Origin of the sequence: Polynucleobacter sp. MG-5-Ahmo-C2, assembly GCF_018687735.1 — a bacterium.
In the GTDB taxonomy this organism is placed as follows: Bacteria; Pseudomonadota; Gammaproteobacteria; order Burkholderiales; family Burkholderiaceae; genus Polynucleobacter.
Window position 1 is genome coordinate 907,942 of record NZ_CP061304.1, and the last position, 115,343, is coordinate 1,023,284.

Below are 115,343 nucleotides of genomic sequence, written 5' to 3' on the forward strand. Positions count from 1 at the left end.
TGTGTTTTGAAGTCATATGATATTTACCAATTAGGGCATTATTTTTAGAACATAGTTATGACATCTATATTACAACGAGCCTAATGACAGTGATTTGCAAGATATTGAGCAATTTGTTCTTGGCTATAAAGAGCAAGTGATTTCCGGTCTGCCTCTGCCTTGGTGGGTGGAAAAAAGCTTAATTCCACACGCAGCCTACGATTTTTTAATATGCTGGCCATAGAACCAATTAAGCCCATATCACCGACAAATGCTGGAACCTCAGAATGCTGACCAGTCTCTCGATCAAAATACGCTATAGCCAATGTGCAGACTGGAACTTCAGCCAACACAGCAGCTTCGAATAAGTTTGGCTTAAAAGATTGAACACTTTTGCCAATTGTTGAGGTGCCCTCAGGAAAAATACAAATAGACTGAGTTCTGAGTAATGAGGCCATATCACTAACAACTTGTCTGGCATGTCTTGAGCTATCTCTTTTAATAAAAACAGTGCCAAGTTGTTTTGCCATCCAGCCGAAGATGGGCCACTTTTCAACTTCAGATTTGGCGACAAATCGAATAGGCCTAAAAGCGTTGATGACATGAATATCTACCCAGGACACATGATTGGACGCAAGTAAATATGCGTTACCAGGGATCGCTTCAGGTGAATTTACTAGCAATTGAATGCCAAAAATCTGTAATAAGCGTTTAGACCACCTCTGAATATGTCTATTTTTAGCATCCAAGCTGATGAACGGAAATAAGCTCAGCAAGGTAATTACCCCCCTGATGACGTGGAGCCAAACGAAAACCCAGAGAACGATATAAAGAAAAATGGGGGTATTTCTATCCGAAAGGTGATTTCTGGTGGTCATAAAAGGCATTTATATTGAATATGCTAAATCATAAAGGCATAGTCACAAAAGTGTCTTAGAAATGTCATGAAGCTTTCATAGTGGCTTGGCTTAATACGGTTTCATGATGCATTACAGAGCTATCTGGATTTCAGACGTACACCTAGGAACATCAGGGTGTCAGGCAAACTACCTCCTCGATTTTCTAAAACACAATGAAGCCGATCAGTTTTATTTAGTTGGCGACATCATTGATGGCTGGAGACTAAAAAAGTCTTTTTACTGGCCTCAAGCCCATAACGACGTAGTTCAAAAACTATTACGAAAAGCACGTAAAGGCGCTGAAGTGATCTACGTCCCTGGCAACCATGATGAGAGTGCCAGACAATTCTTCGGCCTCTCTTTTGGTGATGTTAAGGTTGTTGAGGAGTGTATCCACATCACCGTAGATGGTAAAAAACTATGGGTAACCCATGGCGACCTATTTGATGGCGTCATGCAATATGCCAAGTGGCTAGCCTATGTGGGCGACACCATGTATTCCTTCATTCTGTACATCAATCGCTACTTCAATATGTTGCGGGTCAAGATGGGCTTGCAATACTGGTCTCTTTCTCAATACCTTAAACACCAGGTCAAGAATGCTGTCAGCTATATCGCCGACTTCGAGCACATTATGGCAAGAGAAGCACGTCTGCGTGGTTGTGATGGGGTTGTTTGTGGACATATTCACAAAGCAGAGATTCGGGAGATTGATGGCCTACTCTATTGCAACGATGGTGATTGGGTAGAAAGTCTGACCGCATTAGTTGAAACCCATGAGGGAGAGCTCAAAATTATTCATTGGCCGCACATTAAAGGTGAGCCTGTTGAAACTCCAGAAATTGCTTTCCAACCTGTTATTCAACCACTCGTAAAAGAGGCTGTGCTATGAAAATTATGATCATCACCGATGCATGGGATCCACAGGTTAATGGTGTAGTACGCACCCTTAAACAAACCCGCGCCGAATTAACGGCTATGGGTCACGAAGTAGAAATGATCACACCGAATGGCTTTAAATCCATTCCATGCCCCACCTATCCTGATATCGCGCTCTCACTATTTCCGGGTAAAGAAGTAGCTCGTCGCATTAAAGAATTTGCACCAGATGCCATGCATATCGCTACTGAAGGGCCTCTAGGCCTATCGGCACGCTCTTATGCAGTCAAAAACAATCTTCCCTTCTCTACTGCGTATCACACCCGCTTTCCTGAGTATGTCAAAGCGCGCACTGGCATTCCACTTGCCATTACCTACGCATTCATTCGTTGGTTCCATGGCCCATCCATGGCTGTGATGGCGCCAACCATTGTTGTAAAAGACGATTTAGAGAAGTATGGTCTGAATAATGTGGTCTTGTGGTCAAGAGGTGTAGACCTTGATATTTTCAAAATGCAAGAATCAAAAGCCCTTAATACAGCCCACCCAATCTTTTTGTATGTTGGTCGCGTTGCTGTTGAAAAGAATATCAATGCATTCTTGGAAATTGACTTGCCTGGTTCCAAGTGGGTAGTTGGCGATGGCCCAGCAATGGCAGGAATCAAAGAAAAATACCCTGAGATCAATTATCTAGGCGTATTGCAGCAACATGAGTTGGCTAAGGTCTACGCTGCTGCCGATGTATTTGTATTCCCAAGCAAAACGGATACCTTTGGTTTGGTGCTATTGGAAGCCATGGCTTGCGGCACACCGGTAGCAGCTTACCCCGTGACAGGTCCGATCGATGTCCTGGGCAACTCTCCTGCTGGCGCAATGAATGAAGACTTGCGTGAAGCCTGTATTGCAGCATTGAAGATTCCTCGCGAAGTGGCTCGTGCGCATGCAGAGAAGTTCTCTTGGAGAGCTGCTTCAGAGCAATTCGTTAATCACCTAAAGCCCGTTCCATCAACTGATGTGCATGTCACTGCTCTGGCATAAAGAAGGCCTTCTTTGAGTACCAAATACCACATCAATCAAAATCCTCATAAAGGCAACCGAGGATTAACCAGGGCTTGGCACGCTGCCAAGAACTCTTGGTGTGGTCTTGTCTATGCCTTTTTAGAAGAAAGTGCATTTAGGCAAGAGCTCACTTTATTTGCCTTATTAACACCTTTTGCGTTTATCTTACCAACAACTTACTTAGAAAAAGCCTTATTAATTTCTTCATTAATGATGGTTTTAGTTGTGGAGTTGTTGAATTCAAGCGTTGAGGCTGCGATCGATCGCATCTCCTTCGAGCATCATGACTTATCCAAAAGAGCCAAGGATTTTGGCTCAGCGGCAGTGATGTTGGCGCTCCTAATAGCCCTTTTAATGTGGTCTGCGGTCTGTATACCGCTTGTCTTAAAACTGTAATAAACGACCACTAAAGTCTCATTAATATTCACCTAGGCTAACTATGTCAGACATTCCGAACCCAATTGGCGCCTTTGAAATTTTCTCAGTAAGAAAAGTAAAGAAGCTTTCTACCTCAAAATTAAATCCAATCAAGAAGTTATCAAAGAAGTTGGCTAAGAAGCTCTTTGGTAAAAAGTTTGCGACTAAAGCACGTGCAGAATTAGCTGCCGTTGAAATTGCTCCAACAGTTAGCCCTGCTTCCAAAACCAAGCGTCCTGCATTTCAGATTGAATGGGCAAGCTCCTCTAGTGAAGTGAAAGAAGCGCAAAGATTGCGCTACAAAGTTTTCGCTGAAGAAATGGGTGCAACTCTTGCTCAAAATGCTGAAGGTTTAGATGTCGATGAATTTGATGCCTATTGCAATCATTTGTTGATTCGCGATCAAGACACTTTAAAAGTAGTTGGTACCTATCGCGTTCTGCCTCCTCATAAGGCCCAAGAAATTGGTCGCTTGTATTCTGACGCGGAGTTTGATTTATCCCGCCTGGACCACTTGCGTCCGAAGTTAGTTGAATTGGGTCGTTCATGTGTACACCAAGACTATCGCTCTGGTGCTGTAATCATGGCTTTGTGGAGCGGTCTAGCACAATACATGCAGAAAAATGGCTATGAAATTATGCTCGGCTGCGCAAGCATACCGATGGCTGATGGTGGTCACTTTGCTGCCAGCCTCTTCAACTCCCTCACTGAAGAGCAAATGGCTCCAACTGAGTTCCATGCCTTTCCTCGCCTACCATTGCCATTAGATAAGCTTAATGGCGGACTGGAAGTGGATGCGCCCCCTTTAATTAAGGGTTACCTTAAGCTTGGCGCTAAGATTTGCAGTTCACCGGCTTGGGATCCTGACTTCAATACAGCAGATCTGCTGACGATGTTGCGCTTGTCAGAAATTAATCCGCGCTACGCTAAGCACTTCTTGGGTTTGTAATTACTGCAGTTCTTATTTCAGATTGAGTTCATAAGAACGGCCGATACGACCCCATTCGGCTGCTTCTTTTAATAAACTAAACTCTGTTAATGGGTGTGTCTGAGCCCAATCCTTAGAGATGCTTACCAGATAGGCGCCTTCTTTCTCGGATACTTTTACCTTCGGCAAGTCTTCATCACTTCTTCCGCGGCAAAGTACTTGAGCTAAGCGTAGGCAGAACAGCATGCGCCAATCATGAAAACCGGCGTTGTTGGCAAGCTTACCCAGTTTGCCGGTATGGCCTATGAGAAGTGCAGCTAAACGGGCCTGATCATTCTTAGAGAAGCCTGGCATATCGGCATTGCCTGCGATGTAGGCAGAATGCTTGTGATAGCCGTTATGTGAAATGGATAGTCCAATTTCGTGAAGGTTAGCAGCCCACTGCAACAGCGCGATGTTATCAGCCCTGCTCTCTGACTCAGGCTTCGGTAATTGCTGCAAAAACTCACCGGCCAGTTTGCCAACTCGCGTTGCTTGATCACGGTCGGCTGAGTAGCGTTGCATAAATTGTTCAACAGTGACGTAACGCATGTCATGGTGCTGAGAGCGGCCTAATAGGTCGTAAAGCACCCCAGTGCGTAAGGCGGCATCGGTGACTTCCATATCTTCAATGCCAAGCTCATCAAATACTGCGAGCATGATGGCTAAACCACCAGGCCAGACAGCCCTTCTATCATCTTTTAATCCCAATAGCTCTACTTGATTGACATGTTCATATTTGAGAAGGTGTTTTTTCATGGCGGCCAAGCCATCACGAGTAATTAAACCGCTGGAAGTATTCACCCGACCCATGGTTAAGCCGTCTCCATGGCCATTAAAGTCATTGGCTGCAATAAGCTCTGCTAGCGCCCTGGCAGTGCCGGACGATCCAATAGCTTGCTTCCAGCCGCTCCTCAGATAAGCCCCCGAAATGACCTGAATCTCACGTCGCGCTGCTAATTCAGCCTCTTTAAATGCATGCATATCAACATTGCCTTTTGGAAAAAAGCGCATGCTGTGAGAAACACAGCCGATATATAAGCTTTCCATTAGCTTAGGTTCATAGCCCTTACCAATAATAAATTCGGTTGAGCCACCGCCAATATCCACAACTAAGCGGTTACCTTGCACTGCTGGAACTTCATGGGCGGCGCCAATATAAATGAGGCGGGCTTCTTCAACCCCGGCAATCACCTCGATCGGAAAGCCTAAGGCTTGCTGAGCATCGTCCACAAATTGTTGTGCATTTTTAGCGACCCTTAAGGTATTGGTTGCAACGGCGCGCACATTCGATGGATCGAATCCCCGAATACGCTCTCCAAACCGTCTTATCGAAGTTAAACCACGCTGGTAAGCATCATTACCTAAGAGCTTATTTTCTGTAAGACCAGCCGCTAAGCGCACTGAGTCACGTAAGGTGTCGATCGGTCGAAGCTGAGTGCCGGATGGCGTATTGACTGCTTGAGCAACCAACATGCGAAAACTATTGGAGCCTAGATCTACCGCCGCAACTAAGTCGTCTGAGAAAGATGCGGAGTCGTCAGAATGAATTGCCAAAATATTCCCTAAAAATAGCTGCGCAAAGCAAATATGTCTATTTTATGAAAAAACCGTGACATATTCATGAAATTACAGCCTAGTCTAATAGGAAACGGGCTATGCGGCTAAATTTTGCTCCGCACTGGAGCAATCAAAGTCGCCAAAGCTGCAGAAAATACAGCAATCACCAGACTTTGGTTTTAAGATATTGCTGCAGGAACGGCAGCGGTATAAATGCTGAGAGGACCCTCTTGGGACTTCAAGAGCCTCGGTTGCTAGACAATGGGGGCAAGTAATAGTCGAATGTTGTTTTTCTAGGGCGGGATTCACAGTCGTATATTGAGCCATAGATGTTTCAAGAATATGTCAAATCATTGGCCGGATCTAATCGGTTGTACTAGGACTCCAGAAAGCCTGATTCACATAATCTTTTGCCGCAATTGTTGCTATCAGGGCATCCATTTCAGCGCCGTTGACAGCACTAGCCGTTAATACAGCCTGTATCTCTACTTCATCGCTGCCAAATTGATGTACTTCAACATCCTGAGTCTGAAATCCTGCGCCTTCTAATGTGTCGATAAATTGTTTTAGGGCAATTTTTTGAGCATGTTTAGGGGTGATGATGTAAACAGAGTTGGTGACTTCTACAGAATCTGTATCGAGCGGTTGACGATTAATAAAACTCACTACTGGACGCAATAAGGTATTGGCAGCCAACACAAACAATGTAGCCAAGCCCGCTTCCAGAATAAGATCAGCGCCAGCACAAGCTCCAATGGCGCCAGAAGCCCAAAGCGTAGCCGCTGTATTGATACCCCGCACATTACCTTCTTCGCGCATGATCACGCCAGCACCCAAAAAGCCAATGCCTGAGACAACATAAGCCATAACGTGCACCGCGCCATCGTGACCGGTTAAACGATTGGCCGCATCAACAAAAATTGCAGCACCAATTGCAACTAGAATATTGGTTCTTAAGCCAGCTGTTCGTTGCCGGTATTGACGCTCAAGACCAATCAATCCCCCGAAGAAAAATGCGCTTGATAAGCTGATCGCTGTATCGGCCAAGGAGGAAAGATTAATATTACTGATTGACTCCATTGATCTCTTTTGAAAGATTATTTAGCGCCAAGACCTAGGGTCTGGACCATGATTTTGAACACCTCAGTATTGTCCATAAAGCCTTTGAATTTCTCTGAGCCCGGACCCGTAGCATTAAGAACAGCATCATCAGCGGTATGAACGCCTACGTCTTGGTGAGATGGCAAATTGCCGCCAACATGAATGGCATCCTCTTGTAGTTGCAAATATTTTGAATTAGCAACATATTTTCCATCCTCGCCTTTTACAGCAGGCACAAAAGTACCATCAAGCTTAGGGTGCAGAGTTTCATAATGATCGGGATAGCTTCCGTAGAAAAAAGCCAGTCGCTTAGTAACATCAATTTGATTGGGGTAACCTTGGATATCTGCCTTAGGATAATTGGGGTAGCCAGCATCAGCGTATATGCCCACTTTTTCCCGCAAAGGACCTGGCTTATCGTCATGCACCACGCCACTAATGGAGCCGCTATGCGTATGGTCAGGCGTCACAATGATCAGGGTATCAGGATGGGTCTTGGCAAAGTCTTTTGCCACCTGTACTGCATTACTTAGCATAATAGTATCAAAAGCCGCCCTCTCCCAATCCAAGGGGTGATTGAACTTATCAATTAAGGCCGCCTCAACCATCAAGAAGAAGCCATTCGGGTTCCGAGATAAAACATCAATTGCTGATTGAGTCATCTCGGTTAAATCTGGCTGGTTTGGATATTGGGAGACGGTATTCTTTTTCAAGAATAAGCGATCAAGCGATCCATCCATATTGTCTGGATGAAATACGCCAAACAATTTTTTGGTATTTTTATTTTGAGCAGCGGCAATCAATTCTTGCTTAGTCAGGGCTATTTGATAACCATCGGTCTTAAATGTATCAACGAGATTATTCTCATCCTTACGCTTTGATCCTTTGCTAGATTTTGGATAGAAGTAAGCGGATCCACCACCCAAAATGACTTCAGCCTTACTTGCCAGCAATTGATCAGCAATATATTGCTTGTCAGCCCTACGTCTTGTATGGGCCACCATTGCACCTGGTGTGGCATCTTCTAATTCAGCATCAGACACAATACCTACTGACATCTTTGTTTTGCGCTTGAGCAATTCGGTAATGGTTTCTACTTTAGGATGCGATAAGTTATCGTTGGCACGAGAAACATAAACACCCATAGCATTCACAGCAGTTTTGTGACCCGTTGTATAAGCACTCATAGAATTGGCAGAGTCTGTGATGAGTGAATCTGAACCTGACGTGCCAATCATGGCAGTGCTCGGCATGTCATCAAAAGCCAATCTACCTTGATACTTACCTTCTGCAATACCCTTGGAGAGCACCCTTGCTGCTGTTCTGTTAGCGATCGTCATTCCGTCACCAATAAATAAAATGACATTCTTTACTCTGCGCGGGCCACTTGCATAAACATCCCAAGTAACTTGTAGCTTTTCTTGAGGGGTACGTGCTAAGACTTGATATTTTCCAGCTTTTGATAATTGGACATCTCGATAGATGATTGAACTACCTTTACCATTTTCATTGGAGATGAATTCAGATTTTGACAGGATTGCTTTATTAGCAGGCACACCGTTTAATTCAATAAACACTTCTTCTGGCTTGAGCACTTGGCTAAACTCAATTTTGATATCAAATTTAGATCCCGCCAAGATTTCAGCCTGATCAATTGGATAAATTGCTTGCGCATACACGGTACCAATCGATAGGATGCTAAAAATAAATGTAGAGAATTTAACTAGGCGGAGATTATTCATGGGAAAGAAAATAGATTAAATATAGGTCAAATTACAATATCTACAAATAAGATGACAGATCTGTGACACCTGCTTCAGCCTCCTGTCTAACGGGCTGTTTTTTTCTTAGCAGTCTTTAATTTACCGCTCTTGACGGCTTTGCAAAAGACTTCGTAATCTTGCTGATTTTGCTTTGCATAAGACTTGGCAAATGAATAGAGAGACTCATTCAGCTCCTCAGATTGACCACAGTAACCTGCAATAACAGCAGCGTCACCAGAGCGCGCATGGCCTAGCGCCAATGCCCAGCCAAATAACTTTGCATAGTCTGGAAAGGTTTGTAAGGTTACGCCGCCAGTACCTACGCCAATACCGCCCTTCATATCGCGTAATTGACGCAAATAGAAACCCTGACTCTTGTTAATGTCAAATTGAACTGCACCGTAATTCAAAAAGATGTCAGGCGCACCTTGTAGCAAGTGTTGACCCGCAACAACCCGTCTACCCATATCGCGATAAATAGATTCTCCTAAATATGGCGTTAAAACAGATTTTTGGGCTTCTTTATATTGCAGAAAAAGTGGATCAACTTCACTATCGCCCTCAAAATACAAGACCATACAATTGGTGCCGACGCTACCAACACCAACGACTTTTCTAGCGTAATCTTTTAATGCGTAGCGTTGGAATAATATTTGCCGGTCAGCTAGTAAGGTGCTGGAATAATTTAATAAGGCTTTGTGAATCAATGATTCTAAAGAGACGCCATAAGCATCTTTCTTGAAATGCTCAATCAACGGCGGTTTATTAATAATCTTACGATTTTTGCCAACCAGAGTTGTTAAGCTTTGTAGTACCTGAATATTGCCCTGCCCTTTAGTCTCCTTCAGATAAACATCAAGCTTCTTTTCATGTTCTTTGCTAAAGTGCTTGCGAATATCTTTCTCACCAATAAACTCTTGCGCTAAATCTAAATAGGGCATTTTTGCGTACTGTTCAATGCGCTTTTGGTATTCAGAGGCTATGTTGTGCACCAGCTTTTTACCTAAAGCTTTATCACCACCCATACTATCGGATGCTATAAGAGCACTAGCAACCAAACGCTTGATATCCCACTCCCAGCTGCCAGGTAGAGTTTCATCAAAATCATTAATACCAAAAACCAATCGATGCTCAGCAGTTCCAAATAAGCCAAAGTTGGAGACATGCATATCACCACAAAGTTGCACAGTAATATTGGTTGTAGGTTGATTGGCTAGGTCTTGTGCCATGATGGCAGCGCCGCCACGATAAAAAGAAAATGGAGACTGCAACATCCGCTCATAACGAATTGGAATTAAGGATTCAATACGCTGTTTAGCTTGAGCTTCCAATATCGTAATAGGATCAATTCGATGCTTAGGCGGCGTATAGATGCCCTGATCAGAAAAACTCACCACCTTGCGTAATGCCTTGCCATCGGCCATGCGCTTTTTAATACTAGGACGCGGATTTTTAAAAGACTCTACAGATTTTAAAACGGCAAATTGTGGTTTCTTCGCTAAAGACATGATTTACTCAGGAGGTGAATATACCCGCCCATATTAATGCCTTAGGAAGAAAAAAGGCGTTGGGCTATGAATTCAAGTAATTCAGCTTCTTTTGAATGCTGGCAGGCAAGGTGGAAAACCAAACAGAATCGTCGCCAACAGAAGGCAGAATTTGGCCATACTCAATCATCTGACTTGGAGGTATTTCATCGATGTAAGCCCAAATCTGATGCCCCGCTAATTTTGTAGTACTTTGAATCGCAATTTCCAGCTCCACTAGCAATTGTTTTTTTACTTGCTCGCTTCTACCAACTCGAATTTGCCCGCTCAGAAAGATATGGGGTTCATCTAGCAAAACACCACCAATGAAGCAGTCATGAATATCCAACTGTTTAAAGACAACTTGGGCAAAATAGGCCTCAGCACCAGTAACATCCGCATGAATTTTTGTAATTGCCTTGGCCAGTGTAAATTTTTGGTGCGTTGTCAAAGACAAGCCAGCGAAATAGATGCTGTAAGTTGCCATTTCACTATTCCAATCAGTTGTATTGCTAGTTAAATTTCTTGTGGATTAAGTTGAGCTCATCTTTAATCTGCAAGTGATCAAGTTTGTCGATCGGAAGATCAAGTAGCAACTCAATACGGTTGCGCAAGCCCATTTCGACTTTTCTAAAGGCATCCCACATATCTTGTTCACTGCTGGTTACAGCCGCAGGATCCATAAAACCCCAATGAGCTGTTGTAGGATGACCTGGCCAATACGGACATTCTTCACCAGCAGCTGAATCACACACAGTGATGATGAAATCCATATGAGGCGCATTTTCTGTACCAAACTCATCCCAGGTCTTACTTCTCAGTAATTCGAGGGGATAACCCATCTCTCGAGCCAGCTTTAAGGCAATGGGGTGAACAAATTGTTTCGGGCTTGAGCCCGCAGAATATCCAATAAAGCGGCCGTGACTTAGCGTTGTCGCAAGAGCCTCGCCGATAATGGATCTGGCTGAATTACCAGTGCATAAAAAAAGAATATTGTATGGTCGTGTCATTAGAAATGAGATCGCAATCTGTTGGTGAATTAAACAATCTCATCGAGACGCAGTGAAAATCTTTTATCAACTATAAATTGGTTAATTTTTGGATCTATCAAGCGATCGCTTGCCGGTGTATTGAATTCTGGTGACGCTTGTGTAGGGTAGCTTTGAACTTCATTGCGCAATACATCAGAGAGGTACTTGCTAAGATTGACGTTCATAGAGTATTAACTTTGCAGAAGATATTGGATATTGATATGCTAGAAGTTTTATATTTCAGTTTTATTAAGGCCTGGGAAAGAAAAAACCCAGCACAGGCTGGGTTAAAGGGAGGGTAATGCTGCATTATCTTGGTCAGAGGAGATCTGACAGTTCAATTTATACCGGACTCATGACACTCTGATGACTAACTACCCAGTCGATGTTGCGTAAAACGATTTGCATAAGCTAAACGCGCTTCGTACCATGCCTGCCATAAACGTAAGATAAATTTTTTCATAATGCATCCTTGTGGTGAAAGATTGATCTAGGTATTTCTGTTGTGCAGAAACTTCCAAACTTCAATTAACTACATTCATATTGTTAATCGCAGGAATGACAGCGTGATGGCGTTTTTATGACCAATTGATGTAGCTGCGATACACTAAATCAATCAATAATTGATAAGCAAGGGATTAACATGCTTGATTGGGACCTTTACAGCATCATTGCCCTCAGGCTGGCTCTGGCACTTTTTGTTGGGGCTGTGCTGGGTCTTAACCGCTGGTTACACCATAAATCTGCCGGGATTCGTACCCATTCTTTGGTTGCCATTGGCTCTGCCACCGCTGTCATGCTCATCAGTGATTTTGTTCTAGATGATGCACAGGCCGTCAGTCGGGTTCTGCAGGGTCTTATTACAGGGCTTGGCTTTTTGGGTGCCGGCGTCATCATTCATGAGCAGCGCTCACAAAGGGTTCATGGCCTCACCACGGCTGCCAGCCTCTGGGCCTGCGCCCTCATCGGCGCCACCTTTGGGGCCGGCCAATTTGCCCTTGGGGGATTATCTATGGGTGCAATTTTGATAATTCTGGCTGTCGGGGGCCCCTTAGAGCGACTTTTTGCAAGACTCAATGGGGTAAAAAGAAGCTCTGAAATCTCTACTGATCCTGACTAAATGCCCTCTAAAACGCTAAAAAGTGAGTTTTGTCATATTTATTTGTTAAAATTTCGAATTATTTAATAACAAGCCAAAGCCATGAGTGACTATAAATACGAAGATGCGGTAAAGCAGTTACAAGAAAGTGGAGCAATTGGTCTTGTAGACTTAAAAAGCCTTCCCCATGATGATCTCGTAGAGTTACTTGAAGAAATCAAGGTTTGGTGCCTTTATGCTGGCGGCAAACCTGAAAAGCTACCTAAAGAATCAAAAAAGAAGAAAAAGAAGAAAAAGGACTGAGCCTAGGGGGCTAATCGCTCTTGAGGAAAGCTCAAAGTAAAGGTGCTGCCTCTGCCTGGAGTACTTTCAATATTCAATTGGGCTTGATGTCGACTGGCGATATGCTTGACAATCGCTAAACCCAAGCCTGTTCCACCGGTATCCCGCGAACGACTCCGGTCTACGCGATAAAAACGCTCTGTGAGTCTCGATAAATGCTCTGAGGCAATGCCGGGGCCAGTATCCCTGACGGAGAATTCGCCACGCCCTTGCGCATTGATATCCCACTTCACATGAATAGATCCACCATCTGGTGTGTAGCGTATTGCATTGGCAACTAAATTACTAAATGCAGAAAGTATTTCTCGTTCATCGCCAAATAAATTATGCGTATTCGCAACGTCAAAATTAAATGCATGCTTTCCTTTAGACAAGGCTTCGGCATCATTCCTGAGTAATGCCATCAAAGTAACGATGTTGACTTCATTTGTAGTAGCAGGCAATGCATTGGCCTCTAAATTGGCCAAAGTAAGAAGATCCTCTACTAAACTTTTCATACGTTGCGCTTGTGACATCATCATGTCGAAATACTGATCACGTTGACTCTTCTCAAGATCTAAAGATTGAACTGTCTCTAAAAATCCCATTAAGACAGTGATTGGTGTTCTCATTTCGTGAGAAACATTGGCGACGAAGTCACGTCGCATTGCATCTGCCTTCTGCAAATCCGTAATGTTTTGCACCAGCAATAAATGGCGCTGATTGCCGAATGGAAAAGCTTGCAACATCAAACTCAAATTGCTGGAAGGCCCCATGCGCTCCATGAGCAATGATTCATCAAAATGACGTTTGTTTAAATATTGAATAAATTCCGGGCGACGGATTAAAAAATTAATGCGCTGCATAACATCCCGTTTATAAACTAAACCAAAAAAACGTTCAGCAATACTATTGCACCATTCAATTTGATCATCTTCGTCAAGCATCAATATTCCATTAGGCGATGCTTGAAACGCTTCAATAAAGTGATCGTGCTGTTGTTCGATATTCCGAATTCTTTGCTTAAGAGTTTTAATTAAACGCTGCAGCTTAAAAAATATATCCTCCCAAAAACCGCTGGGTAGCGGCATCAGCTCAACACTATCTAATTGAACGTAGTTTCCTAGTCTCGCTAGGTTGATGTAAGAATAAATTAAGGGGATAGAGAGAAGCGCTACAGCTATCAAAATTGCGTATTCAGGACCCCAACTGTAAAGGGTAATAAATGCAGCGATGAGCGCAAGGCAAACAAGAAAAGTGAAGCGTATTAAAGCAGAAATCATGGTGCAATCTTAGACTATCTCTAGAAACTGTCAGAAATAGCCCCAAAAGGCTGCAGGACCAACCTAGGTCTCAGTTGGAGTTTTCGTTATACGGTAACCGCTACCCCTAACCGTCTCAATAAAATGATCGCAGTCCACCGGGGTCAATGCAGCCCTCAGGCGCTTAATATGTACGTCAACAGTTCTCTCTTCAATGTAAACCTCATTACCCCAGACCTTGTCGAGCAAATTTGTGCGTGAATGGACGCGCTCTGGATTGGCCATGAAGAATTGAAGCAGCCTGTACTCAGTTGGACCCAGTGAAATCGGTTTAGGTTCAGAATCTGGCCAAATGGCTAACACTCTATGGGAGCTGGGATCAAGCTTAAGGGGGCCAATGGTAAGGGGGCCAGTATCCTCAATAGGCGTCTGCCTTCGCAATAAAGCCCTCACCCTTGCAATTAATTCCTTAGGAGAGAAAGGCTTAGTCACATAGTCATCAGCACCAGAATCTAAGCCTAAAACCTTATCAGCCTCTTCACTCTTGGCCGTTAGCATCAAAATAGGCAGACCCCGAGTTCGGTCGTTGGCGCGCAATTCTTTGGCAAATTGCACGCCTGACTTACCAGGAAGCATCCAATCCAGGATAACCATGCTAGGCAAACGATCTTTCATCATTGCAAGAGCAAGATCGGTTTGCAATGCTTTTTCTACTTCATAACCAGCATGAGATAAATTAATTGCGATTAACTCTGCAATTGATGGCTCATCTTCAACGATTAGTATGCGGTGAGTCATGTAGGTAACTCGATTTAATCTTTATTGGCTTCGCGTACCAAATCTTCATGCGGAATATGACGAACATCGGCACCTTTTGCAACGTAAATTACAAACTCAGCAATGTTCTTCGCATGATCACCAATACGCTCAATTGCCTTGGCAATAGTTAGCATATCTAAGCCAGTGCTAATAGTATGTGGATCTTCAGACATATAAGTAATGAGCTTGCGAACAAAGCCTCTGAACTCCTCGTCAATCTGACGATCTTCAGCGACAACTTCAGCAGCAGCAGTAGTATCCAATCTTGCAAAGGCATCAAGACTGCGACGCAATAAATTAATGGCCATTTGACCAGAAAGACGAATCTCAGCAACGTTGATGTTGTGTGGAGCACCGCCTTCAATAAGACGCTTGGTACGTTTTGCAACGCGCTCTGCCTCATCACCTGCCCGCTCAAGATTTGTAATCGCTTTTGATACAGCCATTACCAAACGTAAGTCGCGAGCAGTAGGCTGACGTCTTGCAATTACTTCAGTACAAGCTAAGTCGATTTGAATTTCGAGATCATTAACAAGCTTTTCATTCTCGATCACAACATTGCAGGTATCAATATCCATTTGCGTGAATGCACGCATTGCAGTCGAGATTTGTGATTCAACTAAGCCACCCATCTCAAGCAAACGACTTGAGAGTGAATTTAAGTCAGCATCGAATTGTGATGATAAGTGTTTATCTGGCATTTAATGTCTCCAATTAACCGAAGCGACCGGTAATATAGTCTTCTGTTTCTTTGCGCTTAGGCTTGATAAAGATTTCATCTGTTTTACCATACTCCACCAAACTGCCAAGATACATATAAGCAGTGTAATCCGATACACGAGCAGCTTGCTGCATATTGTGGGTAACAATCGCAATAGTGTACTCATGCTTGAGTTCATTGATCAGTTCTTCAATTTTTCCGGTAGAAATCGGATCCAAAGCAGACGTTGGCTCATCTAGCAAAATCACAGATGGCTTCACCGCAACACCGCGAGCGATACAGAGGCGTTGTTGCTGACCACCCGAGAGAGATAAACCACTCTGATTTAACTTGTCCTTAGCTTCTGTCCATAGGGCAGCTTTATTGAGTGCCCACTCTACACGCTCGTCCATTTCAGAGCGTGATAGTTTTTCGTATAGACGCACACCAAATGCAATGTTTTCATAAATAGACATTGGAAATGGTGTTGGTTTTTGGAAAACCATACCAATACGTGAGCGTAGTAAGTTTAAATCCTGGCCAGGCTCAAGAATGTTTTGACCGTAGAAATTGATTTCACCCTCAGCACGCTGCCCTGGATAAAGGTCGTACATGCGATTTAAGGTGCGCAACAAGGTAGATTTACCGCAACCTGAAGGGCCGATAAATGCAGTGACCTTGCCTTGCTCAATATCTAGGTTGATGTCTTTTAGACCCTGAAATGAACCATAGTAGAAATTGAGGTTTCTAACTTCAAGCGCATTGACAGCCGCCTGCTCTGAATGTTGATTTGTTGTTTCCACTTTACCCCCTTGACTATCTATCTTATTTAAGTCAAACATTGATTTCATATTGCTCATCATCCCTGGACCTTCTCACGGAATACGACTCGCGCCAAAATATTTAAACCGAGTACGGCAAATGTAATTAGTAACGCACCACCCCACGCTAACTCAACCCAGTTGTCATAAGGGCTCATAGCAAATTGAAAAATGACCACGGGCAAATTAGCCATCGGTGCATTCATATTGGTTGAGAAAAACTGATTATTTAACGCTGTAAATAATAATGGTGCAGTTTCACCGCTCACGCGTGCCAGAGCCAATAAGATACCTGTCATTACACCACTTTGTGCTGCACGCAAAGTGATCTTGAATGCCACTTTCCATTTTGGAGTGCCTAATGCATAGGCAGCCTCACGTAAGCTGCCAGGTACTAAGCGCAACATATTCTCTGTAGTGCGAACTACAACAGGTATCGCAATCAAGGCTAGCGCCACAGTACCAGCCCAGCCAGAAAAGTGTCTTGCCTGCGCCACGATAAAAGCGTAAACGAATAAGCCAATCACAATTGAGGGTGCTGACAACATAATGTCAGTAACAAATCGTGTAATTGCGGCAACTCGACTACGGTCGCCATATTCCGAAAGATAGAGACCTGCCAGAACACCAATGGGCGTGCTGATGAAGGTACAAGTTCCAACCAATAGGAGGCTACCAACAATTGCATTAGCCAGACCACCACCATCAGAGCCTGGCGCTGGAGTGCTGTGTGTAAAAAGATCTAAGCTAATTGCTGAGAACCCTTTAAACATAAGCACACTCAAAATCCAGAACAAAAAGATCATGCCTAAGAGCATGGCTCCCATCGATAAGGATAGGCCAATCTTGTTGGCACGCTTTCTTTTGGCGAAAATATTTTTATCAATATTAGAGGTATTGTTCATGTTTTCAATCCCTGCTTCTTCTCCATATTGTTTAGCATCCACTTAGCGCATGCCAAAACAACGAAGGTAATAATGAACAGTGCCAAACCTAAGGCAAACAAAGAAGATAAATGATTGCCTGCTTCAGCCTCGCCAAATTCATTCGCAAGCGTTGAAGCAATTGAAGTACCTGGAGAAAATAAAGAAGCTGATAAACGGTGCGCATTACCGATTACAAAGGTTACAGCCATGGTTTCACCAAGCGCCCTACCCAATCCCAACATTACGCCACCAATAACACCGGCCTTGGTATATGGAAGAACTACATTCTTCACAACTTCCCAAGTAGTACAACCAATACCGTAAGCAGATTCTTTAAGCACTGGTGGAACAATTTCAAATACATCGCGCATAACAGAAGCAATGAACGGCAGAATCATCATCGCCAGAATCAAGCCTGCGCAAAGAATACCAATGCCATTGAAGGCGCCAGAGAAGAGAATGCCAAATCCAGGAACCTGACCTAATGTGCCAGCTAAAACAGGTTGCACGTACTCAGCAAATAGCGGCGCAAAAATAAACAAACCAAACATCCCGTAGATGATGGAGGGAACTGCTGCCAATAGCTCAACTGCAGTACCTAGCGGTCTACGCAATGGACCTGGGCAGAGCTCAGTCAAGAAAACGGCGATCCCAAAACTTAAAGGCACGGCGATCAGCAGTGCAATGACGGAGGTAACGACTGTTCCATAAATAGCAATGAGTCCACCAAATTCACCATTCACGACATCCCATTCTTGGGAGAAAAAGAAACCCGGTCCGAAAGTGTGTAAAGCTGGCCATGCATTCATGATCAAGGAGATCAAAATACCCATCAAAGCAATTAACACTGACAGCGCAAAGAATTGGGTAATGCCATGAAACAAAAAGTCTTGGATTCGCTGTAATTTAGCGATCCGCAAGGCTTGGGGCGTAGGTGCCGAGTGAGACTGAAGAGTATCCATTGTATTGGCTTATTTAAATATTGAAACAGCCCCACAGTGGTGTGGAGCTGTTCATTAATCAATGATTAAGAAGATAACCATCAAACCTTACTTAGTCACAACCTTTGTGAACACGTTCTTACGAATGAAATCAGTTGTTGCATCAGGCATTGGAACGTAATCCAACTCTTCTGCCATCTTCTTGCCATCTTTGAAAGCAAAGTCGAAGAACTTGATCACTTCAGCAGCATTTGCTTTGTTCTCTGGATTCTTGTAAAGCAAGATGAAAGAAGCACCAGTGATTGGCCATGATTTAGCACCAGAAGCATTGGTAATGAAAGTGCCCATTCCTGGGATCTTAGACCAATCTGTGCCAGCTGCAGCAGCAGAAAAAGTTAAGTCGTCAGGAGCAACAAAATTACCATCTTTGTTTTTCAAAGAAATGAAAGTCATTTTATTTTTCTTGGCGTATGCATACTCTACATAACCAATAGAATTCTTCACACGGGTCACGTTTGCAGCAACACCTTCGTTACCTTTGCCGCCAACAGTCGAAGCAGCAGGCCACTTGACGTTAGCACCAGAACCTACAGCATCTTTAAAGAGAGTACTGGTCTTTGCTAAATAATCAGTAAAGATAGCAGTTGTGCCTGAACCGTCAGCACGGGTTACTACAGTGATTGGACCGCTAGGAATCTTCACGCCAGGGTTCATGATTGCAATGCGCTTATCACCCCAGTCAGAAATGATGCCTTGGAAAATATCAGCCAATGTTGGGCCGTCTAACTTGATCTCGCCTGGCTTAACACCGTCAACGTTAATCACAGGAACCACACCACCGATGATGGCTGGAAACTGAACCATGCCGTCTTTTTCTAATTCATCAAATTTAACTGGATTATCAGTAGCACCGAAATCAACAGTTTTTGCTTTAATTTGCTTAATACCGCCAGATGAACCGATAGATTGATAGTTCAAATTGGAGCCAGTTTTAGCTTTGAAGGCTTCAGCCCATTTTGCGTAGATTGGGTATGGGAATGTTGCACCTGCACCCGTCATGTCAACAGCAAAAGCAGCTGGAGCTAGTGAAATAGCACTAATAACTAGCGCTTTTTTCAAAAAAGATTTCATGTGATTAGTCCTAATGTAGAAAGAACGCAACATTGCGAGCTACCAACAATACGATTGGACTATGACGCTTTGATGACAGGCTGGTCCTATAGGAATTTTATTCAAACAAATCAATAACTTAAGATGGGAATTGGTCCATTCAATCAGAAATGACACCATTTTGTAACAAGACTCCGATAAACAGAGATGTTAAATCTTAAGAAAATCTCAAAAGATCTTCATGAAATGGCTTTTATTCGGTGCACTGCTATTGCCAAGCTTGGCATTTGGATTTGAGCCATTAAATACAGATGATGCTGGTACAGTGGGGGCCGGACGGAATCAAATTGAGCAATACTTCATTTCCATTAATCGCAATGGTGGCGGCTCACAATCAACTGACTTGATCACGCCAGGGGAAGAATACTCTGGACGAACTGATGCCAAGGCCTACCCTTTTACATACACCCGAGGACTTAGTGATAGCGTAGAGGCATCCTTTTCAAGCACTTATTACAACCAGCCTAGCGGAAATTACTCTAAATTTGCTAACTATGTATTGGGGGCAAAATGGCGCTTTTATGAAGATGAGCGCAATGGTTACGCTCTAGCAATAAAGCCAACAGTGGTGCTGCCGGCCGGAAAGCAACAACAAGTGAACGGCCTGGGATTGGCTGCAACCAATTACGGCCTTAATCTCATCGCTTCGAAGTATTGGCAAGGCCTTGAAGTTCATATAAACGCATCCTATATGCGATCCCCTTACAACACGAACTATAGTATCGGGCAAACAGATGAGATCAATCGCACAAACATTTTTTTAGTATCTATCGCGCCTGTTTTGAATGTATCAGAACAGATTAAGCTCGCCTTAGATCTTGGTGCCTCTACAAATCCACCCGCAACTGAGCAAACCATTAGTCACTATGCTCTAGTAGCTGGTATTTACTCGGTAAACGCCAATATTGATATAGGCCTGTCTTATATGAGAACAGGGCTATCTTATAGCGCCACTCTAGGTAGCAAGGAAGCAAACGCAACACGAAGTGAAGTAGGTGTTACGTGGCGTTTTTAATTTACCAGTCATAATTTTCATGCACACTATTCTTAACAATTCTATTTAATCCTATTGGAGTTTGCCATGGACTATCAAATCATTCCTCTAGAAATTGGCTCCATTACAGAGCGTCATGTTTTTCAATGCGGCAATAAAGAAATTAAGTGCGGAATGGTATGGAAGCTCGGATCTGTTTTAACTGATATCAAACCTACGTTTACAAAGGCCTATGATCCCGATATTGGAATTTGCATTCAGGACATACCCGGTGGAACCATGGGCGAAACGTATGGTGGAGAGAAAGTGATTTACTTTTCCGATACCGTAGAAGAAGATGAGCAAGATGAATTGACAGACATCTTTTACGAGAGCTCCAAAAAATACTCCAAAAATTATGCTGACGTCTTCCATGATTTAGGGTGGATAGAAATTAGCTCCGAATCCTATATATTTGGAGAGATTGAAGTTATTGCATTGAATAAAAATCCAAAATCATACAAATGAGCATGCGATTCTTAAAGTCTTTCCTATTTGCTGCCCTAATTGCTTGCACAAGTGCAGCATTTTCACAGCCATTTAAGTTCGTCGCCCTTGGCGATATGCCGTACAACATTCCAGATGATTATGTCCGCTACGAAAGATTGATCGCTGAAATCAACAAAATAAACCCTAGCTTTTCGATCTTCATCGGCGATACAAAATCAGGCTCAAGCCCCTGTAGTGATGAATACAACCTGATTATTAAAAAGTATTTTGATCAATATTCTTCACCAGTGATATACAGCATTGGTGATAACGAATGGACTGACTGCCACAGACCTCTCGCAGGCGCTTACGACCCCATAGAGCGTCTTCACAATGTTCGCAAAACGTTCTTTGATTCGGAAATGAGTTTAGGAAAAAAGCGGCTACAACTGATGAGACAGGCAGATCTTGATCCCCAATTCAGTAAGTATGTAGAAAACTCAATGTGGGTGAAAAATCATTTCCTTTTTGTGAACTTACATATTCCCGGATCGAATAATAATTTTGAGCGTGATGAAAGCGCTAAACAAGAATACTATGCCCGAAATCAGGCTAATTTAAGCTGGATTGAAAAAGCATTTGATCGAGCTAATCGCAAACATTACGCAGGCATTGTTTTTTCTTACCAAGCTGATATGTTTTACAGTCCAAATCAAACGACCGATTTAACAAGCGGGTATCGGGATACATTGCAGGCCTTTAGTATGCATGCGCAAGCATTTAAGAAGCCCGTATTGTTGGTACATGGTGATAGCCATCGCCTGATCATTGATCAACCATTAAAAACAAACAATCAAAAGTACACCCTCGAAAATGTCTTGCGATTACAAGTCATGGGCGCAGAACATGTCCAGGCAGTTGAAATCCAGGTGAACCCATCTGCTCTGCAGCCCTTTAGTTTCAAGCCCATCTTAATTAGAGAGAATATGGTTGCCCCAAGAGATTAGTCTTCCTTGCTAGTTTAAGAAAGAACACTTACTAGACTTTTCGGTCAACACTTTTCCCCAATCCTTAAAGTCAAAAGAAGCCTTCATGAGGGCACAAGTAGACATTGCGATGGGCTCACCAGCAACATGGGATGCTAAGTCTGTAAGGCTAGGATTGTGACCCACGATCATCACAACATCATATCTTTTTGCAACGCCAGAAATTAATTCAAGTAACGCACTTATTTCTGCCCCATAAACCATTGGGTCAATTAAAAAATTGGTATGCTTCATATCTAATTTATTTGCAATGATTTGCGCTGTAGTAATTGCTCTTACTGCAGGACTGGTAACAATTAAGTCGAGGTGAATTTCTTTTTTATGAAGCTTCGTACCTAACTTATTCGCATCTTTAAGCCCGCGTTCAGATAAAGGCCTATCCTGGTCGGGCACCAATAGCCCGCCAGTAATAGCCTTAGCGTGGCGCAATAAGAATAACGTTTTAGCACTCATCTGCGTACACACCAGTCTTAGGTATCGTTATCTGGAATTCTAGGTAGCTTTTATGAATTTGCCTAGCAATAGATTGCACTATCGAATCTATTGACCTTTGAGCGCCACATGACAGAAATATTGCAGTTTTATTACATTCCTACTCTGTCATATAAACCCTCATTTAAGCTTATGAAAGCTATAACCATGATGAAAGAATGTCATATTCGGAATGTAGACTAAAGCCTACTTATGGGATATGAGGTGCAATTCTGCCGTTACTGGTTACGGACAGTTTGCTCTAACAGCCCATAGGTAACCAGTTAACAAGGTTCTCGAGGTCTGCATGAGCACAGAACACGATGATAAGCAAAGCAAAAGTCTACCTATCGACTTTGCTAGCACAAAGCAAACTCAAGCCAAAAAGAGATTGATTTGGCAGCACTTAACGCAAAAAAAGATGAAGAAGAAACATAAGTCCTTCTTAGAAAAGAACAAGCAGGTAGTTGAGTAAAACTAAGCAACAGGCACTAAATCAGCAATACTCTTTGCAGCCTTCATCGCTACTTCGCCGTCTTTAGTTTCTACCATTACTCTGAGTACTGGTTCGGTACCAGATGCACGAATCAGTACCCTGCCAGAATCCTGAAGATTTGCCTCTACTTTAGAGATCTGCTGCTGAAGCATCTCGTCTGACTGCCATTGATACCCGGGTTTGAATTTCACATTCAGGAGAACCTGCGGAAAAATGTTGACTGCCTCTAGCAGTTCAGCAAGACTCTTCTGATTCTGACTCATTGCCGCGAGCACTTGTAGGGCTGCAATCGTGCCATCGCCTGTGGAGTGCTGATCCAAGCATAGTAAGTGGCCAGAACCTTCTCCACCAATAATCCAACCTTTTTGTTTTAAAAGCTCTAATACATAACGATCGCCAACATTCGCGCGTTCAAACCCAATGCCAAGACCTTTGATTGCATTCTCAATTGCTAGATTGGTCATCAGGGTGCCTACTGCCCCGCCAATCTTTTGCCCACGATCAAGCCTATCCTTGGCTAATACATATAGCAACTCATCACCATTAAACAATCTTCCAGACGAGTCCACCATCTGCAGGCGGTCAGCATCTCCATCCAAGGCTATACCGAGATCAGCTTTTTCTGCTTTAACTTTGGCAATCAAAGCTGCGGGTGATGTAGCTCCGCAGCCATCATTAATATTTTTACCGTCTGGATGAACGCCAATCGAAATGACTTCTGCACCGAGTTCATGAAATACGTGAGGCGCAGTATGGTAAGCAGCACCATTAGCGCAATCTACCACGAGCTTTATTCCCTTCAGATTTAACTCCCCTGGGAATGTTGATTTGCAAAACTCAATATAGCGGCCTGCAGCATCTTCTAATCGAAATGCTTTTCCTAATTCTTGAGCGCTAACGCAACCCATCGGATGCGCAAGCTCTGCTTCAATCGCAAACTCAAAGTCATCATCCAGTTTGTCGCCATTTGCTGAGAAAAACTTAATGCCATTATCTTGATATGGATTGTGCGATGCAGAAATCACCACGCCTGCTGATAAACGCAAGGCTTTAGTCAGGTAAGCTACTCCCGGGGTTGGCATTGGACCACAAAGCATGACATCAACGCCTGCAGCAGCAAAACCTGCCTCGAGCGCAGCCTCCAGCAAATAGCCTGAGATACGCGTATCTTTTCCTATTAATACTTTGCAACGTTGGCCAGGTTTTGCGTGTTTGGATAGCACTTTACCTGCGGCATATCCAAGGCGAGTCATAAATTCTGGAACAATCGGAAATTGCCCCACTTCACCACGTATGCCATCAGTACCAAAGTATTGTTTTTTCATATAGTTCATTATAAAACTGAGAGACTTAAATCTAATACCCTAGCTATTTACGGCTTCCCAAAGCTTTAAAGCATCAACCGTTTCGGGTACATCATGAACTCTGACGATCTTGGCACCACGATCAGCCGCCATGATGGCAGCAGCAATACTTGGGCTTACTCGGTCGTTAGTGTCTTTACCAGTGATTTTGCCGATCATCGATTTACGGGAAATACCGGCTAAGACTGGATAAGTCAGCTTGGAGAATTGCTGAAAATTCTTGAGCATATCGAGGTTGTGCTCAAGGCTTTTACCAAAGCCAAAGCCTGGGTCGATAGCTATTCTGTTTGCATCAATCCCTTTGGTTGTCAGCAGCTCTGCGCGCTCTTCCAAAAACAATATCACCTCAGCAATAACATCTTGGTATTCAGGATTAAATTGCATCGTTAATGGATCACGTTGCATATGCATTAAAACAATTCCGCAGTGATTATTTTCGGATACCGCATCAAGCGCACCCTCTTGTCTAAGCGCCCAGATATCATTGACGCAATCCACGCCCGACCTTAATGCTTGGCGCATCGTTTCCTCTTTATAGGTGTCAATCGATAGCGGCGTACCGCAATCCTTCAAAGCCTCAATCACTGGCAGCACGCGATCAAGCTCTTCTTGGAGCTCTACAGGTTCAGCACCAGGGCGGGTAGATTCACCACCAATATCAATTAAATCAACACCATTCTCGATCATCAACTCTGCATGAGCAATAGCGTGCTGTGGCGTTCTAAATTTGCCGCCATCCGAAAATGAGTCTGGAGTGGCATTAAGAATGCCCATCACAATAGGCCGCTGACGTTTGTTGAAGTCAAAAAGAAAACGCCCACAACGCCAAGTTGTGGGCCGCTCTTGTATGCCTTGACTATCCATCAAGATAGCTGGAGATTAAGCTGTCGCTGGAGCGCTACCAGCCGCTGGTCCTGGCGTACCAGCAGAGTTTCCAAACTGCGTTGCAGGGGGTGGCTTAGGAACTCTTGGCGGGCGACCTTCCATGATGTCGTTAATTTGCTCTGCATCAATAGTTTCCCATTCGAGGAGTGCGGCAACCATCGCTTCTACCTTATCGCGATTTTGCTCTAGGATAGATCTCGCTAGATTGTATTGACTATCAATCAGGGTGCGAATCTCAAAGTCCACCTTTTGCTGGGTCAATTCAGAAACAGTCTTGGTGCTATTGCGACCAAAGATACTTTCAGATTCTGTATCAACATAAACCATGGTGCCCAAGCTATCGCTCATGCCGTAACGCGTCACCATATCGCGCGCCATTTTAGTCGCACGTTCAAAGTCATTTGAAGCGCCAGTACTCATGGAGTTCAAAAATAACTCTTCAGCAGCGCGGCCGCCAAACAAAATCGCCAACTCTTCCATCATGCGATCTTTATAAAGATTCACTCGATCAAATTCTGGTAGCTGCCATGTCACACCCAAGGCCATGCCACGCGGCATGATGGTGACTTTATGCACTGGATCGGCTTTGGGCAGGCTTTTAGCAACTACTGCATGACCAGACTCGTGATAAGCAGTATTGCGACGCTCTTCTTCGCGCATCACCGCAGACTTACGCTCAGGGCCCATATAGATCTTGTCTTTAGCGTCCTCAAAATCTTTCATATCTACCGAGCGCTTATTGCGACGCGCGGCAAATAGTGCAGCTTCGTTTACTAGGTTAGCTAAGTCCGCACCAGAGAAACCCGGAGTGCCACGCGCTAATACTGCAGCATTGACATCGGGATCGATTGGAACTTTACGCATATGAACTTGCAAGATTTGCTCACGACCACGAATGTCAGGCAAGCCTACATGGACTTGACGGTCGAAGCGACCTGGGCGTAATAAAGCTTTATCCAATACATCGGAACGGTTGGTAGCGGCTACAACGATGACACCGCTATTGCTTTCAAAACCGTCCATCTCAACCAGCATTTGGTTCAGGGTTTGTTCGCGCTCATCATTACCGCCACCCATACCTGCACCACGATGACGACCGACAGCATCGATCTCATCAATAAAAATAATGCATGGTGAATTTTTCTTGGCGTTCTCAAACATATCGCGTACACGGGATGCACCAACACCAACAAACATCTCTACAAAATCAGAGCCAGAGATAGAAAAGAAAGGAACCTTGGCTTCGCCAGCAATGGCGCGTGCCAACAAGGTTTTACCAGTGCCAGGAGGACCCACAAGCAAAACACCATGCGGAATACGGCCGCCAAGCTTTTGAAACTTTTGTGGATCTTTTAAGAAATCAACCAGCTCATAGACTTCTTCTTTAGCTTCATCACAACCAGCAACATCAGCAAAAGTAACTGTATTGCTATTTTCGTCAATGAGGCGAGCCTTCGATTTACCAAAGGAAAATGCTCCGCCTTTTCCGCCACCTTGCATTTGACGCATCATGAAGAACCAAAAACCAATAATCAATAAAGTAGGTCCGAGATAGTACAAGGCAGATACCAACATATTCGGCTCATCGTCCGCCTTGCCAGTGACCTGCACGCCATATTTCATTAAGTCGCCAACCATCCAGATATCTCCTGGAGAGATGATGGAATACTTATTGCCATCAGCAGGAGTGACTTGTAAGGTACGACCTTGCACGTCAACGCGCTTCACTTTTCCCGCTTTAGCGTCATCCATGAATTGGGAGTACGTGACTTGTGTCTGCTCCTTGGGCTTGTCAAACTGTTTGAAAACAGTAAAAAGTACCAAGCCCACGATGAGCCACACGCCGATTTTTTGGAACATATTGCTGTTCAAATTGTTTCCTTTACTGGATCTATCCAGGAGTTAAAGCCACTTGCTTTCTAAGTATTTGATTCTACTACCACCCTTTTTCAAGGGCTAATGGCATATTTATTTAATAAACCCATGTATTACAGGGGGTTATTGGGGTGATTCATCCATCCTTGAGACTCTATTTGGGTGGTTTTAAGTTTCTACCCAAAAGGAAAATCTCAGAAGATCTGGCCCTAGAGGCTTTGGGCTTTCGAGAAGCAACCGTTTTGAAGACCTTTTTAAAGGATTCGACAATCTGGCTATAACCACTACCGTTAAAGCATTTAATCAATAAAGCGCCCTCAGGCCTAAGGTGATCTACCGCAAAGTCGAGTGCAATTTCTGCCAAAAAGGCCATGCGGGCAGCATCTGCAACACCCACACCAGAAAGGTTTGGCGCCATATCGGATAAAACGAGATCGACCTTTCCTTCGGCATTTTTGGGCAGTAAAGCTTCAAGCGCCTGAAGACCTTCTTCTTCACGAAAGTCACCTTGGATAAAGGAGACATCAGCGATATCTTCCATCGGCAAAATATCAATAGCGATGATTAGGCCATCTGGTTTACCAGACTCGATCATGGGGTTACTTTTACCAAGTTCGGTTAAGCGATTGCGCGCGTATTGAGACCAGCTCCCGGGGGCGCTTCCAAGGTCGACAATAGTCATGCCTGCTTGTATGAGGTGATCTTGCTCGTCAATTTCACTAAGCTTGTAAACCGCTCTAGCACGATAGCCCTCTTTCTGAGCCATCTTCACATAGGGATCGGTTAAATGATCCTGCAACCAACTTTTATTAAATTTATTCTTTGCCACAACTTACCCACTTTCACCTGACATTTTCCTAGTTTTACACCCCTAAAGCAAAAGGAATCGCTCTAAAAAGTGTCAAATCCTGTCTAAAGAGGCTTTTTAAGTGCTCAATGCTCTATCATCGAGGCCATGACTGCTCTAACTCTTACCCCCGCTCAACGCAAATCCCTTAAAGCCGATGCCCACGATCTCAGCCCTGTTGTCATGGTTGGCGGAGATGGATTAACACCGGCGGTTATTAAAGAAGCTAAGCTCGCGATTAATCACCACGGGCTTATTAAGATTCGGGTCTTTGGAGATGATCGTGAAGCCCGGGTTGCAATTTATGAGGAGCTCTGCGACAAACTCGACGCAGCACCAGTTCAACACATTGGCAAGCTACTTGTTCTGTGGAAGCCAAAAGATGTAGTTGATGAGGCATTCTCGAATCTCAGTAGATCATCCAAGCAAACGAAAAAGTCACTGCAAGCACCGCGCACTAAACGCCAGCCGAACCGCGCACCCGCAAAATCTGGTGTACGTACCAGCACTTCAGAAAGATCAGATCGTCGCTCTGCTTCGAATGCAGCACCATTCGCACGCGCTGCAGCCGTAAAATCCGCCACACCTAAGAAACGTGTTCTTCGCTCTGAAGCTGCTGAGTCCAAAATTGGTTGGTCATCACCAGGTTACCGTAAGGCTGCTGCTGCCCCTGCTCCCATCAAGAAGCGTAAGGTTCGCATGAGCAGTAATAAGAAAAAATCGCTCGGATCTTAATAGATTACATTAACTCGAAGAACGCCGCTAGTCGGCGTTTTTTTATTGTCCAGGGCTTGTTACTAAACTGGTTTTGTCAGGCGCCAAACCAAAAAAATACCCAGCGCGCTTTGAATCGTAAACACGATGCTAGATGCACCATGAAGCTTGCCAAATAGATCGGCAGATGGAGATAACATCACTGGCATGCCATGTAACAATGCCTGGTCTCGGAGTGTATTCATCCAAGGGATGAATACAAATACAGCAGCCACTGAGCAAAGTAACATTCCCAATAAGATCAAGCGAATCGTTTTGTAGTGTCCAAGACCGCGTGTAACGAGAAGGTTTGCAAGAACCATGAGCACAATGCATACAGTCGTACTAAGGTATGCCTCAGCTTTAAAAATACTACCAGCTACCATACCAGCCACTTGACGATCAGTGAGGGTGCTGAAAATGGTTGGAGCAACTAGATAACCAACAGCAAGGATGCTGCCAACCCAAACACCGGCTATCAATATAAAAAGGCGTTGTGCGCCAGCGTGCATCGAAGTTATCTTAGATATAGCGAACTGCCAAAATCTCAACTTCCCGATTACCGCCTGGAGCTTGGACAGCAACGACATCGCCCTCTTCTTTGCCAATTAATGCGCGGGCAATTGGAGAGCTAATGGAGATTTTATTTAATGCAATATCTGCTTCATCATCGCCCACGATCTGATAGGTAAATTTGGTCCCATCTTCGAGATCCTCAAGATCAACAGTGGCGCCAAAAACAATACGGCCAGAAACATCTAGTGAAGCAGGGTCAATAATTTGGGCAGCAGATAACTTGCCTTCTAGCTCCTGAATACGCCCTTCAATAAAACCTTGTTTTTCCTTAGCAGCATCGTACTCAGCGTTCTCAGAGAGATCTCCTTGCGCACGCGCTTCAGAAATAGCGTTAATAACTGATGGACGCTCAACATGCTTGAGGCGATGCAGCTCTTCTTTGAGGAGTTCTGCACCGCGCTTGGTAATTGGAATTGTGCTCATACTGCCAACCTAACTTAAATTCTTGCGCTCGATTGCGCGTACAAAACTTAATTTTAGATTAAATGAGCTTCCGATGTAAGTCTTGCAAGGAATAAACCTCTAGAGACTCTTTACTGCCGTTTTGGGAGGCTAATAAGCCATCCATTACCGCACGGGCAGCACTGATGGTCGTATAGTAAGTCACCCCATTTGCTTGAGCTGTAGTTCGGATAGATCTAGAGTCAGCAATGGCAGTACGGGTCTCATCGACAGTTGTGAAGACCAAGGAAATCTCACCATTCTTGATGAAATCCACGATATGCGGACGACCATCTTTGACCTTATTTACTAAACGCACTGGCAAGCCTGCTGCCTCAATTGCAGCAGCGGTCCCTTTAGTAGCAACCATTGGGAAGCCCAATTGATGGAGAAGCTTAGCGACCTCAATGGCTTTAGGCTTGTCGCTATCTTTAACCGTCAACAGCACAGTGCCACTCTTAGGCAATTTAATGCCTGCGCCCAGTTGAGATTTAAATAAGGCTTCGCCAAAGGTTTTGCCTACACCCATCACTTCACCGGTCGAGCGCATCTCAGGCCCAAGGATTGGATCAATGCCCGGGAACTTATTAAACGGGAATACAGCTTCTTTAACAGAGAAGTAAGGTGGCTTTACCTCTGCCTTGATTCCCTGCTGCTCCAATGTTTGGCCAACCATACAGCGTGCAGCAATCTTGGCCAACTGTAGACCAGTGGCTTTTGATACAAATGGAACAGTACGTGAAGCACGCGGATTCACTTCCAATACAAAGATGACATCTTTGCCATCAACATTCTGAATCGCAAACTGTACGTTCATCAAGCCAATCACATTGAGGCCTTTAGCCATCGCTGCAGTTTGACGTTTAATTTCTTCAACGGTTGAATCAGATAAAGAATATGGTGGCAATGAGCACGCTGAGTCACCCGAGTGGACGCCGGCCTGTTCAATATGCTCCATCACTCCACCAATAAAGACTTTAGTGCCATCGCTGATACAGTCAACATCACACTCAATCGCATCATTGAGGAAGCGATCTAGCAACACTGGTGAATCATGAGATACCTTCACGGCCTCACGCATATAGCGCTCTAAATCACGGCCATCATGAACGATTTCCATTGCGCGGCCACCAAGCACGTAGGAAGGACGTACTACCAATGGATAGCCAATTTCTTCAGCAAGCTTTAAAGCCTCATCCTCAGCACGCGCAGTCCGATTAGGCGGCTGACGCAAACCTAGATCTTGCAGAAGTTTTTGGAAGCGCTCTCGATCTTCAGCAGCATCAATCATGTCTGGTGATGTGCCAATAATCGGCACGCCATTACGCTCAAGATCCAAGGCCAGTTTCAAAGGGGTTTGACCGCCGTATTGAACGATTACACCTTTTGGCTTCTCTTTGGCAACAATTTCTAAGACATCTTCAAGAGTGAGTGGCTCAAAGTACAAACGGTCAGATGTATCGTAGTCAGTCGAGACCGTTTCTGGATTGCAGTTAACCATGATGGTTTCATAGCCATCCTCACGCATTGCTAAAGCAGCATGAACGCAGCAGTAGTCAAACTCAATACCTTGGCCAATACGGTTAGGGCCACCACCTAAGACCATGATCTTGTCTCTATTGGTTGGATTGGATTCGCATTCGCCATGCTCTGCTTCATAGGTGGAATACAAATAGGCAGTATTAGTAGAGAACTCAGCTGCGCAAGTATCAACACGCTTGTAGACAGGAAGCACTTTGAGCCGGTGACGTGCTGCACGTACTGATGAGGCATCAACACCCAGTAATTTGGCCAAGCGACGATCAGAAAAACCTTTTTGCTTAACGGCACGCAGCTCAGCTGCTGAAAGGCTATCAATCTTGCGTTGCTTCAGTTCAGCTTCAATGGTGATGAGCTCTTCAATTTGCTCCAAGAACCATGGGTCAACTTTAGTTTCAGCATAAATCTCATCTAAGCCCATACCCATTCGGAAAGCATCTGCTAGATACCAAATACGATCAGGGCCCGGCTCATTGATTTCATTAATGATGTCGTCAAGATCAGTAGATACTTCATCCAAGCCATCAACTCCAACCTCTAGACCTCGCAGGGCTTTTTGGAAAGACTCCTGGAAAGTGCGACCAATCGCCATTACTTCACCAACCGATTTCATTTGAGTTGTCAAACGTGAATCTGCTTGCGGGAATTTCTCAAAAGCAAAGCGTGGAATCTTTGTGACAACATAGTCAATCGAAGGCTCGAATGATGCCGGTGTAGCACCGCCAGTAATATCGTTCTTCAGTTCATCTAAGGTGTAGCCAACCGCTAACTTGGCTGCAATTTTGGCAATCGGGAAACCCGTTGCTTTAGAAGCCAATGCCGATGAGCGAGATACCCGCGGATTCATCTCAATGACAATCATGCGGCCATCAACGGGATTGATCGAGAACTGCACGTTTGATCCACCGGTGTCTACACCGATCTCACGCAGAACGGCAATCGATGCATTCCGCATGATTTGATACTCTTTATCGGTCAGCGTTTGTGCCGGGGCAACAGTAATGGAATCGCCGGTATGGACACCCATTGGATCCAAGTTTTCGATTGAGCAAACAATGATGCAGTTATCGTTCCGATCACGCACCACTTCCATCTCAAATTCTTTCCACCCCAAAAGAGACTCTTCAATCAAGAGTTCTCGCGTTGGCGATAAATCAAGACCGCGTTTACAAATCTCTTCAAACTCTTCACGGTTATAAGCAATGCCACCACCTGATCCACCCATGGTGAAAGAAGGACGGATAACCACAGGAAAGCCTGAGCTGCCGGATTCTCGCTGAATATGCTGCTGCACTTCGAGTGCCTCATCCATTGAATGAGCAATACCAGACTTGGCGGAGCCTAGGCCAATCTTGGTCATCGCCTCTTTAAATTTCTGACGATCTTCCGCTTTATCAATTGCTTCTGGTGAGGCGCCAATCAATTCGCACCCGTACTTTTCTAATACACCGTGACGATGAAGATCTAATGCGCAATTCAAAGCGGTTTGTCCGCCCATAGTTGGCAAAATAGCGTCAGGTTTTTCAGTGGCAATAATGCGCTCAACTACTTCCCAGGTAATCGGCTCGATGTAAGTCACATCCGCCATCTCAGGGTCGGTCATGATGGTAGCTGGATTGCTGTTTACTAAAATGACTTTATAGCCTTCATCACGCAAAGCTTTACAGGCTTGTGCGCCAGAGTAATCAAACTCACAGGCTTGACCAATCACAATGGGGCCTGCACCAATAATCAGGATGCTCTTAATGTCGCTACGCTTAGGCATTATTTGCCCTCCTTCTGGCTGGCAGCATTCATGAGCTCCACAAAACGATCAAATAAATAGGCAATGTCATGGGGCCCAGGTGAGGCCTCTGGATGACCCTGGAAACAGAAAGCTGGCTTGTCTTTCCAGGCAAGACCTTGCAAGGAACCGTCAAATAAAGAAACATGCGTTACGCGAATGTTATCCGGCAAAGAGTTTGCATCGACTGCAAAGCCATGGTTCTGCGAGGTAATCGCTACACGACCAGTATCCAAATCTTTCACTGGATGGTTAGCACCGTGGTGACCAAACTTCATCTTTAAAGTTTTGGCTCCAGCTGCTAAACCCATAATTTGATGACCTAGGCAGATGCCAAACGTTGGTATACCCTTTTCAATGATTTCTTTTGCTGCCGCAATAGCGTAATCGCAAGGACCAGGGTCTCCAGGGCCGTTTGAAAAAAATACACCATCTGGATTCATGGCAAGTACTTCTGCGGCACTGGTTTGCGCTGGTACCACAGTCAACTCGCAACCGCGCTCAGTCAGCATTCGCAAAATATTATGTTTTACGCCGAAGTCATAAGCGACCACTTTCTTAGTCGGCTTGCTGATATCCAAGGTTTTATAAGCAGACCTGTCTTCAGGACCGTGCAATAACCACTCTGCTTCACGCCATGGATAAGATTTTTTGGTAGTAACTACTTTAGCTAAATCTAGGCCAGACATACCTGGAAAAGCTTTTGCAAGTTCTAGGGCTTTCTTGCCCAAAGCTTCAGAGCTATCACCCAATTTGCCAGCCACGATTGCTCCGGATTGAGCCCCTTTGTCGCGCAGGATGCGAGTTAACTTACGGGTATCAATTCCAGCAACGCCAAGGACACCCGCTTTAGTCAGATAAGCATCAAGACTTCCTTCTGAGCGAAAGCTGGAGACACGCTTGGGTAAATCTTTAATTACTAAACCAGCGGCATGAATCTGATCAGACTCTGCATCTTGAGCGTTAACGCCAACGTTGCCGATATGGGGATAAGTAAGCGTAACAATTTGACGGCAGTAACTAGGATCGGTAATGATCTCTTGATAGCCAGTTAAAGCGGTATTGAAAACAACTTCGCCGGTAGTTTCGCCTGGGGCGCCAATACTAAAACCGGGAAATATAGTGCCGTCGGCTAGGGCCAACACGGCAGGAGGAAAAGAAGGAAGCAAGGGTGACAAACCATCTCCAGTCCCTGCTCCATCCGACGCTCAAAACCCCCAAAAAGACCAACCCGGGGCTTGTTTATGCGGGAGGTGAGTGTCTTTAAGCGCTAGGGTATTTATTAAGTTTCGAACCTTGCAATGATACCAGTTTTGCTCGTAAACCCTTAAATAACAGCCAATTGGCGCTCCAGGCGGGATTTCCTCCTCAGGCTCTTAGCCGGAGGAGGATTTCTATCCAGACTTAGGTTTGCTTACCTTGTTCAATAATGGTCTTAATGTGAGCCAAAACAGTCTGGTCTTCCATAGTGCTGATATCACCTGGGTCTCGGCCTTCTGCAACAGCCTGCAATGCGCGCCGCACAATTTTTCCAGAGCGAGTCTTAGGCAAAGCCGTCACAACATAAACATGACCGGGACGTGCAATTGCGCCCAACTGGGAGTCCACTGTCTTCATGCACTCTTTTTCTAAATTTTCTGCTTTAGAGGCATCCTTAGGTATTACAAATGCAATGGCGGCCTGACCTTTGAGTTTGTCTTCAATTCCCACAACAGCCACTTCAGAAATATTGGGATGACTAGAAATGCTTTCTTCAATTTCGCGAGTTCCAAGGCGATGACCAGCTACATTGATGACGTCGTCAGTACGACCCAAGATGAAGAAGTATCCATCTTTGTCTTTAATACCCCAATCAAATGTGGAGTAAATCAATCTACCAGGAATGGTTTCCCAATAAGTGCTGATAAACCGTTTGTCATCACCCCAAATGGTTTGCATGCAACCTGGAGGCAGTGGACCTTCAATGGCGATAACACCCTTTTGATCAGGACCTAATTCTGCAGAAGTAGCATCATCGAGCAACTTCATGTTGTATCCAAAGGATGGCACACCAGGTGAGCCAAACTTATGCGGCATAACCTCTACGCCGCGCTGAATTGCCAGCATTGGCCAGCCAGTTTCGGTCTGCCAGTAGTTGTCGACAATCGGCTTCTGAATTGCATCATGAATCCAGCTTGCAGTTGGCTCATCTAATGGCTCGCCTGCTAAGAATAATGCACGCAATGAAGATAGATCGTATTTAGTTAAGAAAGCAGGATCTTGTTTTTTGAGAACGCGGACGGCAGTTGGCGCTGAGAACATAACTGAAACTTTGTACTTCTCAACCAATTCCCACCAGATGCCTGCATCAGGGCGTAATGGTGTGCCTTCATACATAATCGTAGCCATACCGCTGAGCAATGGTGCGTAGATGATGTAACTATGACCAACTACCCAACCAATATCCGAAGTACAGAACATAGTTTCACCAGCTTTACCAGTAAAAATATGTTTCATGGACGAAGCTAGAGCAACCGCATAACCACCGGTATCTCGTTGGACACCCTTCGGCTTACCAGTAGTACCAGAGGTATACAGAATGTATGAAGGATGGGTTGCATCTACCCATTCAATTGGAACAATATCGTTCAGGTGTTTTTGACGCTCAGCCGCATAGTCCAAGTCTCGACCTGCAACAGTAGTGAACTCCGTTAAACCGCGATTCACAATCAATACTTTTTCAGGCTTATAGCCGGCCAAACTAATTGCTTCATCCAATAAGGGCTTGTAAGGAACGGCCTTACCGCCACGCGCGCCCGCCTCTGCAGTCACAATCATTTTAGGTTTTGCATCATCAATGCGCGATGCCAGGCTATGGGAAGCAAAGCCGCCAAACACGACCGAATGAATTGCACCGATACGAGCGCAAGCAAGCATTGCAAAGCAAGCCTCAGCAATCATTGGCATGTAAATCAGGACACGATCACCCTTTTGAATGCCGTTCGCCTGGTAAATAGCAGCCATACGATTCACTTCTTCGTAGAGCTCTTGATATGTATATGCTTTTTCTAAATTGGTTTCAGTGGAAACCGCAACCAGGGCAATTTGATTTGGTTGATCTTTTGCATAACGGTCGACTGCGTTGTAGCAAAGATTAGTAAGACCCCCTTGGAACCATTTTGCAAATGGCGGGTTATCGTAATTTAGAACCTGATTAAATGGTTTTTCCCAATGAATTAACTTTGCCTGCTCACCCCAGAAACCATCTGGATCTTTTACTGAGCGTTCATGATGGGCTTTATAGGACATAGTCAACCTAATAAAAAAGTTACTGAAATTACGGTGTTTTAGCGCCCCCCTTATTTGCAGAAGTCGCTGAGCTACCATTTTTCGCAGATTTTGCAAGGCCTGTCGATGCGGATTTATGCTGAGATGCAGCATTTTTTGCAGAAGAATTACCCTTAGATCCGCTTTTTGAGATAGGGCACTTAGTATTTTTTCCACCCTTAGCTGGCTTTGCACACTTTAAGGCTGGAGGTGGAGGCTTCTCAAGGCTCAAGCTGGCGTTTTCAGCCATTGCTGTGGAAACATCCCCGGGCCTTCGACTGGTTTTCGGTATAAGTACTGTTGAGCCAGCCCTAATACGCATGCCCCTAGGAATGCCATTCACAGTTCTTAAGGTATCAACATCTACGCCCAAAGTTTTAGCAACTTGATCAACATTTTCGGTCTTTGCCACCTTCACTGCAGTCCAAGAAGATAGTGGTTTGTTGTAACCCTTGAGATTTGCTTGAAAGATCTCAGCATGGGCAAATGGCAAGAGGATCTGTTGATTAGCATTGCTTAATATGACTGGCTTGTTAAAAGAAGGATTGAGATTGTGAAACTCTTCTGTCGGAATTTCAGCAAGCTTAATCACGAGTGCCACATCAATATCACTATCAATATCCAAGGCTATAAAGTATGGATGGTTTTCAAGCTCTGGTAAAACAATTTCGTAAGCTTCTGGGTCAAGAACGATTTGACGATAAGCCATAAGTTTGGGTACGTAGTTACGAGTTTCCCTTGGCATGGTGAGGCTCTCGTAATCCGTAGACAAGCCTGCGGCTTGGTTGCGTTTCTGCGCCCTAGAAATATTTCCAGCGCCCCAGTTATATGCCGCCAATGCTAGCTCCCAACTACCAAACTGATTATGTAAACGCTGCAGATAATCTAGGGCAGCATCCGTAGATTGCACTACGTCGCGCCGCTCATCCCTAAAAACGTTTTGTGTTAAACGAAAGTCTTTGCCCGTCGCTGGCATGAACTGCCATAACCCCACTGCCTTTGCACTGGACTTCGCATTAGTAACAAAAGCGCTTTCCACAAATGGTAGCAATGCAATCTCCGTTGGCATGTTGCGGGTATTGACTTCTTGAACGATGTAAAACATATATCGTGAAGAGCGCGCCATAGAGCGATTTACATAATCTGGCCTTGCACTGAGCCAACGTACCTGCTCAATTTCTAAGGGAGTATTCATGGGCTCCATCTGGAATCCATCTCGAATCCTTAACCATAGGTTATCGGATGGCGCATAAACCTTGCTAACCGATTGGCTCTTGAGATTGACGCGCGCAGCCTTGGATGATTTCGGATTTGCCTTGGTGGGGGTATCAGATGACCAATCACCGGTTCCAGCACAACCAGATAGAAAAACGGCAAGCAGAATTGCCGCTGCATACAAACGCATCAGAATCGGTCTTTCCAAGCCCTCACTACCGCTAAAACATGGGCTGGCGTTGGCAATTCTTGCTGACCTGAAACTTCCTTGGCCATTGCAATGACTTCAGCCTGATCACAGCGCATAAAGGGATTAACCTGAAGCTCTTGCCCAATCGTGCTTGGCAATGTCGGAAGATTTTGCGCTCTGAGTGCCTGAGCTTTTTCTGACCAAGAAATCAAGTTCAAATTATTCGGCTCCACGGCTAAAGCAAAACGAATATTGGATAAAGTGTATTCATGGGTGCAAAACACCAAGGTGTTTTTAGGTAAGGCTGCAAACTTGGCTAATGACTGCGTCATCTGTGTTGGGGTGCCTTCAAACAAGCGACCACATCCAGATGCAAATAAGGTATCACCACAAAACAGCATCGGCTCCACGACATTGGCCTGCATATTGGCGAAGTAGGCAATATGACTCAGCGTATGCCCTGGAACCTCGATAACCTTAAGGCTAATTCTGGGCAACGTGATTTCTAGCTTGTCATCCTCCTTAGCGATTACTGTGCGCCCCGGAATATCAGTGCCAGCTGGCCCATAAACCGGAATATGCTTACCAAAGCTATTCAATAGCTTGAGTATTCCGCCAGTGTGGTCGGCATGATGATGGGTTATCAGGATGCCCATAAGCACCAGGTCGTTTTGCAAAAGATAGTCTTCTACCGGGGCAAAATCACCCGGATCAACGACTAAGGCCGACCTACCATCATGGATGCACCAGATGTAGTTGTCATCAAAGGCCGGAATAGGCCAAACTTGCAATAAAGTATTCTTATCCATAAACCGATGATACCAACCCCACCCATCCCCTCGCAGATGCCTGCACCCCCATGGAGCTCATGGGAGAAATGGCTGCAATCCCCACCAGGACGCTATGTGCTGGGCTGGGAGCAAAAATGCTGCGACCAGATCGTTGCCGATGTCTTTGGCTTCCATGCGGTTCAAATTGGCATGCCTCAAATGAATACCTTGACCGAGAATCGCATGCCTTTGCAAGCGCTCCTAATGCACCCCAACGACAGTCATGAATATGCAGCCCGTTTTAATTGGCATCTGATTGAAGGTAATTATTCTGAATTGCCATTTGCAAGTGAAAGTCTGGATTTAGTGGTGCTTCCCCATGTTCTCGAATTTGCGACTGATCCTCACCAGATTTTGCGAGAGGTTGATCGCGTCTTACGTCCCGAGGGCCGCCTCATTATTTTCGGCTTTAATCCAGCAAGCTTATGGGGGGCACGCCAATATCTCAGCAGGCTGATTGGCAACCCTTATTTGCCTCGCGACGGTCAATTTATCAGCCTGATACGCGTTAAAGATTGGTTGCAATTACTAAACTTTTCCTTAGACCGCGGTCACTTTGGCTGCTATAAATTTCCCCTGCAAGGGCATTCCTCTATGGGCCGCATGGATTTCTTAGAATCCATGGGTAACCGCTGGTGGCCAATATTTGGTGCAGTTTTCTTAGTGTCAGCCATCAAGCGTCAGCAAGGCATCCGTTTGATTGGGCAAATTTCACCGGTACGTATTCCTGCTATACAACAACTTGCCCCTGCTGCAGAGCGTAGTCAACTTAAAGAAGTTCAGGACACGGTAAATTAAAGCAATGTCGCACACTAATTCAACCTCACCTACGCCACATATCGTGATCTATACCGATGGCGCTTGCAAAGGCAATCCCGGTCCCGGTGGCTGGGGTGCAGTATTGCGCTCAGGCGGCCATGAAAAACATATTCATGGCGGGGAACAACTCACCACGAATAACCGCATGGAAATTTGCGCCGTGATTTTTGCCCTCCGCGCCCTAAAACAAAGAAGTACAGTCGAACTTTGGACCGACTCTCAATACGTCCAAAAAGGGGTCACAGAATGGCTTGAGGGATGGAAAAAACGGGGCTGGAAGACTGCCAGCAAGGACCCTGTAAAAAATGCCGATCTTTGGCAAGAATTAGACGCCCTGCTGCCTGATCACAATATTTCTTGGCATTGGGTAAGAGGTCATAACGGTCACCCTGGTAATGAGCTGGCAGACCAGCTTGCAAATAAGGGTGTTGAAGAGTTTCTACCCTAGAGCCAATATCGTTGCAAAAGCACTATTTTGGCAGTCTTATGAGAGAATGGCTTTGATCAAAAAAGCGCTAAAACAGCACTAGAACCCTATAAAACCAAGAAAACGAGACTGTGTCAAAAATAGAATCTACGCTCGACAAATTATTTGCCAAATTAGTGCAAATCAAAGATACGGTTAAGGCGCGTCTTTGCGCTCTCTGGCAAAAGTATTCTCCCCAAGCAATGCAGAGAATGAGTCAACTCAAGAAAATTGATTACGCAACAGCCAAATCTTTCGTAATTCGGTTTAAGTGGCGCATTCTGCTAGTGCTCCTCGTTCTCTACGCTGGATCTAAAGCCTATGATTACTTTTTCCCAGCATCCGAAAAAGCTGGTGGCCCCGTAACAGTGACCACCCTCGTAGTTGAGAAAAAAGATATCCCCCTCATTATTGAAGCTACTGGCACTATTGTTTCTGCGAGCATAGTGGATATACGCCCGATGGTGACTAATACCGTTGCCAAAATTGAAGTGAAAGATGGTCAAGAAGTAAAAGTGGGCGATCTCCTGTTTGTCTTGGACGATCGCAATGACAAAGCCAATTATGAAAAACTCAAGGCTTTAGCTGACGATGCCCAGAAGCAATATTTGCGAGCCAAAGAACTGGTAGATAAGAACTTCATCTCCAAAGCGGGACTCGAAACTTCTTTAGCGAATGCCAAATCAGCTCAAGCCGCAGCCAGGGCTGCTGAAGTTCAATTATCTTTTGACTACATTCGCTCACCTATTGATGGGCGTGCGGGTATCGTAAATGTTTTCCCCGGTTCACTGGTTCAAGCAAGTAATGTAGTTTCTACTTCCACTAATTCCACGGCAACCTCCAGCGTAGGTTCCATGGTCACGATTACACAACTCAACCCGATCAACGTTCAGTTCGTCATTCCTGAAAAAGATATCCCAGTGATGCTTGAGAATCAATTGGATGGCGATGCCATGGCTGTCAAGGTCACAGTCGGTGAGAGTGGCAAGCAAACCTATGAAGGTAAGGTAATCGTCATTGATAACCAAGTGGATCCTTCTATTGCAGCTGTCCGTGTAAAAGCACAAATCCCGAACGAAAACAAAACACTATTACCAGGTCAGTTTGCCCGCGTATCGCTCATTGCCAACACACTAAAAGATGCCCTAGCGATTCCATCGCAGGCTGTTGTGATCAATCCTCGTGGAAAATTAGTATATGTTGTCGATAAAGATGGCAAAACAGCATCCAAACCAGTGAAGGTGATCTACGAGTATCAAGGTTCTTCTGTAGTGACTGGTATAGAAGCTGGAGACAGAGTAGTTATTGAAGGTAAGCAAAACTTACGTCCTGGTAGCAAAGTGCGCGAAGCAAAATCTACTCCAGCGAGCACTGCGAATGCACAACCAGCACCCGCTCCTGCAACGCCTTCAGCCGTAGAGAAAAAATGACGCTCTCCGAATTATGTATTCGGCGTCCGGTAATGACGGTGCTACTGTCAGTAGCCACCGTGATTGCTGGTGCAGTTGCTTATGTCAAGATTCCAGTAGCTGCTCTACCGAGCTTTAACACTCCAATCATCTCCGTTAACGCCTCATTGCCAGGTGCATCGCCCGAAAATATGGCGTCAGCGGTTGCTCTGCCGCTAGAAAAGGAATTTTCAACGATTGATGGCATCACCATCATTAGCTCTACAAATTCATTAGGTAGCACCAGCATTACGCTCGAATTTAATAACGATCGAGACATTGATAAAGCTGCAGTTGATGTTCAAGCCGCTCTACTACGCGCGCAAAAGCGTCTACCAATCGAAATGACCGTGCCACCTTCGTATCGCAAGATTAATCCTTCCGATACCCCGGTACTAGTGGTGCGCATGAGTTCACCCTCTATTAGCCTATCTGACATCAACCAATACGCCGAGAATTTACTTTCTCCAAATTTATCCACCATTAGCGGTGTTGCACAGGTGTTGGTTTATGGAGCAAAGCGTTATGCCGTCCGAGTACAAGTTCACCCTGATGCTTTAGCAAATCGCAACCTGACGGTGGACGATGTCGCAACTGCAATTAATAAAGCGAACTCTAATAGTCCAGTGGGCGTTTTAGATGGGCCCCGACAAGCAATCACAATTTATGCCAATCCCCAATTAGTCCGTGCCGAAGAATTCGGCAACCTAATTGTGAGTCAAAAAAATGGTTTACCAATTTATCTCAAGGATGTTGCTGACGTAATCGAGTCATACGAGGATGTCAAAACTCTCGCTAGCTCAAATGGCGAACGTTCAATTGCAATTGCCATCTTGCGCCAACCAGGTGCTAATACTGTAGAAGTTGTTAAAGCAGTAAAACAACTATTGCCGCAACTGCAAAAACAAATGCCTGAATCTATACGGCTTACTTTGTTAAATGATCGCTCCCTCTCCATCATTGAAGCGATTCATGATGTCAATCTCACCTTAGGGCTAACCGTCCTGCTAGTAGTGCTTGTGATCTTCCTGTTCTTGAAGCATATTTCAGCAACCATTATTCCGTCTATAAGCCTGCCGATTTCATTGATTGGCGCATTCTTTCTGCTGTACTTTATGGGGTATAGCCTAGACAACATCTCCTTGCTGGGCATTACCTTGGCGGTTGGTTTAGTGGTGGATGATGCAATCGTTGTTCTCGAGAACATCATGCGCTACGTTGAGCAAGGCATGGATCCGCTCAAAGCATCATTAAAAGGAAGTAAAGAAGTTGGCTTCACCATTATTTCGATCTCCATTTCGCTGGTTGCGGTATTTATCCCCTTATTTTTTATGCCGGGCCCTATTGGCTTGCTCTTTAGAGAATTTGCTGTCGTTGTTTCGCTCTCCATTTTAGTTTCTGCGGTGGTGTCCCTTACGGTAGTACCAATGCTATGCAGTCGCTTCCTACCTAAACCTGGTCAGCATGCTAAAGAATATGCCATCAATAAAAAGTTTGATCGCTTCTTTGATTGGATGCTCAAGACTTATATTCATTACCTTGATCTTGCCCTAAAAAATCGCAAGATTGTGTTGTGGGGTGCTGTATCAACATTCGTAATCACTATCGCATTGTTTGTAAGCAGTCCCAAGGGATTCTTCCCGGAGGAAGACATTGGGCAAATTCTAGCAACCACTGAAGCTTCTGAAGATATTTCTTTTAAGGCCATGCTAACCCTACAAGATCAAGCAGCTGAACTTGTCAATGCCGATCCGAACGTTGCCAGCTCAATATCAGTCATTGGTGGTGGCAATAGCTCCGGCTACAACACTGGCCGTATTTTCATCATCTTGAAGCCCAAAAGTGATCGGGCCAAGATGGCCAAAATCATGGAAGGGCTGCGTACTAAATTTAAAGAGATCCCTGGCCTGCAGGTGTACATGCGCCCTGTGCAAAACCTACAACTGGGCGGCAAAAGCAGTAAGAGTCGCTATCAATTTACTTTACAAAGCGTTGGCTTTGAAGGTGTGAATGAATGGGCCGATAAGCTCATGCAAAAAATGCGTGCTGACCCCATGTTTAGAGATGTCACCAGTGACTCTCAGCTTAAAGGTTTGAACGTCAAAATCAATATTGATCGAGAGAAAGCAGCCAGTGCTGGGGTGACTATTGCTGATATACGAACCGCGCTCTATTCTGCCTTTGGTGAAAAGCAAGTTTCGACCATCTACACACCAGTCAATACTTATTACGTCATCTTGGAAGCTGCCGTTGAAGACCGTCAATACGAAACGGATCTTAATAAGATCTTTGTGCGCGGACGCGCTACAGATAAGCTTATTCCTTTATCTAGTGTTGCTAGCTTTACTCGTACTGTTGGACCTACTGCGGTAAACCATCAAGGTCAAATTCCTGCGGTTACCCTTTCGTTCAACTTGGCCCCAGATATTTTCTTGGGTGATGCCACCAAGAAAATTGAGGAGTACACCAAGATGATCGATTTGCCGCCATCCATCATCACCAGCTATGGTGGTGATGCTGCGGTATTTAAGAGCAATCAATCGGGTCAGTTAATCCTGATTTTCTCGGCGCTAGGCGTTATTTATATCTTGCTCGGTGTTCTGTACGAAAGCTATATCCACCCACTGACAATCTTGGCTGGACTTCCGTCTGCAGCCATTGGCGCTATTTTGGCTCTGCGGATCTTTGGCTTTGAACTCACCATCATTGCCTCTATCGGTATCTTGCTGCTGATTGGTATCGTCAAGAAAAATGCGATTTTGATGATTGACTTTGCTCTAGACGCTCAGCGGAATCAAGGCATGTCTCCAGAAGCGGCTATTCGTGAAGCTTGTATCTTGCGCTTTCGCCCAATCATGATGACGACCTTTGCTGCTCTGATGGGCGCCATTCCAATCGCCTTTGGTTTAGGTGCCGGCGCTGAATTACGCCAACCACTTGGTATTAGCGTCGCTGGCGGCCTGATCTTTTCTCAATTCGTGACCTTGATTATTACTCCAGTGATTTATCTCTACCTCGATAAATATGCAGGCAATGGTCCAATGGATATACCGCCGTCAGTGCTCGAAGGAACCTAATGCGTCAAGTTATTCTCGATACTGAAACCACTGGCTTAAATCCAGCTACAGGTGATCGCATTATTGAAATTGGTTGCGTAGAAATGGTTGGTCGTCGCCTGACTGACAGAACTTTTCATTACTACATCAATCCAGAGCGTGATATCGATGCTGGCGCTTTTGCTGTTCATGGCCTGTCACGCGAATTTCTATCTGACAAACCCGTCTTCGCAAATATTGTTGAACAACTGATTGAGTTTGTAGACGGCGCTGAAATTGTGATTCATAACGCAGCCTTCGATTTAGGCTTCTTAGATAATGAATTTGCACTTCTCAAACGTCCACCGTTCCGCAATCTAGCAGCAAAGATTACCGATACATTACTCGATGCTCGCCAAATGTTTCCTGGGAAGCGTAACTCTTTAGATGCACTATGTGAACGCTTTTCTGTTAGCAACCAACACCGCACCTTGCACGGCGCGCTTTTAGATGCCCAGCTCCTAGCCGAGGTTTATGTTGCGATGACAAGGGGTCAAGAAGATCTCTCGATTGATCTCATTGACTATACCGTTGGTGCAGATGCGTCAGGACATACCAGGGCACTCCCAACAGATCTACAGATATTGACTGCCAGCGATGATGACATCGCCCAACACAAAAAGATTCTTGCGGAAATTGCTAAGGCAAGTAAAAAGGACCCCGTATGGAGTCCTTTAAATGCTACCCCTTAATTCAATTTAGATTGCAGCTGCAATCGCCTTACCCAAATCATCAGTTTTCGCAGTACCACCAACATCTGGTGTCAGAGGCGCATGGCCAGGACCCGCCAGTAAGACCTTTTCAATGGCATTGAAGATGGCTTTACCCGCTTCTGGATAACCGAGGTGATCTAACATCATCGCCCCGCTCCAAATTTGGCCAATCGGATTCGCAATCATCTTGCCAAAGATGTCTGGAGCTGAGCCATGAACCGGTTCGAATAATGATGGGAACTTACCTTCTGGATTAATACTTCCTGATGGTGCCACCGCAATAGTGCCAGTACATGCTGGGCCCAGATCAGAAAGAATATCTCCAAACAAGTTGCTTGCAACAACAACATCAAAACGATCGGGATTCATCACAAAGTGTGCTGCCAAAATATCAATGTGATATTTATCGGTACGCACGTCAGCAAATTTCTTTGACATCGCTTCAACACGCTCATCCCAGTATGGCATTGTGATGGCAATACCATTGGATTTTGTTGCTGAAGTTAAATGCTTCTTAGGACGGCTTTGCGCTAAATCAAATGCATATTGCAAGATACGATCAACGCCCTGTCTTGTAAAGACAGATTCTTGAATGACGATCTCGCGGTCAGTATCTGGGAACATCTTGCCGCCAACACTAGAATACTCACCTTCAGTGTTCTCACGGACCACAAAAAAATCGATATCGCCAGGCTTACGATTTGCCAGGGGGCATGGAATGCCCGGCAATAAACGCACTGGACGCAAGTTTACATATTGATCAAAGCCACGACGGAACTGAATTAAGCTGCCCCACAAAGAGACGTGGTCCGGAAGAATGTCTGGCATACCAACAGCGCCAAAAAAGATGGCGTCGTATTGCATAAGCGTTTCGAACCAGTTATCCGGCATCATCTTGCCATGCTTAAGGTAGTAGTCACAGCTCGCAAAATCAAAATGGTCGAACTGCATTCCGATATTAAATTTGCGGTTAGCAGCTTCTAATGCGCGTACACCCTCTGGCATGACCTCCTTGCCAATACCATCACCAGGGATCACTGCGATTTTTGGATTCTTAAATATTTTTTTTGCGTTCATGGTTTTTGTCTCAAATAATGAATGGTTCTGTTTACTGCAATTAGGTTGATTTATACACTAGCTGATAGCGCGCCGGATTTCATCTGGGGCTGACTTGCCACCCTTAGCAACTGACTCACTGTCGTAATCACTGGTATTTTCGATTGTCTCTGGAACGGCTTCCTCCATTCGAACATTATCCTTTGGGCAGATGGGTGCACCATAACTAGCCCATTTTTTTTAGTAGAGTAACCTCATAACCGCATTGGCCACACTTTGCCTTGTTACGACTCGCATTGCTGGGTCTGGGCGGTGGAAAGACAATCGCCTGATGAGGATATGGACCGAGTTCTTGGCTAATCATCATCAGTCTCACTGTTAGCTCTTCAGTGGCATGAGCCATCCTCGCAGGCCCCTCTAGACCTACTGTTTGAGCAATGCCCTTGAAATCCTCGCCGTGGCCGCTAAAACAATCGTCGACTGCATGACAGAGCTCATGAACCAAGGTATCCAATAACTGCACTGGATCGTCTAATTTGGGTGAGATAAAAATCTCATTGACCCCGCCTCCTGAGCGCTCACGAGGCCAACATTGCCCCAAGGTGGTTCTAGGGCTACTAGAGGCCGGAAATCCACAGGAAACTCTTACTGGGGGGATGGCATAGCCTGCCTTTGAAAATACGGGCTCAAGGTGCCTAACGGCGTCCTCCAGCCATGCTTCACGGACTGAATGTTGCTTCATTGATCTATCTTGACTAATTAGGAATGGTAAAACGGTAAATTGCGATCATACGCCACCAAACGTAGAATAGAACTTATGAAAGATCTAGAAAGCCTGAGCGCCTCCCAAGCTGCAAAAGCCTTGTCCAAAAGAGACATTAAGGCAACCGATTTACTCCTTTCCTGTCTAGACCGAATTGGCCAGCGAGAGAGCTCTATAAAAGCCTGGGTCAGCCTTGGCAAAGAAAATGCCTTAGCCAGAGCTAAAGCGCTTGATAAAGGGCCAATACAGGGGCTATTACATGGCCTACCAATTGGGGTAAAGGATCTATTCGATACCTATGACCTGCCGACCGCTTATGGATCACCCATCTATCAAAATAACTATCCCAGCGCTGATGCCGTTTCAATCGCCCTCATGCGCCAAGCTGGCGGCATCATTCTAGGAAAAACAGTCACCACAGAATTTGCTACCTTTAAGGGTGGTGTGACTACCAATCCCCATAACAGTAAACATAGTCCAGGGGGATCATCGAGTGGCTCAGCTGCTGCAGTTGCTGACTTCATGGTGCCCTTGGCAACAGGCAGTCAAACTGCTGGGTCAATTATTCGCCCTGCATCATATTGTGGCGTTGTTGGCTTCAAACCCAGTCTTGGAAAAGTCAGCATTGCTGGCGCCAAAAGCCTTTCGATCTCGATGGATACATTGGGATGCTTTGGCCGCAGCGTAGAGGATGTTGCTCTAGGGATTGCCGCCATGAGCGGTGACCATCGATTAGCTACAGTCATTGATCTGCATAACAAACCTCGCATTGGACTTTGCAAAACCGCTAATTGGTCAAGCGCACAAAAAGAAACTGCTGCAGCCCTGGCAGTAGCGCGACATGCAGCCGAGTCGATTTGCAAAGGCAGCGTTGGCAATCAAAAGCTGCCAAAGGCATGCGATGGTTTAACGCAAGCCCAAACTAATATTATGCTGTCGGAGATGTCTCGCAGCCTTATGTTTGAGCGCATGAATTTCCCAAAGCAAATTAACCCTCAAATTAGCAAGTTGCTCAATGAGGGCGGCAAAATAAGCTATGAACAATATGCCAAAGATTTATTAATGGTTCAGCGCGCTAAAGCTTCAATAGCAGATCTATTTAATGATGAAGTCGATATCCTGATAGCAGCCAGTGCCACTGGTGAAGCCCCATTAATAAAAGATGGAACAGGCGATCCTATTTTTTGTAGAGACTGGAGCATGCTAGGCTTACCCTGCATTAACATCAACGTCGCTAGCGGACCCAGTGGATTGCCTGTAGGTGTACAGTTGATTGCAGGCCCAGGCAAAGATCAATTCCTACTCAGTGCTGCTAGAGCGTTTGCACTAGCATTGCCTGACCCCGTGTTGCGAGATCAGGCCTAAGAACACGATTAGTCGAGAGTGATATTGGCAGCTTTGATTGCCTTATGCCAATAAGGCAGTTCTTTCTTGAGCAAGGCATCCATTTGTGCAGGATTGTAATAACGCAACTCAACACCAGCTGCATCAGCACGCTCTTTAATTTCCGGCAAAGCCAAACTCTGTTTTACAGAATCGGTTAGTTTAGTAATAACCGGTTTAGGTGTAGCAGTAGGCGCATACAAAGCCACCCATGATTCCAGCTGAAATGAAGGTAGACCAGCCTCTGCCGTTGTTGGCACGTTAGGCATACCAGGGTGACGATTTTTTCCGGTTACTGCCAATCCTTTCAGCTTGCCGCTTTGCACATGTTGCATCAAAGATGGTGGCGTGCTAATAAAAACCTGCACCTGCCCTGCAAGTACGTCTTGAACTGCGGGACCAGAGCCTTTGTAAGGCACGTGGACCATATCAACACCAGTAGTCTGTTTAAAGATCTCTGTACCGATATGAGAGACTGAACCATTGCCTTGTGAAGCGTAATTTAATTTACCAGGATTGGCTTTAGCGTAAGCAATAAACTCTTTTAGGTTATTCACGGGCACTGAAGGATGAACAGCGATCACATTGGTGGAAACCGTCAACAAAGCTACCGGTGAAAAATCCTTAATAGGATCCCAAGGCAATTTATCCATCAAGGCTGGATTACCAACGTGATAACCAGAATAAGAAATCAATAAGGTATAGCCATCTGGCCTAGCCTTTGCAACATATTGATATGCTGTATTACCGCTAGCACCAGGCTTATTATCAACGATTACTGGCTGCCCAATGACGCGTGTTAGAGGCTCACTTAGGAGGCGCGCTGAAGTGTCTACCAGACCACCTGGTGGATTAGGCACTACCAGTGTAATGGGGCGATCTGGAAAGGCTTGTGCACCAGCAAACTGGGTTATCGCAGCGAATACAAGCGTCGCGAATAATTTACAGACTTTGTGCAATCTGGTCATAATGGTCTCCTAAAAATATTTTTGTTCTTGATGGATTTGCATAGTTCATCTCTGCCCTATTTTGACACTTCCAAATACAGCTTGAGCCTCTCTAGGAAGGCAGCGCCAATAGCGTTCGTTAGCTGTCACCTTACCATCTAAGGCGGCAGCAGCTTCCCACCCCCAACGCGGTTTATATAAAAAGGCTCTAGCCATAGCGATTAAATCAGCGTCGCCATCTTGCAAAATCGCTTCAGCTTCATGTGGGTCTGTGATTAAACCAACTGTCATCGTTGGTAAACCAGATTCTTCTTTAACAATTTTTGCAAATGGAACTTGATAACGAGGCCCAAGTGCTATTTTTTGTTGTGGTGAAATTCCACCAGAAGAGATATGAACAAAGTTGCATCCTAAAGGTTTTAGTTGTTTTGCAAAGTCGGCAGTCTCTTCTGGAGTCCAGCCGCCCTCGATCCAATCGCTTGCAGAAATACGAATACCCAGAACTCCTTGATAAGTCGCTCTTACAGCAGCAAATAACTCCAAAGGAAAACGAATCCGGTTCTCAAACGAACCACCATATTCATCTTTACGCTGATTCGCAATCGGCGATAAAAACTGATGCAAGAGATAACCATGGGCGCCATGCAGCTCAATACCATCTATACCAATTCTGTCAGCACGCCTTGCTGCCATCACGAAATCATCGATTAATTGCTTGAGTTCAGACTTTGACAATTCATGCGGCAGACGTTCGCCATCCAACTGGGGAATTGCTGAAGGCGCCAAGGTTTCCCAACCACCTTTATCGGCAGCTAAAAGCTGGCCACCATCCCAGGGTGTGGCGCTAGATGCCTTACGTCCTGCATGTGCAAGCTGAATAAATACTGGGGTTGCTGGTGCCAGAGCGCGGGCACGATGCAATTTATCCTGAAGCGCAGCTTCCGTCCGGTCATCCCATAGACCTAAACAGGCTGGCGTAATTCGGCCCTCGGGAGTAACGCCGGTTGCCTCAATGATAAATAAGGCAGCACCACTATTTAAAAGATTGCCCCAGTGCATCAAATGCCAGTCGGTGGCTTCACCATTTCTAGCTGAATATTGGCACATGGGAGCAACCAAAATCCGATTAGCCAGCTCTAGTGGGCCGCGTGGTGCATTTAAGATATAGCTAGAAAATAAGAGACTCATTAGGATGCCTTTAGAGACCCAAAAGGGGTCAAAAATACGAAAATTGCTGTTAAGCGATAGAATACTCAAAAAGCTGAATATACAAGACAAGGAAGGCCCGCTGACCCATCGGTCCGCTAGCTTTAGTAACTTAAAACCGAAGAATTTATACCACTCAAGAGACTATGAACGCACCCCAAGCCTTTGATTCAAAAGCAGATATTGGCCACTATGTTGGCGGCAATGTAGTGAACCCAAAAGATGGTCGCTTTGCTGATGTTTATAACCCCGCCAAAGGGGCCGTAGCACGACGTGTTGCTTTAGCAAGCCGAAAAGAAGTAGACGCAGTTGTAGCGGTTGCACAAAAGGCTTTTGAAACCTGGGGGCAAACCAGCCCATTGCGCCGCGCACGCATCCTTTTCAAATACCTAGAGTTGCTCAATGCCAATCGCGATGCGTTAGCAGCCATTATTACTGCAGAACACGGCAAAGTATTTACAGATGCTCAGGGCGAAGTTACCCGTGGTATTGAAATACTAGAATTTGCTACTGGCATTCCAGAGCTGTTGAAAGGTGATTACACCGAACAAGTGTCTACTGATATCGATAACTGGATCATGCGCCAGCCATTGGGTGTAGTTGCTGGCATCACGCCATTTAACTTCCCAGTCATGGTACCAATGTGGATGTTTCCAGTGGCCATTGCCTGTGGCAATACCTTTATCCTAAAACCAAGCCCTACTGATCCATCAGCATCATTATTTATGGCTAAGCTCCTTAAAGAGGCTGGTTTACCGGATGGTGTATTTAACGTCGTTCAGGGTGACAAAGAAGCAGTGGATGCCTTGATTGAGAACCCAGATGTTAAAGCGGTCAGCTTTGTTGGCTCTACCCCGATTGCCAATTACATTTATGAACGTTGCGCACACTTCGGCAAACGCTCTCAGGCTTTAGGTGGTGCCAAGAACCATATGGTCATCATGCCAGATGCCGATATTGATAAAGCAATTGATGCCCTCGTTGGCGCTGCCTACGGTTCTGCAGGCGAACGCTGCATGGCAATCTCAGTTGCTGTTTTGGTTGGCGACGTTGCCGATAAGATCATGCCAAAACTCATTGAGCGCACCAAGACGCTGAAGGTCAAGAACGGCATGGAGCTGGATGCCGAAATGGGTCCAATTGTGAGCAAAGCAGCTTTAGAGCGTATTACCGGCTATATCGACAGTGGCGTGGCTTCGGGCGCAAAACTCTTAGTGGATGGCCGCGGTCTAAAGGTGCCTGACAATGAAGATGGATTTTTTATTGGCGGCACATTATTTGACAACGTTAAACCAGACATGAAGATTTACCTTGAAGAAATCTTTGGTCCAGTGCTCTCCTGCTTGCGAGTCGCAAACTTTACTGACGCACTGAATCTAGTCAACTCCTGTGAATTTGGCAATGGTGTCGCATGCTTTACCAGTGATGGCAACATCGCCCGTGAATTTGCGCGTCGTGTACAAGTTGGCATGGTTGGCATCAACGTACCTATTCCAGTACCCATGGCATGGCATGGCTTTGGTGGTTGGAAAAAATCCATCTTTGGTGATATGAATGCTTACGGCAAAGAAGGTGTTCGTTTCTACACCAAGCAAAAGAGTGTGATGCAACGTTGGCCAGAGAGCATTGCCAAAGGCGCAGAGTTTGTGATGCCAACTTCAAAATAATCATCCTGCTTCAGTGCCAATAAAAATAGCGATCTTCGGATCGCTATTTTTTTAACCGTAATTTTTACAGCTCTTGTTATTGCAGTGTGTTTTTGAATGCAGGCATCATTGGCATGGCCAAAATATCAATACCCTCTTCCCTTAAAGCCTCAGCTTCATCAAGCGTAGTTTGACCGCGAATGCTGCGCTCGGGAGATTCTTTATAGTGAATCTTTCTGGCCTCTTCAGCAAAAGAATTGCCAACATCCTCGGAGCGACCCATTAACTCACGCATACCCTTCAAGAAGGCGGCCTGAACCTGGGCTTCCAAATGAGAATGGTCTGAGCCAGTTAAAGCAACAACATCACCGCTGACGCTAACAGTATCCGCCTTAGATACTGTTAGCTCTGTAGAGGAAGATTTGGCAATATGAGGGGCAGACGGCATCCGAGTAATCTCTGTGCTGTCACACACTGGGCAGGCAAGCATTCCCTTATCCTGTTGAGCAAGACAATCTTCTTCTGAGGCAAACCACCCTTCAAAGCGATGATCCAAAGGGCAAGCGAGGTTGTAAACTTTCATAAAACCTATATAAGGGCAAAAGTGCTAAATTCAATACCCCTATTTTAATCGGGTTTGCACAAATCCTATTGAATCGGCTCAGGGCTAATTAAACCGCGACGATAGCGATCTAGCCAGTAAACAGCAATGGTGGTTTTAACGTCTGTGATCTCACCTTCTTCTACCCAGGAGAGAAGCTGCTCCAGGGGTGCTGCAAAGACGTCCAAAAACTCTTCTTCATCTAAGTGACTGGAACCCGGCTCAAGACCTTCAGCTAAATAGATATCAATGAATTCTGTTGAATAAGAAATGACTGGATGAATGCGACGTATATAACTCCATTTTTTCGCTGAGTAGCCAGTTTCTTCTTCAAGCTCTCGCTGCGCACAAACCAAAGGGTTTTCATTTGGATCCAGTTTACCTGCAGGAATCTCGATACAAGTCTTAGCGATTGGGTAACGGTATTGACGCTCCAAGAGGACTCTACCATCGTCCAATATGGCTAGAATCGCTACTGCTCCAGGATGCGTTAAATATTCTCGAACCGCTTCTTGTCCATCGGGCAATGAAACTTTGTCCCTCTTCATATTCAGGAAGATACCGCCGTAAATATCTTCCCCTGAAATTCGCTCTTCACGCAAATGTTGATCGCTACTTGGCAAATCTTTAAATGATTTTTCGGTCATTGAATCAAGCTTTCATCTATGAGTACTGGCTAATCATACAAAAGTTACGTGTCATTTAGATTGCTGTCTAGCCAGGAAACTTAAAACAATAAAGGCTCCATATTGGAGCCTTTATTAGAGCTAGCTTAGCAATTTAAGAGCCCAACAATGTCCGGCGCATCGCATCAAGGCAAAGGCTCATTAATCCCGAGGGAACAATACCGAGCGCCAATACCAAGATGCAATTCAGACTTAGGATTCCCTTAGCAAAGCCAGAGCCACTAACGCTAGTCTCATGCAATGGTTCATCAAAGTACATTACCTTCACTACTCGCAGGTAATAGAAGGCGCCAATCAAAGAAGCCATAACGGCAATGACCGCCAAGAATGTATGCTCAGCATCAACCAATGCTTCTAGTACGCCCAATTTAGCAGCAAAACCAACGGTTGGCGGAATACCAGCCAAAGAGAACATCATCACAAGGCCAATAAATGCAAACCATGGATGCCTCTTGTTCAAACCTTTAAGCCCATCCAAAGTCTCGCAGTCATACCCTTTGCGAGAGAGCGCCATCAATAGACCAAATGTACCCAGGGTTGTTAATACATAGGTAATAGCATAAAACATCGAGGCGCTAAAAGCGTGTTCATCAAATACAGATAACATACCCAAGAGGACGAAGCCCATTTGCGCAATTGCGGAGTATGCCAGCATCCGTTTCACGTTTGTTTGCGCAATTGCAGTAACGTTACCAAGCACCAGGGACAATACCGCTAGCAATACAAGCATGGGCTGCCAATCACCTAAGAGTGGCAATAAGGTGTTAACCAATAAACGGAATAACAATGCAAATGCAGCGAGCTTAGGTGCCGCAGCAATCATGAGGGTCACTGCCGTTGGCGCACCTTCATACACATCCGGAACCCACATGTGAAAAGGGACTACGCCAAGCTTAAAAGCCAAACCAGCAACAATGAAAACCAAGCCGAAAGCCATCACCAAATGATTTACACGAGGATCAGCAACTGTTTTAAAGATTTCGATTAGGTCTAAAGAGCCAGTAACGCCATAAAGCATAGACATACCATAGAGCAAGAATCCTGAGGCCAAGGCACCCAAAACAAAATACTTAATACCTGCTTCTACACTTTTTTCATTGCTATGACGCATCGCTACTAGTGCATAGGTTGGCAAAGCCATCAATTCCAAACCAAGATACAAGGTTAAGAGGTTTGCCCCAGAAATCAAGACCATTTGGCCCAAGAGCGCCAACAAGGCCAGAACAATAAAGTCTGGGCGGAACATCGCGCGATCAGTGAGGTATTGCTTTGAGTAAATCAAACTGACCAATACTGCAACGCAAGAACACGCTTTAAGCAAATTTGAAAATGGATCAGATTGAAACAGGCCATTCATTGCTATGAGCGCTGGATCTCCCATGCGACCAATGAATGCAAAAATCAAATAAACCAACAAGATAATCGAGAAGAAATATACAAAGCCAACTCCACGCGGAGTGTGGAAAATATCTTGCTCTACACCAGGAGTAGATATCACTCTCTCGGGAACATAAACGCTAGCAACCAACAATAAGCAGGTTACAACAAGTAAAACGAGTTCCGGCAGGACGGCGTATAGGTCGAATGCTTGCATTTGCTTTTACTCAGAGTTTGCTCACAGCAACATGCTGTAGCAGATTAATCACGGCAGGATGAATGATGTCTGTAAATGGTTTTGGATAAACACCCATACCAATCACACAGATCGTTAATACAGTCATCATGAAATATTCTCGGGCATTGAGGTCTTTTAATGCCTCAACATGAGCGTTGGCGATGGCGCCAAAGAAAACACGTTTGACCATCCACAACGAATACGCTGCACCAAGAATCAAAGCAGTTGCAGCCAAGATACCAATCAAAAAGTCATAATCCACGGCTGCCAAGATGACCATGAACTCACCAACAAATCCTGAGGTAGCTGGTAGACCACAGTTCGCCATTGCCATCAATACCGCAAACGCAGTAAACGCAGGCATGCGATGCACTACACCACCGTAATCCGCAATCTGACGAGTATGCATGCGGTCATAGAGCACACCAATCGACAGGAACATGGCGCCAGCTACAAAGCCATGTGAAATCATTTGCACAATTCCGCCCTCAATGCCTAATGGGCTAAAAAGGAAGAAACCTAGTGTAACGAAGCCCATGTGGGCAACAGATGAATACGCTACAAGTTTTTTCATATCCTTTTGGACTAAGGCCACTGCACCAACATAAATGACCGCCACTAAAGACAAGAAGATTACAAACGGGCCAAGATATTGGCTTGCATCTGGAGCAATCGGCAAGGAGAAGCGTAGGAAGCCATAAGCACCTAGCTTCAACATAATCGCTGCCAAGACAACGGAGCCACCAGTAGGCGCCTCCACGTGAACGTCTGGTAACCAAGTGTGTAATGGCCACATTGGTACCTTCACAGCAAATGCCATGAAGAAAGCGAAGAACAATAAAATTTGCTCAACGATATCAAGACGGGCATTTTGCCAGACCAAGATATCAAAGCTATTGGTGACGTTGTACAAATAAAGCATGGCGACCAAAGTGAGTAGTGAGCCAAGCAAGGTGTACAAGAAGAATTTAAATGCAGCATAAATGCGGTTGTGTCCGCCCCATACGCCAATGATGATGTACATCGGAATCAAAGTTGCTTCAAAGAAGACATAGAACAATAAAGCATCAAGCGCACAAAATACGCCAATCATTAAGCCTGAAAGGATCATGAAAGAGGCCATGTACTGCGATACCTTGGTATCAATTACTTCCCATGCTGCAATCACCACAAAAATATTAATGAATGCAGTGAGTACGATGAACCAAACTGAGATACCGTCGATACCGAGGTAATAGTTAATGTCGTAACGTGGAATCCAACTGAGCTTCTCAACAAACTGCATGCCTGGATTGGCAATATCAAATTGAATGATGAGAGGTAGTGTTGCAATGAAACCGATGATTGAGCCGATCAGGGCTAACCAGCGGACTCCCGCTGAAGGTTTCTCAGACCCATAGAACAAAATAATGAGTCCAAAAACAATCGGGGTCCAGATGGCGTAAGAAAGAATCATGATGGCTACTTAAGTAACAAAGGCCTAGCGAACAAAAGGCAGGTAAGCATACAAAACCCAAGCTAACAATAACGCTAAGCCTGCAATCATTGCAAAGGCATAGTGATAAAGATAACCGGATTGCAAATGGCGAATTACGCCGGCAAAACGCCCTACTATGTGGGCGCTGCCATTAACAAAGAAGCCGTCAATCACCTTCTGGTCACCACGGTGCCATAAGAAACTACCGATCCAAATCAGGCCTTTGGCAAATACTGCTTGATTCAAATCATCGAGATAGTATTTGTTATCAAATAATTTTTTAATTGGAGCGAAAGCTTCTGCAAACTTGGCCGGCAGCTTTGGAGCCCAAAGATAGCCAATTGCGGCAGTCAATACACCAAGCACAACCAATAAAAGTACTGGTGATGTAAATGCATGGATTGCCATAGCTATAGGGCCATGGAACTCATCTTCGAGTTCTTTCATGATCGGATGACGCACTACATCAATAAAGATGGAGTCACCGAAATATGTGCCGAATAAGAGAGGAGTAATGGTGTAGAAACCGATAATCACAGAAGGGATCGCCAAGAGAATCAAGGGTATGGTTACCACCGCTGGGGATTCATGTGGCTTTTCGCCTGGTGCTAAACCATGATGAGCGTGGTCGTCACCCTGTTCTGCGTGAGCATGGTGATCATGTGCGTGCGAATCTGCGTGACCCCAACGGGCTTTACCGTGAAATACCCAAAAGTACAAACGGAATGAATACAACGCTGTGACGAAGACGCTAGCCATCACCGCAAAGTAAGCAAAACCTGAGCCTGGAATATGGCTAGCGGCAACCGCTTCAATAATAGAATCTTTGGAATAGAAACCCGAAAAGAACGGTGTTCCGATTAGGGCCAAATTACCCAGCAACATCATGAGGCAAGTAAGTGGCATATATTTCCAAAGTCCGCCCATCTTCCGCATATCTTGTTCATGGTGCATACCCAAAATCACGCTACCAGCGGCAAGGAACAGCAGCGCCTTAAAGAATGCATGAGTCATTAAATGGAAGATCGCTACTGGATAAGCTGATACACCAAGCGCTACCGTCATATAACCTAATTGAGACAGAGTCGAATAAGCAACTACACGTTTGATATCGTTTTGCACGATACCTAAGAATCCCATAAATAGGGCTGTAATTGAACCGATTACCAGGATGAAACTCAGAGCAACATCAGAAAGTTCAAATAATGGGGACATGCGTGACACCATGAAGATGCCTGCGGTAACCATTGTTGCCGCGTGAATCAATGCAGAAATTGGGGTTGGGCCTTCCATGGAGTCTGGCAGCCAAACATGCAATGGGAATTGTGCTGATTTGCCCATCGCACCAATAAATAAGCAGATGCAAACTACGGTGACTAAGTTCCAGCTAGTACCTGGCAATGTCTGTGCCGCTAAAGCCGTATTTTGAGAAAAGATCACATCGTATTGCATAGAGCCTGTGCTAGCCAGTAACAAGCCAATCCCTAAAATGAATCCGAAATCACCAACTCGGTTTACCAGGAAGGCCTTCATATTGGCAAACACAGCAGATTGGCGTTCAAAGTAGAAACCAATTAAGAGGTATGAGACCACACCCACCGCTTCCCAGCCAAAGAAGAGTTGCAAGAGATTATTACTCATTACCAGCATCAGCATGGCGAAGGTAAATAAAGAAATATAGGAGAAGAAACGGTTATAGCCCTCTTCACCGCGCATATAACCAATGGTATAGATATGAACCATGAGAGACACAAAGGTCACCACGCACATCATGGTAGCTGTCAATGGATCAATTAAGAAACCAATATCCAGGTTTAATTCGCCTAACTGCATCCAGCGATATACAGTCCCGTTGAAATAGAAACCATCCATTACCTGGGCCAATACATTGCAAGACAAAGCAAATGCAATTGCCACACCCAAGATGGTGACGAATTGGCAAGCGCCATGACCAATGCGATTACCGCCTAATTTGGTACCAAAGAAGCCAGCAATCATGGAGCCAAACAATGGCGCCAAAGGAATGGCACAGAGAACGGGAATGTTTAAGGTCAATTGCATGACTAGCCTTTTAGGTGGTCAAGATCTTCGGCATTAATGGTGTCAACCTTACGGAAGAGCACAACCAAGATTGCCAAACCGATAGCTGCCTCTGCAGCTGCCACAGTCAAAATAAAGAATACGAATACTTGACCTGCCATATCACCCAAGTAATGAGAGAAGGCAACAAAGTTCATATTGACAGCAAGTAACATCAGTTCAATTGCCATCAAGAGCACAATGACGTTCTTACGATTCAAGAAAATACCAATCACGCTGGTTGCAAATAGGATTGCACCAAGTACTAAGTAGTGAGCTAGGGTGATATTCATTTCTTCTCCCCTCTAGTATCTTGCTTTGCAGCAATATCGGAGTCCATTTTGACAACACGCATCCGGTCAGCGGCAACCACATTCACTTGCTCATGGATGTTTTGCGATTTGGAATCTTTGCGATTACGCAAGGTCAGAGCAACAGCAGCAATAATGGCAACCAATAAAATCACGCCAGCCACTTCAAAGGCATAAACATAATCAACGAAAATTAATCTACCTAAAGCCAAAGTATTGTTAGCGGCAACCTCTTCTGGCATTGGCTGCACAGGCGCATTGGTGCCGATAAAGCTGCGTATGATCACAATTGATAACTCTAGGACAATCACAGCACCCATCAAGAAAGCCACTGGTAAGAATTTTCTAAAATCGCGGCGTAAATGTTCTAAATCAAGATCCAACATCATGACGACGAAGAGGAACAGAACCATCACAGCGCCAACATAAACCAAGATAAGTGCCAAGCTTAAAAATTCAGCCTTCAGCAGCATCCAAAGGCCAGAAGCGCAGAAAAAAGATAAGACTAGAAACAATGCGGCATGCACAGGGTTACGAGCGGTAATCACCCGAATCGCAGAAATCACCAATAGGCCTGCAAATCCGTAAAAAAAGATAGCAAATAAAGTGGCTGGATCAAATGTCATAGTGATGTGTGCTCTATCCGATTAGCGGTAAGGTGCATCGATTGCACGATTGGCTGCAATATCAGTTTCATACTGATCACCTACAGCTAAAAGCATATCTTTTGTGAAGTAAAGGTCACCACGCTTATCGCCAAAGTATTCAAAAATATTGGTTTCTACAATTGCATCAACAGGACAAGCCTCTTCACAGAAACCGCAGAAAATACATTTAGTTAAATCGATGTCATAGCGGGTTGTGCGACGGGTTCCGTCATCGCGCTGGGCTGTTTCAATGGTAATTGCATAAGCAGGACATACGGCTTCACACAATTTACAGCCAATACAACGCTCTTCACCATTTTCATAGCGACGTAAGGCATGCAACCCGCGAAAACGTGGTGAAAGCGGAGTCTTCTCTTCTGGGTATTGAATAGTGATTTTTGGCTTGAAGAGATAGCGACCAGTAATAGACATACCAGTCAAGATATCTTTGAGCATCAAGCTATCGAGGAATTGGGAAATTTTCTTAAACATGATTGATCAACTTATTTCCAAATATTCCATGGAGAAACAACCCATGCGCCAACAACAACCACCCAAAATACTGAGATGGGGATAAAAATCTTCCAGCCCAAGCGCATGATTTGATCGTAGCGATAGCGCGGTAAAGTCGCGCGCAACCAAATAACGCAAGACAAGAGGAAGAAGGTTTTGCCAAATAACCAAAAGAAACCAGGAATATCACGCAAGATAGGCAAATCCAGAATCGGCAACCAACCGCCTAAAAACATAATTGAAGCTACTGCTGCAATCAAGATCATATTGGCATATTCAGCCAGGAAGAACATCGCAAAAGACATTCCTGAATACTCAACCATATGCCCGGCAACAATTTCAGACTCCCCTTCAACCACATCAAATGGGTGTCGGTTGGTTTCTGCAACACCAGAAATGAAGTAAATCAAGAACATTGGCAGCAATGGCAACCAGTTCCAGGATAGGAAATTCAATCCCATACTTGCAAATAGGCCCTGCTCTTGGGACGCAACAATCGCACTCAGATTTAAAGAGCCAGAAGTCAGCAATACAGTGACCAAAGCAAATCCCATCGCAATCTCATAAGAGATCATCTGCGCTGATGCACGCATTGCGCCTAAGAATGGATATTTTGAATTAGAGGACCAACCAGCAAGAATGACGCCGTAAACACCAATTGATGAAATCGCCATAATGTAAAGCAGGCCAGCATTCACATCTGCAAGAACCATTTTGGCCTGGAAAGGAACTACCGCCCATGCTGCAAACGCAGGCATGATCACCATAATTGGTGCAATAAAGTACAGAACCTTTGAAGCCTGAGCAGGAGCAATAATCTCCTTCATCAGGAGTTTCAATGCATCGGCAATCGGCTGCAACAAACCTAATGGACCAACACGATTTGGTCCAAGACGAATATGCATCCAGCCAATTAACTTTCTCTCCCAGAGGGTTAAATAGGCTACACAAGCAAACATGGGTAATACGATGATCACAATGCGTACTAATGCCCAAACCAGTGGCCATAGAGAACCAAAGAAAGCTTCTCCCTGAGTGGTGATGAGGTTCAAGAAATTATCCATCTCTTACCTTATATCTTGCTAACAGTAATAGGACCAAACATCGATCCCAATTTCGCGCTAGCCATGGTGCCAGCAGATATTCTGACGGCACCAGGTGCTAGATTCGCCTCTAATGTTGCTGGCATATCCACAGAATGATTACCTTGAGTGACGCGTACTGCATCACCCTCGTTCAAACCCAGTTCTGCAAATAACTTTTGACTTAAACCGGCCTGATTGCCACGTTTTGCATCGCGCGTTAATTGCAATGCAGTTGAACGACGCACAATTGAGTCGCCAGCATAAATATTCACGTCAGCTAAGCGCTCAAGACAATTAGATGGTGCAAGGTTGCCATTCACAATAGAGTAACTTGTGGCTTTATTGTTTAAAAGAGTGCAATAGTTTTCTCTGAGAGCCTCACCTAAAACCTCTTCAGGCAAGTTGAATAAGAAACCATCCAGATTTAAGAGGCTACCAAGTGCACGCAAGACTTTCCATGCTGGACGGGAGTCGCCCAAAGGCTTCACTGAAGGCTGTACCGTTTGCGCTCTACCTTCAGCATTCACAAAGGTTGAAACTGTTTCAGTAAATGGTGTGATCGGCAAAATGACATCCGCTACCTCCAGCAAATCAGAATTCTTGTAAGCACTCAGTGCAATCACTGTATTGGCTTTAGCTAGGGCTGCTCGCGCCTTGGCGGGATCAGGTAAATCAGCATCCGGCTCGATGTTCATCAAGAAGACAGCACGGCGATCACCAGACAGAACGCTTTCGACCCCGGCACCATTTGCATTGACTAATGCAGCGCCGACAGCATTACCACCCACAGGTAAGAAACCGAGAGTAGCACCAGTTTGTTCAGCAATAAATTGCGCCATGACATGCAAATCTGAGGAATGTTGATGTGCAATTGCGGCTGATCCTAGGAGCACGGCTTTGCTTGAGCCAGAAATTAAGCTATCAGCAATCTTCTGTGCTGCTGGGGAAACTGGCAAATTAGCAGTACCTCCAGGAGCGGAAACCGATTTTGCATTTGCTACGGCTAGAGCGACTTCACTCAAGGCATTTAGCCAAATACTTGGTTCAGTAGAAATACCGCCGCTTGGAATGAGCCAATCATCGCCACCAGCATCAATACGCATCACTTGTAAGCTACGCTTAGCAGCAGTCCGAATACGCGCTGAAATAACAGGTTGGTCCTTACGCAAGAAGCTGCCGATGATGAGAACGCGATCTAGTTCGCTTAACTTGGTAATTGGCATACCTAGCCAAGGCGCACTTGCGGCAGCCTTGACGTCTATTTGCCGTAAACGTGTTTCAACTTGATGGGAACCCAAACCGCGAACTAATTTTTGCAAGAGGTGTAGCTCTTCTATGCTGGATATTGGATGAGCTAAAGCGCCAATTGACTCCCCACCATTTTCAGCAGCAATTGTTTTCAATGAATGGGCTACGTAATCCAATGCGGATTGCCAGTCTGTTTCTAGCCACTGACCACCCTGCTTCACCATTGGTGTAGTAACGCGGTCGGCGCTATTCAAACCTTCATATGAAAAGCGATCACGGTCGCTAATCCAGCATTCATTAATCGCTTCGTTCTCCAAAGCAACAACACGCATTACTTTATTAGCCTTGGTTTGCACGGTGGTGTTAGCACCCAAGCTATCGTGTGGACTGACAGAACGCTTACGACCTAATTCCCAGGTACGGGCCTCGTAACGGAATGGCTTACTTGTTAATGCACCCACAGGACAAATATCAATCATGTTCCCAGATAGCTCTGAATCCACTGTTTGCCCAACAAAAGTAGTAATTTCTGAATGCTCGCCACGATTGATCATGCCTAGCTCCATCACGCCAGCAACTTCTTGGCCAAAACGGACGCAACGGGTGCAATGAATGCAGCGGGTCATCTCTTGCATAGAGATTAATGGGCCAACATTCTTGTGGAATACAACACGCTTCTCTTCGTTGTAGCGTGAGTTTGACTTACCGTAACCAACAGCCAAGTCTTGCAATTGACACTCACCACCCTGGTCACAAATTGGGCAATCCAATGGGTGATTAATGAGCAAAAATTCCATCACTGAGCGTTGTGCCTCTACTGCTTTAGCAGAATGGGTAAACACCTTCATACCCTGAGTAACAGGAGTAGCGCAAGCAGGCAATGGCTTTGGCGCCTTCTCAACTTCCACCAAGCACATACGGCAGTTAGCAGCGATAGATAATTTCTTGTGATAGCAGAAATGAGGAACGTAGGTGCCGAGCTTATTCGCAGCGTGCATCACCATCGAACCTTGCGGAACTTCTACCGTCTTACCATCTAATTCGATTTCTACCATGCTCACTTTAAGATGTCCCGTGCTCAATAACTTATAAAGGTTGCGCAGAATCTAAGCAGCGCTTATGTTCTACGTGATATGCAAATTCATCCATGTAATGCTTCAACATCCCACGTACTGGCATTGCAGCAGCATCACCCAAGGCACAAATCGTACGTCCTTGAATATTTGCCGCTACGTCATTGAGTAAATCTAAATCCTCAGGACGTCCTTGACCATGTTCAATGCGATGCACAATACGATATAACCAGCCGGTACCTTCACGGCATGGGGTGCACTGACCACATGACTCTTCGTGATAGAAGTAAGACAAACGCTCTAATGCACGAACCATGCAACGCGTTTCATTCATCACGATCACAGCCCCAGATCCCAACATAGAGCCTGCCTTGGCAATGCTATCGTAATCCATGGTCAGATCCATCATCTGCGCACCAGGAACTACTGGCGCAGATGAACCACCGGGAATAACCGCCTTCAAGGACTTGCCATCACGCATACCGCCGGCGAGTTTTAATAACTCAGCAAATGGCGTGCCCAATGGGATCTCATAATTACCAGGATGAACTACATCACCAGAAACAGAGAAAATCTTGGTTCCGCCGTTGTTCGGCTTACCGAGCTCTAAATAAGCTTGACCACCGATAGCCAAGATGAAGGGCACAGCAGCGAATGTTTCGGTGTTATTGATGGTTGTCGGCTTGCCATACAAACCAAAACTAGCTGGAAATGGGGGCTTAAAGCGCGGTTGGCCTTTTTTGCCCTCTAAAGATTCCAACAATGCAGTTTCTTCACCGCAAATATATGCGCCCCAACCTGGCGAAGCATGCAATTGGAAGGAGAAATCACTCCCCAGAATCTTGTCACCCAGGTAACCAGCAGCACGCGCTTCTTCTAAAGCCTCTTCAAAGCGTGAATACACTTCCCATATTTCACCATGGATATAGTTATATCCAGTGGTGATGCCCATGGTGTATGCGCCAATAATCATGCCTTCAATCAGCGCATGTGGGTTGTAACGCATGATGTCGCGGTCTTTGAAAGTACCGGGCTCACCTTCATCACTATTACAAACTAAATATTTTTGTCCCGGGAACTGACGCGGCATAAAGCTCCACTTCAATCCTGTTGGGAAGCCTGCACCACCTCGCCCACGAAGCGATGAAGCCTTTAATTCAGCGATGATGGCATCAGGCGCTACTTTGTCATCAATTAAACGACGGAGCTGTTGATAGCCACCGCGACTTTCATAATCTTTTAAACGCCAGTTATTGCCATTTAATCCAGCGAGGATCAAAGGTTTAATGTGGCGATCGTGCAAGCTGGTCATGCCACTTTCCCTTCTGCACGGAGTTCACTTAAGACTGAATCAATTTTTTCTTTGCTCATAAAGCTACACATACGCTTGTCATTCACAAGCATCACTGGTGAATCACCACAAGCGCCCATGCACTCACCCTCTTTCAGAGTAAAGGTGCCGCACGGGGTTGTTTCATTAAAGCCAATACCCAGAGTTTCTTTTAAGTAGTTTGCTGCGGTCTCACCATGCGTCAATTGGCAAGGCAAGTTAGTACAAATCACTAACTTATACTTACCAATCTGTTTGGTGTTGTACATATTGTAGAAAGTGGCCACTTCTTCTACTGCAATGGTTGGCATTTCTAGAATTTGAGCAACGGTTGCAATCACTTCGGGCGATACCCAACCTACTTCGGACTGAGCGGCAATTAAAGAAGCCATCACGGCAGATTGCTTTTGCTCAGCAGGATATTTTGCAACGTTGCGGGCAATATCTGCCAGCGTTTTATCGGATAGTTGAAGAGTTGTTGTCATTAAATAATCCTTGGCGCGCCTAATTAGCGGTCAATCTCCCCGAACACGATATCTTGCGTGCCAATAATAGTCACTGCGTCAGCTAACATATGACCACGTGACATTTCATCCATTGCTGAAAGATGCACAAATCCCGGTGCACGAATCTTCATGCGATATGGCTTATTAGCACCATCAGAAATTAAGTAAATACCAAACTCACCCTTTGGATGCTCAACAGCAGAATAAGCCTCACCATCGGGAACGTGTATACCTTCGGTAAAGAGTTTGAAGTGGTGAATCAATTCTTCCATATTGGTTTTCATGTCCACACGCTTGGGCGGAGAAACCTTGTGGTTATCACTCATTACAGGACCCGGATTCGCTTTTAGCCAAGCCACGCATTGCTGAATAATTCGATTGGATTGACGCATTTCTTCCATGCGGACCAAATAGCGATCATAGGAATCGCCATTCACGCCAACCGGAATATCAAAGTCAAGGCGGTCATAGACTTCGTACGGCTGCTTCCTGCGCAAATCCCACTCGATTCCAGAGCCGCGCAACATTGGTCCAGTAAAACCTAGTTGCAATGCACGCTCAGGAGTCACGATACCGATATTTACTAGACGCTGTTTCCAAATACGGTTATCAGTTAATAAATTGCAATATTCATCTACGTTCGCATCAAAGCCATTTGCAAACTGCTCAATGAAATCCAGCAAAGAACCACTGCGATTTTCATTCAAGCGCTTAACCGCCGATGTACTGCGAATCTTGGACTTACTAAATTGAGCCATTTGATCTGGCAAGTCACGATAAACGCCGCCTGGACGATAGTAGGCAGCATGCATACGAGCGCCTGAAACGGCTTCGTACATATCAAAAATATCTTCACGGTCGCGGAATGCATACAAGAACACTGCCATTGCACCAACGTCCAGACCATGACAGCCAATCCAGAGTAAGTGGTTAAGCAAGCGAGTCAACTCGTCATACATCACACGAATATATTGAGCACGAAGTGGAACTTCCACTTGCAACAGCTTTTCAATGGCCATCACATAAGCATGCTCATTGGACATCATTGAGACGTAATCCAAGCGATCCATATAGGGAACGTTTTGAATCCAAGTTCGAGTCTCAGCTAACTTTTCTGTAGCGCGGTGCAATAAACCAATATGCGGATCAGCACGCTGAATCACTTCACCATCAAGTTCAAGCACTAGGCGTAACACGCCGTGCGCCGCAGGATGCTGAGGGCCAAAATTGAGGGTGTAGTTCTTAATTTTTGTCATGACTTAAACCGGGCCTCCGTACTGCTCTTCGCGCACAATACGTGGGGTAATCTCTCGAGCCTCAATCGTCACCGGCTGATACACAACGCGCTTTAACTCTGGGTCATAACGCATTTCTACATTGCCACTGATAGGAAAATCTTTTCTAAATGGATGTCCAATGAAGCCATAGTCAGTCAAGATGCGACGTAAGTCATCATGACCTTCAAATAAGATGCCGTAGAGATCAAATGCTTCGCGCTCAAACCAGTTAGCCGAGTTCCATACTGGGGTAATTGAAGCTACCAAAGGATAACCGTCATCAGATGCAAAAACACGTAGACGCAAACGCCAATTGTGTTGCAATGACAACAAGTGACTCACAACAGCAAAACGCTGACCGCTCCAGGCACCATCACGAAAGTCTTGGTAATCAACGCCACACAAATCAATCAATTGCTCAAATGCGAGCGATGGGTCATCACGCAATAGCATGGCAGATTCAAAATAAGTATCTGCATTCACAACCACCGTTACTTCACCTAAGGCAATTTGAACAGATTGAATACGCTTACCAAGAACCTTCTCGAGGTTAGCTGCTAATTGGACTAAACGATATGACATGGCTTATGCCTTCCGCGCGATCGTGCTGGTACGCGCAATCTTGGATTGCAACTGAATAATTCCATAAATCAAGGCTTCTGCGGTTGGAGGACAGCCAGGAACATAAATATCAACTGGCACGATACGGTCACAACCGCGCACTACTGAATAGGAGTTATGGTAATAACCACCACCATTGGCACAAGAACCCATCGAGATAACCCAACGTGGCTCTGGCATTTGGTCGTAAACCTTACGAAGTGCTGGCGCCATCTTGTTACACAAGGTGCCGGCAACAATCATTAAGTCAGATTGGCGCGGAGATGGACGAAACACAACGCCAAAACGGTCTAAGTCGTATCGGGATGCGCCTGCATGCATCATCTCGACCGCACAGCAAGCCAGACCAAAGGTCATCGGCCATAAAGATCCATTGCGCGTCCAGTTAATCAACTGATCCGCAGTAGTGGTAACAAATCCTTCTTTGAGAACGCCTTCTAATGCCATATCTATCACTCCCAGTCGAGAGCGCCCTTTTTCCAGATATACACAAATCCCACAATGAATTCCAAAAGGAAGATCACCATAGAGGCGTAGCCAAACCAGCCAATATCACGTAGAGCAACACCCCATGGAAATAGGAATGCAGTTTCTAGGTCAAACAGAATAAAAAGAATGGCAATCAGGTAGTAACGCACGTCGAACTTCATACGCGCATCTTCGAAAGCTTCAAAACCACACTCATATGGAGAAAGTTTTTCAGCATCAGGCTTCGAAGGAGCCAGAATTTTTCCGAGGAACATGGGGACTAATCCCACCCCAATACCTACGAGGATAAAAAGCAGAACAGGAAAGTAATTAGCAAGATTCAAAATGGTCCTGAGTCGTTCGTCTGGTGATTCTTACAGCTATGAATTGTCAATTATTCCACTACAAATACTCTTGATATAAAGCAAAAACCCTACAAATTCTACATATTGGTGCCGACGGCGAGACTCGAACTCGCACAGCCTAAGCCACTACCCCCTCAAGATAGCGTGTCTACCAATTTCACCACGTCGGCATCTTGCAAAACTCGTCAATTCTACTGCATTGCACCACTAAACCACCCCAAATTTGAGGCAGGTAAATCTGTAAAAACCTACTTTTTTACTTAGGAACAGCAGGTTTAGTAGGGTCTTGGACTGGGGCTGCAGGAACAGCTGGCGCTACCGTAGGTGCGACCGTTCCAGAGAGAACCCCAGGATTTACTTCCCTCTGATTACCAAGCCAAGTAATGCCTAGGGTGCATATAAAGAAAACTGCGGCAAAAATAGCGGTTGCGTGAGACAAGAAGTTAGCAGAACCACTGGCACCAAATAAGCTACCTGAAGCACCAGAGCCAAAAGCAGCGCCCATATCAGCACCCTTACCTTGCTGCAAAAGGACTAGCAGAATCACAGCCAATGCTGAAATCACCTGCAATACGATCAATAAAGTCTTAAGCCATTCCACAATTCATCTCCAAATAAAAAATCTATGCCTTACAAATAGCCAAAAAGTCTTGGGGATCTAAAGAAGCACCCCCAACCAATCCACCATCAATATCAGGCATTGCAAATAACTCGACGGCGTTGTCAGGTTTGACACTGCCGCCATACAAAATTCCAACGTGGGAAGCAACATCCTCATCAAATTCAGCCAATTGCAGACGTATAGCACGATGCATATCCTGGGCAACTTGAGCGCTAGCAACCTTTCCGGTACCAATTGCCCATACTGGCTCATAAGCAATTAGGCAATCAGCCAAACGATCTTGCAAGACCGTTAATTGCTTTGCCACTTGACCACGCACTACCTCAACGGCCCTACCAGAATTTCGTTCATCAGCAGTTTCACCAACACATATTACGGGCGTCATCCCGCTGTCTAAGACTTGCAATGCTTTGGCCGCCACTAGTTCATCAACCTCTTGATGAAACTGACGGCGTTCCGAGTGGCCAAGGATAACGTAACTGCAACCCATTTCTTTGAGCATGGAAGCAGCAACCTCTCCAGTGTAAGCGCCAGAAACATCAGCTGATGCATCTTGCGCACCAAGACTCAAAAAGGCCAAAGAATGCTCCTTAATCAATGAGGCGCATTGAATTAAATATGGAAACGGTGGGCACACTGCAAACTGACGACCAGAAGGCATGCCACTTTCCATTCCGCGGGCAACAGTTTTGATCCAATCTTCATTGCTAGCAAGATTGCCATTCATTTTCCAGTTGCCAATGACGATGAGTGGGCGCATGTTCAGGAGAAGCTTCTAGACTGTTAAAACTATTTTGCCAACATGCTCAGAGGATTCCATCAAGCGATGGGCATCTGCGGCCTGATCCAGTGTGAATGTTTTGTAAATTACTGGCTTTAATTTGCCGGCATTGAGCAACGGCCAAATACGATCATGCAGCTGCTGAGTAATCTGCTTTTTGAATGAGACTGGGCGTGGACGCAATGTTGAACCAGTAATGGTCAAGCGTCGACGCAAAATTTGTCCAGTATTTACTTCGGCTTTAGACCCACCCATGATGGCAATGATCACAATCCGGCCATCATCGGCCAAGCAGTCAATTTCTTTTTGGACATAATTACCGGTAACCATGTCGAGCACAACGTTAACGCCCTTACCACCAGTTGCCTTTTTAATCTCTTCAACAAAGTCTTGAGTTTTGTAATTGATAGCCAGATCAGCGCCTAACTTAAGGCAAGCGGCGCACTTCTCATCGGTGCCGGCAGTCACAAATACTTTGTGACCCAAAGCTTTGGCAATCAATATAGCGGTGACGCCAATACCGCTAGAGCCACCCTGAACCAGCAGTGTTTCGCCTTCAGATAGTTCACCACGCATGAAGACATTGCTCCATACGGTGTAGAACGTTTCAGGCAAGGAAGCGGCTTCTTGATCGGTAAAACCTGTTGGGTATGGCAAGCATTGAGCAATAGGTGCCGTGCAGAGCTCAGCATAACCACCACCTTGCACTAAAGCACAAACCTTGTCGCCAAGCTTGAGACCAAACAGATTGTCGGCATGCGATAAATCGCCACCAACAACTTCTCCAGCAACTTCAAGACCAGGAATATCAGATGCGCCTGCAGGCACTGGATAATGACCCTTGCGCTGCAATACGTCTGGGCGATTAATACCAGCAGCAATCACCTTAATCAAAATCTCGCCGGAACCAGAAGTTGGCACCACTGGATCCGGACGAGTGGCAGCCACCAACATTTCTGGTGCGCCAAATTCTTTGATTTCCATTACGCGCATAAGAGCTTCTCGCAGTAGTAGACGTGTATGACTTAAGCTGTTTCGTCAGTTGGAGCAACTTCAGCCGCAGCCTCAGAAACGCTAGCCAAAGGAGCAATCGTACCACCTTCATCAGCCATTGCAGCTTTGAGAGAGAGGCGCAAACGACCACGCTCATCAGCAGCAAGCAACTTCACGCGAACCACTTGGCCTTCTTGCAAATAGTCTTTTACCTCCTTAACGCGCTCGTTAGAGATTTCAGAAATATGCAAGAGTCCATCTTTACCTGGAAGAATATTTACCAAAGCGCCAAACTCGAGCAACTTCACCACTGGGCCTTCATAGATCTTGCCTACTTCGGCTTCTGCAGTAATGCCTTCGATACGTGCTTTTGCTTCTGCCATGCCTTCGGCACTAGTAGATGCAATGGTTACGGTGCCGTCATCTTTAATATCGATACTGCATCCCGTTTCTTTGGTCAGAGCTTGAATAGTTGCACCGCCCTTACCAATAACTTCACGAATCTTATCTGGATGAATCTTGAATGACACCATGCGTGGAGCATGAGCAGACAATTCTGTGCGAACTGAGCCCATCGCTTCTTGCATCTTGCTCAAGATATGCAAACGACCTTCTTTAGCTTGCGCCAAAGCCACTTGCATGATTTCTTTCGTAATACCTTGAACTTTAATATCCATCTGAAGCGCAGTAATGCCGTTTGCAGTACCTGCTACTTTAAAGTCCATATCACCTAAGTGATCTTCATCACCCAAGATATCGGTTAACACAGCAAAACGATTACCATCCAGAATCAAGCCCATTGCCACACCGGCAACGTGAGCTTTTACTGGAACACCAGCGTCCATCATTGCTAAACAGCCACCGCAAACAGAAGCCATAGATGAGGATCCATTGGACTCAGTAATTTCTGAAACAACACGGATGCTGTATGCAAAATCTTCTGGGCTTGGCAATACTGGGATCAATGCGCGCTTAGCCAAACGACCGTGACCAATTTCACGCCGCTTAGGGCTACCTACACGGCCTGTTTCGCCAGTAGCAAACGGAGGCATGTTGTAGTGGAACATGAAACGATCGCGGTATTCACCTTCAAGAGCATCAATAATTTGCTCGTCGCGGGCAGTACCTAAAGTAGCAACTACCAAGGCTTGTGTTTCACCACGAGTAAACAATGCGGAACCGTGTGTACGTGGCAATACGCTATTACGAATTTCAATTGGACGAACAGTGCGAGTATCGCGACCGTCAATCCGTGGCTCGCCATTCAAAATCTGGCTACGAACAATCTTCGCTTCGATTTCAAACATGATGTCGCTCACAGCAACTGCATCAACGTCACCTTCTTCAGATAACTTAGTCATGACTTCTTTAGAAATCTCTTTAAGCTTGTCTGAGCGTGCGCCCTTTTGACGAATCTGATATGCCTCACGCAATGGCGCTTCAGCCAAGGCGGTTACCTTGGCAATAAATGGCTCATCTTTAGGAGCGGCAACCCAATCCCATTCTGGTTTACCAGCTTCACGCACTAATTCATTAATCGCATTGATCGCAGTTTGCATTTGGTCGTGGCCATAGACAACGGCGCCCAACATCACTTCTTCAGAAAGTTGATTTGCTTCGGACTCAACCATCAACACAGCAGCTTGTGTGCCAGCAACGATTAAATCGAGCTCGCTAGTAGCTTGTTCTGTACGGGTTGGATTCAAGAGGTATTGACCATTTGCGTAACCAACGCGGGCTGCGCCAACTGGGCCAGCAAAAGGAATGCCTGATACAGCTAAGGCTGCTGAAGCTGCGATCAAAGCAGGAATATCGGCAGGCACATCTGGGTTGATAGACAACACATGCACCACAACCTGAACTTCATTCAAGAATCCTTCTGGAAACAAAGGACGTAATGGGCGATCGATCAAACGGGAGATCAATGTCTCACCTTCAGAAGGACGGCCTTCACGACGGAAGAAGCCGCCAGGGATCTTGCCTGCAGCGTAGGTCTTCTCTAAATAGTCAACTGTCAATGGGAAAAAGGATTGACCTGGCTTTGCAGACTTAGAGGCAACTACAGTACCCATTACAACGGTGTCATCAACGTTCACAATGACAGCACCACCAGATTGGCGAGCAATCTCGCCTGTTTCCATCGTTACTTGATGGTTGCCCCATTGAAAACTCTTTACTGCTTTATTAAACATAGTCATTCTGATCTTCTCCAAATTGTTCACGCAAAACTCACATGAGCATTGCGCTTGTCGTGGGATAAAGCAGTGTCACGACAACACTGGAGCGATTTAAGGTCACAAGGGATGCCATTCCAGGGAGGCTCTGATCCATTCAGAAACTCATTGGAATGACACGATCCCCTACACAAGTGAACTTGAAAAGCCCAAAAAACATGCCATCTGCTTAAGACTGATTCTGCGAAGAAACAACCCTAAGAAAGATGGCATTGCATACTAATAAGAATTACTTACGGAGACCTAATTTGTCGATCAATGCGCGATAGCGATCCAAATCTTTGCCCTTGAGGTAATCCAAGAGGCGACGGCGACGTGAAACCATCTTCAACAAGCCACGACGGCTGTGATGATCTTTAGCGTTAGCCTTGAAATGGGGGGTTAATTCATTGATGCGGGCTGTTAGCAATGAAACTTGAACTTCAGGGCTACCCGTATCGTTTGCGCTGCGCGCGTTTTCTTTGACGATTTCCGCCGTTTTAATATCAGCAACTGCCATTTTTAATACTCCTTACTTGCGAACACTTGAGCTTTCACCCAATTAGTGTCGTGCGTTGTTAACAAAATTTACAAAATAAAACAAAAAAGCTTTATAAATCAAAGCCCTCGAATTGTAGCAGATTGAGAATCGCCAAGGCTTTGATGGCAGAAAAGCCACCGCAAGGTAGCTTTTCTAGATATTTTCATATAAATCAATAACTTATAGTATTTATGGGGTCATTTGGGCGTTTAATTTGACCTGACTAGGGTCGTGAAGCTTATTTAAAGCAGACAAATAGGCCTTAGCAGAGGCAGCAATAATGTCTGGATCTGTGCCAACGCCATTCACAATCCGACCGCCTTTCGCCAAGCGTACTGTTACCTCGCCCTGGGATTGTGTGCCTGAAGTAATCGCATTAACTGAGTAGAGCAATTGTTCAGCCCCACTCTTGGCGATTTCTTCAATGGCATTCAAACTTGCATCCACCGGTCCATTCCCTTCTGCCTCAGAACTCACTTCTTTTTCACCCATACGGAAAGTCACCCGTGATTTAGGGCGCTCACCCGTTTCAGAGTGTTGACTCAAAGAAATAAAATGGTAATGCTCACCCTCTTCTGCAGCCGCAGAATCAGACATGATGGCGATGATGTCTTCATCAAAAATTTCGGATTTTTGATCAGCCAAGGCTTTAAAACGCGCAAATGCTTCATTCAAATCTGCCTCGGCTTCGACAGTAATGCCCAATTCTAGTAGGCGCTGTTTAAAAGCATTACGGCCAGACAACTTGCCCAAGACAATCTTATTAGTAGACCAGCCCACATCCTCTGCACGCATGATTTCATAAGTCTCACGATTCTTTAAAATACCATCCTGATGAATGCCCGACGCATGGGCAAAGGCATTTGCACCAACTACTGCTTTATTGGGTTGGACAACAAAGCCGGTAATTTGAGAAACCAATTTAGACGCAGGAACAATTTGGGTTGCATCGATATTGCAGACCATGTCAAAGTAATCTTTGCGGGTACGCAAGGACATCACAATTTCTTCTAATGCAGTGTTGCCAGCGCGCTCACCTAAACCATTAATAGTGCACTCAATCTGACGTGCTCCACCAATCTTCACGCCTGCCAATGAATTCGCAACCGCCATACCTAAGTCGTTATGGCAATGCACTGACCAAACGGCCTTATCAGAATTGGGAACCCGGGTACGCAAGGTCTTAATAAACTCGCCATACAACTCAGGCGTTGCATAACCTACGGTATCAGGGATATTAATAGTAGTAGCACCTTCATTGATGACGCCTTCAACCACCCTGCATAAGAAATCCATCTCAGAGCGGTAGCCATCTTCAGCGGAGAATTCAATGTCCTCCGCTAAGTTTCTGGCAAACCGAATGGAGCGTTTAGCTTGCTCTAGAACCTCTTCTGGAGACATGCGCAATTTGACGGCCATGTGTAAAGGGCTGGTAGCCAAGAATGCATGGATACGCTTTGCTTTAGCGGCCTTCAATGCATCAGCAGCACGTGTAATGTCTTTGTCATTTGCTCTAGCTAATGAACAGACGATAGAGTCTTTTACTGCAGCAGCTACCGCAGAGATCGCCTGAAAGTCACCTTCAGAGCTGGCAGCGAAACCTGCTTCGATCACATCTACCTTAAGGCGTTCTAACTGACGAGCAATGCGAACCTTCTCATCCTTGGTCATAGAAGCACCAGGGGATTGCTCACCGTCACGCAAGGTCGTGTCAAAAATGATTACTTTATCGCTCATTACTACTCTCCGGTTTTGAATGCTTTATTAACAACTACTCAATTTAAATCTTAAAAACAAAAAACCCCAGCAATTAGCTGGGGCTGGTATGTGGTGGTTAATGAATTATTTTGATCTCATTAACTCAGGCCTTACCCGCCCCAAGCTTTAGGCTTAGTGCTAGCAGAAGGAGGCTGTTTAAAGAGAAGTTCATCAACATAGAATTAATATACCCGAAAATTCTAAAATTAGCTAAAACGCTTGCCACTGAGGTGTTCCCAGGCCCAAATGACATAGCCGGAGATGGAATACACCACAAATACACCAAATAAGGTCAATGGCGGATTCGAGGAAATTAAAACAAATGTCAGAATCATTAAGACCATCACGCCAAATGGCACGCGGTAGCGAACATCAAGCGCCTTGCCGCTATAAAAACGCGCATTTGAAACCATAGTCAAACCAGCATAAACCGCGATAAAGAAGGTAACCCAAGGAATTGCGGTGTCTCGCACCGGAATCTTGTTGTCATCAGCCAACCATATAAACCCAGCCATCAATGCACCAGCCGCCGGGCTTGGTAAACCCTGGAAGAATTTCTTGTCGACAACACCAGTGTTCACATTAAAACGTGCTAAGCGCAACGCTGCGCCAGCGCAATAAGTAAAGGCAGCCAACCACCCCCACTTACCTAAATCCTTTAAAGCCCACTCGTATGCTACTAAGGCAGGTGCAACGCCAAATGACACCATATCAGCTAATGAATCGTATTGCTCACCAAACGCACTCTGTGTATTTGTCATGCGCGCTACACGGCCATCCATACCATCCAATACTAAAGAAGCAAAAATGGCAATTGCTGCAACTTCAAACTGGTGGTTCATGGCGTTTACGATAGCGAAGAAGCCACTAAATAAGGCAGCTGTTGTAAACGCATTCGGGAGCAAGTAAATACCTTTACCGCGGGGGCGAGGTTTTTCATGCAACTCTTCTACATCAAAATCAATCCCATCGCCCAAATCTTCGGCCCACTGTTCTTCTGCAGACCCTAAACGTCTCTGCGAAAGGCGACTGCGATCAATACGGCCACGGCGGCGAAATGTTGTCAATGAGTGTCCTGGTGATAAGTTCTAATCAGTCCAAGCCTGGCAAGCGGGCTAAGGCAGTGTTTGTTGCAAATACTTTATCACCAACACTGACCATTGGCACAGCAGTCAGCGGCAAATAAACATCAACCCTTGAACCAAAACGAATAAAGCCATAGCGTTCGCCCGCTTTAAGGCGATCACCAACATGGATGTAGCAAAGAATACGACGCGCAATAAGGCCTGCGACTTGAACTAAGGTCACAGTCTGCCCATTAGCATCAATGACAACGGCGTTACGCTCATTCTCGGTTGATGCCTTATCTAAGTCCGCATTAACAAATTTACCTGGGAAATATTGAATTTCTTTCACCAGGCCATTAATTGCACTGCGATTAGAGTGGACATTAAATACATTCATGAAAACACTAATTTTGAGCGCTTCACGACCAGCATACGGATCATTGGCTTTCTCGACCACAACAATCCGTCCATCAGCTGGCGATAAAACCAAATCACGACCTAAAGCAGGAATGCGCTGTGGATCGCGAAAGAACTGCAGAACAAAGATAAAAATGATCCAAAGTGGCCATGACCATGCAATGCCACCTAGAAAGTGAACCAACAAAGTCAGAGCCCCCACTAGCGCTAAATACGGCCAACCTTCTTTCGCAATAATGGGGTGCGGATACATCATCTTTGTTCTGAGCCTTTTGTTTAACTGCTTTTGTTTGAATGCTTAGTTTTTGGTTTGATCAACTAATTTGTTCTTAGCAATCCAAGGCATCATCGCACGCAACTTAGCGCCAACAATTTCAATTTCGTGCTCTGCGTTCAAGCGACGACGAGAAATCAGGGTTGGGGCACCTGCTTTGTTTTCCAAGATAAAACTCTTTGCGTATTCGCCAGTTTGAATATCTTTTAAACACTGACGCATCGCATTTTTAGTTTCTGCCGTAATAACGCGCGGACCAGTGACATACTCACCGTATTCAGCATTGTTAGAGATGGAGTAATTCATGTTAGCAATACCGCCTTCGTAGATCAAGTCAACGATCAACTTAAGCTCGTGCAAGCATTCAAAATAAGCCATTTCTGGAGCGTATCCAGCTTCAACCAATACTTCAAAGCCAGTTTTGATAAGGTCAACTGCACCACCACAAAGAACAGCCTGTTCACCAAACAAGTCAGTTTCAGTTTCTTCGCGGAAGTTGGTTTCAATAATGCCGGCACGGCCGCCGCCATTGGCTGTTGCATAAGAGAGGGCAACATCACGTGCAGAGCCAGATTTATCTTGGTACACAGCGATCAAATGCGGAACGCCGCCGCCTTGTGAGTAAGTACCACGCACAGTATGGCCAGGTGCTTTAGGAGCAATCATGATCACATCTAAATCAGCGCGTGGCTGAACTTGACCGTAGTGAACGTTAAAGCCGTGTGCAAAAGCAAGGGCTGCACCCTGTTTGATATTGCCATGTACTTCTTTGTTATACACATCAGCAATTTGCTCGTCTGGCAACAACATCATGACAACATCAGCATCTTTAACGGCTTCAGCTACCTCTTTTACTGTTAAACCGGCATTAGCAGCCTTGCTCCAAGAAGCGCCGTCTTTGCGCAAACCGACGGTCACATTAACGCCAGAGTCTTTAAGATTCAATGCGTGTGCGTGGCCCTGTGAGCCATATCCAATGATGGTGACTTTCTTGCCCTTAATCAGGGACAAATCAGCGTCTTTATCGTAAAAAACTTTCATGCTCTTTCCTTGTGTTGAAAATGTATTTTATTGCTTAATGAATCAGTTAAAAAAATTAAACCTTGAGGATGCGTTCGCCGCGCCCAATACCAGATCCGCCTGAACGAACAGTCTCCAAAATCGATGCACGATCAATCGAATCAATAAATGCATCCAACTTAGCACTATCACCAGTTAATTCAATGGTGTAGCTCTTATCCGTCACATCAATAATGCGGCCTCGAAAAATATCAGTCGTACGTTTTAGCTCTTCACGCTCTTTACCAACGGCACGAACCTTAATCATCATGAGCTCACGCTCAATATGAGGACCTTCGCTGAGATCAAACACCTTCACTACCTCAACAAGGCGATTCAAATGCTTAGTGATTTGCTCAATCACATCATCTGAACCAATGGTAACAATCGTCATACGTGACAAAGAAGAGTCTTCGGTAGGCGCAACACTTAAGGTTTCAATGTTGTAACCGCGAGCTGAAAACAGGCCCACTACGCGCGATAGTGCGCCAGGTTCGTTCTCAATCAATACAGAAATAATGTGTCGCATTAGAGATCCTCGCTACCCAAAAGCATTTCTGTAATTCCTTTGCCCGCTTGAACCATAGGCCAAACGTTTTCTTCTGGATCAGTTTGGAAATCCATAAACACAGTGCGATCCTTCAAGCGAATGGCTTCCTTGAGTGCGCCCTCAACATCAGACTTCTTCTCAATGCGCATACCAACATGACCATAGGCTTCAGCCAACTTCACAAAGTCAGGCAATGAATCCATATAAGAGCTGGAATAACGTTTGTTATAGGTGAGCTCCTGCCATTGACGAACCATACCTAGGTAACGGTTGTTCAACGAAACAATCTTCACTGGAGTGTTGTATTGCTTACAGGTAGAAAGTTCCTGAATACACATCTGAATAGAGCCTTCACCAGTAATGGCGAAAACATCTTGGTCTGGAAATGCTTTTTTAATACCCATAGCGTATGGCAAACCAACGCCCATGGTACCAAGACCACCCGAGTTAATCCAACGACGTGGCTTATTAAATTTATAGAACTGAGCGGCCCACATCTGATGCTGACCAACGTCAGAGGTGATGAATGCATCACCGCCTGTCAGTTCCCATAACTTCTGAACAACATACTGTGGTTTCACAATTTGAGACGCTTCATCGTATTTCAAGCAATCCTTTTTTCGCCACTCATTAATCTGCTCCCACCATGCGGCAACTTTTTCACCGTTCTTGCGTGGACCAGCAGCTTTAAGTTGCGCGGTCATCTCAACCAATACCTCTTTGAGATTACCAACAATCGGAACATCAACCTTCACGCGCTTAGAAATGACGGAAGGATCAATATCAATGTGAATGATTTTGCGCGGATGACTTGCAAAATGTTGCGTATTCCCGATTACGCGGTCGTCAAAACGCGCACCAATGGCAATCAATACATCGCTGTGTTGCATTGCCATATTGGCTTCGTATGTGCCATGCATACCAAGCATGCCCAAAAACTGTGGGCTTGTGCCCGGGAAGCCGCCAAGACCCATCAAGGTATTGGTGACTGGATAACCTAATAGGTCAGCAAACTCTTTGAGCTCTGGTGCTGCATCGGCCAGAATGATGCCGCCGCCGGTATAAATATATGGTCGCTCTGCTTCTTGCAGCAAAGCTACCGCTTTACGAATCTGACCACTGTGACCTTTTACTACTGGATTGTATGAGCGCATCTCCAGAGTTTCGGGATAAGCGAATGGGCCTTTTGCTGCTGACACATCCTTAGGGATGTCGATCAACACAGGGCCTGGACGACCTGTCTGCGCAATATGAAAAGCCTTCTTCAAAACTAATGGCAAATCTTTAACGTCCTTTACCAAAAAGTTATGCTTCACAATTGGGCGAGTAATACCAACAGTGTCAGCCTCTTGGAATGCATCCTCACCAATTGCATAAGTTGGAACGTTACCGCTGATGATCACCATCGGGATCGAGTCGGTATAAGCCGTAGCAATTCCGGTAACCGCGTTGGTTACGCCAGGACCAGAGGTGACTAATGCAACGCCAACCTTACCGGTTGCACGCGCATAACCATCGGCCGCATGAATTGCTGCTTGCTCATGGCGAACGAGGATATGTTCAAACTTATCTTGCTTAAAAATTTCATCGTAGATAAAAAGAACAGAACCGCCTGGGTAACCCCAAACAAATTCAACTCCTTCTTTGTGCAAAGCTTGCACAAGCATCTCTGCACCAATTATTTCTAGAGGTGCCGCTACGGCATTTGGATTTACTGTGTCTTTGTTAGCTTTAGTAGCTAAAAATTCGGCGCTGCTTGTATTCATTTTCTTTAGTCCTTTGCAATTTTCGGCAAAAAATTGTTTGGTCTGTTCTATCTCCTGCTTGTGGCCTGAGTTCGAACGGCGCTGCTACCGGAAAAACCACTTCTTGAATGAGAATCTAGGTAGTAAGCCTTATATTCTATAGCAATCCCCTAAAATATCCCAATTCTTACCGATTCAGGTCTAATCCATTGCATGGCATCAGCCCAAGAACTATCTGACTTTTTGAGTAGTGTCGAGCAGCGCGCTTTCAAGCAAGCGGTGTATGCCGTGCGTGATGATGATGCAGCGATGGATATTGTTCAGGACGCAATGATTAAGTTGGCAGAAAAATATGGCGATCGTCCAGCTGCAGAGCTTCCCTTAGTTTTCACCAGAATCTTGCAAAACCGAATCCATGACTGGTTTCGTCGACAAAAGGTTAGAAACACCTGGGTGACCCTCTTCTCCAATATGGGCAAGAAAAGCGATGAAAGTGATGATTTTGACCCCCTGGAGTCTCTTGCTGCGCCTGATGACAGCGAAATTCACCAAGACGGGGCCCAAAAGCTTGAACAAAGTCAGCTTTTACAGGCTTTGGAGTCAGAAATTGCTAAATTACCTGTACGTCAACGAGAAGCCTTCCTGATGCGTTATTGGGATGAGCTAAGCATTACTGAGACCGCTAAAGCAATGAGTTGTAGCGAAGGAAGTGTCAAAACCCATTGTTCTAGAGCCACTCAGACTCTAGCTAAAGCATTGAAATTAAAAGGAATTACGCTGTGAAATACCTAAATGACCCGCTAACCGAGACCCAAGCAGACCAATTTGGTCGTGCTAGCGCTGCCTTACTTAGTCAGGGAGCCCAGAATCTGCCTACCGGCATTCAAGGTCGCCTCCATGCGGCCCGTATGAAAGCGCTTTCTGTTAGAAAAGCAGAAAAAATACTTGTTCAAAAACCAGTATTTGCAGGCACAGCGGGTAGCTGGAGTTCTGGATCTAATGGGATTTGGGACACAGTGGGTTGGGTAGCACCTTTAGCAGTCCTAGTATTTGGGCTCATTGGCATTGCTCAATGGCAGGATGAATCGCGCATTAACGACATTGCAGAGGTAGATGCGGCGCTATTGTCCGATGATGTGCCACCAGATGCTTATGCAGATAGCGGCTTTTTGGCCTTTCTTAAAAATGGCCCCCTATCTGATTCTGGTGACAACGCTTCAGACTCAGTTCAAAGCAAATAACTACACCCTTATAGATGTCACGTATACCCAAGTTATTCATTGCTAGCGTTTCCATAGCGCTGCTAACGTGCACCTCTCTTTTGGTTAGCTCTCAAGCGCAGGCGGAACCGGCAGCTACTGCTGCCCATGGAAAAGCAGCCGCGATTCCAGAAAAAAAACCAGATGGCACTTGGGAAAACTTAAAGCCTGCACAACAACAAATTCTGGCACCACTCGAGAGTGATTGGGACTATATGCTTCCCGATAGTCGTAAAAAATGGACTCAGGTTGCTAACATCTACCCAAAAATGAGTACGCAAGACCAACAGCGTTTGCAATCCCGCATGACCAGCTGGTCAAACTTATCTCAGAAAGAGCGTCGGATTGCACGGGAGAACTACCTTAGTAGCCTAAAGTTCCCTGCAGAGAAAAAAGCTGAGGCCTGGACTGCATATCAAAAGCTCAGTGATGAACAAAAGAAAAAATTGGCTGACACGGAAGCCAAGAAAAAACCTAATGCCATTAATGCGCCTACACTTCAACAGCATGCAATTAACCCAAACACCACACCACCACCTCCAGCGCCAAAACCCAGAAGCATTCCAGCCGAAGGCGTTGCGCCAGCTGCTGAGACAACTGCGCCTACTAACTAGTCTTCTTTACTCTGAAGCAGCACTATGACGCCTGCTGAACTCAGTGCATTACCCTCCCCCCAGTTTTGGCGGCGCGTTTCATGCTCTCTATATGAGCAACTCGTACTTCTTGGAGTTATCGCATTCATTTTTTTATTGCCTAATCTTGGCCTTGGCATCTTATTCGGCGTCTCACTACCAAGCTGGTTAACCTTTTTATATCTCTACACAGTATTAGGCGTTTACTTTGTTTGGTACTGGACAAAATCAGGCCAAACACTAGCCATGCAAACCTGGCGCGTTCGAATGATTGATCAGCAGGGTAATACCCTCAATAGACGTCAAGCCTTGTGGCGCTACATTTATGGCTCTCTGTGGATCATCCCTTGCGTTTTATTGCAGTGGGCATTTCATTTGGAGAAGTGGCAAATCATTGAAATGCTTTTTACAGTAGCCCTCTTTTTTTGGCCACTCACCATTTATTTAGATCGAAGAGAGCCGATGCACAGACAAGGTTTAGCGGATCGCTTTGCAGGCACTCGCCTAGTAGAGCTACCTAAGCAATTAGTGACTCTCTCTTAAGCATTCGATTGCAGTCGCAGTCTGAATTCTTCGGCCAAATCGATAGCCCGCCGCTAGGCAAGCAGTCATCCCAAAACAAATGCCCATGAAGAGTGATTGCGCAAAGGCATTAAATTCAATCTCCATGACATAGCGGCCTAAGGCCCATGCAGCCGCACCTGCTGCAAACCCTGCCAATGTACCCGCAACGACACCAATGACGAGAAGCTCAACACGCGCAATACTTGCCAAGGTCTTTCTTGAGGCCCCGATAGCCTTTAGCAAGGCAGCGTTTCTAAATCGCTCATCCTGAGTTGCCGCAATAGCAGCCATCAGAACCAATACCGCTGCAGCAATCGTAAATGTGAAAAGTAAACCCAATGCAGCAGAAAGTTTATTTAAAACATCTTGTATCTGCCTCAATGAGGCCGAGACATCCACAACCGTAAGGTTGGGATAAGCTTGACTCATTTGAAAATCAAGCATCTCTTGATCTGGCGTTTGATAGTAAGAAGTAATCCATGACTGTGGCAAAACACTTAATTGGGCAGGCGGCATAATGACAAAGAAATTCACCCGCATTGATCCCCAGTCTAATTTACGCAGCGAGGTTATGGGTGCTGTGATTTTTTCTCCTGCTACTTCAAAAGTGAGCTGGTCACCCATTTTCAGTTTTAACGTTTTAGCAATGCCGGTCTCTATCGAGATTTGTGGGCTATCGCCTGCGATCCATTTACCGTCAGTAATGCGATTGCCTGGCGGCAGTTGCTCTGTATAAGAGAGATTAAATTCCCGATCTACTAAACGCTTAGCATTATCTTCTACGAAATCACTAGGAGAAATGTCACGCTGATTGATTGCAATTAAGCGACCTCGTATCATGGGATAAAAGTCTGGGGTTGGCACTCCTGCATTTACCAAAGATTGGGTAATGGCAGACTTTTGCTCGCCCTGGACGTTAATCATGAAACGATTCGGGGCATCTTGTGGAATATTGCCTTGCCAGGTACTCAGCAAGTCTTGACGCAGCAACAAGATCATTAATAGCGCCATTAAGGCTATGCCTAACGCGGTAATTTGCATCACCGCAAAGCCTGAACGCCTGCTTTGTACAGTAATCGCAAAGCGAATGGCAAAGTTCCGTGTCTGAATTTTGGACAATAACTTCAGAATCATCCAAGCACATCCAGAAAAGAGAATAATTGCCCCGCCAAAACTCAGGCCAGCCCAAAAGGCCAACTTCCAATCGCGTGCTGCTAGTGCAATTAAAATGGCGGCGGTCCCCAAACCAATAATCGCTATCCAGATTGCGGAGCGATTGATAGCCTCAAACTCTTTCCGAATCAATCGTATCGGTGAAACTTTCACTAATGCATACAGCGGGGGTCCAGCAAATCCAATTAATAAGAACCAGGCAAAAAGTGAGCTCCAGATAACCGGCCATATCGAGACGCCGGGCAGAGTAGTAAGAATTAAATTGCCTAATAAAAAAGTGAGGGCCAGCTGCACTAGGTAACCCAACACTGAACCAAGGGCGGCCGCCAGGATCCCTAAACTCAGTAAAGTCATGAGTTGTTTTTTGAGAATAGTAGCAGCCGTAGCACCAAAACATTTCAGGACGGCACACCCGTCTGCTTGTTTAATGGCATAACGCCGTGCTGATAGCGCAATCGCTACTGCTGCAACCATAGCCGTCAATACAGCAATTAAAGACAAGAAGCGCTCTGCCCGCTCCAAGGTCTTGCGCATCAAGGGCTGGGCATTTTCTAGCGTCTCAATCCGTAAGCCCCGCAGTCCTTCTGAATCAATATAGGTCTTTACCCACTTTTCATAAGACTGGACTTGTTCGTCAGCACCAGCAAGCAGTAAACGATAAGTTACCCTGCTACCAAGACCAATTAAGCCTGTTGTGGGTAAGTCGTCCAATGACATCATGACGCGAGGTGCAAAGTTCATGAAGCCTGCGCCGCGGTCAATCTCACGCTCGATCACGCCTGCAATCAGAAATGTTTTCTGCCCAAGCACCATTTGATCACCGAGCTTTGCCTGCAAACTTGCCAGCATGACTGGGTCAAGCCAAACAGAACCAGGAGGCGGCCCGGAATGAAACCTTACATTGCCCGATAGAACCTGTAGCGCACCTCGCAATGGATATGATGGGCTCACCGCCTTCAGTGAAGCCAGCTTGCTAAGGGTCCCAACAGTTGCCATACTCGGGAACACAATCGTTTGCGCTATTTGCAGTCCTCTGCCGCGCGCTTCTAGAAGAAAGTCTTCTGGTATTGGCTGATCTGCAGCAATCACAATATCTGAAGCAAGTAATTGGCGGGCATCAAACTGAAATGCTCTTTGCATTCGATCAGCTAGAAAGCTCACGCTAGATAAGGCGGTTACTGAAAGTGCAAGCGCCACAAACAACCAGACCAGCTCTTGAGAGCGTAGCTCTTGTCTCAAACCCCTAAAGAAGCTTGTGATTAAGCGCTTCAAATTGCCTGGATCTGACCGCCATCAACGCGCATGACGGTTCCCGTAATAAAGGATGCATTTTGACTAACCAAAAAGGCTGCAGCATCTCCATACTCTTTAGGGTCACCATAACGACCCATCGGAATTTGCTTCAGCATCTCTTTAACAACATCATCATAGTTGGCGCCTTCACGCTTTGCTTTCGCTTCATCTAATTGACGTAGACGATCAGTAGCAATCCGACCCGGCATGATGACATTGACTGTAATACCGTCATTAGCAACCTCAGCAGACAATGTTTTTGACCATGCCAGTAGTGCAGCCCGCAAAGTATTAGAGATTGCTAAATTTTTGATTGGGGCAATTGCGCCTGAGGTAGTGCTAGTAATAATGCGGCCCCATTTACGCTGGCGCATGCCGGGCAAAACACGATCGGTAATAGCGATGAGCGAAAGAACCATATCGTTAAAACTTTTTTGCCAGAGCGCAGGATCTTGTCCGGCAGCCAAGGTAGGAGGCGGGCCACCAGTGTTATTAATTAGGATGTCGATTGGACCCAACTCTTGCTCAACCCGAGAGACCAAACCATCAATGACAGATGCATCAGAAAGATCCCAGTTAAGCGCTAGGGCTTCACCGCCAGCAGCTTGAATCAACTCAACTGATTTTTGTAGGCCCTCTGGATTGCGTCCCGTCACTGCCACCTTGACACCCTCGCGCGCCAACGATACAGCCATGGCTTGGCCTAGACCGCGACTTGATGCCATAACTAATGCAACTTTACCTTTGATTCCTAAATCCATCTTTTCTCCTAGACAGCTTATCTTAGCCTTAATGTCCTAAAGGCTTGGGTAGATTGGCTGCATATTGATCCAACTGAGCTTCATATTCCTTAAAAATCTCAGCCAATGCCTGTTGTTGACCTAATACCAGCGCCTCGGGTGTATTGTCTTTCAGTACCACGCGCTTAGTGTAACGATTAGAGCCAATTAGTGGATTGACCTTAGCCCCGTTTTCTACGGTGAGGAAAAATTCAATACTGACAACTGCCTCAGGCCTTACACGATAGTCGCCGTAGAACTCATTTACTGTAGCTTGCAATGTGTAATAAGGGAAAAAGCTATTGCTCTGCCCAACTGCCGCCGAGAAAATGCCAGACTTATTAATCCATTGACGCTCCGCATTTGAAATCATGTCGGCAGGTAGTGTCGTGTATACGTTATAGAAATCTTTTTCAAAACGTTGATCACCCAGACGATAAACCAAAGACCGGCCATCGTATGGTGGCGCTACAGAAACAGAGCCAATCTTCAGCCAATAGGCAGTGCGAGCCTTGAGAGCAACTCCGCTGCGCTCAGGATTCACCATAAAACTGTTAGGGACCACAGGAGCGCGGGATGGTAATGCGCAGGCGAATAAAGCTAAGACCGCAAAAGATAGAAGAATGCGTTTGATCATTTTTGAACTCCAGCTTGTCCTTGCGTGCCATTCATGGGCAGCACTATTTTTGGAGGGGGTTCGCCCCAAATCAAACTCGATGGCGATTGACTGGCAATGCGACTAAATTCATTTAGATTCTCGGTGGTTTGCCTGAGATTTTCAATCGTCGCACTAGTGTCCCCTTGAATACTAGTAACTGTTTGCCGTAAGGCCACCATAGTGCCAATTAACTCTCGCATCAAAATATTGAGCTCATCCTGATCTGTTACTTTGGTGATACGCTCGATAATGACATTCAAGGATTGAACTGAACGTATCAGACCCTGATTGCCCTTGCCATCACCAGCCATTAATGAGTTTAGATTGGCCAGAAGTTGATCGAATTTTTTCTGAGTCTCATCAATGTTGGCATTATTGAGAGCGGTAACAAATTTTTGAACGCCTGAAATGATTTCATCGGCTTGATTTGGGAGAGACGGAATAACTGGTTCAGCAGGTATCCAGCTATACGGCAGCGGAGTGTAGCCTGAAGCACCGGTGGAGAAATCGAACTCTACATAATTAACGCCCGTGATCCCCATAGATTTAACGCGCGCGCGCAAATTATTTTTTACAAACTCTTCGATCTGATCTTCGGTTAACTTATCACCAAAAATCTGCATACGCACAACCACATACTGCAGACGCTTTTCAAAGGGAACGTCTTTTTCGTAAATATCGCCAGATAAACCAATCATGGTTACTTGGCCAACCTTCACCCCCCTAAAACGGACTGCAGCTCCTGTATCTAAGCCAGTCACGGACTGCTTAATATAGGTTTCGACCATAAAGGATTTTTCAAACAGCTGCCCTGATCCAAAGATCAAAATAATGGTTATCAGCACTCCGACTGCGGCAAGGACAAAAACGCCTAAACGGAAATAATTTGGGTTTGAATTATTGCTCATGCTACTTCCTTGCTCATCATGCGATTAAAGAATTGATGTACTCGTGGGTCAGGGCTGCTATCTCGTAATACTTTGGGGTCGCCTTGAGCAATAATGCCCTTTGCGCTTTTATCCAACATAATTACCTTATCTGCAATGGCATAAATACTCGCCAACTCATGCGACACAATCACAAAAGTAATGCCTAAATTTTTAGAGAGATCGAGGATCGTGCTGTCGAGATCTGCTGAAGTAATAGGATCAAGACCTGCTGAGGGCTCATCCAAGAATAAAATCTTAGGATCTAGCGCCATGGCCCGAGCAATCGCAGCACGCTTTTGCATGCCGCCACTAATTTCACTGGGCATATAAGTCTCGTAAGGCAAGAGTCCCACTAAATCCAACTTACAACGCGCTAATAAGTCCATCTGATCTTGGGTCAGATTGGTGTACTCCTGCATAAACAGCGTCACGTTATCTAAGAGACTCATGGATCCAAACAGAGCGCCCTGCTGATACATTACCCCAAAACTCGTCATGATCTTTTGGCGCTCTGCGCCAAGCGCAGTAGTAATGTTTTCCCCTTCGATTAAAACATTCCCCGATATGGGCTGATACAAACCAAAAAGGTTCTTGAGCAGACTAGATTTGCCACAACCAGAGCCACCTAAAATCACAAAAATCTCGCCATAATTCACTGAGAAATTAAGATCTTGCAAAAGAATGTTTGCACCGTACCCAACAGTCAGATTCTGAACATCAATCGCGAGTGCGTTCTGATCCATTAAAAGCCCGTCTTATAAGAGATGTACGCAAAGATGCCATCGACCAAAACAATCATGACGATACTACTGACTACGGCACGCGTAGCAGAGATGCCTACTGCTGCAGCACCAGTACCTGTTTGCATGCCACGAAGGCAGCCAACAGCTGAGACCACAACTCCAAACAAGGTAGCCTTAATGAGTCCAGAGCCGATATCTTCAATGGATACTGTCTGTAACATGCCATTCCAAAAGTTAATAAATGGAACCTCATAAGCCAACATAGTCACCATTGAGGAAAAAATACTCACGATGTCAGCAAACAAGGTAAGAATTGGCATTACCAAAATTCCGGCGAGTACGCGAGGAACAACCAAGAAACGGATTGGACTAAGACCTCCGGTTACCAGAGCATCTACTTCACTATTCACAGTCATCGTGCCAATCTCCGCAGCAAATGCTGCAGAGGAACGACCCGCAAGTAAGATGGCGGTAATTAAGGGGCCCATCTCACGCACAATACCAAGTGCTGCTAATGGGCCGACAAAAGAAACTGCGCCGAATTGCTGCATACCAATCGCTGCCTGGAAGGACAGAATGACCCCAATCAGGAAAGAAACTAGCCCGACAATTGGCAAGGCAGCGATGCCAGCCTGGACAGCGGCATCAACAAAATCACCCCAACGCACTTCCCTTGGATGTCGCAAGGACCAAAAAAGATCGTCAGATAAATGCCCTGTAAATGTAATCAAGCCTTTTGCGTCATCGATTAAGTTTTGCGCAGCCATTCCAGTGCTAACCACAAAACTTCTCTTAGGCTTAGCCACTGGTAGCGGGAATAAATCAGTGATTGGATCAAACTCTTTGAGCAAAGGTTCATAGCGAGGATTTAATCCTACGATTGAAAATTTACCGCCAGCTGTTTGTTGGGCTTTTTCAATATCAATTAAAAATGCAATGCCCGAACCATCAAGCGAAGAGATGTTGGAAGCATCAAATATCAAAGAATGATTGCCTGAGCTTTTTAACCAGTTATCTTGCTGTTCACGCACCTGGGTCCATACACTTGCCAATGAATAGACATCCACCATGCCAGTAATAACAACTTTTGCCGTTTCTGCATTAACCGGTACCCACTTTGCAATGGAAGCATCTGCGCTGGGGTTATCTTTACTGATGGTCATTATCAAAAAATGTTTGGCAGGCCTGTGAAGTGCTGATACTCGTGATGATAGGATTTCAACCAAGGGCTCAAAATCATCTTATCCCAACTATAAGGGATCTTGATGAAGGGCAGTAGAAAGTGAAAAGGGCCTAGTTTCTCAACTAGGCCCTCAATATGATGGTGCGGCTGGCAGGAATTGAACCCACGACCCCTTGGTTCGTAGCCAAGTACTCTATCCAGCTGAGCTACAGCCGCAACAGCCATAATTATGCCATGGAAGAGAAAAACTACATTACACCTGCTGGTCACGAACGCATCAAAACCGAGCTTCTACAGCTCTTAAACCTTGATCGGCCCGAGGTCGTAAAGGTAGTTCACTGGGCTGCCTCCAACGGTGATCGCTCAGAAAATGGGGACTATATCTATGGGAAAAAGCGTCTACGGGAGATAGACCGCCGCATACGCTTTCTGAACAAGCGCCTTGAATTTGCCGTAGTTGTCGACAATTTAGCCCGAAAAAATGGGGATAGCGATGCCGAACAAGTCTTCTTCGGAGCTACGGTAACCTACTCGCCAGTCGAGGGGCTAGAGGCTGGAAAGAAGACTGTAATCACTATCGTAGGAGTCGACGAAGTAGATCTTGACAAGGGTCACGTGAGCTGGGTATCACCAATCTCTAAAGCACTAATCAAAGCAAGACTGGGAGATTGTGTTGCAATCCAAACGCCAACTGGACCTTGTGAAATTGAAATACTGGACGTTCAATATCTTTAAAGCGATCGGATTCGGGTCACTCGCATCACATCATGATTAGTGCGAAGACTGCGCATGACCTTTGATAGATGCAAGCGATCGTATACCTGGATCGTAAAACGAATGGTGACAGAGTCTTCCTTATAGCGATCATCCATCGATACATTCATGATGTTTGAGTCTGCAGAAGTAACGCTGCTAGCAACCCTTGCCAACACTCCTTTACCTTGACGGGTATCAATTGCTAAATCTACTTCAAATTCACGATGAACTTCTTTGCCCCACTCGACTTCAACCCACTTTTCACCATCTTTGGATAACATGCGCAAGGCAACCGGACAGTCATTGGTGTGAACTTGAAGTCCCTCACCCTTACCTAGGTAGCCAATAATATTGTCACCCGGTATTGGATGGCAACAAGTCTGAAAACTGATCGAGTTACCTTCACGTCCGTCGACCAAAATAGCCTGACGCTGATGGTGACTCACTTCTGGTGTGGATGCAATCCAGTCGGCAGCACCTAAACGCATTTGATCGCCGCCACCTTCATCATCAATCAATATCTTCAAACGAATAGCCAGCTCTTGAGGTGAGCGGCGACCTAGAGCAATATTGACACAGGCTTCTTCACGGGTTTTATCACCAGTCCAATGCATGAGCTTCTCCCAGATCTCAGGAGATAACAATGCTGCATCAACCCCCTGCTGGCGCAGGCCATTGGCTAATAAACGCTCACCCAGTTGTAATGACTCGGCATAGTGTTTAGTTTTTAAAGAATGTCGAATGGAGGCACGTGCCTTACCAGTGCGTACAAAGGCGAGCCAACCAGGATTTGGTTGTGAATTAGCGGAAGTGATCACTTCAATAATGTCGCCGTTTTTCAGTTCACTGCGTAGCGGTAGTTGTAAGCCATTGATCTTCACGGCAACACAGGTATTGCCCAGATCGCTATGAATAGAGTATGCAAAATCAAGTGCAGTTGCCCCTCTTGGTAGCGCCCTAATTTGTCCCTTAGGCGTAAAGACATAAACTGCATCAGGAAAAAGATCAATCTTGACGTGCTCTAAGAATTCTTGGGAATCACCACTGCTATCCTGAATATCAATCAAAGATTGCAGCCACTGATGGGCACGATTTTGCACCTCACTCATATCTGGCGAACCGTCCTTATAGGCCCAGTGTGCAGCAACACCCGCCTCCGCAACGGCATGCATATCAGCAGTACGAATCTGAAACTCAACCGGGACACCTGATGGTCCCAACAGTGTTGTGTGAAGTGATTGATAGCCATTCAACTTCGGAATCGCAATGTAATCCTTAAACTTGCCAGGCATTGGCTTATAAAGAGCATGCAAAATACCTAATGCCCGATAACACTCGTCAATACTGCTCACCGTGACACGAAAAGCGTAAACATCCAGGACTTGTGAAAAACTGACATGCTTAGTGCGCATCTTGTTATAGATGCTGTACAGTGTTTTTTCACGACCACGCAGATCCACATCGAGATTGGCCTTAGCGAAGGACATGCGTGATGCTTGCAAGATCTTTTCAATGATTTCTTTGCGATTACCGCGCGCCCTTTTTACTGCACCCTCAATGACACGAAAGCGCATTGGCATCGAGTAGCGAAAACTGAGGTCCTGTAAGTCGCGGTAAATAATGTTTAAGCCTAAGCGATGCGCAATTGGGGCATATATCTCAATCGTTTCTGCGGCAACCCTACGACGCTTCTCCATGGGAACTGCATCTAAGGTGCGCATATTGTGCGTACGATCGGCCAGCTTTACTAAGATGACTCGAACATCGCGCGCCATTGCCATGAACATTTTGCGAAAGCTCTCTGCTTGCGCTTCGGCGTGACTTTGGAACTCTAACTTATCAAGCTTGGTTAAGCCCTCTACCAACTCAGCCACCTTGGCGCCAAACCTTTCTACCAAGTCGGCTTTGGTTGATCCGGTATCTTCAATAACATCGTGCAATAAGGCAGCCATAATCGAGGGTGCATCTAAGCGCCAAGTGGCGCAGAGCTCAGCGACAGCGACAGGATGAGTAATGTAAGGCTCGCCGCTATGACGGTATTGACCTAAGTGCGCAGCATCCGAGAACTGAAACGCCTTCTTCACTAACGCAACTTCATCAGGTTTAAGGTAAGCCAGCTTCGAAAGTAAGTTTTCTATCGAAACTACTTGGTGTTTTAACGGTGTACTGGGCGCAGAGGTTGGCCCAAACAAATGACGGCTCGATTGCGCTAGCAATGACGCTAGGATCGATTTTTTACCGCTATCTTTACTGAATGGCTTTGAGGTATCTGTTGGTGTACTCAACAGATCAACTGCAGTGCTTCCAAGGGAGGTCTCTCTGGACGAAAGTCCTCCTACTAATTCCGATGCTTTGGCTGTTCCTAAAGGGAGCTCCACACCGGAACTCCTAAATTACAAAGGTACTTTGGTCAACATGTCACGGTCAGTTACACCAGCAGCAACTTCACGTAATGCAACGACAGTCGCTTTATCTCTGGACTCAACACGTGGGGAGTGACCTTGAACCAATTGACGAGCACGATAAGTCGCAGCCAACACTAGTTCAAAACGATTTGGGATGGTTTTAAGACAATCTTCTACAGTAATACGGGCCATGCTGAACTCACTTAAATTTAGCTTCAATACCTATAGGATAACTGATTAGACCCCAAGCCGCTTTAAAAGGGCTGGATTTCTTGCCATGCTAGGCTCAGAACGAAGGCGGCTGGAGGCCAAAATGTGCTTTAGATCCACCAGGGCCTGATCAAAAGAATCATTGACGACGATGTAATCTGCCTCATGGGCATGCAGGAGCTCGACGTGGGCTGCAGCCAAGCGTCTTTGGATTGTTGCTTCATCATCCTGCCCCCGTTTGCGCAGACGCTCTTCCAAGGCCTCAATTGAAGGGGGAAAGATGAAGATCCACTGCACTGATGGAATGAGTTTGCGAATTTGTTGTGCACCCTGCCAATCAATTTCAAGTACGACATCACTACCAGCTTGCATTTGAGATTCAATCCAAGGTTTAGATGTGCCATAAAAATGACCATGCACTTGTGCCCACTCCAAAAAGAGATCTTGATCTTTCTCACGAATAAATTCTTCTTGAGATACAAAGCGATAATTTTTGCCATCCACCTCACCAGGCCTCGGTGCACGTGTTGTGCTTGATAGGGATAATTTCAAGCCTGGGTCATCTTGTAACAACGCATCCACCAAAGAAGACTTCCCTGCACCTGATGGGGCGACAATCATTAACATGCTGCCTTGGTAGGATGAATTGTGATTTGGGCTAGTCATAAATCAATTGTACGGATTACTCTAGGTTTTGTACTTGCTCGCGCATTTGCTCAATGAAGAGCTTGAGTTCTAAAGCAGCTTGCGTACATTCTTCAGAAACGGATTTAGAGCTTAAGGTATTGGCTTCACGGTTCAACTCTTGCATGAGAAAGTCTAAACGCTTACCAACAGGCCCCTTACCAAGCAAAGCAGTGTCTACAGCCTGTAAGTGAGTCTTGAGACGCGCAAACTCTTCAGCTACATCAATACGCACTGCATACAGAACAACTTCTTGACGAATACGCTCCATCAACTCAGTTCCAGACCCGCTAGAATTTTTTCCTTGCTCTTGGGCTGCCAAAGCCTCTGATAAGCGTTCCGTGAGTTTTGCTTGATACTGCGCAACATATTCTGGAACCTTGGGTTCAATCGTCTTGACGATCTCACGCATCTTGCTCGTAATACTGGTAAGGATACCAACCAAAGCCTTACCTTCTGACTGCCTGCTTTCCATCAGAGTAGCCAAAGCTGCTTTGCCAGCTTCTAAAGTTGCTGCAATCCACCCTTCTTCCTCGCCGCGCGGCTCAGAAACTACACCCGGCCAGCGCAACACATCCGAAATACTGAACTCTCTAGCATCGGGAAAGATTTCTTGGGTATTGGCCTGTAAAACTTTGAGCGCAACTAGACGATCCTGATTTAGGGTGCCCAAGGCTTGGGGGTTGGCTTTTGTTGTCCCGCCACTGTTATTAATACGCCAAGCCGCCCGAAATTCAAGCTTGCCCCGGGAAAGATTCTGGGTCACCAGCTCCCGTAATGCGGGCTCAGCCCCACGGCATTCGTCAGGAAGACGAAAACCCAAATCTAGAAAGCGGCTATTAACAGCCCGACATTCCACCTGCAGATCAGCAACTACACCAGCTCCTAGGGAGACTTGGCGAGAAGCGCTGCCATAACCAGTCATGCTCGATATCATATGGACATTGTAGATTCTTTATTTGTTCCAACCCAAACCTTTAGGCAAAATTCGATGAGCAACCAACCTATCACCCGTCCAAGCGGCCGTAAGCCCAAAGACTTACGCCCCGTCACGATTTCTAGGGCTTTTACCAAGCATGCTGAAGGTTCTGTGCTGATCGCCTTTGGGGATACCAAAGTACTGTGTACTGCCAGCATCCTGGATAAGGTGCCGCCGCATAAGCGTGGCTCAGGCGAAGGTTGGGTTACTGCGGAATATGGCATGCTCCCTCGCTCTACCCATACTCGTAGCGATCGAGAGGCTGCACGTGGAAAACAATCTGGTCGTACACAAGAAATCCAACGCCTAATTGGTCGGGCTATGCGCAGTATTTTTAATCTAGAAATTTTGGGTGAGCGCACGATTCACTTAGATTGCGATGTCTTACAAGCTGATGGTGGTACACGTACCGCTTCCATTACGGGCGCTTATGTTGCTGCTCGTGATGCTGTTAATCAATTACTCAAGAGTGGCGCACTCACTCGAGACCCAATGATTGATAGCGTAGCCGCGATTTCGGTTGGCATCTATCAGGGTAGCCCTGTTTTAGATTTGGACTACCCAGAAGACTCATCGTGCGATACCGATATGAATGTCGTGATGACTGGTAAGGGCGGCATGATTGAAGTACAAGGCACTGCAGAGGGGGCGGCATTCTCAAGAAGTGAGCTCACTGCACTGCTTGATTTAGCAGAAGAAGGTATTCGTGAGTTGACCCAATTGCAAATTGAAGCATTGAAGTAACTATTGCCTTAATTAACAGTTCATGCAAAAGCTCGTTCTCGCCTCCAATAATGCTGGCAAGGTCAAAGAGATTCAAGCGCTCTTGGCGCCTTTGAATTTTGAAGTCATACCGCAAGGCACGCTCGGCATTCCTGCAGCAGAGGAGCCACACCACACCTTTGTTGAGAATGCCCTTGCTAAAGCGCGTCATGCCAGTAGTGCTAGCGGCTTACCAGCCCTAGCGGATGATTCTGGTATTTGTGCTCATGCTCTAGACAATAGGCCCGGTGTTTACTCTGCGCGCTACGCCGGTGAGCATGCAAATGATGCTGCCAATAATCAAAAGCTGATCTTTGAATTAAGCAATCAATCTGATCGCAGCGCGCATTATGTTTGTGCCTTAGCCCTCGTCAATAGCGCTGATGACCCCAATCCTCTGATTGTCGAAACCAGCTGGTATGGCGTCATCATCAACGAAGCAAGAGGAAGCAATGGATTTGGCTATGACCCCCATTTTTTCTTACCCGAACTGAATCAGACAGCCGCAGAGCTCGATCCCAGTCAAAAGAATCTCATCAGTCATCGCGGTCAAGCCTTGTGCGAACTCATTAGTCAATTGAAGATTCGTAATTCATTGCCGTGCTGAATCAACCTTCCTTAACTGCATTGCCTCCATTGGCTTTATATATTCACTTTCCTTGGTGTGAGAAAAAGTGTCCTTACTGTGACTTCAACTCACATCAAACGAAAGATCCTTCCTCGGACCTTGCAGACGGCTTTGATGAGCAGCGTTATATCAATGCCTTAATTGCTGATCTTGAAACTGAATTACCCAATATCTGGGGACGTCAAGTTCATAGCATCTTTATCGGCGGTGGTACGCCTAGCCTGCTGTCAGCTGCAGGCATGGATCAATTATTGTGCGCTGTTCGTGCCCGCCTCAATTTAGAACCCGATGCTGAGATTACGATGGAAGCCAATCCTGGTTCTGTTGAAGCAGACAAATTGGCCGGCTTTGCCAAAGCGGGAATCAATCGGGTCTCTTTGGGAATCCAGAGCTTTCAGGATGAACAACTTAAAGCGCTAGGCCGCATTCATAGTGGTGCTGAAGCTAAGCGCGCTGTCCAGATTGCCTTAGATCACTTTAAGTCTGTGAATTTAGATCTCATGTACGGATTGCCCAATCAAAGTCTTGAGGCTGCAAGGTCCGATGTTGAAACTGCACTTTCATTTAAGACTCCTCACCTCTCTTTCTACAACCTCACGCTTGAACCCAATACTTATTTTGCTAACTTTCCGCCAAGCTTACCCAGCGATGATGAGATCGATGCCATCTTCGAGCAAAACATAGACCTGCTTACCAAGGCAGGCTACAAGCGTTACGAAGTTTCTGCTTATGCCAAGAAAGATCAAGAGTGCAAACATAATTTGAACTACTGGCGCTTTGGTGATTACATCGGTATTGGTGCCGGCGCCCATGGCAAGATTTCTTATCCGGGAAAAATTACCCGCCAGGTTCGAGAACGACATCCAGAAACCTATATGCAGGCGATGGAGACTAAAGGCAAAGCCCTGATTGAGTCTCGTGAAATTACTTCCAAAGATCTTCCCTTTGAATTTATGCTCAATGCCTTAAGACTCTCTGATGGTGTTGATACCAATACCTTTAGTGAGCGGACTGGCTTACCCTTGAGCGTTATCAGTAAAGGCCTTGATGAAGCCTGTAAAAAGGGTTTATTAGATGAGAACCCAAGCAAGCTCAAGGCGACTGCTTTGGGGCTGCGCTACTTAAATAATCTTCAAGAAATGTTCTTGGACTAGGTAGCTTGCTGGTACTTACTGATTCGCTATTACTTGCCACTCCAAACCGGTGGCTCACCTTTTAAGAAAGAAGCAACTCCGTTTTTAAAATCGTCACTGCCATAGGTTTCACGGATGAGGTCTTGGCAATCCGGTAATTGGCTTGCAATCATTCTGGCCATTGTAAGCTTGCTGGCTTTTTGCGTAATTGGAGCCAGCTTTCCTAAACGCTCAGCCAAAGCATCCGCCTCTTTGCCGAGTTGCTCTTGATCATATGTAGCCAGTAAATAACCCTGAGCGAGTAACTCGCTGGCAGGAATCATTTCAGCCAAGAGCAGCATGCGCCTCATAATATTCATACCCATGTGAGCAGCTAACCAAGCGATATTGCCAGGATATAAGCAATTTCCGAGGGTTCTTGCAATAGGTACGCCAAACTTTGCTTCTGGCGTAGCAATCCTAAAATCACAGCAAGTTGCAATTGCCAAACCACCGCCCACCGCCATGCCATCGATGACCGCAATCGTTGGAATTGGGAGTGATGCCAAAGGATTTAAATAGTCGTGTATAGCTTCTTCATAACGCACGCCATCCTCGCCATTTTTAAAGCTAGAAAATTGCGCAATATCACTTCCAGAGACAAATGACTTGCCACCTGCTCCGCGAAAGATTGCAACGCGGATATTAGAATTATTGGCAATATCTAAGCAAATAGATTTAAGGCTCTCGTACATGCCAACAGTCATGGCATTGCGTGCCGCAACATGGTCGAAAGTAACGTAAGCAAACTTACCCTGAAGCTCTATCGTTACTTGGGCCACCTTAGCCTCTTGATCTATTTGCGTCATTGTTAAAACTTATTCCGCCTTAATGTTCAAGCTTTTAACCAAGCGTTGGTACTTAGCAAGTTCGCCGGCCAAGAACAGACTGAATGCGGCAGGAGTTGCGGGGCCTTCTGGTTGTAAACCTTGTGCATCTAGAGTCTTTTTAATCTGCGGATCGGCCATCGCTGCTTTCACAGCTTGATCAATCTTATTCACTACCGCTGGATCCATGCCTTTTGGACCCATGACGGAATACCAGTTGGTTACGTCAAACCCTGTGATACCCACTTCATTAAAGGTCGGCACATTCGGAAGAATTGCCAAGCGTTTTGGGGTCGATATCGCCAATGCTTTTAAGCTGCCGTCTTTAATCTGCTGCAAGTTGGGTGGCAAAGTATCAAAGTTCATTGTGATCTGACCGCCGAGCAAATCAATAATAGCTTGGCCACTACCTTTATAAGGAACGTGATTCATTGAAATGCCAGCAATTTTTGAGAAGAGTGCTCCAGCCAAATGTTGTGTGCTACCAATACCCGATGAGCCATAAGTCATCTGCCCCGGGTTTGCTTTAGCCAGTGAAATTAATTGCGCAACGGAGTTCACAGGCAAAGATGCTTTTACAACCAATACGTTTGGTACATAACCCAAATAAGTGATCGGTGTGAAATCTGTCGCAGGATTGTATTGCACGTTGGTTAATACAAAGGGTGCAATCGCATTTGAATTGGAGTGGCCCATTAGCAAGGTATAGCCATCGGGATTGGATTTAGAAACCTGATCGGCAGCAATAGTACCCGCAGCACCAGACTTATTTTCTACGATCACGCTTTGACCCAAGAGCTCGCCCATCTTTGGTGCGATGGCTCTAGCCACAATATCGGTGCCGCCACCTGGAGCAAAGCCCACAATGAGACGGATTGGCTTAGTAGGAAAAGCTTGTTGAGCTAACGCAAAGAATGGCACACAGCAAAGCGCAGTAGCAATCAGACCTTGAAGGGCCCACTTTGGCAATCGAAGCAACATACAGTCTCCAAATCTAGTTTTAATTGTCTTTGATACTATTAGACATTCATTCTAAACATATAAAAACAAACGAGACAATGACGAAAACACCTACTCAACCTGATTTAACGGGATCCACTAGACCCCTACCTCTTGCTGGCGTGCGTGTGTTGGACGTTAGTCAAGTCATGGCTGGCCCTTACTGCTGCATGCTTCTAGCCGACTTAGGTGCCGATGTCATCAAGATAGAGCCCCCCGGTACGGGTGATCAAACCCGAGGAGCGATGGGATTCAAGATGAAAGGCTCAGATAGCATGGGCTTTCTCAACATGAACCGCAATAAGCGGAGTCTAACGCTTAATCTCAAAACCGATGCAGGTAAAAAAGTCTTCTTTGAGTTGGTAAAGACTGCAGACATCCTAGTAGAAAACTATCGACCAGGTGTCATGAAAAAACTGGGTATTGACTACCCTTCTCTGCAAGCCATTAATCCTGGCTTAGTCTATGCCAGTATCTCCGGCTTTGGTCAAACAGGTCCGTGGGCAGATCGACCTGGTTTTGATTTAATGGCCCAAGCAATGTCAGGCGTAATGAGTGTGACTGGTTATCCCGATGGGCCCCCAGTAAAAGCGGGTGTTCCAGTAGCGGATATTGGTTGCGCCCTCTTTGCTGTTTACGGAATCTTATCTGCGTATATTGGCAAAACCAAAACCGGTGAAGGTCAATTTATTGACGCTTCTTTATTTGACTCTGCTTTGGCATTTTCAATCTGGGATACAGCGCAATACTGGGGGACTGGAGTTGAGCCGTACAAATTAGGTACCGCAAATCATATGAGCGCACCCTACCAAGCCATGAAGGCCTCTGACGGCTACTTTGTGATGGGTGCTACCAATCAGAAGTTATGGAAACTTCTTTGTGACAAGATTGCCCGCCCCGAATTATTTGAAGATGCGCGTTTCAAAACCAATCCGCTGCGCTTGGCCAATCGATTAGAGCTTGCAGCCGAACTAGAGAAAACCTTCCTTACTAAAGCGAGTCATGAGTGGGTTGATGATCTTCTAGCGGCAGGCATTCCGGCTGGTCCTATTAACACCTACCCAGAGGCATTTGATAGCGAACATGGTCGTCATCGAAAAATGCGGATGGAAATTGATCATCCGATTGAAGGAACTGTTCCTAATATTGGCTTTGCAGTCAAGCTGATGGGTACGCCACAGCAAGTACGCAAACATCCCCCTCTATTGGGCGAACATACCAGCGAAGTGTTGGCGGAAATGGGAATCTCAGGCGATGAGCTGAAGGCACTAGAGGCTGGTGGTGCGTTTGCACCGTAAGCGCTTCTAATTTACCGCAGACTATTCACCTGCAGTAATCGCCATCTCTTGAGCGGCAAAAGGATCTTTTGCTGTCTTTGGCAAGGGCTTTGCCTCTGGTTTATTGGCCTTAGTACCAGGCATTAACTCAAAATCGGGGGTAAAGATAGTCAGAGTACTTTTGAGTTGATCAAAGGATTTGCGATCGCCATCAAACTTCGCCTTACCCTCGGACAGCAGAGTTTCAAAAGTAGTTTGGCCACCCATCACACGCTCAAGATCACTGCGGTTTAGGGTGATGCTGAGATTGGGATTTTTAGCTTGTTGACCCTTGATGTTGGTAAGGGTGGAGTTACTCATCTCAATGACGAACTGCTCGCCATTATCTGGTGTGGATAGGTTAATGATGAATTTCATACCAGCGGCTTTTTTACTATCCATACTAATGGCCAAAGAATTGAGCCACAGCTCTGTTGTCATTGCCTTAATCATGTCCGGACCATTGGATTTTGGAGAGGCGCCGCCAGGCATACCATGACGTAATTCATAGGCAGCACCAAGGAAACTATTGCGTACGCTAGGGCTTTCCTTTTGGTAGCCAATTTGCTCAAAGATATCGGCTAGCAAATCTTTTGCCGCAGCATTATTGGGTTGTGCATAAACTAACTTGTTAACGATCTCCATGGCTTGGCGATACTTGCCTTGTTTATAGAGCTCTTTTCCCTTGGCCATGATCTTGGCCGATCCACCCATCATCTCAACATAAAGCGGGGCAGAGTCTTTAGGTGATAAAGGAATCAAGGTAGCAGGATTCGCATCCCAGTAACCGAGATAACGATTTATCACTGCCCGACTATTGTGCTCCTCTGAGCCATGATAGCTGTGAGCAGCCCATTGCGACTTTAGACTTTCTGGTTGCCTGTAAATGTTATGGACTTCGTTAATAGTCACGCCATTATTTGCAAGGTGTAGTACTTCATTATTTAAATGGGCATAACTATCCCGTTGAGTGCGCATCACTTCTTGAATGCGCTCATTGCCCCAACGCGGCCAGCTGTGTGAAGCAAACATCACGTCAGTTTCGTTGCCGTAACGATATAGAGCGTTATTAATATTTTTAGACCAAGCTAAGGCATCCCTTACCAATGCGCCACGTAAGGTGTAAATATTGTGAATCGTCCCAGTGATATTTTCAGCGGCCCAGAATGCTTTAAATTGGGGGAAATAAGTATTCATCTCCGCGGGCGCTTCAGTGCCTGGCGTATTTTGGAATTCCATCTCAATGCCATCAACCATCATTTTTTCAAATGGCTGATTAACATAGGTGTTTGGTTCAATCAAACCTAAGTTGCCAGCAGCAGTATTCTTACCAATCGATTGATCCACATGCCCAAAGGGACTGCGGGGCAACAACACTCCATATTGAAAGTACATCCGGCGGGTCATTGCATTACCGGCATACACGTTTTCAGCAACGGCGTGATCCATAAATCCAGCAGGTGCAATTACTTTAACCTTACCACTTTTGACATCAGCCTCATCCACTACTCCACGCACGCCACCAAAGTGATCCCCATGGGAATGGGAATACACCACAGCCACTACAGGACGTTTACCAAGCTTTTCATTTACAAGCTCCATCGCAGCTCTAGCAGTTTCTTTGGCGGTGAGTGGGTCAAACACAATCCAACCTGTATTGGTTTTAACAAAACTAATATTTGCCAGGTCAAAGCCGCGAACTTGATAAATCTTTTCGGGCACCACTTCATAGAGACCGTAGCCCATATTGAGGATCGCCTGGCGTTGCAATGATGGATGAACGCTATCAAAATCTTTGCCTTGCAATAAGAACTCATAGCTACCCATATCCCAGGCAACATTCCCAGCGTCCGCCATGATGGTCTTATAGGCAGGAGCAGCTATGAACCCTTTTTTAGACTCCTCAAAGTCACGCTGATCATCAAAAGGTAATGACTTGCGCAAGCCATTCTGAAGCTCTACTGTATAGCTTGATGGCGCCATGCCTTTAGCATCAAAATGCTTGCCTTGCATTGCACCTGGATCGGCCACCACTCCACCGCCACCAGCAGCAAAAACAAATCCCGAAGTTAAAAGAGATGCTACAAGAGCGAGTTTCGTAAAGGTAGTTTTCATTTTGTAAGCCTAGCGATCAATATAGATTCAATAATAGGATTGGTAAATGGCAAGCCTATGACTTAGCTGAACCAAATTTTGAGGTCTTCATAACCGAATCGTACAACGACTAGCCTAATTCCGAGATAAATACTTATAGATTCTTATATGACCTTTCTGAAATAAGAAGCCCTTACAATAAAGAGAATCAATTTATTTTAGAAAAATATATGCGTTTATCTTCATTTGCAGCCTGCATCGTAGTGTCTCTTAGTCTTTTGGGCTGCTCTGCTCTGGAACGCAAATCTGCTGTCCCAGCCCAATCCTTAAGCAAAGCTGAAATAGCCGGTTTACCAAGCGTTCGCTACCTGATATCAACACAGGCGGGTGTAGATGCGCTAGTGGCTGATGCCACTCAAGTTGAGGCCGGTCGAGGTAAAAATGCATTCCAGGGCGATGCCAACTACTTGGCTCTTTCTGGCGGCGGTGATGATGGAGCCTTTGGCGCTGGTCTTTTAGTTGGATGGTCCAAACAAGGATCTAGACCGTCTTTTAATTTAGTCACCGGCATCAGTACTGGCGCATTAATTGCCCCATTTGCCTATCTTGGCAAAGATTATGACCCGGCCCTGAAGCAGGTTTACACGAACATCAACCCCCAAGATATCTTTATTAATCGCGGCATCATATCGGGAATATTTAGCGATGGCCTAGCGGACTCCACTCCACTCTATCAATTGATAGCCAAATATGTTGATGCAAATTTTCTCAAGAAAATTGCTTATGAATACAACACGAATGGTCGCTGGCTGTTGATTGGTACAACGAATATTGACGCTGGTGTACCTGTTGCCTGGAATATGGGGCGTATTGCTAGCGTAGGTACACCAGAAGCCATCGAACTCTTTCGCCGCATTATGTTGGCATCTGCATCAATCCCGGGAGCATTTTCTCCAGTGATGTTTGATTTCCTGGTGGACTCACAAGCATTTCAAGAAATGCATGTAGATGGAGGCGCAAGCACGCAGGTATTTTTATACCCCTCTGCAGCAGTGCAAAGAGCCAATGAGTTGGGCCTCAAGCGCCGCAGCAATCGACAGGCCTACATCATTCGAAATTCGAGATTAGATCCTCGCTGGAATGAAACTGAACGCCGCACTTTAAGCGTTGCAGGTCGCGCGATCTCTCAACTGATTCAGACCCAAGGTATTGGCGACCTCTATCGTATTTATGCCATGACCAAGTTCGATCATGTTGGCTTTAACCTTGCATACATTGGTTCGGACTTTAATGAGCCACATCAGGAAGAGTTCGATACTAAGTATATGAATGCTCTATTTCAATATGGCTATGAGCATGGCCTGAAAGGTTATCAATGGAGCAAGTATCCACCAGGATTTAATGGTGCATTTGATACTGATGGTGAAAAGATGACTCTGAAGAAAAAACCACTTTAAGCTTTAAACCTTGCTGTAATACCTCAATCACAATTATTTTTTTCTTAAAAAGACTGGGATGTAGACATCTTCTTCATGGTGATCAATTCTTGTCGAAGCAGAATGAGGTCTATTCAATTTTTCTAACTCAACATCTAAGGCCTTTGCATATTTATCAGCATGACTTAATGTATCTGCTGCTACCTGCTTAAATCCAAGCAGCTCACCACTCTCAATGCGAACGAGATCATGAATACCTAATCCACTTGAAACTGAAAGTGCGGCCAAAGTCAGACCACGCCTCTCTCGTGCATTACGAAGATGCTTACCAACCGCCCTGAAGGATTGAATTTCTGCTAAGTTCATAAAAGCCTCAACAAATACAGGCCTCTATCCTCTGCCCCAAGTTGGAGCCAGTCAATTAGCCCTTAGGCTAATGAAACACAGATAAAGAAAAAACCACCCTAAGGTGGTTTTGGATACTTATTTTGGCGGAAGAGGTGAGATTCGAACTCACGGAGGACTTTCATCCTCGCCAGTTTTCAAGACTGGTGCATTCAACCGCTCTGCCACTCTTCCATTAGTGTGAATCTCGGTTGGATCCAAGCCCTAGATTATAAAGAACTTTTGATTTTCTCTTCTAAATACCTAGCTATGGCAATGCTGGAGGTTAAACCTGGGGACTCAAAGCCATATAAGTTATAGAGGCCTTGGAGGCCATGGTCTTGGGGTGAATTGAAACAAAAGTCTCCAGCCGGGGTATTTGGCGGCACTATTTTCGCCCTCACCCCTGAATAATCGGGCTGCAAAGAACCATCTTTGAGTTCTGGCCAATAGCGGCGGACTGCCTCATAAAAATCTTCACCTCTTTTAGGGTCAACGGTGTAATCAATTTGCTCTTCGTTTTCAATATCAAGCCATTCGACGTCAGGGCCAAACTTAGCTTGCCCACCCATATCTAAAGTGAGGTGCACACCAAGACCGCCAGGTTCTGGAATCGGATAAATCAAATGGGTAAAAGGCGATTTACCCGAAAGTGAAAAATAATTCCCTTTTGCAAAGTAAGCTTTGGGTATGTGACCTTCTTCTAGGCCTGCAATTTTTTGGGCAACTGCCGGCGCGCTCATGCCCGCGCAATTGATGAAGAGCTTGGTTTGCAGCTTCATACCATCAGGACCGCCAATTTCCAACTCAAAACCACCTTCTGCACCAGGCCCAATCGGCTTTGCACTGATCAGCGGTGAGTGATAGGCAATCATGCCACCAGCATCTTCAAAGCCACCCAGGAGCGAGAGCATGTAGCCATGACTATCAATAATGCCTGTACTTGAAGAGAGTATTGCCGCAGAACATTTGAGCTTGGGCTCCAGTTGCTTTGCCTCTTCACCGGAAATCATCTTAATTTCTGGTACACCATTATTTTGTGCTTTATAGAGAATTGCTTGAAGATCATCAATCTGAGAATCATCAGCGACGATGAGCTTGCCATAAGGCTGCGTTGCTACTTGATGGCTACGACAATACTCATAGAGCAGTCGATTGCCCTCAACACATAGCTTTGCTTTGAGAGAGTCTTTTGGATAGTAGATACCAGCATGAATGACTTCACTGTTACGAGCACTACTAACCGTCCCAAAAGAGCCTTCTCTCTCTAGCAGGATCGTTTCACGGCCTTGAAGGGCCATTTCTCGCGCAACAGCCAGGCCAACCACCCCGGCACCAATCACGACACAGTCAACTTGCTCCATTTATTTGTTTTGCTTTCCACTCATTACTAGGAATATACCGAAATCCTGGCATTTTCAGTGTTTTGAGGAATTTAGGGGGTCCTTCTTGATAAAATCCAAGAATGTCTTCAAGACCAGTAAATTCATTAAAAAACACCCCAGAAGGTGTTCATGTGGCCGTTGATGTGGTGCTAGATACCGCTTATCAAAATATCAGTACGGCACAGTGGGATGAGCTGTTCTCATTTGCTCGCAAATCCAAGCTTGAAGGGTTTATTGCTGATCTGTTTGCCGGCAAGCATATTAATCTCAGCGAGGATCGCCCTGCGCTTCACTCTGCATTACGCAATCTTTCCAAGTCACCAGTCATGTTGGATGGCAAAGATGTCATGCCGGCTGTTGCGGATGTGTGGCACCGGATTGAAGCCCTTTGCAACAAATGGCTGGGTGTCACTGATGTCATTCATATTGGCATTGGTGGCTCTGACTTTGGCCCGCGTTTAGCAATAGAGGCTTTAGCCCACGTTCCCGGTATTGAAAGCCGCGGTATGCGGATGCACTTCTTAGCCAATATTGATACTGCTGAGCTAGCACGTATTCTGGATCGCGCTCAGCCCAACAGCACCCGCGTCATTATTGTTTCTAAATCATTTACCACTTTAGAAACGACCATGAATGCCAAGGCCGTAGTCAACTGGTTAAAAGATAATGACTGCACCAAGGGTCAAATCTCCAATTCTTTGTTTGCAGTCACTGCTAATGTTCCTGCTGCCAAAGAGTTTGGTGTCCAGGTTGACAATATTTACCCTTTTTGGGACTGGGTTGGCGGTCGTTATTCAGTATGGTCTGCCGTTGGTCTACCCATCGCTTTGCAATATGGCTTTAAGGCCTTTGAAGAATTTTTGGCTGGTGCTCATGCAATGGATTTGCATTTTAAGAATGCGCCGCTAGAACAAAATCTGCCAGTCATTATGGCTTTGGCTTTATTACATCAACAAGAAACTTGCAATATCAAGGCGTATGCAGCCATTCCTTATGCGGATGCCTTGGATTGGTTTCCGAAGTGGTTGCAACAGCTTGATATGGAGAGTAACGGTAAGTCTGTTGATCGTGAAGGCAAGCCAGTCAAGCACTCTTCACCAATAGTCTTTGGTAGCGCAGGCAGCAATGCCCAGCATTCCTACTTTCAACTTCTGCACCAAGGAACAGATGTCGTTCCGATTGATTTCATTGCGGTACGTAAACCGATGAGCAATCGTGCTGAGGCTGTTGCACATCACCGTATCTTGCTATCCAATTGCCTGGCTCAAGCCCAGGCTCTAGCGCATGGCAAAAAAGCTGAAAATCCAAACGATGTTTACCCTGGTCATCGACCAAGCAACTTACTGCTTCTGCCAGAACTCAATGCGTTCTATTTAGGAGCATTGCTAGCTCTTTATGAAAACCGTGCTGTGAGTCTTGGTGCTCTTTGGAATATCAATAGTTTTGATCAACCAGGTGTTGAGTACGGCAAGGTCTTAGCGAAGCCGATTGAAAAGGCGCTGCTTGATGGCTCTCCTGTGGCAGCAAATAACAATATTGATGCTGTCACCGCCGCGCGTATTAATTTATTGAACAGTTAGGATTTACCGTGCAACTATCACCATCCATATTTAAGGCCTATGACATCCGCGGCATTATCGATGAGACTTTAGATCCATCGATTGCGAAACTCATTGGGCAAGCTTTTGGCTCAGAGATGCGCGAGCTTGGTGAAACCGAGGTCGTCATTGGTAGAGATGGTCGCCTATCTGGCCCATCTTTAATCGGAGCCCTCACCGAAGGTTTGCTATCCACGGGCATTAATGTCATTGACTTAGGAATGGTTGCGACGCCTATGGTGTACTTTGGCGCCAACCAAACCCTAGATGGCAAAAAGCCCAAGTCCGGCATCATGATTACCGGTAGCCATAACCCACCAAATTACAACGGCTTCAAAATGGTTTTAGGTGGCGCCGCGATTTACGGAGATCAGATTCAGGCTTTACGAAAACGCATTGAAGCTAAGCAATTTGTAAATGGCGATTCTAGTACCTTTGGCAGTCGCTCTACTTTTGATATTTTCCCAATGTATCTAGAACGGATTGTTGGCGATGTGAAATTAGCCCGCCCCATGAAGATTGCAGTTGATTGTGGCAATGGTGTGGGTGGCGCATTTGCCGGTAAACTATTCAGAGCTTTAGGCTGCGAAGTGCAAGAGCTCTTTTGTGAAGTCGATGGTCATTTTCCAAATCACCATCCAGATCCCGCACATATTGAGAACTTACAAGATCTGATTCAGAACCTGCGGACTACAGATAATGAGTTAGGCCTTGCCTTTGATGGCGATGCCGATCGCCTAGGGGTTGTGACCAAAGATGGTCAAGTGATTTTCCCAGACCGCCAAATGATGCTCTTTGCCAAAGATGTACTCTCGCGCAACCCTGGCGGGCAGATTATTTATGACGTCAAGTGCACCCGTAATCTAGCAACTTACATTAAAGAACACGGTGGCGAGCCGCTGATGTGGAAAACAGGCCACTCTTTAGTTAAAGCCAAGCTCAAAGAAACTGGTGCTCCACTTGCTGGGGAAATGTCTGGCCACATCTTCTTTAAGGACCGTTGGTTTGGTTTTGATGACGGGCTATATACAGGAGCGCGTTTATTGGAGATCCTCTCTCAAGAGAGAGATCCAAATAAAACCTTGAATGACTTACCTAATGCCATTTGCACCCCTGAATTGCAGCTGCCTTGCTCTGAGGGCGAACCTTTTGCATTACTGGAGAGCATTAAAGCCAACGCCAAATTCCCCAGCTCGGAATCCATCAATACCATTGATGGCGTGCGCGTTGAATATGCCGATGGTTTTGGCCTCGCAAGGCCATCTAACACCACACCTGTTGTTGTCATGCGCTTTGAAGCAGATAGTGAAGCAGCGATTGCGCGCATTCAGGCGGAATTTAAAGCTGCTCTGTTGGCTGCCAAGCCAGATGCGAAGTTGCCGTTTTAGCTCCTCCACATAAATACGAAGGTTCGATTAAGATTTCGTATGAATTCAACCGTTAGCAGTCCAATAGCCTTTGATTACCCTCAGCAAGACTCTGCGGGGATAACCTGTACAGCCCAAGCCTGGGCAAAAGTCCCGCCCCACTTAGCCAACCCTGAAAAAGCAGCTGTGATTACCCGTATTAAGCAATTGCTAGTAGAGAAAGATGCTACTTTGGTTGCTCACTACTATGTCGACGGCGATATTCAGGACCTAGCCATGGAGACTGGGGGTTTTGTTGCTGACTCCTTAGAAATGGCACGCTTTGGCAAGAATCACCCCGCCAAGAATTTAATCGTTGCGGGTGTCCGTTTCATGGGGGAGTCAGCTAAGATTCTCAGTCCAGAAAAACGTGTTTTCATGCCCGACCTAGAAGCCACTTGCTCTTTAGATTTAGGTTGTGATGCAAAAGAATTTGCTGCTTTTAGATCTATGCATCCTGATCGCGTAGTGGTGGTCTATGCCAACACAAGCGCTGCAGTGAAAGCACAAGCTGATTGGATGGTAACTAGTTCCTGTGCACTTGCCATCGTGCATCAACTTAAAGTCGAAGGTCAAAAGATTTTGTGGGCACCTGATCGCCATCTGGGTCGCTATATTCAAGAACAGACTGGCGCAGATATGCTGTTGTGGAACGGCGCTTGTATTGTTCATGATGAATTTAAAGCTGCTGAACTAGAAGTCTTAAAGGCATCACATCCAAATGCCATGGTGTTAGTTCATCCGGAGTCTCCACAAGCAGTAGTCGATTTGGCTGATGTTGTTGGCTCTACTTCAGCCATGATCAAAGCAGTCGTTGAAGGTAGCGCCACTGAATATATTGTTGCTACCGACAATGGAATATTGCATCGCATGCGTCAATTAGCCCCAAACAAGAAATTGATTGAGGCACCCACAGCTGGCAATAGCGCTACCTGCAAGAGTTGCGCTCACTGCCCTTGGATGGCCATGAATGGTTTACAAGGGATCTTAGATTGTCTTGAGAATGCCTCTGGTGAGATCTTCATTGAAGAGCTTGTTCGAGCAAAGGCATTAACCTGCATTGATCGCATGCTCGACTTCACTAAGAGTCACCCCGATCTCCTTGCCAAAGCACAGCATGGCTTTGTAAAAAATATTGGTGCCGCTTAGTCTCTTTTTGATAGCCTCTTCTTGAAAATATCTTTTTATATTGGTCTTGCATGTTTGAATACAACGAATCTCTAGAGCAGGCCCGTCAGCGCAACATTCATGATGCCCTAATGGAAGATATTGGCAAAGGTGACTGGACTGCAAAGCTGGTGCCCAATAAAATAGTTCAAGCACAATTGATCGTACGCCAAGATGCGGTACTGTGTGGGGTAGATTGGTTTGAGGGGACTTTGAAAAAGTTAGACCCCAATGCTAAAGTTACATGGCATTACATAGAAGGCGATCTGATGAAAGCCGATACCAAAGTTTGCGATATTGAAGCTGACTCACAAGCCCTACTCTCTGCTGAGCGTACTTGTATCAATTTTTTACAGACGCTTTCTTGGACGGCCAGCATTACCCGTCAACATGTGGAGGCAATTGCAGGTGTTAGCCCTAACTCCAAAGGTTGTGCTGTACTAGATACTCGCAAGACCATTCCGGGTTTACGACAGGCCCAAAAATATGCTGTACGTGTTGGTGGCGGCCAGAACCAACGCCTTGCATTGTGGCATGGCATTCTCATTAAAGAAAATCATATCGCCGCAGCTGGCAGCGTGACTGCTGCCCTGAGAAATGCTCAAGCTCTGAATGCTGGAGTTGATATACAGATTGAGGTCGAAAACTTTGCTGAACTGGAAGAAGCGCTAGCGGCTGGAGCGAAGAGTATTCTGATTGATAACTTCACCAATGATCAAATGAAGCAAGCAGTCGCAATGACTAATAGCCGCGCCTTACTTGAGGCTTCTGGTGGCATTAATCTTGATCAGATGCGCTCCATTGCTGCCACTGGGGTGGATCGCATTTCTCTTGGCAAGCTTACCAAAGATGTCCATGCTGTAGATTTTTCAATGCGCATTTTGTAACGCTCTCCATGCCAGTACTTGGCTGACAAACTTTTCAAACCCCGCTGATATTCAGTGGGGTTTTTTGTTTCTAGACTCAAACCCATATATTGATTGGGTTAAATGCCACTTTTTTCTCAATTTATGTATTGACATTAATTATTGATGTATTTACATTAATTGGGTGGATTGTTGAGTGAGTTTGATAAAGCAAAACGCGAGATCACTTTATTTGCGAGTGGTAAAGGCTAGCGAACTCGTTTAGGCAAACACATCAAAGAGGCAGTGTTAAAGGAAGCTCTTTAGATCAATCTAGGTTTCTGGGTTTTCAGAATTTCCTTCTGCCTGAGGAGTCAATATCGTCGGATAAGAAACTGCCCAAGTGCCTGGATAGTCGCGACTATAGTGCAACCCCCTGCTTTCTCTTCGCATTAGTGCTGATCTCACAATCAGCTCGGCGCATTCTAGTAAGTTACGCAATTCAATCAGATCTCGCGTCACTTTAAAGTTAGCGTAATACTCTTGCACTTCATATCTGAGCAGTTTGATGCGATGTAAAGCACGCTCCAGTCTGCGGTTGGTTCTCACAATGCCAACATAGTTCCACATCAAGGAGCGCAACTCATCCCAATTGTGAGCAATGACAACTTGCTCATCGGCATCCTCAACTTGGCTCTCATCCCAAAGCGGTAATGTCGGCATCACAGGTGTTTTAAGTTCGGAGATATCTTCTGCTGCTGCCTTGCCAATGACTACGCACTCCAGCAATGAATTACTTGCTAGACGGTTAGCGCCATGTAAACCGGTATAAGTAGCCTCACCAACGGCATATAAGCCTGGTAGATCGGTTCTGCCTTTTAAATCAGTGACAACACCACCACAGGTATAGTGCGCAGCAGGTACCACTGGTATTGGCTCTTTTGTGATGTCCAAACCGAGACTTAAGCAGCGCGCATAAATCATTGGGAAATGCTCTTTGATGAAGTCTGTACCTAAGTGGGTTGCATCGAGATGAACGTAATCTAGGCCATGTTTTTTCATCTCAAAGTCGATTGCTCTAGCAACAATATCGCGTGGCGCCAATTCTTTCCGCTCATCATGCTCTGACATGAAGCGAGTGCCATCTGGTAATTTTAATAACCCACCCTCACCTCGCATAGCCTCAGTAATCAAGAAGGTGCGATCACTAGGGTGATACAAACAGGTTGGATGAAATTGAATAAATTCCATATTGCCCACACGGCAGCCCGCTCGCCAGGCCATCGCGATACCGTCGCCCGTAGCGGTATCGGGATTGCTGGTGTAACGGTAGACCTTACCTACGCCTCCTGTGGCTAGCACTACTGACTTCGCCTGGATGGTTTCAACGCGATTATTTTTAATATCTAGGGCATACACGCCGTAACAACGATTGGGTTTATTACGCTGTATCTTCGCGTCAAGTTGACGATTTGTGATGAGATCCAGAGCAATCCAATGTTCCAAAATACGAATATTTTGATGGGCTCTCGCCTTATCTAGTAACACCTCATGAATCGCCTTACCGGTTGCATCAGCAGCGTGCGCGATACGACGATGACTGTGGCCACCCTCGCGAGTTAAATGCAAGCCCATTGGCCCCGCCTCATCTGCTGTAAATGGCACGCCCTGCTCTACTAACCATTTAATCGCGTCAGCACTTTCTTCTGCGATAAAGCGTGCGGTTGATTCAACAACAAGACCAGCGCCTGCGTCAATAGTGTCAGCCACATGAGAATCAATGCTGTCATGCTCTTTGTCTACCACCCCAACAATGCCGCCTTGCGCCCATGCGGTAGCAGCCTCTCCTAAGCCACGCTTAGCCATCAAGATCACCGGCTGGGATTCAGCCATGTGCAAAGCCACTGTTAAGCCAGCAAGTCCTGCTCCAATAATGAGGACGGGTAACTCAGCTTGCGCCTGGGAAGGGGTTGGTTTTGAACTGGCCATAGAGGGTTGATTCTACTGGGCAAATCAATTTGGTGAGGCAACAGTAAAAAGGCTCCATCTTGGAAGCTTTTTTACTGTGATCAATCGCGCTTAGATATTAACGCTTAGCTTCGATCCACCTGGAGCATTGGTTCCATAGCCCATAATCTTTGCCGCCTCGCCGCCCTTAGCGAGCTTCACTGCGCAATACTTAAACTCTGGAATCTTGCCAAACGGATCTAGAGCAGGATTGGTAATCAAGTTTGCTGCGGCTTCATAGTAGGCAAATGGAATAAAGACTACCCCTTTTGGAGTGCCATCATCTCTTCGCACATGAATACCTACCTCACCACGACGAGACTGAACGGTAATGACATCACCTGCAATGACGCCTAGTTGAGTCATATCTTCACCATTCATGGATACAGTAGCCATTGGCTCAATCGCATCAAGCACTGTCGCACGGCGAGTCATACTGCCGGTATGCCAATGCTCTAATTGACGTCCGGTAATGAGAACAAATGGATATTCACCATCAGGTCTTTCATTGGCAGGGATGATATCAGCCGGTACCAGCTTCACCTTACCATCTGGTGTGGCAAAACTATCATCAAAGACGATAGGACGACCTGGGTCTTCTGCAGAAAGACATGGATAGGTGACGCTAGATTCTTTCTCGAGGCGCTCCCAAGTGATTCCCTTAATTGCACCATGCATGGCTTGGCGCATCTCCTCATAAACCTCAGCAACGCCATCATCAGCGCCTTGGTAATTCCAATTCAAACCCATCTGCTTAGCAATTTCTTGGATGATCCACAGATCAGGCTTGGCATCACCCGGAGGATTGATGGCCTTCTTGCCCATCTGTACCATGCGGTCAGTATTGCTTGCAGTACCAACCTTTTCTGGCCAAGCACTCGCTGGCAATACAACGTCAGCAAGTAAAGCGGTTTCAGTCATGAAGATATCTTGCACCACCAAGTGCTCAAGAGATGCCAAAGCATGACGAGCATGATTCAGATCTGGATCACTCATTGCAGGATTCTCACCCTCGACATACATGCCACGAATCTTATCGGGATCGCTATCGGGCGCAGTAATCTTGTGCATGATTTCTACAACGGTGTAACCAGGCTTTTTATCAAGCGGTGTATCCCAGAACTTCTCAAACCAAGCATGTGCCTCTGGATTATCAACACGCTGATAATTCGGGAACATCATCGGAATCAATCCAGCATCACTGGCGCCCTGGACGTTATTTTGACCGCGCAATGGATGCAAGCCAGAACCTGGTTTACCAATTTGACCTGTAATGCTGACAAGGGCAATTAAGCAACGCGCATTATCAGTGCCATGAACGTGCTGGCTAACACCCATGCCCCATAAAATCATTGCTGACTTGGTAGTGGCAAATTCTCTAGCAACCTCGCGCAATGTCTCTGCCGGAATGCCGCATATTGGCGCCATGGCTTCAGGGCTATATCCCTTAATATTTTCTTTTAAAGCTTCATAGTTATTGGCGCGGTTCTGAATAAACTCTTGGTCTGCTAAACCTTCCTCAATGATCGTATAGATCATGGCATTCAGCATTGCTACATCAGTGTCTGGCTTAAATTGCATCGTGCGCCAAGCATGTTTGCTAATCTCAGTCATACGCGGGTCACACAATACAATTTTCGCACCACGTTTAGCGGCATTCTTAAACCAAGTTGCAGCCACCGGATGGTTTGCCGTTGGATTGGATCCAATCAACATAATTAAGCTGGAATGCTCAACATCATTTACCTGGTTACTTACTGCACCAGAACCAACGCCTTCTAAAAGCGCAGCTACAGATGAGGCATGGCACAGACGGGTGCAATGGTCTACGTTATTGCTGCCAAATCCTGTGCGAACTAGCTTTTGGAATAAATAAGCCTCTTCATTACTGCCCTTAGCAGAACCAAATCCAGCCAACACTTTTAGGCCATGCTTGTCTTTGAGTTTTTTCAGGCCACCACCAGCAATCTCAAGCGCCTCTTCCCAAGTTGCCTCGCGAAAGATATTGGACCAATCTTGTTTGCCTTCGAGGAGAGCCTCATCTTTTGGAACACCGGTCTTACGAATCAGTGGCTTTGTTAAGCGCTGAGGATTATGGATGTAATCCATACCAAAGCGACCTTTCACGCATAGGCGATTATGGTTAGCGGGTCCATCACGACCTTCTACGCTCACAATCTTTTCATCTTTAACGTTGTAAGTGATCTGGCAACCCACACCACAGAATGGGCAAACAGAATCGACCTTACGATCAACAGTCTGCGAACCAATTAGGCCTTTGGGCATCAATGCGCCAGTCGGGCAGGCTTGCACACACTCACCACAAGCAACGCAGGTACTATCACCCATTGGGTCATTAAGGTCAAACACGATTTCGCTATGGCCGCCACGCATAGCGTAACCAATCACATCATTCACCTGCTCTTCACGACAAGCGCGCACGCAACGATTACATTGAATACAAGCATCCAGATTTACAGCCATCGCCGGATGCGATACGTCATTTGCTACTTTCTCACGACGTAATGCTTTGAGCTCTGGTCGAACCGCCACATCCAGTCGTGCTGCCCAGGTGCTGAGTTCGCCATGTTGATTTTTTTGCTCTTCTTCTTTGCTGTCTCCAACCCACTTAAATCCTTCGTCTGGCATGTCCGATAACAACATTTCCAGAACTAGCTTTTGACTCTTTAAAGCGCGTTCACTATTAGCCTTCACTTCCATGCCTGGAGTGGCGCTTCTGCAGCAGCTCGGAGCCAATGTACGTTCGCCGTTGATTTCTACTACGCACGCACGGCAATTACCATCAGGGCGATAGCCATCCTTAAAACAAAGATGTGGAATATCAATGCCATGGCGCTTAGCCGCCTTCAGAATCGTCTCACCTTCATAGGAAACGATAGTCTTGCCGTCTAGCTTGAACTCGACAGTTTGCAATTCAAGTTCTTTTGGATTAGTTGGTGCGTTCATGTTTTTCTCGTGTTTCCCTATTTAAGCTACTTCCTTATGCAACTTCATTCGGGAAATATTTATGAATACAACGAATCGGATTTGGTGCTGCCTGACCTAGACCACAAATGGACGCATCGACCATTACGGTCGCTAAATCTTCTAAGATATCTTGATCCCAAGATTTGGCTTGCATGAGTTTTGCTGCCTTGCCCGTGCCAACACGGCATGGAGTACATTGACCGCAACTCTCGTGCTCAAAAAAGTGCATCACATTCAGCGCCATATCGCGCGCCTTGTCTTGATCACCAAACACCATCACTGCCGCTGAACCGATAAAG

Annotated in this window: 110 protein-coding genes and 3 tRNA genes (2 of these 113 only partly in view); 32 read left to right on the forward strand and 81 right to left on the reverse strand. The window is 45.6% G+C overall.

Annotated features, from left to right (window positions below; all coding sequences use genetic code 11):
- A protein-coding gene (gene ppk2 / locus C2740_RS04740) for a polyphosphate kinase 2 (RefSeq protein ID WP_215294236.1) crosses the window boundary here: on the reverse strand, positions 1–16 show its 5' end (the start). Its footprint begins 890 nt before the window's first position; 16 of the gene's 906 nt are visible here — the first part of the coding sequence; the start codon lies at positions 14–16; the stop codon falls past the left edge of the window.
- A gap of 64 nt (positions 17–80) precedes the next feature.
- On the reverse strand, positions 81–755 hold the full coding sequence (locus tag C2740_RS04745) for a 1-acyl-sn-glycerol-3-phosphate acyltransferase (protein WP_251369703.1): 675 nt from the start codon (positions 753–755) through the stop codon (positions 81–83).
- A 205-nt stretch (positions 756–960) separates the two neighbouring features.
- Here C2740_RS04745 and C2740_RS04750 point away from each other — a divergent pair, with 205 nt between their 5' ends.
- The 4 genes from C2740_RS04750 to C2740_RS04765 are packed head-to-tail and all read left to right on the forward strand — an operon-like array spanning position 961 to position 4,182.
- The gene (locus C2740_RS04750) at positions 961–1,770 is read left to right on the forward strand and encodes a UDP-2,3-diacylglucosamine diphosphatase (protein WP_371816708.1); all 810 of its coding nucleotides are present in this window, start codon (positions 961–963) and stop codon (positions 1,768–1,770) included.
- Positions 1,767–2,795 (forward strand): glycosyltransferase family 1 protein, encoded by a 1,029-nt coding sequence (locus tag C2740_RS04755; protein WP_215294238.1) that lies wholly within the window; start codon positions 1,767–1,769, stop codon positions 2,793–2,795. The genes C2740_RS04750 and C2740_RS04755 overlap by 4 nt, the downstream gene beginning before the upstream one ends.
- A 12-nt stretch (positions 2,796–2,807) precedes the next feature.
- Positions 2,808–3,212 (forward strand): diacylglycerol kinase, encoded by a 405-nt coding sequence (locus tag C2740_RS04760; protein ID WP_215294239.1) that lies wholly within the window; start codon positions 2,808–2,810, stop codon positions 3,210–3,212.
- A 43-nt stretch (positions 3,213–3,255) separates the two neighbouring features.
- Positions 3,256–4,182 carry a GNAT family N-acetyltransferase gene (locus C2740_RS04765; protein ID WP_371818563.1) on the forward strand — a complete coding sequence of 309 codons (927 nt, stop codon included), beginning with the start codon at positions 3,256–3,258 and terminating at the stop codon, positions 4,180–4,182.
- Between the two features lie 12 nt (positions 4,183–4,194).
- On the opposite strand, the gene C2740_RS04770 is transcribed toward C2740_RS04765, so the two are convergent.
- The 8 genes from C2740_RS04770 to C2740_RS04800 all read right to left on the reverse strand — a co-directional run bounded on the left by C2740_RS04770 (position 4,195) and on the right by C2740_RS04800 (position 11,366).
- Complete coding sequence (locus C2740_RS04770) at positions 4,195–5,676, reverse strand: Ppx/GppA phosphatase family protein (protein WP_215294320.1); 1,482 nt, start codon at positions 5,674–5,676, stop codon at positions 4,195–4,197.
- 180 nt (positions 5,677–5,856) lie between these two features.
- On the reverse strand, positions 5,857–6,087 hold the full coding sequence (locus C2740_RS09450) for a GDCCVxC domain-containing (seleno)protein (RefSeq protein ID WP_305848893.1): 231 nt from the start codon (positions 6,085–6,087) through the stop codon (positions 5,857–5,859).
- Positions 6,088–6,123: 36 nt separating this feature from the next.
- Positions 6,124–6,840 carry an MgtC/SapB family protein gene (locus tag C2740_RS04775; protein WP_215291940.1) on the reverse strand — a complete coding sequence of 239 codons (717 nt, stop codon included), beginning with the start codon at positions 6,838–6,840 and terminating at the stop codon, positions 6,124–6,126.
- Positions 6,841–6,857: 17 nt separating this feature from the next.
- Entirely contained in the window at positions 6,858–8,603 is a 1,746-nt protein-coding gene (locus C2740_RS04780; protein WP_215291941.1) for an alkaline phosphatase, read from the reverse strand.
- 86 nt (positions 8,604–8,689) lie between these two features.
- Entirely contained in the window at positions 8,690–10,132 is a 1,443-nt protein-coding gene (locus tag C2740_RS04785; RefSeq protein WP_215291942.1) for a DUF2252 domain-containing protein, read from the reverse strand.
- A 64-nt stretch (positions 10,133–10,196) separates the two neighbouring features.
- Entirely contained in the window at positions 10,197–10,637 is a 441-nt protein-coding gene (locus C2740_RS04790) for a tautomerase family protein (RefSeq protein WP_215291943.1), read from the reverse strand.
- A gap of 25 nt (positions 10,638–10,662) precedes the next feature.
- Positions 10,663–11,160 carry an arsenate reductase ArsC gene (locus C2740_RS04795; RefSeq protein WP_215291944.1) on the reverse strand — a complete coding sequence of 166 codons (498 nt, stop codon included), beginning with the start codon at positions 11,158–11,160 and terminating at the stop codon, positions 10,663–10,665.
- A gap of 29 nt (positions 11,161–11,189) precedes the next feature.
- A complete protein-coding gene (locus C2740_RS04800) occupies positions 11,190–11,366 on the reverse strand; it encodes a hypothetical protein (protein WP_215291946.1) in 177 nt (58 codons plus the stop codon).
- A 458-nt stretch (positions 11,367–11,824) separates the two neighbouring features.
- Here C2740_RS04800 and C2740_RS04805 point away from each other — a divergent pair, with 458 nt between their 5' ends.
- Together C2740_RS04805 and C2740_RS04810 are read left to right on the forward strand one after the other, a co-directional pair.
- Positions 11,825–12,301, forward strand: a complete 477-nt coding sequence (locus C2740_RS04805) for an MgtC/SapB family protein (protein WP_215291947.1) — start codon at positions 11,825–11,827, stop codon at positions 12,299–12,301.
- 81 nt (positions 12,302–12,382) lie between these two features.
- Positions 12,383–12,583 carry a hypothetical protein gene (locus C2740_RS04810; protein WP_215291948.1) on the forward strand — a complete coding sequence of 67 codons (201 nt, stop codon included), beginning with the start codon at positions 12,383–12,385 and terminating at the stop codon, positions 12,581–12,583.
- Between the two features lie 2 nt (positions 12,584–12,585).
- Here C2740_RS04810 and phoR read toward each other — a convergent pair whose 3' ends face one another.
- The 7 genes from phoR to pstS all read right to left on the reverse strand — a co-directional run bounded on the left by phoR (position 12,586) and on the right by pstS (position 19,201).
- Entirely contained in the window at positions 12,586–13,884 is a 1,299-nt protein-coding gene (gene phoR, locus C2740_RS04815; RefSeq protein ID WP_215291949.1) for a phosphate regulon sensor histidine kinase PhoR, read from the reverse strand.
- Between the two features lie 63 nt (positions 13,885–13,947).
- Positions 13,948–14,661: a phosphate regulon transcriptional regulator PhoB gene (gene phoB / locus C2740_RS04820; RefSeq protein WP_215291950.1), complete on the reverse strand. Its 714-nt coding sequence runs from the start codon at positions 14,659–14,661 to the stop codon at positions 13,948–13,950.
- Positions 14,662–14,675: 14 nt separating this feature from the next.
- A complete protein-coding gene (phoU, locus tag C2740_RS04825; RefSeq protein ID WP_215291951.1) occupies positions 14,676–15,383 on the reverse strand; it encodes a phosphate signaling complex protein PhoU in 708 nt (235 codons plus the stop codon).
- 13 nt (positions 15,384–15,396) lie between these two features.
- On the reverse strand, positions 15,397–16,185 hold the full coding sequence (gene pstB / locus C2740_RS04830; protein ID WP_215291953.1) for a phosphate ABC transporter ATP-binding protein PstB: 789 nt from the start codon (positions 16,183–16,185) through the stop codon (positions 15,397–15,399).
- A gap of 56 nt (positions 16,186–16,241) precedes the next feature.
- Positions 16,242–17,108 carry a phosphate ABC transporter permease PstA gene (gene pstA, locus C2740_RS04835; protein ID WP_215291954.1) on the reverse strand — a complete coding sequence of 289 codons (867 nt, stop codon included), beginning with the start codon at positions 17,106–17,108 and terminating at the stop codon, positions 16,242–16,244.
- The gene (gene pstC / locus C2740_RS04840) at positions 17,105–18,091 is read right to left on the reverse strand and encodes a phosphate ABC transporter permease subunit PstC (RefSeq protein WP_215291955.1); all 987 of its coding nucleotides are present in this window, start codon (positions 18,089–18,091) and stop codon (positions 17,105–17,107) included. The genes pstA and pstC overlap by 4 nt, the downstream gene beginning before the upstream one ends.
- An 87-nt stretch (positions 18,092–18,178) precedes the next feature.
- Positions 18,179–19,201, reverse strand: a complete 1,023-nt coding sequence (gene pstS, locus C2740_RS04845; RefSeq protein ID WP_215291956.1) for a phosphate ABC transporter substrate-binding protein PstS — start codon at positions 19,199–19,201, stop codon at positions 18,179–18,181.
- A 220-nt stretch (positions 19,202–19,421) separates the two neighbouring features.
- On the opposite strand from pstS, the gene C2740_RS04850 reads away from it, so the two are divergent.
- From C2740_RS04850 to C2740_RS04860, 3 genes are all read left to right on the forward strand, one after another.
- The gene (locus C2740_RS04850) at positions 19,422–20,255 is read left to right on the forward strand and encodes a hypothetical protein (RefSeq protein ID WP_215291957.1); all 834 of its coding nucleotides are present in this window, start codon (positions 19,422–19,424) and stop codon (positions 20,253–20,255) included.
- A gap of 66 nt (positions 20,256–20,321) precedes the next feature.
- The gene (locus C2740_RS04855; protein WP_215291958.1) at positions 20,322–20,741 is read left to right on the forward strand and encodes a hypothetical protein; all 420 of its coding nucleotides are present in this window, start codon (positions 20,322–20,324) and stop codon (positions 20,739–20,741) included.
- Positions 20,738–21,709 (forward strand): hypothetical protein, encoded by a 972-nt coding sequence (locus C2740_RS04860; RefSeq protein ID WP_215291959.1) that lies wholly within the window; start codon positions 20,738–20,740, stop codon positions 21,707–21,709. The genes C2740_RS04855 and C2740_RS04860 overlap by 4 nt, the downstream gene beginning before the upstream one ends.
- A 9-nt stretch (positions 21,710–21,718) precedes the next feature.
- On the opposite strand, the gene C2740_RS04865 is transcribed toward C2740_RS04860, so the two are convergent.
- On the reverse strand, positions 21,719–22,201 hold the full coding sequence (locus C2740_RS04865; protein WP_215291961.1) for a histidine phosphatase family protein: 483 nt from the start codon (positions 22,199–22,201) through the stop codon (positions 21,719–21,721).
- A 325-nt stretch (positions 22,202–22,526) separates the two neighbouring features.
- Between C2740_RS04865 and C2740_RS04870 the strand changes: the two genes are divergently transcribed.
- Positions 22,527–22,694, forward strand: a complete 168-nt coding sequence (locus C2740_RS04870) for a hypothetical protein (RefSeq protein ID WP_215291962.1) — start codon at positions 22,527–22,529, stop codon at positions 22,692–22,694.
- A 2-nt stretch (positions 22,695–22,696) separates the two neighbouring features.
- On the opposite strand, the gene glmM is transcribed toward C2740_RS04870, so the two are convergent.
- From glmM to C2740_RS04890, 4 genes are all read right to left on the reverse strand, one after another.
- Positions 22,697–24,040: a phosphoglucosamine mutase gene (glmM, locus tag C2740_RS04875; protein WP_215291963.1), complete on the reverse strand. Its 1,344-nt coding sequence runs from the start codon at positions 24,038–24,040 to the stop codon at positions 22,697–22,699.
- Positions 24,041–24,079: 39 nt separating this feature from the next.
- A complete protein-coding gene (gene folP, locus C2740_RS04880) occupies positions 24,080–24,943 on the reverse strand; it encodes a dihydropteroate synthase (protein ID WP_215291964.1) in 864 nt (287 codons plus the stop codon).
- 15 nt (positions 24,944–24,958) lie between these two features.
- The gene (ftsH, locus tag C2740_RS04885; RefSeq protein ID WP_215291965.1) at positions 24,959–26,836 is read right to left on the reverse strand and encodes an ATP-dependent zinc metalloprotease FtsH; all 1,878 of its coding nucleotides are present in this window, start codon (positions 26,834–26,836) and stop codon (positions 24,959–24,961) included.
- Between the two features lie 157 nt (positions 26,837–26,993).
- Positions 26,994–27,668, reverse strand: a complete 675-nt coding sequence (locus C2740_RS04890; protein ID WP_215291966.1) for an RlmE family RNA methyltransferase — start codon at positions 27,666–27,668, stop codon at positions 26,994–26,996.
- 126 nt (positions 27,669–27,794) lie between these two features.
- Between C2740_RS04890 and C2740_RS04895 the strand changes: the two genes are divergently transcribed.
- On the forward strand, positions 27,795–28,421 hold the full coding sequence (locus tag C2740_RS04895; RefSeq protein WP_215291967.1) for a YhbY family RNA-binding protein: 627 nt from the start codon (positions 27,795–27,797) through the stop codon (positions 28,419–28,421).
- Positions 28,422–28,483: 62 nt separating this feature from the next.
- Here C2740_RS04895 and C2740_RS04900 read toward each other — a convergent pair whose 3' ends face one another.
- From C2740_RS04900 to gloB, 7 genes are all read right to left on the reverse strand, one after another.
- Positions 28,484–28,951, reverse strand: coding sequence for a DUF4149 domain-containing protein (locus C2740_RS04900; RefSeq protein ID WP_215291968.1), 468 nt, complete (start codon positions 28,949–28,951; stop codon positions 28,484–28,486).
- Between the two features lie 10 nt (positions 28,952–28,961).
- Positions 28,962–29,438, reverse strand: coding sequence for a transcription elongation factor GreA (gene greA / locus C2740_RS04905; protein ID WP_215291969.1), 477 nt, complete (start codon positions 29,436–29,438; stop codon positions 28,962–28,964).
- A gap of 58 nt (positions 29,439–29,496) precedes the next feature.
- The gene (gene carB / locus C2740_RS04910; protein ID WP_215291970.1) at positions 29,497–32,760 is read right to left on the reverse strand and encodes a carbamoyl-phosphate synthase large subunit; all 3,264 of its coding nucleotides are present in this window, start codon (positions 32,758–32,760) and stop codon (positions 29,497–29,499) included.
- Entirely contained in the window at positions 32,760–33,947 is a 1,188-nt protein-coding gene (gene carA, locus C2740_RS04915) for a glutamine-hydrolyzing carbamoyl-phosphate synthase small subunit (protein ID WP_215294321.1), read from the reverse strand. The genes carB and carA overlap by 1 nt, the downstream gene beginning before the upstream one ends.
- A 235-nt stretch (positions 33,948–34,182) precedes the next feature.
- A complete protein-coding gene (locus tag C2740_RS04920; protein ID WP_215291971.1) occupies positions 34,183–36,066 on the reverse strand; it encodes a propionate--CoA ligase in 1,884 nt (627 codons plus the stop codon).
- Positions 36,067–36,094: 28 nt separating this feature from the next.
- Positions 36,095–37,507 (reverse strand): transglycosylase SLT domain-containing protein, encoded by a 1,413-nt coding sequence (locus C2740_RS04925; protein WP_251369595.1) that lies wholly within the window; start codon positions 37,505–37,507, stop codon positions 36,095–36,097.
- Positions 37,489–38,298, reverse strand: coding sequence for a hydroxyacylglutathione hydrolase (gene gloB, locus C2740_RS04930; protein ID WP_215291972.1), 810 nt, complete (start codon positions 38,296–38,298; stop codon positions 37,489–37,491). Before gloB ends, C2740_RS04925 begins: the two co-directional genes overlap by 19 nt.
- A gap of 36 nt (positions 38,299–38,334) precedes the next feature.
- On the opposite strand from gloB, the gene C2740_RS04935 reads away from it, so the two are divergent.
- The 5 genes from C2740_RS04935 to dnaQ all read left to right on the forward strand — a co-directional run bounded on the left by C2740_RS04935 (position 38,335) and on the right by dnaQ (position 44,839).
- A complete protein-coding gene (locus C2740_RS04935) occupies positions 38,335–39,117 on the forward strand; it encodes a class I SAM-dependent methyltransferase (protein WP_251369596.1) in 783 nt (260 codons plus the stop codon).
- A 4-nt stretch (positions 39,118–39,121) separates the two neighbouring features.
- Entirely contained in the window at positions 39,122–39,586 is a 465-nt protein-coding gene (gene rnhA, locus C2740_RS04940; protein WP_215291974.1) for a ribonuclease HI, read from the forward strand.
- Between the two features lie 110 nt (positions 39,587–39,696).
- On the forward strand, positions 39,697–41,034 hold the full coding sequence (locus C2740_RS04945; RefSeq protein ID WP_215291975.1) for an efflux RND transporter periplasmic adaptor subunit: 1,338 nt from the start codon (positions 39,697–39,699) through the stop codon (positions 41,032–41,034).
- Entirely contained in the window at positions 41,031–44,129 is a 3,099-nt protein-coding gene (locus C2740_RS04950; protein ID WP_215291976.1) for an efflux RND transporter permease subunit, read from the forward strand. Before C2740_RS04945 ends, C2740_RS04950 begins: the two co-directional genes overlap by 4 nt.
- Positions 44,129–44,839: a DNA polymerase III subunit epsilon gene (gene dnaQ / locus C2740_RS04955; RefSeq protein ID WP_215291977.1), complete on the forward strand. Its 711-nt coding sequence runs from the start codon at positions 44,129–44,131 to the stop codon at positions 44,837–44,839. Before C2740_RS04950 ends, dnaQ begins: the two co-directional genes overlap by 1 nt.
- A gap of 6 nt (positions 44,840–44,845) precedes the next feature.
- On the opposite strand, the gene C2740_RS04960 is transcribed toward dnaQ, so the two are convergent.
- Positions 44,846–45,937 carry a tartrate dehydrogenase gene (locus C2740_RS04960; RefSeq protein ID WP_305848894.1) on the reverse strand — a complete coding sequence of 364 codons (1,092 nt, stop codon included), beginning with the start codon at positions 45,935–45,937 and terminating at the stop codon, positions 44,846–44,848.
- Between the two features lie 205 nt (positions 45,938–46,142).
- Complete coding sequence (locus C2740_RS04965; RefSeq protein WP_215291978.1) at positions 46,143–46,658, reverse strand: SprT family zinc-dependent metalloprotease; 516 nt, start codon at positions 46,656–46,658, stop codon at positions 46,143–46,145.
- Between the two features lie 75 nt (positions 46,659–46,733).
- On the opposite strand from C2740_RS04965, the gene C2740_RS04970 reads away from it, so the two are divergent.
- Positions 46,734–48,044, forward strand: coding sequence for an amidase (locus C2740_RS04970; protein WP_215291979.1), 1,311 nt, complete (start codon positions 46,734–46,736; stop codon positions 48,042–48,044).
- A gap of 8 nt (positions 48,045–48,052) precedes the next feature.
- On the opposite strand, the gene C2740_RS04975 is transcribed toward C2740_RS04970, so the two are convergent.
- Positions 48,053–49,030: a tripartite tricarboxylate transporter substrate binding protein gene (locus C2740_RS04975; protein ID WP_215291980.1), complete on the reverse strand. Its 978-nt coding sequence runs from the start codon at positions 49,028–49,030 to the stop codon at positions 48,053–48,055.
- 45 nt (positions 49,031–49,075) lie between these two features.
- Positions 49,076–50,197: an NADH:flavin oxidoreductase/NADH oxidase gene (locus C2740_RS04980; RefSeq protein WP_215291981.1), complete on the reverse strand. Its 1,122-nt coding sequence runs from the start codon at positions 50,195–50,197 to the stop codon at positions 49,076–49,078.
- 164 nt (positions 50,198–50,361) lie between these two features.
- Between C2740_RS04980 and C2740_RS04985 the strand changes: the two genes are divergently transcribed.
- Positions 50,362–51,882 (forward strand): CoA-acylating methylmalonate-semialdehyde dehydrogenase, encoded by a 1,521-nt coding sequence (locus C2740_RS04985; RefSeq protein ID WP_215291982.1) that lies wholly within the window; start codon positions 50,362–50,364, stop codon positions 51,880–51,882.
- Between the two features lie 76 nt (positions 51,883–51,958).
- Here C2740_RS04985 and C2740_RS04990 read toward each other — a convergent pair whose 3' ends face one another.
- The 28 genes from C2740_RS04990 to C2740_RS05125 form a co-directional block, all read right to left on the reverse strand.
- Positions 51,959–52,444, reverse strand: coding sequence for a DUF1178 family protein (locus C2740_RS04990; protein ID WP_215291983.1), 486 nt, complete (start codon positions 52,442–52,444; stop codon positions 51,959–51,961).
- 65 nt (positions 52,445–52,509) lie between these two features.
- A complete protein-coding gene (locus tag C2740_RS04995; protein WP_215291984.1) occupies positions 52,510–53,109 on the reverse strand; it encodes an NUDIX domain-containing protein in 600 nt (199 codons plus the stop codon).
- A 133-nt stretch (positions 53,110–53,242) separates the two neighbouring features.
- On the reverse strand, positions 53,243–54,742 hold the full coding sequence (gene nuoN, locus C2740_RS05000) for an NADH-quinone oxidoreductase subunit NuoN (RefSeq protein WP_215291985.1): 1,500 nt from the start codon (positions 54,740–54,742) through the stop codon (positions 53,243–53,245).
- A 10-nt stretch (positions 54,743–54,752) separates the two neighbouring features.
- Positions 54,753–56,219, reverse strand: a complete 1,467-nt coding sequence (locus C2740_RS05005; protein ID WP_215291986.1) for an NADH-quinone oxidoreductase subunit M — start codon at positions 56,217–56,219, stop codon at positions 54,753–54,755.
- A 24-nt stretch (positions 56,220–56,243) separates the two neighbouring features.
- On the reverse strand, positions 56,244–58,301 hold the full coding sequence (gene nuoL / locus C2740_RS05010; protein ID WP_215291987.1) for an NADH-quinone oxidoreductase subunit L: 2,058 nt from the start codon (positions 58,299–58,301) through the stop codon (positions 56,244–56,246).
- A 2-nt stretch (positions 58,302–58,303) separates the two neighbouring features.
- Positions 58,304–58,612, reverse strand: a complete 309-nt coding sequence (nuoK, locus tag C2740_RS05015) for an NADH-quinone oxidoreductase subunit NuoK (RefSeq protein WP_215291988.1) — start codon at positions 58,610–58,612, stop codon at positions 58,304–58,306.
- Positions 58,609–59,256 (reverse strand): NADH-quinone oxidoreductase subunit J, encoded by a 648-nt coding sequence (locus C2740_RS05020; protein WP_215291989.1) that lies wholly within the window; start codon positions 59,254–59,256, stop codon positions 58,609–58,611. Before C2740_RS05020 ends, nuoK begins: the two co-directional genes overlap by 4 nt.
- A gap of 21 nt (positions 59,257–59,277) precedes the next feature.
- Positions 59,278–59,769: an NADH-quinone oxidoreductase subunit NuoI gene (nuoI, locus tag C2740_RS05025; protein WP_215291990.1), complete on the reverse strand. Its 492-nt coding sequence runs from the start codon at positions 59,767–59,769 to the stop codon at positions 59,278–59,280.
- Positions 59,770–59,780: 11 nt separating this feature from the next.
- Positions 59,781–60,854, reverse strand: a complete 1,074-nt coding sequence (nuoH, locus tag C2740_RS05030) for an NADH-quinone oxidoreductase subunit NuoH (RefSeq protein WP_215291991.1) — start codon at positions 60,852–60,854, stop codon at positions 59,781–59,783.
- Between the two features lie 8 nt (positions 60,855–60,862).
- On the reverse strand, positions 60,863–63,178 hold the full coding sequence (gene nuoG, locus C2740_RS05035; protein WP_215294324.1) for an NADH-quinone oxidoreductase subunit NuoG: 2,316 nt from the start codon (positions 63,176–63,178) through the stop codon (positions 60,863–60,865).
- 31 nt (positions 63,179–63,209) lie between these two features.
- Positions 63,210–64,508, reverse strand: a complete 1,299-nt coding sequence (gene nuoF / locus C2740_RS05040; protein ID WP_215291992.1) for an NADH-quinone oxidoreductase subunit NuoF — start codon at positions 64,506–64,508, stop codon at positions 63,210–63,212.
- Positions 64,505–65,011, reverse strand: coding sequence for an NADH-quinone oxidoreductase subunit NuoE (gene nuoE / locus C2740_RS05045; RefSeq protein WP_215291993.1), 507 nt, complete (start codon positions 65,009–65,011; stop codon positions 64,505–64,507). Before nuoE ends, nuoF begins: the two co-directional genes overlap by 4 nt.
- A 23-nt stretch (positions 65,012–65,034) precedes the next feature.
- Positions 65,035–66,288 (reverse strand): NADH-quinone oxidoreductase subunit D, encoded by a 1,254-nt coding sequence (locus C2740_RS05050; protein ID WP_215291994.1) that lies wholly within the window; start codon positions 66,286–66,288, stop codon positions 65,035–65,037.
- Positions 66,289–66,291: 3 nt separating this feature from the next.
- Positions 66,292–66,891, reverse strand: a complete 600-nt coding sequence (locus C2740_RS05055) for an NADH-quinone oxidoreductase subunit C (RefSeq protein ID WP_215291995.1) — start codon at positions 66,889–66,891, stop codon at positions 66,292–66,294.
- Positions 66,892–66,894: 3 nt separating this feature from the next.
- On the reverse strand, positions 66,895–67,377 hold the full coding sequence (locus C2740_RS05060) for an NADH-quinone oxidoreductase subunit B family protein (protein WP_011902891.1): 483 nt from the start codon (positions 67,375–67,377) through the stop codon (positions 66,895–66,897).
- Positions 67,378–67,382: 5 nt separating this feature from the next.
- Complete coding sequence (locus C2740_RS05065) at positions 67,383–67,742, reverse strand: NADH-quinone oxidoreductase subunit A (protein WP_011902892.1); 360 nt, start codon at positions 67,740–67,742, stop codon at positions 67,383–67,385.
- Positions 67,743–67,848: 106 nt separating this feature from the next.
- Positions 67,849–67,933: transfer RNA gene (locus tag C2740_RS05070), tRNA-Leu, on the reverse strand.
- A gap of 86 nt (positions 67,934–68,019) precedes the next feature.
- A complete protein-coding gene (secG, locus tag C2740_RS05075; RefSeq protein ID WP_215291996.1) occupies positions 68,020–68,364 on the reverse strand; it encodes a preprotein translocase subunit SecG in 345 nt (114 codons plus the stop codon).
- Positions 68,365–68,386: 22 nt separating this feature from the next.
- Entirely contained in the window at positions 68,387–69,145 is a 759-nt protein-coding gene (gene tpiA, locus C2740_RS05080; protein ID WP_215291997.1) for a triose-phosphate isomerase, read from the reverse strand.
- A 15-nt stretch (positions 69,146–69,160) separates the two neighbouring features.
- Entirely contained in the window at positions 69,161–70,159 is a 999-nt protein-coding gene (locus C2740_RS05085; protein ID WP_215291998.1) for an NAD(P)H-quinone oxidoreductase, read from the reverse strand.
- Positions 70,160–70,191: 32 nt separating this feature from the next.
- Positions 70,192–72,357, reverse strand: a complete 2,166-nt coding sequence (gene pnp / locus C2740_RS05090; RefSeq protein ID WP_215291999.1) for a polyribonucleotide nucleotidyltransferase — start codon at positions 72,355–72,357, stop codon at positions 70,192–70,194.
- 265 nt (positions 72,358–72,622) lie between these two features.
- Entirely contained in the window at positions 72,623–72,892 is a 270-nt protein-coding gene (rpsO, locus tag C2740_RS05095; RefSeq protein WP_068948469.1) for a 30S ribosomal protein S15, read from the reverse strand.
- A gap of 210 nt (positions 72,893–73,102) precedes the next feature.
- Complete coding sequence (locus C2740_RS05100) at positions 73,103–74,650, reverse strand: 2-isopropylmalate synthase (protein WP_215292000.1); 1,548 nt, start codon at positions 74,648–74,650, stop codon at positions 73,103–73,105.
- Positions 74,651–74,877: 227 nt separating this feature from the next.
- Positions 74,878–75,738, reverse strand: a complete 861-nt coding sequence (gene pssA, locus C2740_RS05105; RefSeq protein WP_215292001.1) for a CDP-diacylglycerol--serine O-phosphatidyltransferase — start codon at positions 75,736–75,738, stop codon at positions 74,878–74,880.
- Positions 75,739–75,763: 25 nt separating this feature from the next.
- Positions 75,764–76,411 (reverse strand): phosphatidylserine decarboxylase, encoded by a 648-nt coding sequence (locus C2740_RS05110; protein WP_215292002.1) that lies wholly within the window; start codon positions 76,409–76,411, stop codon positions 75,764–75,766.
- Between the two features lie 42 nt (positions 76,412–76,453).
- Positions 76,454–77,470, reverse strand: a complete 1,017-nt coding sequence (gene ilvC / locus C2740_RS05115; RefSeq protein ID WP_215292003.1) for a ketol-acid reductoisomerase — start codon at positions 77,468–77,470, stop codon at positions 76,454–76,456.
- A gap of 55 nt (positions 77,471–77,525) precedes the next feature.
- Positions 77,526–78,017 (reverse strand): acetolactate synthase small subunit, encoded by a 492-nt coding sequence (ilvN, locus tag C2740_RS05120; protein ID WP_215292005.1) that lies wholly within the window; start codon positions 78,015–78,017, stop codon positions 77,526–77,528.
- A complete protein-coding gene (locus C2740_RS05125) occupies positions 78,017–79,804 on the reverse strand; it encodes an acetolactate synthase 3 catalytic subunit (RefSeq protein WP_215292006.1) in 1,788 nt (595 codons plus the stop codon). Before C2740_RS05125 ends, ilvN begins: the two co-directional genes overlap by 1 nt.
- Positions 79,805–79,996: 192 nt before the next feature.
- Between C2740_RS05125 and C2740_RS05130 the strand changes: the two genes are divergently transcribed.
- From C2740_RS05130 to C2740_RS05145, 4 genes are read left to right on the forward strand one after another with little or no spacing between them, the layout of a single operon-like run.
- On the forward strand, positions 79,997–80,566 hold the full coding sequence (locus C2740_RS05130; RefSeq protein WP_215292007.1) for an RNA polymerase sigma factor: 570 nt from the start codon (positions 79,997–79,999) through the stop codon (positions 80,564–80,566).
- Positions 80,563–81,024, forward strand: a complete 462-nt coding sequence (locus tag C2740_RS05135; protein ID WP_215292008.1) for a DUF3619 family protein — start codon at positions 80,563–80,565, stop codon at positions 81,022–81,024. The genes C2740_RS05130 and C2740_RS05135 overlap by 4 nt, the downstream gene beginning before the upstream one ends.
- A 14-nt stretch (positions 81,025–81,038) precedes the next feature.
- Positions 81,039–81,656 carry a DUF3106 domain-containing protein gene (locus tag C2740_RS05140; RefSeq protein ID WP_215292009.1) on the forward strand — a complete coding sequence of 206 codons (618 nt, stop codon included), beginning with the start codon at positions 81,039–81,041 and terminating at the stop codon, positions 81,654–81,656.
- A gap of 24 nt (positions 81,657–81,680) precedes the next feature.
- Positions 81,681–82,217, forward strand: a complete 537-nt coding sequence (locus tag C2740_RS05145; protein ID WP_215292010.1) for an RDD family protein — start codon at positions 81,681–81,683, stop codon at positions 82,215–82,217.
- On the opposite strand, the gene C2740_RS05150 is transcribed toward C2740_RS05145, so the two are convergent.
- From C2740_RS05150 to C2740_RS05180, 7 genes are all read right to left on the reverse strand, one after another.
- Entirely contained in the window at positions 82,200–84,650 is a 2,451-nt protein-coding gene (locus C2740_RS05150) for an ABC transporter permease (protein ID WP_251369597.1), read from the reverse strand. The genes C2740_RS05145 and C2740_RS05150 overlap by 18 nt on opposite strands.
- Positions 84,651–84,679: 29 nt before the next feature.
- Positions 84,680–85,465, reverse strand: a complete 786-nt coding sequence (locus C2740_RS05155) for an SDR family oxidoreductase (RefSeq protein ID WP_215292012.1) — start codon at positions 85,463–85,465, stop codon at positions 84,680–84,682.
- A gap of 28 nt (positions 85,466–85,493) precedes the next feature.
- Entirely contained in the window at positions 85,494–86,120 is a 627-nt protein-coding gene (locus tag C2740_RS05160) for a membrane integrity-associated transporter subunit PqiC (RefSeq protein WP_215292013.1), read from the reverse strand.
- A complete protein-coding gene (locus C2740_RS05165) occupies positions 86,117–87,049 on the reverse strand; it encodes an MlaD family protein (RefSeq protein ID WP_215292014.1) in 933 nt (310 codons plus the stop codon). The genes C2740_RS05160 and C2740_RS05165 overlap by 4 nt, the downstream gene beginning before the upstream one ends.
- Positions 87,046–87,813, reverse strand: coding sequence for an ABC transporter ATP-binding protein (locus tag C2740_RS05170; RefSeq protein WP_215292015.1), 768 nt, complete (start codon positions 87,811–87,813; stop codon positions 87,046–87,048). The genes C2740_RS05165 and C2740_RS05170 overlap by 4 nt, the downstream gene beginning before the upstream one ends.
- The gene (locus C2740_RS05175; protein ID WP_215292016.1) at positions 87,813–88,976 is read right to left on the reverse strand and encodes an ABC transporter permease; all 1,164 of its coding nucleotides are present in this window, start codon (positions 88,974–88,976) and stop codon (positions 87,813–87,815) included. The genes C2740_RS05170 and C2740_RS05175 overlap by 1 nt, the downstream gene beginning before the upstream one ends.
- A 159-nt stretch (positions 88,977–89,135) precedes the next feature.
- Positions 89,136–89,212: transfer RNA gene (locus tag C2740_RS05180), tRNA-Arg, on the reverse strand.
- A gap of 18 nt (positions 89,213–89,230) precedes the next feature.
- Here C2740_RS05180 and greB point away from each other — a divergent pair.
- Positions 89,231–89,731, forward strand: a complete 501-nt coding sequence (gene greB, locus C2740_RS05185; RefSeq protein WP_215292017.1) for a transcription elongation factor GreB — start codon at positions 89,231–89,233, stop codon at positions 89,729–89,731.
- On the opposite strand, the gene C2740_RS05190 is transcribed toward greB, so the two are convergent.
- The 4 genes from C2740_RS05190 to C2740_RS05205 form a co-directional block, all read right to left on the reverse strand.
- A complete protein-coding gene (locus C2740_RS05190) occupies positions 89,728–92,037 on the reverse strand; it encodes a bifunctional (p)ppGpp synthetase/guanosine-3',5'-bis(diphosphate) 3'-pyrophosphohydrolase (RefSeq protein ID WP_251369714.1) in 2,310 nt (769 codons plus the stop codon). The two genes, greB and C2740_RS05190, sit on opposite strands and share 4 nt — an antisense overlap.
- A 108-nt stretch (positions 92,038–92,145) precedes the next feature.
- Complete coding sequence (gene rpoZ, locus C2740_RS05195; RefSeq protein ID WP_011902918.1) at positions 92,146–92,349, reverse strand: DNA-directed RNA polymerase subunit omega; 204 nt, start codon at positions 92,347–92,349, stop codon at positions 92,146–92,148.
- 45 nt (positions 92,350–92,394) lie between these two features.
- On the reverse strand, positions 92,395–92,988 hold the full coding sequence (gene gmk, locus C2740_RS05200; RefSeq protein ID WP_251369598.1) for a guanylate kinase: 594 nt from the start codon (positions 92,986–92,988) through the stop codon (positions 92,395–92,397).
- Between the two features lie 61 nt (positions 92,989–93,049).
- The gene (locus C2740_RS05205) at positions 93,050–93,988 is read right to left on the reverse strand and encodes a YicC/YloC family endoribonuclease (protein WP_215292020.1); all 939 of its coding nucleotides are present in this window, start codon (positions 93,986–93,988) and stop codon (positions 93,050–93,052) included.
- A gap of 54 nt (positions 93,989–94,042) precedes the next feature.
- On the opposite strand from C2740_RS05205, the gene rph reads away from it, so the two are divergent.
- The 3 genes from rph to hemW are packed head-to-tail and all read left to right on the forward strand — an operon-like array spanning position 94,043 to position 96,574.
- Positions 94,043–94,774 (forward strand): ribonuclease PH, encoded by a 732-nt coding sequence (rph, locus tag C2740_RS05210; RefSeq protein WP_215292021.1) that lies wholly within the window; start codon positions 94,043–94,045, stop codon positions 94,772–94,774.
- Positions 94,775–94,796: 22 nt separating this feature from the next.
- On the forward strand, positions 94,797–95,399 hold the full coding sequence (rdgB, locus tag C2740_RS05215; RefSeq protein WP_215292022.1) for an RdgB/HAM1 family non-canonical purine NTP pyrophosphatase: 603 nt from the start codon (positions 94,797–94,799) through the stop codon (positions 95,397–95,399).
- The gene (gene hemW, locus C2740_RS05220; protein WP_215292023.1) at positions 95,393–96,574 is read left to right on the forward strand and encodes a radical SAM family heme chaperone HemW; all 1,182 of its coding nucleotides are present in this window, start codon (positions 95,393–95,395) and stop codon (positions 96,572–96,574) included. Before rdgB ends, hemW begins: the two co-directional genes overlap by 7 nt.
- A gap of 29 nt (positions 96,575–96,603) precedes the next feature.
- Here the strand turns inward: hemW and C2740_RS05225 are convergent, their stop codons facing one another.
- Positions 96,604–97,401, reverse strand: coding sequence for an enoyl-CoA hydratase/isomerase family protein (locus tag C2740_RS05225; RefSeq protein ID WP_215292024.1), 798 nt, complete (start codon positions 97,399–97,401; stop codon positions 96,604–96,606).
- Positions 97,402–97,410: 9 nt separating this feature from the next.
- On the reverse strand, positions 97,411–98,400 hold the full coding sequence (locus C2740_RS05230) for a tripartite tricarboxylate transporter substrate binding protein (RefSeq protein ID WP_215292025.1): 990 nt from the start codon (positions 98,398–98,400) through the stop codon (positions 97,411–97,413).
- 77 nt (positions 98,401–98,477) lie between these two features.
- Here C2740_RS05230 and C2740_RS05235 point away from each other — a divergent pair, with 77 nt between their 5' ends.
- Entirely contained in the window at positions 98,478–99,716 is a 1,239-nt protein-coding gene (locus C2740_RS05235; RefSeq protein ID WP_215292026.1) for a CaiB/BaiF CoA-transferase family protein, read from the forward strand.
- 21 nt (positions 99,717–99,737) lie between these two features.
- Here C2740_RS05235 and C2740_RS05240 read toward each other — a convergent pair whose 3' ends face one another.
- On the reverse strand, positions 99,738–101,849 hold the full coding sequence (locus tag C2740_RS05240; protein WP_215292027.1) for an alkyl/aryl-sulfatase: 2,112 nt from the start codon (positions 101,847–101,849) through the stop codon (positions 99,738–99,740).
- A 209-nt stretch (positions 101,850–102,058) separates the two neighbouring features.
- On the opposite strand from C2740_RS05240, the gene C2740_RS05245 reads away from it, so the two are divergent.
- A complete protein-coding gene (locus C2740_RS05245) occupies positions 102,059–103,285 on the forward strand; it encodes a patatin-like phospholipase family protein (protein ID WP_215292028.1) in 1,227 nt (408 codons plus the stop codon).
- Between the two features lie 33 nt (positions 103,286–103,318).
- Here the strand turns inward: C2740_RS05245 and C2740_RS05250 are convergent, their stop codons facing one another.
- The 3 genes from C2740_RS05250 to C2740_RS05260 all read right to left on the reverse strand — a co-directional run bounded on the left by C2740_RS05250 (position 103,319) and on the right by C2740_RS05260 (position 105,012).
- The gene (locus C2740_RS05250; RefSeq protein ID WP_215292029.1) at positions 103,319–103,630 is read right to left on the reverse strand and encodes a helix-turn-helix domain-containing protein; all 312 of its coding nucleotides are present in this window, start codon (positions 103,628–103,630) and stop codon (positions 103,319–103,321) included.
- A gap of 123 nt (positions 103,631–103,753) precedes the next feature.
- A tRNA-Ser gene (locus tag C2740_RS05255) sits at positions 103,754–103,843 on the reverse strand.
- A gap of 35 nt (positions 103,844–103,878) precedes the next feature.
- A complete protein-coding gene (locus C2740_RS05260) occupies positions 103,879–105,012 on the reverse strand; it encodes an NAD(P)/FAD-dependent oxidoreductase (protein WP_215292030.1) in 1,134 nt (377 codons plus the stop codon).
- 101 nt (positions 105,013–105,113) lie between these two features.
- Between C2740_RS05260 and pgi the strand changes: the two genes are divergently transcribed.
- Genes pgi through nadC form a run of 4 tightly spaced genes read left to right on the forward strand, consistent with a single transcriptional unit; the run spans position 105,114 to position 110,091 of the window.
- Complete coding sequence (gene pgi / locus C2740_RS05265; protein WP_215292031.1) at positions 105,114–106,613, forward strand: glucose-6-phosphate isomerase; 1,500 nt, start codon at positions 105,114–105,116, stop codon at positions 106,611–106,613.
- Between the two features lie 8 nt (positions 106,614–106,621).
- Positions 106,622–108,019: a phosphomannomutase/phosphoglucomutase gene (locus tag C2740_RS05270; RefSeq protein ID WP_215292032.1), complete on the forward strand. Its 1,398-nt coding sequence runs from the start codon at positions 106,622–106,624 to the stop codon at positions 108,017–108,019.
- A gap of 39 nt (positions 108,020–108,058) precedes the next feature.
- Positions 108,059–109,186 (forward strand): quinolinate synthase NadA, encoded by a 1,128-nt coding sequence (gene nadA, locus C2740_RS05275; RefSeq protein WP_215292033.1) that lies wholly within the window; start codon positions 108,059–108,061, stop codon positions 109,184–109,186.
- A gap of 50 nt (positions 109,187–109,236) precedes the next feature.
- Positions 109,237–110,091: a carboxylating nicotinate-nucleotide diphosphorylase gene (nadC, locus tag C2740_RS05280; protein ID WP_215292034.1), complete on the forward strand. Its 855-nt coding sequence runs from the start codon at positions 109,237–109,239 to the stop codon at positions 110,089–110,091.
- A gap of 291 nt (positions 110,092–110,382) precedes the next feature.
- On the opposite strand, the gene nadB is transcribed toward nadC, so the two are convergent.
- The 3 genes from nadB to C2740_RS05295 all read right to left on the reverse strand — a co-directional run.
- Positions 110,383–112,038, reverse strand: a complete 1,656-nt coding sequence (nadB, locus tag C2740_RS05285; protein ID WP_215292035.1) for an L-aspartate oxidase — start codon at positions 112,036–112,038, stop codon at positions 110,383–110,385.
- Between the two features lie 90 nt (positions 112,039–112,128).
- Positions 112,129–115,023: a formate dehydrogenase subunit alpha gene (gene fdhF, locus C2740_RS05290; protein WP_215292036.1), complete on the reverse strand. Its 2,895-nt coding sequence runs from the start codon at positions 115,021–115,023 to the stop codon at positions 112,129–112,131.
- Positions 115,024–115,057: 34 nt separating this feature from the next.
- Positions 115,058–115,343: the 3' portion of an NADH-ubiquinone oxidoreductase-F iron-sulfur binding region domain-containing protein gene (locus C2740_RS05295; protein ID WP_215292037.1), read on the reverse strand. 1,517 nt of this gene lie beyond the right edge of the window; 286 of the gene's 1,803 nt are visible here — the last part of the coding sequence; the start codon falls outside the window, past its right edge; the stop codon is at positions 115,058–115,060.

Bases quoted from the DNA above. Each gene is read 5' to 3' on its own strand.
- nuoF (WP_215291992.1), bottom strand. From the start codon at position 64,508: ATGACCAGCTTGCACGATCGCCACATTAAACCTTTGATCCTCGCTGGA.
- nadA (WP_215292033.1), top strand. From the start codon at position 108,059: ATGAATTCAACCGTTAGCAGTCCAATAGCCTTTGATTACCCTCAGCAA.
- C2740_RS04855 (WP_215291958.1), top strand. From the start codon at position 20,322: ATGGACTATCAAATCATTCCTCTAGAAATTGGCTCCATTACAGAGCGT.
- C2740_RS05225 (WP_215292024.1), bottom strand. From the start codon at position 97,401: ATGACGCAAATAGATCAAGAGGCTAAGGTGGCCCAAGTAACGATAGAG.
- pgi (WP_215292031.1), top strand. From the start codon at position 105,114: ATGTCTTCAAGACCAGTAAATTCATTAAAAAACACCCCAGAAGGTGTT.
- phoU (WP_215291951.1), bottom strand. From the start codon at position 15,383: ATGCCAGATAAACACTTATCATCACAATTCGATGCTGACTTAAATTCA.
- C2740_RS04870 (WP_215291962.1), top strand. From the start codon at position 22,527: ATGAGCACAGAACACGATGATAAGCAAAGCAAAAGTCTACCTATCGAC.
- C2740_RS04995 (WP_215291984.1), bottom strand. From the start codon at position 53,109: ATGACCGAAAAATCATTTAAAGATTTGCCAAGTAGCGATCAACATTTG.
- C2740_RS05130 (WP_215292007.1), top strand. From the start codon at position 79,997: ATGGCATCAGCCCAAGAACTATCTGACTTTTTGAGTAGTGTCGAGCAG.
- C2740_RS09450 (WP_305848893.1), bottom strand. From the start codon at position 6,087: ATGGCTCAATATACGACTGTGAATCCCGCCCTAGAAAAACAACATTCG.
- C2740_RS04935 (WP_251369596.1), top strand. From the start codon at position 38,335: ATGCCTGCACCCCCATGGAGCTCATGGGAGAAATGGCTGCAATCCCCA.
- C2740_RS05110 (WP_215292002.1), bottom strand. From the start codon at position 76,411: ATGATGTATCCGCACCCCATTATTGCGAAAGAAGGTTGGCCGTATTTA.
- dnaQ (WP_215291977.1), top strand. From the start codon at position 44,129: ATGCGTCAAGTTATTCTCGATACTGAAACCACTGGCTTAAATCCAGCT.
- C2740_RS04975 (WP_215291980.1), bottom strand. From the start codon at position 49,030: ATGACCAGATTGCACAAAGTCTGTAAATTATTCGCGACGCTTGTATTC.
- nuoG (WP_215294324.1), bottom strand. From the start codon at position 63,178: ATGGTAGAAATCGAATTAGATGGTAAGACGGTAGAAGTTCCGCAAGGT.
- nuoK (WP_215291988.1), bottom strand. From the start codon at position 58,612: ATGAATATCACCCTAGCTCACTACTTAGTACTTGGTGCAATCCTATTT.
- C2740_RS04920 (WP_215291971.1), bottom strand. From the start codon at position 36,066: ATGTCCTATAAAGCCCATCATGAACGCTCAGTAAAAGATCCAGATGGT.
- C2740_RS04965 (WP_215291978.1), bottom strand. From the start codon at position 46,658: ATGAAGCAACATTCAGTCCGTGAAGCATGGCTGGAGGACGCCGTTAGG.
- C2740_RS05155 (WP_215292012.1), bottom strand. From the start codon at position 85,465: ATGGATTTAGGAATCAAAGGTAAAGTTGCATTAGTTATGGCATCAAGT.
- nuoE (WP_215291993.1), bottom strand. From the start codon at position 65,011: ATGACAACAACTCTTCAACTATCCGATAAAACGCTGGCAGATATTGCC.
- C2740_RS05060 (WP_011902891.1), bottom strand. From the start codon at position 67,377: ATGGCATTAGAAGGCGTTCTCAAAGAAGGATTTGTTACCACTACTGCG.
- nuoN (WP_215291985.1), bottom strand. From the start codon at position 54,742: ATGCAAGCATTCGACCTATACGCCGTCCTGCCGGAACTCGTTTTACTT.
- carB (WP_215291970.1), bottom strand. From the start codon at position 32,760: ATGCCTAAGCGTAGCGACATTAAGAGCATCCTGATTATTGGTGCAGGC.
- C2740_RS05245 (WP_215292028.1), top strand. From the start codon at position 102,059: ATGCGTTTATCTTCATTTGCAGCCTGCATCGTAGTGTCTCTTAGTCTT.
- C2740_RS04780 (WP_215291941.1), bottom strand. From the start codon at position 8,603: ATGAATAATCTCCGCCTAGTTAAATTCTCTACATTTATTTTTAGCATC.
- C2740_RS05205 (WP_215292020.1), bottom strand. From the start codon at position 93,988: ATGATATCGAGCATGACTGGTTATGGCAGCGCTTCTCGCCAAGTCTCC.
- C2740_RS05260 (WP_215292030.1), bottom strand. From the start codon at position 105,012: ATGGAGCAAGTTGACTGTGTCGTGATTGGTGCCGGGGTGGTTGGCCTG.
- C2740_RS04850 (WP_215291957.1), top strand. From the start codon at position 19,422: ATGAAATGGCTTTTATTCGGTGCACTGCTATTGCCAAGCTTGGCATTT.
- glmM (WP_215291963.1), bottom strand. From the start codon at position 24,040: ATGAAAAAACAATACTTTGGTACTGATGGCATACGTGGTGAAGTGGGG.
- C2740_RS04990 (WP_215291983.1), bottom strand. From the start codon at position 52,444: ATGAAAGTTTACAACCTCGCTTGCCCTTTGGATCATCGCTTTGAAGGG.
- C2740_RS05175 (WP_215292016.1), bottom strand. From the start codon at position 88,976: ATGACCATCAGTAAAGATAACCCCAGCGCAGATGCTTCCATTGCAAAG.
- C2740_RS04865 (WP_215291961.1), bottom strand. From the start codon at position 22,201: ATGAGTGCTAAAACGTTATTCTTATTGCGCCACGCTAAGGCTATTACT.
- C2740_RS05085 (WP_215291998.1), bottom strand. From the start codon at position 70,159: ATGCGCGTAATGGAAATCAAAGAATTTGGCGCACCAGAAATGTTGGTG.
- phoR (WP_215291949.1), bottom strand. From the start codon at position 13,884: ATGATTTCTGCTTTAATACGCTTCACTTTTCTTGTTTGCCTTGCGCTC.
- C2740_RS04805 (WP_215291947.1), top strand. From the start codon at position 11,825: ATGCTTGATTGGGACCTTTACAGCATCATTGCCCTCAGGCTGGCTCTG.
- pstC (WP_215291955.1), bottom strand. From the start codon at position 18,091: ATGGATACTCTTCAGTCTCACTCGGCACCTACGCCCCAAGCCTTGCGG.
- C2740_RS05160 (WP_215292013.1), bottom strand. From the start codon at position 86,120: ATGATCAAACGCATTCTTCTATCTTTTGCGGTCTTAGCTTTATTCGCC.
- rdgB (WP_215292022.1), top strand. From the start codon at position 94,797: ATGCAAAAGCTCGTTCTCGCCTCCAATAATGCTGGCAAGGTCAAAGAG.
- C2740_RS04810 (WP_215291948.1), top strand. From the start codon at position 12,383: ATGAGTGACTATAAATACGAAGATGCGGTAAAGCAGTTACAAGAAAGT.
- C2740_RS04950 (WP_215291976.1), top strand. From the start codon at position 41,031: ATGACGCTCTCCGAATTATGTATTCGGCGTCCGGTAATGACGGTGCTA.
- fdhF (WP_215292036.1), bottom strand. From the start codon at position 115,023: ATGAACGCACCAACTAATCCAAAAGAACTTGAATTGCAAACTGTCGAG.
- rph (WP_215292021.1), top strand. From the start codon at position 94,043: ATGAGCAACCAACCTATCACCCGTCCAAGCGGCCGTAAGCCCAAAGAC.
- folP (WP_215291964.1), bottom strand. From the start codon at position 24,943: ATGGATAGTCAAGGCATACAAGAGCGGCCCACAACTTGGCGTTGTGGG.
- C2740_RS05240 (WP_215292027.1), bottom strand. From the start codon at position 101,849: ATGAAAACTACCTTTACGAAACTCGCTCTTGTAGCATCTCTTTTAACT.
- C2740_RS05165 (WP_215292014.1), bottom strand. From the start codon at position 87,049: ATGAGCAATAATTCAAACCCAAATTATTTCCGTTTAGGCGTTTTTGTC.
- C2740_RS05235 (WP_215292026.1), top strand. From the start codon at position 98,478: ATGACGAAAACACCTACTCAACCTGATTTAACGGGATCCACTAGACCC.
- C2740_RS05170 (WP_215292015.1), bottom strand. From the start codon at position 87,813: ATGGATCAGAACGCACTCGCGATTGATGTTCAGAATCTGACTGTTGGG.
- rpsO (WP_068948469.1), bottom strand. From the start codon at position 72,892: ATGGCAGTTGCTGATATTAAAACGGCGGAAATCGTCAAAGAAAACGCG.
- C2740_RS05100 (WP_215292000.1), bottom strand. From the start codon at position 74,650: ATGAGCGATAAAGTAATCATTTTTGACACGACCTTGCGTGACGGTGAG.
- pstA (WP_215291954.1), bottom strand. From the start codon at position 17,108: ATGAACAATACCTCTAATATTGATAAAAATATTTTCGCCAAAAGAAAG.
- C2740_RS04750 (WP_371816708.1), top strand. From the start codon at position 961: ATGATGCATTACAGAGCTATCTGGATTTCAGACGTACACCTAGGAACA.
- C2740_RS05250 (WP_215292029.1), bottom strand. From the start codon at position 103,630: ATGAACTTAGCAGAAATTCAATCCTTCAGGGCGGTTGGTAAGCATCTT.
- C2740_RS04800 (WP_215291946.1), bottom strand. From the start codon at position 11,366: ATGAACGTCAATCTTAGCAAGTACCTCTCTGATGTATTGCGCAATGAA.
- C2740_RS04775 (WP_215291940.1), bottom strand. From the start codon at position 6,840: ATGGAGTCAATCAGTAATATTAATCTTTCCTCCTTGGCCGATACAGCG.
- C2740_RS05230 (WP_215292025.1), bottom strand. From the start codon at position 98,400: ATGTTGCTTCGATTGCCAAAGTGGGCCCTTCAAGGTCTGATTGCTACT.
- C2740_RS05050 (WP_215291994.1), bottom strand. From the start codon at position 66,288: ATGACAAAAATTAAGAACTACACCCTCAATTTTGGCCCTCAGCATCCT.
- ilvN (WP_215292005.1), bottom strand. From the start codon at position 78,017: ATGCGACACATTATTTCTGTATTGATTGAGAACGAACCTGGCGCACTA.
- rnhA (WP_215291974.1), top strand. From the start codon at position 39,122: ATGTCGCACACTAATTCAACCTCACCTACGCCACATATCGTGATCTAT.
- C2740_RS04860 (WP_215291959.1), top strand. From the start codon at position 20,738: ATGAGCATGCGATTCTTAAAGTCTTTCCTATTTGCTGCCCTAATTGCT.
- nuoH (WP_215291991.1), bottom strand. From the start codon at position 60,854: ATGGATAATTTCTTGAACCTCATCACCACTCAGGGAGAAGCTTTCTTT.
- C2740_RS04980 (WP_215291981.1), bottom strand. From the start codon at position 50,197: ATGAGTCTCTTATTTTCTAGCTATATCTTAAATGCACCACGCGGCCCA.
- C2740_RS04895 (WP_215291967.1), top strand. From the start codon at position 27,795: ATGACTGCTCTAACTCTTACCCCCGCTCAACGCAAATCCCTTAAAGCC.
- pstS (WP_215291956.1), bottom strand. From the start codon at position 19,201: ATGAAATCTTTTTTGAAAAAAGCGCTAGTTATTAGTGCTATTTCACTA.
- C2740_RS04985 (WP_215291982.1), top strand. From the start codon at position 50,362: ATGAACGCACCCCAAGCCTTTGATTCAAAAGCAGATATTGGCCACTAT.
- pnp (WP_215291999.1), bottom strand. From the start codon at position 72,357: ATGACTATGTTTAATAAAGCAGTAAAGAGTTTTCAATGGGGCAACCAT.
- C2740_RS04900 (WP_215291968.1), bottom strand. From the start codon at position 28,951: ATGCACGCTGGCGCACAACGCCTTTTTATATTGATAGCCGGTGTTTGG.
- C2740_RS04785 (WP_215291942.1), bottom strand. From the start codon at position 10,132: ATGTCTTTAGCGAAGAAACCACAATTTGCCGTTTTAAAATCTGTAGAG.
- greB (WP_215292017.1), top strand. From the start codon at position 89,231: ATGGAAGAGAAAAACTACATTACACCTGCTGGTCACGAACGCATCAAA.
- ilvC (WP_215292003.1), bottom strand. From the start codon at position 77,470: ATGAAAGTTTTTTACGATAAAGACGCTGATTTGTCCCTGATTAAGGGC.
- greA (WP_215291969.1), bottom strand. From the start codon at position 29,438: ATGAGCACAATTCCAATTACCAAGCGCGGTGCAGAACTCCTCAAAGAA.
- phoB (WP_215291950.1), bottom strand. From the start codon at position 14,661: ATGACTCACCGCATACTAATCGTTGAAGATGAGCCATCAATTGCAGAG.
- rpoZ (WP_011902918.1), bottom strand. From the start codon at position 92,349: ATGGCCCGTATTACTGTAGAAGATTGTCTTAAAACCATCCCAAATCGT.
- C2740_RS05140 (WP_215292009.1), top strand. From the start codon at position 81,039: ATGTCACGTATACCCAAGTTATTCATTGCTAGCGTTTCCATAGCGCTG.
- C2740_RS05125 (WP_215292006.1), bottom strand. From the start codon at position 79,804: ATGAATACAAGCAGCGCCGAATTTTTAGCTACTAAAGCTAACAAAGAC.
- C2740_RS04790 (WP_215291943.1), bottom strand. From the start codon at position 10,637: ATGGCAACTTACAGCATCTATTTCGCTGGCTTGTCTTTGACAACGCAC.
- C2740_RS04770 (WP_215294320.1), bottom strand. From the start codon at position 5,676: ATGTTGGTTGCTCAAGCAGTCAATACGCCATCCGGCACTCAGCTTCGA.
- C2740_RS04755 (WP_215294238.1), top strand. From the start codon at position 1,767: ATGAAAATTATGATCATCACCGATGCATGGGATCCACAGGTTAATGGT.
- nuoI (WP_215291990.1), bottom strand. From the start codon at position 59,769: ATGTTTAAGAAAATTTCCCAATTCCTCGATAGCTTGATGCTCAAAGAT.
- C2740_RS04970 (WP_215291979.1), top strand. From the start codon at position 46,734: ATGAAAGATCTAGAAAGCCTGAGCGCCTCCCAAGCTGCAAAAGCCTTG.
- C2740_RS05145 (WP_215292010.1), top strand. From the start codon at position 81,681: ATGACGCCTGCTGAACTCAGTGCATTACCCTCCCCCCAGTTTTGGCGG.
- C2740_RS05055 (WP_215291995.1), bottom strand. From the start codon at position 66,891: ATGTCATATCGTTTAGTCCAATTAGCAGCTAACCTCGAGAAGGTTCTT.
- nuoL (WP_215291987.1), bottom strand. From the start codon at position 58,301: ATGCAATTGACCTTAAACATTCCCGTTCTCTGTGCCATTCCTTTGGCG.
- gmk (WP_251369598.1), bottom strand. From the start codon at position 92,988: ATGATTGTCGCCCCATCAGGTGCAGGGAAGTCTTCTTTGGTGGATGCG.
- nadC (WP_215292034.1), top strand. From the start codon at position 109,237: ATGTTTGAATACAACGAATCTCTAGAGCAGGCCCGTCAGCGCAACATT.
- C2740_RS04765 (WP_371818563.1), top strand. From the start codon at position 3,256: ATGTCAGACATTCCGAACCCAATTGGCGCCTTTGAAATTTTCTCAGTA.
- C2740_RS05020 (WP_215291989.1), bottom strand. From the start codon at position 59,256: ATGACATTTGATCCAGCCACTTTATTTGCTATCTTTTTTTACGGATTT.
- C2740_RS04960 (WP_305848894.1), bottom strand. From the start codon at position 45,937: ATGAACGCAAAAAAAATATTTAAGAATCCAAAAATCGCAGTGATCCCT.
- tpiA (WP_215291997.1), bottom strand. From the start codon at position 69,145: ATGCGCCCACTCATCGTCATTGGCAACTGGAAAATGAATGGCAATCTT.
- gloB (WP_215291972.1), bottom strand. From the start codon at position 38,298: ATGGATAAGAATACTTTATTGCAAGTTTGGCCTATTCCGGCCTTTGAT.
- C2740_RS05005 (WP_215291986.1), bottom strand. From the start codon at position 56,219: ATGATTCTTTCTTACGCCATCTGGACCCCGATTGTTTTTGGACTCATT.
- nadB (WP_215292035.1), bottom strand. From the start codon at position 112,038: ATGGCCAGTTCAAAACCAACCCCTTCCCAGGCGCAAGCTGAGTTACCC.
- C2740_RS04795 (WP_215291944.1), bottom strand. From the start codon at position 11,160: ATGACACGACCATACAATATTCTTTTTTTATGCACTGGTAATTCAGCC.